A 107797-nucleotide genomic window follows, 5' to 3' on the forward strand; every position below is an offset into this window, starting at 1 on the left:
CGCCCCATTGTTCGCCGCGAAGTAGAGTTGCGCCTAACGTGAATAGTACGTCATCCTGAGCCGAAGCAATAGGCTTCGTGTCGAAGGATCCCCTAAGTAGAGGTACAAAAACTTCTTCGCGGCTTCACCTTTTGGTCGGGCAGTCCTCTCCGTGTCACGTCTCGCTACGCTGTACGCGCCACGGGTTTGGCTTGCGCCAAATGGTATTATTTTCGCTCGTGCTTGCACGCTTGCTTCTATTATACAACCATACGAACGCCCATTCTTACGAATGGTATCTATACTGCGTATAGATTGGTCGCTACGCTCCCCGCGTTCGATTGCAAGACGTCGCAAGCGTTATGCAAATACTTCGCTTCGCTCGTGCTTGCACGCTTGCTTCTATTATAAAATACATATTAAAATCACTACGGTCAAGTGTTTTTATGTATTCTTAGAAAAGCATAAAGCAACAAAAAAACACCAAACAATCAAAAACCCTCGATTTTTCCAATCGAGGGTTTCTTTTATTAATCCACAATCCGACGAACGTCGGATTTCTCCCGCTCGCGTTTCGAGCGGATTTCACCCGCACGAACGTGCGGATTTCTCCCGTGCGGTAGCACGGATTTCACCGTGCGCTCCGCGCACCTCGCGCACCATTTCCTTCCCGCTCGGCAAGAAAAACCCTCGACTTTTCCGTCGAGGGTTTCTTTTAATTATTCCATTCGGCAAGAAAAACCCTCGACTTTTCCGTCGAGGGTTTCTTTTAATTATTCCATAACTCGCCGTAGGCGAACTTCACTCGAGGCTGTGCCTCGAACTTCACTGCGAAGCTACTTCACTTCGCCATAGGCGAAACTTCACCGTGCGCTCCGTGCGCTACTCCACGTCGCCGTCTCCTTCGATGGGCTTTTCGGCTTGCGCGTCTTCGAATACGGGCTCGTCGATGGCGGGGATTTCTTCCGCGGTTTCTTCGGCTTGCGCTTCCTCTTGGGGAGCGGCGGCCTCTTCGACGACGGTCTCTTCGGCGGCGGTCTCTTCGGCGGCGGTCTCTTCGGCGGCGGTCTCTTCGGCGGCGTTACCGCCTTCTTGTTGGGCTTTCAGGTTCTCGTAGAAAGCGGTTCTGGTGGCTCTGTGGTAGGGCACCACGTAGAACGCCAAGATGCCGAAGGTCAAGCCGACCAAGAGGTACCAACCGATGAAGGACAGGTCGAGGCAGAACAGGTCTGCCTTGTGCCCTTTCATCATATTGCGCGACGCGGTGATGGCGTCGGTCTCGTTCATTTCGGGGTGGTCGTGTTGGATGTAGAAGGTCATCGCGTACGCATAACTCTTCACGATGCCGGGGATGACGAACAGCAAGCTCCACAGGAAGATGAACAGTTGCACCAACAAGCCCGTGATGAAGTTGTTGGCAAAGTTCTTGAATCCCACGAACAAGTCTTCCAAGTCGGTTTTACCCTTGCGGAAGAGGTTGAGAAACACCGCCGCCAAGCCGACTGCCATCGGGCCGGCGATGATCAGCTGGATGATGCCGAGCAGGGAAGAAGCCGCGCCGGTTATCAAGCCGAATAGCAACAACGCGATGATGACGTTCCCCCAATTTCCGCGCAATTTTTCTTTTGCGAGTTGTTTCATTTCAGGTCTGGTCATAATATATTCTCCTTTTGTTTTGATACTATTTAGTATATCAATAAGTTATGCGCTTGTAAATCTTATTTGCGCAAATAATCCCCGTATTATCTTTCGTTTATTGCATTTTTTCGGTGATATAGGCGAGGATTTCCTTATACGCACGCTTGCTTTCGGGGAACATTTTGTAGTAGAGCGGATAGATATGGAACATTTTTTCGTCGCAAATCACCCGTGCTTCGATGCCGTGTCCTTTCATGTTTTCGGCTATCGTCATCGTATCGTCCTTCAATATCTCGTCCCCGCCCACGGTGAACAAGGTGGCGGGAAAACCCGCGTAATCGCCGAACACGGGCGACACCAACGGATCCTTCCTATCCGCGTCCCCGCACCAGCCGTACATTGCGCTCTTCAGCAGGCGCGCGCGTTTTTCCTCGTCCAGCACGACCTTTTTCTCGCCGAACATGGGGTCTTGGTTGTAGTTGTCTTCGTAACTCTTGCCCGAGGCCAGCATATCCGCCCAGGGGGACAGCAGATACAAGGCGCGGGGCAGGGCCTTCCCTTCGTCGCGGAGCCTCAAACACAGCGAGAGCGCCAGGTTGCCGCCCGCCGAATCGCCGCCCAAAATGATATTTTCGGGCTTAAATCCCTGCCGTTCGACCACGTCCGTCCACAAGGCGTAGGCCTGGTTGTGTTGGGTGGGGTAGGTGAACGCGGGGGCCAAATCGTAGTCGATGAGGATACATTGCACGCCATCGCCCGCGGCCTTGGCCATATCCGAAGCGTGGTAGTAGTAGTCCTGCGACAAGCCCACGGTGTAGCCGCCGCCGTGGAAGTAGAGCACCAATTTTTCGCTCTCTTTGCCGATGGGTTTCACCCGTGCGAATTTCACGCCCTCGGGGGTAGCCTCTTCGACCAGCGCGTAGCCTTCCTTGACTTCCTTGCCGTCGTCCGAAATCATTTTCGCCACTTCTTCAAACGATTTGCCGCTGTCGGGGTTCATATTGAAGAACTTTCTGATGAACACACGTCCCATTTTTGTGCGAATAGACGCCATAGTATTCTCCTCCGATACTTGGTTTTTAATCATTATACCAAATATCCCCCCGTTTAGCAATACTCCTTTCGCATTTTGTCCTCAAAAAGTGCGTACGTACCCCGCCGAATACGGCCAAACCGTCGATAATAAAAAATGAAGACGGCACCAAATCTCTGGTCTTCGCGTCACGGTTCCGATTACTCGGCAGAGCCTCCGTCTTCACTTTCGATATAGCGCGGATTTTCCGTGTCGTCCACGGTTTCGGCCCGAATTCGCTCCGAAAAAATATTTTTTTAGTTTCATTTAAGATTTATCCGCTAAAATAAGGTATAATGAAAAGTAGGACGGGGATTCCCCGACCGAAGGAGGCACCCATGCGCATTTTATTGGCCGAGGACGAACGCGAACTCAATCGCGCGCTCGTCGCGCTGTTCACCCGCAACAACTATTCGGTGGATTCCGTCTTCAACGGCGCGGACGCGCTCACCTATCTCACCGAAGGGGACTACGATTGTGCCGTTTTGGACGTTATGATGCCCAAGATGGACGGCATCACCGTCCTGCAGACCATACGCAAGGCGGGCAAGACTCTTCCCGTCCTCATTCTCACGGCCAAAGGGGAGATAGACGACCGCATCTTAGGGCTGGACAGCGGCGCGGACGACTACCTCACCAAGCCATTTTCGGTCAAGGAACTCTTGGCGCGCGTACGCGCCATCACCCGCCGTCTCACGGTCGCCGCGGATTCCGAATTGACCTACGGCAACTGCACGTTGTCCCGCTCGTCCTATATACTTCGCACGCCCACGGGGGAGACGCGCCTTTCCAACAAGGAGTTTCAAATGATGGAAGCGCTATTGAGCCGCCCGGGGCAGGTGATATCCGTCGAACAGTTTATGGAGAAGATATGGGGCTACGATTCGGACAGCGACATCAGCGTGGTATGGGTGTACGTCTCCAATTTGCGCAAGAAACTCGCCGCCATTCAGGCCAACGTGCAGATAAAGTCCCTGCGCAACGCGGGCTACACGGTGGAATTGCTATGATCAAAAAATTACGCCAACGGTTTATCATTCTTTCGCTCGCGGTGGTTGCCGCGGTCATCTTGGTCATCGTCGTGGGCATAGACGTCGCCAACTACCTCAATATGCAGTCCAAAGCGGACGCCGAGATCGCTTTCATCGAGCAGGGCGGCGCCATAGCCGCGCTTCCCTCGGGCGACTCCGACGAGCCGCAAGAGGACAAATTCGGTCGCGCGCCCAAGGGCATTCCCGGCGAAACGGCGTTTGCCGCGCGCTATTTCATCGTCGAGACGGACGCCGAGGGCAACGTGTGGTTTTTCAATCTCCAACGCATCGCCCGCGTAGACGAGGACGACCTCGCCTACTACGTTTCCCGCGCCAAATTTTCGCGTGGGTTCGTGGGCAACTATCGCTATCGGGCGGTGCACACGGCCACGGGCTCGCGCTACGTCTTCCTCGATTGTGAGAAGGAGATCGCCGCTACAACGACCTTCATCGTGTCGAGCGCCATCATCACGGTGGTCGGTCTTTCGGTCATCGCCTTGCTCATCATTCTCTTGTCGCGCAAGGTGCTCGCCCCCGTCGAGGAGAGCTACCGCAAGCAAAAGCGCTTCATCACGGACGCGGGACACGAGCTCAAAACCCCCATCACCGTTATAGGCGCCAACGCCGAACTACTTGAGATGGAGATAGGCGAGGACAACGAATGGCTCGAGTCCATCAAGCACCAAACGCAGAAGTTGAGCAGTCTTACCCAAGAGCTCGTCTACTTGTCCCGCATGGACGAATCGGATGCCGAAGTCGCGCGTGCTGCGTTCGATCTTGCGCAAACCGTGCAGTCGTGCGTAGAGGAGTTCCGCGACGCGGCCCTGGTCGCCGAGAAGGACTTCGTCCTCGACCTCACCCCCCTTTCGGTCAACGCCAACGAGGAGATGGTGCGCCGCGCGGTCAATCTCATGTTGGACAACGCGCTCAAATACGCCGAGAGCGAGTCCATACGCGTCTCCCTTCGCCGCGAGGGCAAATTCGCCGTGTTAGAGGAGTCCAACGCCTCGTCCCTTCCCCACGGCAAGCACCCCGAACTCTTCGAGCGCTTCTACCGTGCGGACGCCTCGCGCGGCGGTAGCGAAGGCTACGGCATCGGCCTTTCGGTCGTTCGCTCCATCGCGGAGCACAACGGCGGGGCGGTGTCCTGCGAGTCGGACGGCGCCACGGTGGTCTTCCGCTTCACCCTTCCCCTCGCGTAAGCGCCTACCTACCATATAATAGAAAAGACGGGACTGTTTTGAAGTGCACCCCAAAAGTTGGGCAGTAATGAAAAACTTTTGGAGGTGCATTTTTTATGGTCTCGATATTCACGCGGGCGAAGTCGCAATTCTCTTTTTTTGTGCGTCAAACTTTTGTTCAAAAATCTTTCGTATTTTAGTTTTGTTTTAGTTTCGTCAGGCATAATGAAGGTACCAAAAGCAAGGAGGTAATCCCGATGAAAAAGAATGAGAATAAAGATAAGCAAACGAACAAAAGGAAAAACAAAGGAGGAAAATGGTTGCCTTGGACGATAGCCGTATTGACCGCCGTCACCATTGCCGTTTCGGCTTGCACCACCACGGGTGTAGACAACGCCGCCACGGGTACGGACAACGCTACCGTCACCCGGCAACAAAACGCGGCGAATAGCACCGTCACCGAAAGTGAGGTTGCCTCTGCCGCCGCCGAAGTGTCCGAAACCTTGTCCGCCGTCTCCGCCGAGGACTATCTCCTCACCGAGGTCATTGCGGTCAGCGAGGTCCAAGCCGAGGACGAAATACCCGAGGACGCCACTTGTATCGACCTCTCGGCGCTTACCGCCGACAACGCCCCCGCGGGCACTTCGTTCAAGGATAGCGTGCTCACCGTCGAAGCGGCGGGCGTCTACGTCCTCACGGGCGAGTTGGACGGCGCCGTCGAAGTGGCCAAGAACGTAGAAGGGGTGGTACGTATCGTATTAAACGGCGCCACCATCAAGACGACGGCCACCCAGACCGTTGCCGCCATCACCTTCAAACAAGCGGACGATTTGCGCATTCTCACCGTTGCCGCCGGCACCACCAACGAGGTCTCGGATAGCGCGGGCGACACCGCCGCCGAGGGCGAGGGCGCGGCCATTCAGGCCAAGAAGTGCTCGCTTACCATCAACGGCACGGGCACCCTCAACGTCACCGCCATCGGAGACGAAGCCTGCGGTATCAAGGTCAAGAAGTCCCTCACCGTGCTCGATACGACCATTTCGGTCTTCGCGGTCAAGAACGGCGTCAAAGCGGACGATTCCATCGTGATGAAGAACGCCTCCGTCACGGTCACCGCGGGCGGCGACGCCATCAAGACGGACGTCGAACCCGAGACGGACGAGGAAGCCACCGCTTACGCGGCGGATAGAACGGCGGGATATATCTATATCGAGCATACCTCGCTCACCTTGTCCGCGGCGGATGACGGCCTCGTAGCCAACGGTTGCCTGTATATCGCCAACGACGACGCGGACGTCATCACCATCACCACCAACGGCGGCGCGCCCGACCAAATTACCGAGCGCAGTTCGGACGCGGCGGACGGCAAAGCCATCAAGGTAGCGGGCGTCACGCTTACCGACGAAGAGGACAACGAGACCGATTACCCCGCCGCCTATACCGAGAATTACGCCCTCGTCGTCACGGGCGGCACCTTCCGCGTCGACTCCAACGACGACGCGCTGCACAGCAAAGGCAATCTCCTCATCACGGGCGGCACCTTCACCATTGCCTCGGGTGACGACGGCGTCCACGCCGAGTATCTCACCAAGATCACCGGGGGCACCATAGATATCACGCGCTGTTACGAGGGTGTGGAAGGCGCGGCGGTGGAGATTACGGGCGGCACCGTGCGCATTACCGCCAAGGACGACGGCGTCAACGCGGCCAACGCGGACTTGACGGGTTACGCCTGCTATATCCTCGTCACGGGCGGCGACGTCACCGTGGACTGTTCGGGCGACGGATTGGACAGCAACGGCAAATTGCTCTTAGCGGGCGGCAAACTCACCGTATTCGGGCCGACCACGGGCGGCAATTCGGCCGTGGACAGCGTGACGGGCACCACCATTTCGGGCGGCACGGTCATCTCCACCTGTTTCGAGTCGATGGATCCCGTAGGCTCCACGCAGTATAGGGTAGAGGCCAACGTCAACGTGTCGGCGGGCACCAAGGTCACCTTGCGCGATGCGGATGGCGTCGAGGTCGTCGGTTTCGTCGCCACCAAGACCTGCCGCAACGTTCTCATCAGCACGTCCACGATGACGGCGGGCACCTACACCTTGACCTACGGTACCCAGAGCGTCACCTTGACGGCCACCGCGGGCACCGCCAACGGACGCGGGGGCTTCGGCGGCATGGGCGGCAACTTCGACGGCATGGGCGGCAACTTCGACGGTCGCGGCGGTCAACCCCCCATGGACGGGCAGGGCGGTCAACGCGGACAGGGCGGCCAACGCGGGCAGGGCGGTCAACCTCCGCAGAACGGGCAGGACGGCTCTACGCCTCCCGAGTTGCCCGATGGGCAATCGTTTGACGGTACCACGCCTCCCAACGGGCAGACCCCTCCCAACGCCGCAGATGGCAACCAAAACGCGACTTCGCCCGCTCAAATGGGTTAATGCGGACGGGCCATAAACCGTCATTTCACGCACCATGGGTGCAATTCACATTCATAATCTCTTCGCAAAGCGTCGCTTTTGCGAAGGGGATGCAAAATATCTCCATAAAAAATCCGCTTGCGCGTTTGTCGCAAGCGGATTTTTTTACTTCGTTTTTCTATGTCGATTATCCTATATTGACGTCGATTTGTTTCGCGTTCGGGTCCCGGGATACGCCGTATGTTTTCCCGTTTACTTCCCACGTTACGTCCAAGTACCCCTTGTTTTCATCGCGATTATCAGGCTCGCCGCACTTTCCCCACGGTACGATTCACGCTCGCACGGCGTGCAATTTACTTTTTTCGTGACTTCCGAAAAACTTTTTTCAAAATAGGTATTGACAAAGCGCCAATCATTCGATATACTGTTGATAGTTGGACTATCATTTTGAAAGTACGTCTATCAAATCTACCCAAAGGAGAGGGAAGCCGTGAGCATTCGCACCGCCAAAATCGACTATATCGTCCATGCCGCCGCCGACCTCTTTTTGTCCAAAGGCATTGCCGCCGTCACCATCAAGGACGTCACGCAGGTTGCGGGGGTAGGCGAGGCCACGATGTACCGCTATTTTTCCACCAAGCAAAACCTCGTGTTGCGTGCGGCGGGGCTTATGGCGGACGAGATACGCGCCTCCTACTTCGATTTGACGGCCGCCGCCACGGGGCTTGCCAAGTTGGAGGCCTTCTACGGCAATTTCCTGCGCATCTATCTGGAGCGTCCCGCCTACTATCGCTTCATCTTCGAGTTCGACGCCACAGTCGAGTTGCAGGGCGGCGCGGCCGAGTACGAGCAGACCTTGCTCCCCTATATGCAGGACTATCTAGACGCCTATCGGGCAGGGAGAGCGGACGGCACGGTGCGGGAGATCGAGGACGTCAAGTTATTCTACCTCACCACCACGCACGCCATCATGGGGCTTTGCAAGAAGATGACGATGGACCGCGTTTTGTTGGAACAAGACAAAGAGGGCGAGCGCGAGATCCGTATGCTCATCGACCTCATCGTATACAGACTTAAAAACTTGTGCGTCTAACACAAAAAATATTATAAGGAGTCGGATGGTATTTAGACGGTATCGTTCGAGCACAGCGTATGGAAAACACTATCGAAAAGTCCATCGGCAAACGCCTTTCCAAAAAGCAAATTTGGATATTCGCGTTAGGTCAACTCGGCTGGTCCATCTTGGGCGGCATCATCAACACGTGGTTGGTCACTTTCTACCTGCCCACCTCTGAGGACCTCACCAAGAACGGCGCCATTTCCTACATCACGCCGGGCCTCATCATCGGCGGCTTCCTCACCATTCTGGGCCTCATCACCGCCATCAGCCGTCTCTTCGACGCCGTCACCGACCCCCTTATCGCGTCCCTCTCCGACCGCAGCAAGAACAAACGCGGTCGCCGTATTCCCTTTATGCAACTTGCGGCGGTGCCGTTCGCGGTCATCACCGTGCTGCTGTTCTGCGCGCCGGTCAACAGCGTCAGCCCCGTCAACGTGGCTTGGATCTCCGTCTTCGTCATTCTGTTCTACCTGTTTATGACGATGTACTGCACCCCCTACAACGCCCTCATTTCCGAGTTCGGCAAGACGCAAGAGGATCGCATGGCCATTTCCACCGCCATCTCCCTCACCTTCTTTGCGGGCACCTTGTTGGCCTACACCCCCTTCCTGTTCTCGGGTTTCCTGCGCGGCGCGGTCGGTTTCGCTTGGAGCTATCGCATCGTGTTCATCGTGTTGGCGGTCATCGCCTTGGTGATGATGCTTCTCCCCACCTTCCTTCTCAAGGAGCGGGACTTCGTCAACGCCGAGCCGTCCAAGTCCAATATGTTCAAGTCCTTGGCTTCCACCTTCAAAAACAAGGATTTCCGCGTATTCGTGGGTTCGGACATTATGTATTGGATCGGTCTCACCCTGTTCCAGACGGGTTTGCCTTTCTTCGTCAAAGTCAGTATGCACCTGCCCGAGTTGTACGTTATGGTGCTCATGGGTGCCATGACCGTCTTGTCGGCCGCATTCTATCCCTTCGTCACCAAGTTGGTGCGTAAGTTCGGCAAGAAGAAATTGGTCATCGCGGGCTTCCTCGGTTTGGCCGTCGCCTACGTCATCGCCGCACTCACCAACCTTCCCATCATCGACCGCACCGTCGAGGGTGGCACGCCCGTCGCCTTCGTGCTGGGCTTCGCCATCTGCATCGTCGCCGCCTTCCCGATGGCGCTTCTGGGCATCATTCCCCAGTCCATCGTGGCCGACGTGGCCGAGGCCGAGGGCGTTGTCACGGGTGAAAACCGCGAGGGTATGTTCTTCGCCGCCCGTACCTTCTCGATGAAACTCGGTCAATCCATCGCCATGTTGGCCTTCACGTCGTTGGCCATCATCGGCACCACCCAAAACAAGGCGAGCAACGACATCGCGCCTTCCACCAAGGGCCTTCTCATCGTAGCCCTCGTGGCCATCGGCTTCTGCCTTGCCGGCGCCGCCATCCTTCTTATGTATCGAGAGAAGCACGTCATGAAACTCATCGCCAAGGAAGAGGACGCCGCCTTTATGGCCGCCATCGCGAACGAAAAGGACGATGACGACGAAGCGCCCGCCCAAGAGGCCGAGAGCGCCGAGGACTCCGCCGCCGAGGAAACCGCGCCCCAAACGGAAGACGACAATCCCGACCAATCCGCCCCCGAAACGGAAGAAAACGACTAACGGACCCCGCGCACCCCGCGCCACCCAACCAAAAAATCGTAAGGAGAATAAGAATATGGACAAAACGAGCGTAATTTTCGGCAATCCCCAATCCGCCAAGACCGTCAAAGCCGCGGAGAAATCCAAGGCCAAATACGTCAAGAAGTACGGTGACGATTCCACCGCCGACTACAAGATCGGCTTCAAGCCCATCGACACCTTGGACTTTATCGGTGCCAACAACATCGTCTTCGACGACAATAACCACGCCTTCGCGGGCAAACCCCTCATCGTCGGCAACATTCGCATGGGTTTCGGCCACTATCGCATCTCCATTGCCATGGCCTCTTGCGCCAAGGCGTTGGGCTTCGATCCCTACTGGCTGGACTTGGCCTCGTTCGACGCCACGGGTTCCAAGATGATTCGCGAGCAGAACGATATGTATTCGTTGGCCTCGCGCATCAGCCAAAAGTCCAAATTGTTCAACAAATTGGTGTGGGAGCCCCTCAACTGCGAGGGTTTCAAGAAGATCAGCTACAACGCCAAGGACCAAAAGAACAGCGAACTCTTGGTGCCCATCTTCCGCAACATTCCCAAGGATATTCCCTACATAGCCACCCACGTATGGCCCGCGCAGGGCGCCATTCACGCGGGCATGACCAACGTGGTCAACGCCATTCCCGACAACTGGCCGATGGGCTTGCACCTCTCGGAGGGCGCCATTCACACGGTGCAGACTCCCTTCGCCTATCTTGGCTACAAGATGCTCAACGGCTTTGACAAGAAGCCCCTCAAAGGCATTCCCGAGGAGTCCCTCAAAATGGTGGGTTGCTTCGTAGACCACGAGTTGTTGGTCAATTTGGAAGAGGACAACCGCTTGCGTCGCGAGCGTTTCGCCACGGGCAAACCCGTCCGCATCCTCATGACCGTTGGCGGTGCGGGCGCGGGCTTCGATATGTACGTCGCCATGATCAAGCACCTCTTGCCCTACGTCAAAGAGGGCAAAGTGGCGTTGTTCATCAACTTCGGCGATCACGAGGGCATCTATCACAAGTTGAACGACGCGTTGGGCGGCATCGAGACCACCAACTTCTTCAACGAGTACGACAAGCTCAAAGCCTTCGCCGCGGACATTCGCGAGAAGGACGTCAAGGGCGTCTACGCCTTCTGCAACAAGGACATTTTCCAAGCCGTCTATTCCACCAACCTCTTCATGCCCGTCACCGACCTTTTGGTCACCAAACCCAGCGAATTGGCCTACTATCCCATTCCCAAGGTGTTCATGAAGCACATCGGCGGCCACGAGGTCTACGGTGCCATCAACGGCCGCGAGAAAGGCGACAGCACCTTCGAGTGCCCCACCGCCGAGTCCATCAACGAGATGTTCGACCGACTTCTTTCGGACAAGGACATTCTCACCCATATGTGCGACCGCATCGACGAGCTCAAACGCACGGGTTACTACGACGGCGCCTACGAGTGCGTCCGCTTAGCCGCCGGCCTCAAGCGGTAGTCCCATCCCTTTCCCTCGCCGCCTTTGGGCAACGCCCCGTTATCGTTCGGGGGTAGGGCAAAACGATTATATAATCTTCATTCCATAAATAAATCCGAAGCCGTCCCACTTGCGTAGTGGGACGGTTTCCATTCGTTTCGTTTGCCATTTTGCGATACAATGCGGTTTCCCATTGTTTCGTTTGCCATTTGGCGGTCAATATGATATACTATGCCTATGAAAGAACGTAAACCTTGGACAAAAAAGAAAAAAGTCGTCACCTGGTCGCTCGTGGCGTTGGCCGCGGTGATGGCCGCGGTGCTCGTTGTCGGCAACGTGGTCTACTACTGGTGGCTGTACGTCTACATCGACTACAAGCGCGTCTATTTCTTTACCGAAAACCGCAAAGTAGAGGCCGGCCACGTGCTATTCGTGGGCGACAGCATCACGGACGGTTGCGATTTAGACCGCTACTATCCCGACCTCGCCGCCTACAATCGCGGCATCGCGGGGCAGACCGCGGACGATCTCTCGCACGATATGTCGGGTTGCGTCTACGACCTCAATCCCTCTCTCATCGTCCTCTTGGTTGGCACCAACGACTACCAGCGTTGCCCCGCTCATTCCAACGAGCACATTCTCTCCGTGTACCGCAAGATATTGGACGGCATTCACGCGCACCTACCCGACGTTCCCGTCTTGGTGCAGTCGGTCTATCCCATTTCGGACGTGTCCTTCCACAAGCACTACCGCTACGGCCACGGGCATATCGAGGCGCTCAACGCGGCGTTGTCCGCTATGGCGGCCGAGTACGGCTACCGCTACGCCGACGTCTATTCCTTGCTCACGGTGGGCGACGAGGAGATGAATCCCGCCTATTCGGACGACGGTCTCCACCCCAACGACGAGGGGTACCGAGTCATTTCCGCCTATCTCACCCCCATCATCGAAGAGATGCTCGCCGCGCTTTCCTGACCGCGTGCCTCATACCCTCTTGTTTGCCCCCAAAAAAACTATCCTTACCATAACTTGCGCTCTGCGAAAACTTCACTCGCGCCATTGCGTGAGGCTTAATGGCACGAAAAAAACGAGGCGCCTATCGGGCGCCTCGTTTTATTCTTCTTTCCCCAACAGCTTATAAAGCAGTCGATACAAGATTTGTCCTTCCTCGGGCGTAAGACGCACGCACGTCGCCATTTGGTGGGGTACGTCTATGGCTTTTTCGCGCAAAGCCACACCTTTTTCGGTGATTTTGCACAGCAGCACGCGCTCGTCCTCGGCGCTTCGCCTACGCTCCACCAGCCCTTTGGTTTCCAGGCATTTGAGGACGGGCGTCAAGGTGCCCGAGTCGAGGTACAAGCAGTCTCCCAAAGCCTTCGCGCTCACCTCTCCCTTTTCCCACAGCACCATCATGGCGATATATTGCGTGTAGGTCAGATCCAGCGCGGACAAAAGGGGCGTGTAACGCTTGACTACCTCTTTGCTTGCGGCATAGAGGGGAAAGCACAGTTGATTGCTCAGCCGTAGCGCTTCGTATTTTTCTTCCATGGTCACGCCTTGTGTTCCTCGTCGTAGGCTTTTACGACGGCTTTCACCAGTTGGTCGGCGCACGAAGTGGGGCGTCTGCCGCAGGTATTCCCCTCCAACTTCGCGCGTATTTCTTCCACGGTCCACCCGTCCAGCACCTTGGACAGGGCTTTGAGGTTTCCGTTGCACCCGCCCACGAAGCGGATGTTTTTGACGACGTCGCCGTCGAGGTCAAAGTATATTTCGGTCGAGCAAGTCATTTGTGTTTTGTAAACGTGTTCCATATTACAGCAACTCCTTTATTTTTTCATCTATATCGGCGGGCGTCACGTTGGGCGCGAATCTCGCCACCACGTTGCCCTCTCTATCCACCAAAAACTTGGTGAAGTTCCACTTGATCCGCTCGCCCAACACGCCGTGTTGTTGCGCCTTGAGGTATTCGTACAAGGGTTCCGTATTCTTGCCGTTCACGCATATCTTGGCGAATTGGCGGAAAGTGATGCCGAATCGCCCCGTGCAGAAAGACTCTATTTCCTCTGCCGAGCCGGGCGCCTGTCCCGCGAACTGATTGCAGGGGAAGTCGAGTATTTCCAAGCCTTGCGCCTGGTATTTTTCATACAAATCTTGCAATCCGTCGTATTGCGGCGTAAATCCGCACCCGGTCGCGGTATTGACTATCAAGAGCACTTTGCCCTTATACTCGGCCATACTGACGTCCGCACCCTTGTTATCTTTTACAACGTATTGATAAATATTCGCTTTCATTTTTCCAGTCTCCTTTTTGTTTTATTGTCAACCGACTTGATATATTATATAACCGAGGTGCATTTAATTGCGTACAATTCGATTGAGCACAATCAAATAATACCAAATAAAAACCGCCTTGTCAAGCGGTTTTCAAAAAAATTTTTTTCGGTTACGGATGCGCCTCGAACCATTGCGTCAGTAGCGACAGCACGCCCTGCGTCAGCACGTCCCCGTTTTGCGTGTCGAAGCCGTGATTGAGGTATGGTAGCGCCACCAACCTATTCTCGATACCCGCGGCTTCGAGCGCCTTCGCCAGGTCGTAGGACTGCTCGGGTTGCACCATGGTATCGCATTTCCCCACTATGATCATCGTGGGCGGCGTAAACGCGTCTATATAATTCGCGGGCGTTATGTCGTCGTACACGGCCTCGTCTTGTTCGGGGGTCGTCCCCGTATAACTCTCGCACATTTCCTTGGACGGCTTGCCCAGTATCATATCGTCGTTGTGCCAAAACACGGCGGGGTAGGCCACGGGATAGGTCACGGCCACGGCCTTCACTTTGGGCAGGGCCACGCCCTCCCATTCGCTATACACGCCGTCGTTGATTTTGTAGGCGAGTTCGAGCGCCAGATTGCCCCCCGCCGAATCTCCCGTGAGGTACAGCCTGTCGCAAGAGGCGCCGTATTCCGCGGCGTGCGTGTTCAAGTAGGCAAAGGCCGCGGTCAACTGCTTCTCGCAGGTATTTACGCGGTGGTGTTCCTTGTCCGACAGGTCGTAGCCAATGCTCACCGCGACGTATCCCGCTTCCGCAGCCTTGCGCCAATAATAGGCGTGGTCGCTCTTATCGCCGCTCGTCCAGCCGCCCCCGTGGATATACGCCACGATGGGTTTTCCCGTTTTTCCGTCCTCTCGGTAGTAGACGTCCAAGGCCGCTTCGCCCGTGTCGGACGTAGCGTATGGCACGGTTTTCACCTGTACGTCCCCGTCTATTTTGGCCGAATAGGTCTTCGCCACGTCCACCATAGCCCCCGCCTCGCGGAAGGTCATGATGACGCCCGACAGGCACACGCAGCATATCACGATGGTCGCCGCCAGGAAAGCCGCCGACAACAGGTTCAGCCATTTGCGCTTGATGAGGAAGAAGATTATCACCGCCAAAAACAGCGCCGCCGTCGCGGGGATAAACACGCGGTACCACCCCATGGTGATATAGGCGGCTATCGAGCCGAAGAAGGGCGTCTTAGGCACCAGCGTGCCGATAGAGAGCGCCAATAGCCCCACGGCAACGATAAGGAAGAATATACGGATTATCGCACGAAACACTTTCATTTTTCCACCACCGTTACCGACCTTATGACGATCGCCGTAGCGGGATAGGTCGTGCCCGATATCGTTTCGTATCGGCTCAACCGCACGATAGCCGCCAGGCTTTCCTCGTCCACTACGTGGCCGAACGCCGCGTAATTGCCGTCCCACCCCGTATAATCGGCGGGGCAGAAGAAGAATTGCGACGTAGCGCTGTCCGCTACGTATGTTCTCGCCATCGAGATAGCACCCGCCGTATGCGACACATGGTTCTCCACGCCGTTTGCGGCGAACTCACCCTTGATGGGCGGGTGCGTCGCGTCTTTCGCCGTATAGGCGTTATTCTTGATGACGTAGCCGCCGCCTTGCACCACCAGCCCCTTCTCTACGCGATGGATCACCGTGCCCTTGTAAAAGCCCTCCCGCACGTACGTCAGAAAGTTTTCCACGGTGATGGGCGCCTCGTCGGGGTACAACTCCACGGTCACGACGTCGCCCGTCGAAAACTCAAATCGCACCACGGGGTTACCCGTTTGCGCCGTATCGCCCGCGTTCGTTTGCGTCGTGCCGCCGTTCGTTTGCTCGCTAGTCGTTTGCGTCTCGTGTTCGCCGCAGGCCGCGAAGGCACTTGCCATCGCCAGCGCCAGCACGATCACGACCGAAACCAATCCAATCTTTCTCATACGGTTCTCCTAATTGCAATCTATCAAGCCGTCCATATCGCCCGCCTCGTGCAGGGTGAAGTAGATACCTTTCTTCTCCATCAATTCCCCGTGCGTACCCGTTTCCCGCACCACGCCCTTGTCTATCACGACGATGCAGTCGGCGTTTTGCACGGTGGACAGCCTATGCGCCACCACGATGGCGGTGCGCCCTTTGGTCAATTCGTCCAGCGAGGCCTGTATCAACTTCTCGGTGGCGTTATCGAGGGCGGACGTCGCTTCGTCCAGCACGAGGATCGCGGGGTTTTTGAGGAACGCCCGCGCGATGGCGACGCGCTGTTTTTGCCCGCCCGACAGTTTGATACCGCGCTCGCCCACTTGGGTATCGTACCCGTCGGGCATACTCATTATAAAGTCGTGTATATGCGCTTTCTTGGCGGCTTCCACCAGGTCTTCCTCGGTGCAATCCGTCTTGCCGTACGCGATATTTTGTCGAAAACTCCCCGCGAAGAGAAACACGTCCTGTTGCACGATACCGATGCCCTCGCGCAAGGATTTGTTGGTGATATCGTTGATGCTCACGCCGTCTATTTTGATATCCCCCTCCGTCACCTCGTAGAACTTGGGCAAGAGGTGGCACAAGGTGGTTTTACCCCCGCCCGACGCGCCCACCAAGGCGTAGGTCTTGCCCTTGGGTATATGCAGATTGACGTCATTCAACACGTAATTATCCGTGCCTTCGTAGGCAAAACTCAGGTGTTCTATGGCGATATCGCCCTCGATATTCCTATCCGCGGCGCCCTCCGCGTCTTCTTCCGCAGGCACTCGCATCAATTCGTCGAATCGGCGGAAGCCCGTCGCGCCGTCCTCCAACTGTTCCACGAAGGCCACCAGCGTATTGATGGGCGCCACGAAGAGGTTGATAGACAGCATAAAGGCCACGAGGTCGGCGTACGCGAAGTGATCGCTGTCGTACACCAAAAACATAGTCCCCGCGATGAGAATGACCACGTTATAAAACCCCGTCATAAACCCCATCGAGGTATGGAAAGCCGCCATCGCGCGGTAGGCGGTTGTCCGCGCCGCGACGAATTCGCGGTTGCTCACCTCGAAGCGTTCTTCCTCGTAGGCGGCGTTATCGTAGGCCTTGGTCGTGCGTATGCCCGACAGGCTGCTCTCTATTTTCGCGTTGATATCCCCCACTTTTTGCTTGCTCAACGCAAAGGCGTCCCGTTGTTTCTTCCGCGTGTACACGGTCAGCACGATCATCACGGGCAGGGACGCTATCACGATGAGGGCCAACTTCCAGTTGATGGTCACGAGGTACACAAAGGAACTCACGGTCATAAAGGTCGTGATGAAGAGATTTTCGGGCCCGTGGTGCGCCAACTCGCTCACGTTGAAGAGGTCGTTGGTCATTCTCGACATCAACTGTCCCGTCTCGGCGTTGTCGAAGTAGGCGTAGGGCAGGGCTTCGAGGTGGCGGAAGAGGTCGCGGCGCATATCCGCCTGCATTTTCACGCCCATACGGTGTCCGCAATAACTCACGTAGTAGTCCATCGCCGCCCGCACCAAATATATCCCGAATAATATCGCGCACGCGACGATAATGCTCACGGTAGCCTCTTTCCCTTGCGGAATGTAGGTATTTAGAATGCGGCGGGTGAGGATGGGGTAGGCCAGCCCGCACACCGAAAAGATAAAAGCCGCCAACATATCGCATACAAAGGTACCCTTGTACGGCTTGTAGTAGGCGACGAATCGCTTCAGTATGGACGTGTCGGCTTTCTTTTTCATAGGAATATTGTACACCATATCCCTCTCTTTTGCAACCGAATTAGCCGCCTCGCGCGCCTTTCCTTTTTTGCCGAAACTGTGTATTCGGTTGACACCGCATTTTTCCTTTGGTACAATACGGATATGAGCATCTTCAAAAGTATCTGTCTGTTGTTATGCGGCGTAGGCGTTTTCCTCGCCGGTATGAAGTTGATGGGCGATGGTTTGGGCAAGGGCAGCAACCGCGGTTTACGCGCGCTCTTCGACCGCATTTCCGACAACCCCTTCGCTTCCTACGGCTTGGGCGCGGGTGCCACGGCCATCGTGCAGTCCTCGGCGGCCACCACCGTCATGAGCATGGGTTTGGTCAACGCGGGCATCATGACCTTGGCGCAGGCGGGCGCGTTCGTGTTGGGTGCGAGGTTGGGCACCACCATCACGGGTATTTTGGTATCTCTGTCTTCCATCAGCATCATTCCCGTCTTTATGGCGTTGGCGTTCGTGGGTATGTGTTTGATGCTTTTCGTCAAGAACGACCGCGCGGCGGCCATCGGCTACATTCTCACGGGCTTGGGCGTGCTCTTCGCGGGTATGGAGATCATGAAGGGCGCCATCTCCGACCAAGAGGACATTTCGGGCTTCTTCGTGCGGTTATTCAACGCCATCGACTTCCCCTTGCTTCTCGTCTTGGTGGGCGCGGCGTTCACGGCGTTGTTGCAGTCTTCTTCGGCCACCTCCGGTATCCTCATCACCCTCATTTCCTCGGGAACGTTGCAGGTTTCTCAGGCTCTGTTCATTCTCATCGGCGCCACGGTCGGCACGTGCGTCACCGCCCTCATAGCGGGCGTGGGCGCGGGCGTCAACGCCAAGCGCGTGGCCGTGTTTAATCTCGTCACCGCCGTCTTCGGCGCCATCGTCGTAGGCGGTTTGGTCTGGATTTTCCGTTCCCCCGTCGTGGACGGGTTGTCCCGTCTCATTAGCTCGCCCGAGTGGCAGCTTTCGGTGTTCGGCGTGCTCTACAGCCTCGTCAGTTCGGCACTTATGCTCCCCCTCATCAAGCCCATCGGCAAGTTGGTCACCCTCGTGGTCCGCGAGCGCAAGCCGCAGGAGACGGATATCCGTTGCTACTTCATCGACGACCGCTTGCTCACCACCCCTGCCGTGGCCGTTTTGCAGGCGCAGAAAGAGGTCGCCAAGTTGGCCGAGCTCGCGCGCGACAATTTGCGGCGCGGCGTAGATTGCGTATTACAGCGCAGTTGCAAAGAGGAGAAGACCATCAACCACGAGGAGACCAGGGTGGACTATATCACCAAGCGTATCAGCGAGTATCTGGTCGCCTTGGCGGCGGGGCGCTTGTCCTACGAGGACGAACTCTTGGTCGGTAGTATGCACCACGTCATCGACGACTTGGAGCGCATCGGCGACCACGCCGTGGACTTCATGAAGATGGAGCGCAAGATGCAGAGCCTCAATATCAACTTTTCCGAGTCCGCCATCGTGGAACTCAACGGCATGGTCGAGCACTTGTTCGAGATGTACGAGGTGGCTCTGCAGGCCTTTGTCACCCGCGACGACAGCCTTCTGCCGCAGGTCACCCGCTACGAGGGCATTTTGGATTTCGAGAAGAAGAATCTCGCGTCCAATCACCTCGACCGTTTGGTCAACGGCCAATGCAACATCGAGACGGGCACCTTCTTCTACACCGCCATTTCTTCCATCGAGCGCGTAGGCGACCACCTCGAAAACCTCGCCTATTCCATTCGCTCCATCACCGGCTCCACCAAAGACTGATTTTACGTTTGCGGCGGTCAAGTCGGTGAGTTTTGCCTTTGTGCTTTGCGCAATTCACGCACGCACAGCGTGCAATTCACTCCTATCTATCTTTCCGCAACTCGTGCATAGCACGAACTTCACTCAAGGCTATGCCTTGAACTTCACTGCGGATGCAACTTCACTTTCGCGCAAGCGAAAACTTCACCGCTATGCGCCGTAGGCTCCCCTAAGCAGAGCCACTTCTCTCATTTCTTCCGTCGACACCCATCTATCTCTACCACAACGCAACGAAGTTGCAATTCACGATACCCGAATGGGTATCAATTCACGCGCTTTGCGCAATTCACGCACGCACAGCGTGCAATTCACTCCTATCTATCTTTCCACAACTCGTGCATAGCACGAACTTCACTCAAGGCTATGCCTTGAACTTCACTGCGGATGCAACTTCACTTTCGCGTAAGCGAAAACTTCACCATTCCGCGCCGTCGGGCGCATAGCGTCCCCTTTTCTCTCCATACTATCCGTATGACTACGGAAGAGGTCAAAACCCAACTCAAATACGATTTCGGCGACAGCCTGGATCTCGTTCTTTTAGAGGACGTAGTCTTGGGGCACCCCGCCGTCTACGCCTATTTGGCGGGACTCACCGACCGCAACCTTTTGGAGCAGGGCTTATTGAAGCCTCTCGCCAAAGCCCCGACGGCCGAAATATCTCTCTCCGCCATAGGCGGTGCCGCCCATTCTTCGGCTTCGCCCACTTCGTTGGACGATATCACGTCCGCCGAACAGCGCATCGCCGAGGGCGAGGTGGTCTTATGGACGGGGGACGCCTTCTTTTCCTTCCTCTTGCCCCTTTTCGACAAGCGGTCGCCCGCCGAGCCGCCCACTTCGGCGGTCATCAAAGGCCCCCGCGAGGGCTTCGGCGAGGATATCGGGCAGAATATTTCCCTTCTTCGCCGCCGCGTCAAGGATAAGTCCTTGGTGGTGCGCAAGTTGACGGTGGGGCGGCTTACCCACACGGCGGTCGCCGTGTGTTTTCTTTCCACGGTGGCGGTTCCCGCGTTGGTGGACGAGGTGGTGCGCCGCATAGAGGCCATCGACATCGACGGCGTGGTGGATTCCGCTTACGTCGCCGAACTCATTTCCGACCACCACCACAGCATTTTCACACAGTATTCCTCGGCCGAGAAGCCCGACATCGTCACGGCCAAAATGTTAGAGGGCAGGGTGGCCGTCGTGGTGGACGGCTCGCCCATGGTCGTCACCTTGCCGTCCTTGCTCATCGAGGGGTTTCAGGACAGCGAGGACTACTATCGCGGCAACAAACGCACCTCGTTTCTGCGCGTCGTGCGCCTATTGGGCGTTATGCTCGCCGTGCTCTTGCCCGCCTTGTACGTCGCCGTTTTGGAGTATCACTATCAGGTGTTGCCCCTCAAATTTTTGGGGACGGTGCTCAACGCGGTCAGCGGCGTGCCCTTCCCTCCCACCATCGAGATGTTCGTGGTGCTTCTTTTGTTCGAGATACTCAACGAGGCCAGCGTGCGTATGCCCAAGTACGTGGGTATGGCGTTGTCCATCGTGGGTGCCATCGTCTTGGGCGAAACGGCGGTCAACGCGGGGCTTCTTTCCTCGCCCGCCGTATTGGTCATGGCGCTGTCCGCCATCGGCTTGTACACCACGCCCGAGCATATCGGCTCGCTGTCCCTTCTGCGCTTCGTCTATTTGGTCACGGCGGGTTTGTTCGGTTTTATCGGACTTATGGTGTCTACCTTGGTTACGGTTTGCTATCTCGTATCCCTTCGGGGCTTCGGCGCGGACTTTGTTTCGCCCATCGCGCCTTTCCGTCGTCGGGACGTCAAGGACAGCCTTTTCAAAGCGCCTTTGGACCGTATGACCACCCGTCCCGACAGCATTCCCACCATCAATCGCCGCCGTATGCGCAAGGGAGAATAATATGATGCTGGATAGACAATACAATCGTTTGGGTGGAGTAGAGGTCGGCGTTTTACTCATCATACTCTTGGCGGCCTTCCGCGTGTGTATGATGCCCGCCATGCTCGCCGACGTTTCGGGGGAGAGCGGCTTCTACGTTCTTCTTGCGGGGCTTTCGGTCGATCTCGTCGTCACGGGTGCGTCTTTGGCCGTCGCGGCACACGGGGGCGTTCGCCGTCTTTCCGTTCCTTCCGTCGTGCGGCGCGTGCTGTGCGCTTTGCTGTTCGCCTTTTTCCTCTTCAAAATCGCCTTGCGCACCTACGAGGTAGTGGATTATTGCACGGGCGAACTCTTCGACCATGCCACCCCCTTGTTGCTCACGGTGGTCTTGGTGCTCACCGCGGCCATTCTCGCCGCCAAGGGTTTTCGCGGGCTTGCCCGCACGTCTTTGACCTATCTCTTGTTGGTGGGGCTGTTGGCGCTATTGTCCGTGTTTTTCGTGTCCTTCAACGGCTACGGCTACAATTTGTGGCCCTTGCTTCGGCCCCGCAAGGTGGGCGAGGGCATTCTTCGATCTATGCTGTGGCTGGGCGACGGCGCCGTCTTTCTCTTCGCCGACGTTCGGCACGACGGCGTCAAAAAGGGGTATACGTGGGGGGCTATTGCTTTCCTTTTCGTGTTGGTGACGGCCGTTTTGTTCTACCTCGGGTTCATCTCCACCTACGGCTCGGCGGGGCGCTACGTGCGCTACGCCTTCGTGCGGTTGCTCACGGGCGGCGATCCCGAGCAGTTGGGCGCGGTGGATTGGCCCGTCGTGCTTATTTGGCTCACCGCCGTCCCCGTGCATCTCGGCGCTCTGTTCTATGCGCTCGTCTTTGCTCTTCGCGAGGCCGTCACCCCCGCCAAAGAGGGAGTTTCCTTCGTCTACTACGCGCTGGGCGCGGTGCTTTCCGTCCTTGCCTATCTCCTTCTCTTCCGCGACAAGGACGTTTTCCCCGCGCTTGCCGAGGCGCGCTGGCTTTCCTTCGTTTTAGTGGGCGTATTGTCCATCGTGGTCGGCGCGGCCCTTTTTGCCGTCGTTCTCGGGCGCCGCGTTCCCCCCGACGAGGGCGAGGGGGACTCGTCTTCGCGGCGTAGCGACCGCGCCCCCGCCGTTTCCCCGTCGGCGCAGGCGACCGTTCCCCCCGAGGAGTGTTAAACTATGAAAAAAACTACTTCGGACGTTCGCAATCGTCGTCTTACGATACTTCGTTGGGGCACCGTGCTATTGTGCCTCGTCGTGGTGGCGGTGTGCGGCTTCACCACCGAGAGCCTTTCCCTTTCACAGCGCGGCGTAGTCATCGGGTTGGGCATCGATTTGGCCGAAGAGGGCTACACGGTATCCGCCCAAATGTTGCAGGCGGGCGCGGGCAATTCTCCCGATTCCCCCGCCATGTACGAGGTGGTCGTGGGGCGGGGGGCCACCTTGCGCGAGGCCATGGCCGCCATCACCAAGAAGTCCAGCCTCTATCCGTCCTACGCCCATTGCAAGGTGCTGTTCGTGGGCGAAGGGCTTTTGAACGCCGCCCTCGATCCCATCATGAAGGAGTTTATGCAGAGCAACGACCTCGGCAACGTGCAGGTGGTGGCGGTCAAGGGTACGGCTTACTCGGCGGTCACGGCAGAGGTGGCCATTTTGCCCACCACTTCCGCCTATATGGAGCGCGACAATTTGCTCATCACCAAGTTCGGCGGCAGGCGTTTGGTCAGCCTCAAGGACTATTGTCAGCGGATGGACGGCGTCAGCGGCAACAAGTTTTTGCCCTACGCCGTTCCCGTCGCGGGGGAGAAGCCCACGGGCGGCGACGAGGCCTCCACCGACAAGCAATCGCCCGTACTCTACGATGTGCTCAACACGGCGGCATTCGACGCGGACGGCAAGGTGCATATCTACGGCAACGAGGTCACCGCCGCCGTGGGTTTGGTGGAGACCAAGGGCGGCCAATTCACCGCCCGCACCGAGGACGGCCGCTTCGTCACCGTGCAGATAGTCGGTGCCAAAAGGCGCAGGACGTACACCCCCGATACGGTACACGGCCGCTATTCCTACGAGGTCAAAGTGCTGGAGCAAAATCTTTCCGCGGACGAGCCTTCCGCTTCCGAGGTCGAGGCGTTGGTCGCCCGCCGTATGGACGAGGCGATGGGGGCGGCCTTTGCCGAATGCGCGGCGGACGGCGTGGATATTTTCAGCGTGTCCGGCCATCTCTACAAACGCTACGGCGTCGTCCTTCCCCTCTCCCGTTGCCATTGGCGGCGCAAAGTCTCGGTCAAATGCAAATAACCCGCCCGAGCCTTTAATTCGTGCGGGCGTAGCCTCGATTTACGCCCGCGCCGCGTACAATGCACGAAAAAACCAAATATTGCTTGATAAATCGTTCAAGTCACGATTTACGCCCGCGCCGCGTACAATGCACTCGTCTATTCCTGTCACGACTTGCGCTATGTGTAAGTTTCATTCACGCCTTTTGCGTGCCCGATTCCCGACGAACGTCGGATTTCTCCCGCTCGCGGTTCGCGCGGATTTCTCCCGTGCGACCGCACGGATTTATCCTTGCCGCAGGCAAGATTTTTCTTTCTCTTTATAGGCACGGCACGTTCCGCCCGCGCCTACAAAGGCAAAAAAGTTGACAATCCTCTTTCCGTGTGGTATCATATTGATACTACACTTATAGAGGTTATTATGGACGACAATTCCAACAAACCGCGTTACAACAATCGCAATCGCAGACGGCATGGCCCGCGCCCCAATGCGGCCGACGCCTATACGCCCCCCTACGATGCGGAGATATTGGCCAAACCCATCGACCAAATCGGGCTTTCCGACCAAACGCTCGCCGTTCTCACGGCGGGCAAGATCGCCACGGTAGGCGACGTCGTTCGCCGTCGCAGGGGCGATATGTTCCGCGTGCAGAGTTTCGGCAAGCGCCAGCTTGCGGACCTTTCGCGCTGCTTGTCCGCGTTGGGCGTGGACTTCCGCCCCGACGACAAGCCCGCGCAGAGCGACGAGTCTTCTGCCAAACCCCAACCGAACGACGGTCGTCGGCAGGACGCCGAGCGCAAGTCTTCCCGTCAGGGCGAGCGCAGTCAAGGACGCGACGAAAGGCGTGACGAGCGCTCCGACCGCAAGGGCAACGACCGTACGGGCGACCGCAATCGCCCCCAAGGTCAAAACGCCGAGGGCAATCGCAATCGCTCTCAAAACCAAAACGCCGAGGGCAATCGCAATCGTCCCCAAAACCAAAACGCCGAGGGCGACCGCAACGGCCGCAAGGACAAAAATAAGAACAAACGTCCCGACCAAAGACGGGATTATGACGACAATCTCACGTTGGACAAGGTGTTCCCCAAGCCCAAGATGGTGCGCCTTCCCCGCATCGAGCAGGAAACGGACGTGTACGTCAAGTTTCAGCGCGGCGGCAAGTGGGGCTTCAAAACCAAGGACGGCATCGAGGTCATTCCCCCCATCTACGACGAAGTGTTCAATTTCAAAGAGGACTTCGCCTGCGTAGAACGCAAGCAACTGTTCGGCTATATCAATCGGCAGAACGAGTTGGTCATTCCCTATCGCTACGTCTGTGCTTCCAGTTTTTCCGAGGGGTACGCGTGCGTTTCGGATGAGGAGAAGTGCGGCTACATCAACAAAGCGGGCGAGGTGGTCATTCCCTTCCGCTACGAGGCGGGCACCGCCGTCACCAACGGCTTGGCGCACGTCAAGTTGGACGGCAAGTGGGGCACCCTCAACGTCGCCACCGACACCATCAGTTGGGCCTGATTCCCCCCATACGTCATACGAAAAACGCGGCCATCTCTTTTGGATTGCCGCGTTTTTTATCGGATAGTTTGATACTTTTCGTTTCCCTCCCGCCGATAGGCTGACGTTGCGCCTAAAGGGCAATAGACCGAGGAATTCCCTAAGCAGAACCACCCCAACGTCATTCCGAGTTTATCGAGGAATCCCCTAAGTAGAGCCTCGTCCCCTTTTTCCTCGCCATCTTATCTACCACAATGCAACGAGGTCGCAATTTACGCCGCTACAAGGCGGCAATTCACGCGGGCGTAACTTCAATTCACGCACGCCCGGCGTGCAATTCACTTCGTAATCTGTGATTACAATTCTATCTTCACTTCGTTTCCTTCTCTCCGTAGTCTCGCGTTGAACACCGCCTTCACGGCTTTTTCCATTGTGTCCACGTCTTTTTCGCACGCAGTCTCCACGGCCGAGTGCATCGCCAGTTGTGCGATTCCCACGTCCACCGTATCCATCAGCAGGTTTCGCGCCGATATGTTCCCCAACGTGGAGCCGCAAGGTATATCCGAGCGGTTATAGTAGTCTTGGTAGGGAATGCCGCTCATGTCCATTATGCGCTTGAACATACCCGCCGACAGCCCTTCCGTCGCGTAATTGACGTGATGCTTCACCACCACGCCGCCGCCCAGCACCGGCCCGTCTACCACGTCGCTTTTCTCGGGATGCGCGGGGTGCACGGCGTGCCCGTTGTCGATAGACAAGGCCAATCCGTCCGTCATCGCCTTTTGCGCGTTTTTGTGTCCCGCCGCTTCGACGATTTTCTCTACGAACGCCTTTAGGTACGCGGATGCTGCGCCCCGTTTGGTGCCCGAGCCTATCTCTTCGTTGTCGAAGGCCGCCGCCACGGAGATTCCCTTCGGTTCCGCCTCTATCAAGGCCCGCACGCTCGCGTACACCGAGGTCAGGTTATCCAGCCGCGGCGAGGACAGATATTCCCCTTTCGCGCCCGACGCAAAGGGTTCCACGTCCGCCACCACGTAGAGGTCCGCGTCCAATACTTTCTCGCCCTCGGCCACCCAATCGTACACGTTTTCGACGTCGCCTACGAGGGGCAGCATATCCGTCTGCACGTTGAGGCTCAAATCGTTGTGGTCGGGGTTGTGATGGATGCACAAGGACGGTATCACCACCGTTTGCTTACTCACCACCAACTTCGCTTCCACGCCCGTCGCGGTCTCCACGACCACGCGCCCCGCCACTCGTAGGGGCACGTCCAGCATACTGTACAGCAAGCCGCCGCCGTACTTTTCCACGTTGATGCGGTAGCCTTCCTTCGAGGGCACGGTCGCCGCGGTTTTGACTTTCAGCGCGGGGGAGTCGGTATGGCTTTCCGCCAGCGTCACTTGCGCGTCCTCGCCCACTTTGAAGGCGACGAGGGTAGTCCCGCCCCAGACGGCGTAGCCCTTATCTCCCGCATGGAGCGCGGGCAATTCTTCCGCCGTCACTTTGCGGAATCCCGCTTCTTCGAGCATTTTCCCCGCGTTTTCCACGGCGTGATAGGCGGTGTACGATCGTTGCAAAAATTGTTTCAAAGTCATCTCATCCTCTCTTTTCGTCGCGTTTGCGGGCAATATCGAGCCCGACATCGACGATTTTCGTCCGACAATCTTTCTTGATTATACCATACTTCGCCCAAAAAGCAAGCCGCGGCTTGCAAAAATACGCGTTTTCCTCGCGTTCGTCCGCCGCCCGTCGTTCCGTTCGCCGTTCGCGTCCATTTGTCCCTATTGAATTCTTTGCCGCAAATGAAGTTTCAAAAAATTTTAAGTATTGACACGCGACTCATACTATGGTATAATTAATCAACAAAACCAAACGGATGGTATCACAATGGAAATAACCGATGTACGTATTCGACTGGCAAAACCAGACGGTGGCAAGTTGAAAGCAGTGGCTTCCATTACGATCGACGGCAGTTTCGCAATTCATGACATCAAGATAATCGAGGGTAATGCAGGTCCGTTTATAGCTATGCCCAGTAGGAAAACCCCTGACGGTGAGTTCAAAGATATTGCTCACCCCATCAACGCCGACGTGCGCTCTCTCGTGTCCGAGCGCATTTTGGCCGAGTATCAAAAGGCGTTAGACTCTATCCGATAACTTTTACGCATTACTTTTGTTCTGACGCGACCAATTCTTTCGCGAACGCATCCACGTTTCCGGCCCCCACGAAGAGGATAGCGCCGTAGTATTTTTGCGGCAATCGCGCGAGTAATTTCCGCGTTTCTCCCCAATCGGCATAGATTTTATTTGGTGTTTTCAGCGCGTCGAAGAGGTTTTTGTCCACCTCTTCGTTTTTCGTTTCCCGCGCACCGAAGGTAGGCAGCAAATACACTTGATCCGCGTCGAAGCAGGTCGCGAATTCGTCCATGAGCGCCCGCGTCCTACTGTACGTATGCGGCTCGAACACCACGGCCACCGTGCCGAAGTGCGCCCGCGCTTCCTTGGTCAACGCGGATATTTCGGTCGGGTGGTGGGCATAATCACTCACGACGGGCATTCCCTTCCATTCGCCCACCGTCTGCTGTCGCCGTTCCGCCCCGCGGAATGCGGACAGCCCTCGTCCTATCGCGTCGGGCGCTATCCCCAGTTCGAGCGCCGCCGCCACCGCGTAGGCGGCGTTTTTCAGGTTGAACCCGCCCCACACGCCCAAGGATAGCGGTATCTGCAGATTTCCGCACGTGCACAGATATTCGTTGGGCTTTTTCCCCGACGGTCGTATGTCGATATGCGCATACGCCGATATGTTCGTATGTGCATTCGTGCGTGCGCTCGCCTCGTTTACCTCTTTGCGCAGTTCTTCGTCCTCGGTTATCAATTTGCCGCATTGCGTCCCGAACGTCGCAAATGCACGGTACACGTCCCCCGGGTTTTCGTAACAATCGGGGTGATCGTACTCCACGTTCGTCACCACGCCCACCGTGGGGCGCAAGGTCAGGAAATGGCGTTTATATTCGCACGCCTCGGTCAAAAACACGTCGTTCCCCTCAATGATGGCGCCGCTTCTTTCGCCCGCGAGTTTTCCTCCGATATGCGCCGTAAAGGGCACGCCCGCCGAGCGCAGTATGCACGCCAGCATTCCCGTCACCGTGGTCTTTCCGTGCGTTCCCGCCACGGCTATGACGGTGGGGTATAGGGCGGCTATCTCGCCCAGCAGTTCGCTTCTTTCTATCTGTCGCTTGGCGACCGCCCTTTCGGGGTCGTCCTCTTTCACCGCCGAGGTATATACCAACGTGTCCGCGCGTGCAGCAACGTCTTCGCGGTGTCCCACCGCTACGTCGAATCCCTCTTCCCGTAGCGCCCGCAAGGTAGGCCCGTCCGTTCTATCGGAGCCGCTCACTATTGCGCCCCGACTTCGGCATATCCGCATCAATGCGCTCATGCTCACGCCGCCCGCGCCCACGAAATGCAGTCGCTTATTCTCGTATGCAAATCCCATATCTACGGTATATGCTACGGGACGGCAAGGTGTTATTCGTTTTTATCCGTCGCGTACAAATAGCGTATCGCCCTATCTTTCGCGCCTTGCGGCAACACCTTGCACAAAGCGTACGTCGCACCGTTTTCCCACCCCACGGGGTAGTACAATCCCGTACCGCCGTCGATATGTTTCTTCATCAATTCGGCGCATTTTTCGGGCGTCATGCCCGTTTGTTCCATCTTTCCCAGGGTATAGGCGGCCTTTTTCGCTTCGGCGTAGTATTTGCCGCAGTCTTCCTCCCCGTAGGCTTTCCGCTTGAAACTGAATCCCGTTGCCGTGCCCCCGGGCAGAACCACCGTTACCCACACGCCGTAGGGTTTGGCTTCTTCGGCCAGCACGGCCGCAAACGCGTTCAGGGCGGCTTTCGTCGCCGAGTAATGCGCGTCGAAGGGTATGGGCGCCACCGCCGCCATACTGCCCACCGCGACGATTTTGCCCTTCACTTGTTCGAGATGGGGCAGCAACGCCTGCGCCATTCGCACGAACCCGAAGTAGTTGACTTCCCACAGATAGCGCATATCCTCGTCTTTCGTATATTCGGCGGGCGCGCATATACTCGTTCCCGCCGAGTAGACGAATGTATGCGGCAGTTTGTCGCGTTCGGTCAGGTAGCGTAGAGCCGCTTGTCGTTGCGCTTCGTCCGCCACGTCCGCGCGATAGGACGTCACGCCCGCCACGGGACAATCCCGCCTTGCTATGCAGCACACTTCGTTCCCCTCTTCGAGGTAGGCCTTGGCGAGTTCCAAACCTATGCCGTCGGACGCGCCCACGATCAAAATTCTGCTCATTTATCTCCTCCTTGTTTCGCAAATACGCGCATAATAGCCGCCGCCACCGCTTCCACCGCTTCGGCGTTTTTTTTGACTATATCCTCTCTCGTCACGCACAACGCGCTTTCCCACGGGTTGACGAAACTCAACGTAGGCACGCCGAGGTACCACGTAGGCACGCCCATCGACTCTTTGTCGATTCCCTTTTTCGGTCTACCCACGCCGCCCCCGGGGGTCAGCCCAGCGTCGGACAGTTCTACGGTGTCCATCAGGTATTTGGGATTTTTGCACACCAACGCGTCCACCGCCAGCACGAGGTCGGGTTTCCACAGGTCGGCTATCGCCCGCAGGGTATCCGCCGACTCCAGCCCCGTCTGTTCTTTCACCATGGGGCAAAAGGTCGCCAAACGCTCGCTTGGTATCGTTTTGTCCGCCACGTCCCACCCGAATCTGTCACACAAAAGGTTTCGGTTGCCCAAGCCCGCCACCAGGACGCGCCCCTTTTTCAGGCGGTTTTCGCGGCGCAGTAGGTCGAGCGCGTGTTCGATGCCCCGCACCGCGTCCTCGCCCCATTTCGCTCCGTTCATTGTCAAGGTCAGGTATCGTCCTTTGGGGCGCAGGCCCCCGTCTTCCACGTCGTGCCTCGTCATTTCCACCGCGCCCGACAGGCGCACCCGTTCCCCTTTTACCCCCGCCGTTTCGAGGGCTTCCAACGCCAATTCTCTTCGTTCGTTCATAAGGGTAGTATGTTCCCGCCGCCCGCTTTTATGTCCCGCCGAGGCGACTATGGCCTTTTCGGGCGGCGCCGTCCCCGTTCCGCCGAGGATTTTAAGGGACTTTCCCCAAATTAATTTCAAATAATGGGTACAAAATGTTTGCATAACCGCCCGACTTATGGTAGAATACACATTGAAATAACACACAAAGAGGTAATTATCGTGGCAAATATCAAATCGCAAAAGAAGCGTATCGAAGTTTCTCGCAAAGAGAATGAGAAGAACACCGCTATCCGTTCCCGCGTCAAGAACGCCGTCAAGAAGTTCAACGCCGCCGTCGAAGCGGGCGACCTCGCTTTGGCCGAGAAGTTGTTCCCCGAGACCGTGTCCATCATCGACGAAGCGCAAGCCGAGGGCGTTTTGCACGCCAACACCGCGGCCCGCAAGGTAGCGACCATCTCCCGCACGCTCGATCGTCTCAAAGCGTCCAAGTAATTTTCAATCGGCATGTTTCAAAGTTTGAGAATGTTTCCCAACGCTCTCAAACTTTTTTTGCACTCATTTTCGCGCCTTTCCGCGTTGCGCAATACCGAGCGGCCCCCGTTTATTCTTTCGCTACGCGCGTATGCGCGCGCAACCTAATGATTTGCTCGGCCCATACCGCTTGCATTTACGCGCGCGTTATGATATGATGAATGCGTGAAACGGCTCTTCCCCTACCTACGTCCCTATCGCGCGCAAGCGATTTTGGCACCTTTGTTCAAATTGGCAGAGGCGATTTTTGAGTTGCTCGTGCCCCTTCTCGTGGCCGACGTCATCGACAAAGGCATTCCGTCGGGTGACGCGCGCTATATTTTGGGCAGGGTAGGGCTCATGGTGGCGCTTGCCGCCGCAGGGCTCGCCTTTTCTCTCTCCGCGCAGTATTTCGCGGCCAAGACGGCCGTCGGCGTGGCCAAATCCCTTCGTCAAAACCTTTTCCGTCACGTCCAAAGCCTTTCCTTCGCCGAGTTGGACGAGTTGGGCGCGGCCAACGTGGTCAACCGCTTCAATTCGGATTGCCAAGAGGTGCAGAACGGCGTCAACATGACCTTGCGCCTTTTGCTCCGTTCTCCCTTCATCGTGTTCGGCGCGATGATCGCCGCTTTCACGGTGGATTCGTCGGCGTGGCTTTTCGCCGTGCTCATTCCCGTTCTCACGGTCGTGGTGGTCGCGGTCACTTTGTCCACGGTGCCCCTATACAAGTTGTCGCGGCAGCGGTTGGACGCCGTTACCGAGGCCGTTCGGGAGAATTTGACGGGGCGGCGCGTGGTGCGCGCGTTCGCGGCCGAGCATAGCGAAGTGGCGCGGTTCGAGGTCTTGCACCGCAATCTCACCTATGTCGAACGCCGCGCGGGCAGGGTGGCGGCTTTGCTCAACCCCCTCACCTACGTCGTCGTCAACGGCGCGGTCATCGCGCTCGTCTACGTGGGCGCTTTGCGCATTCATCGCGGTGCGCTTTCCACGGGACAACTGGTCGCCATGTACAACTATATGACGCAGATATTGGTGGAACTTCTCAAACTCACGGACTTGGTCGTTCTGCTCACCCGCGCCATTGCTTCGGGGCGTCGCTTGGCCGAGACCTTCGACGTCACTTCGTCGCAGACCTTCCCCGACGTCATGCCCGAGGCGGTCTCCACGCCCTACGCCGTCCGCTTCGAGGACGTGCGTATGCGCTACGCCGAGGGCAGTATGCCCGCCGTGGACGGCGTCAGTCTGGATCTGCCCTATGGGCAAACCTTGGGAATCATCGGCGCCACGGGCTCGGGCAAGAGCAGTTTGGTCGGGCTTATTCCCCGCTTCTACGACTTCCAAGAGGGGCGCGTATTGCTTGCGGGCGTAGACGTTCGCGCCTATCCCAAAGAGGCCTTGCGCCGCGCCGTTGCGGTGGTCATGCAACACTCCGTTATGTTTACGGGCACCCTTCGTGACAATCTCACGTTGGGCAATCCCGCCGCCACCGACGAGGAGATCATGCACGCGGTCGAGTTGGCGCAGGCTGCGGACGTCGTCGCCGCCAAGGGCGGATTGGACGCCGAGGTGGCCGAGGGCGGGCGCAATCTTTCGGGCGGGCAACGCCAGCGCATTGCCATCGCCCGCGCTTTGCTCACGCACCCCACCGTGCTGGTTTTGGACGATAGCAGTTCGGCTCTGGACAATTTGACGGACGCCAAGTTGCGCGCGGCGCTCAAAAAAGAGGGCATGACTGTCATCACGGTTTCCCAGCGCGTCAGCGCGGTTTCGCACGCCGACGCCATCGCCGTTATGGACGAGGGCAAGATCATCGCCACGGGTACGCACGACGAGTTGATGGCTTCGTGCGCGGTCTATCGGGAGATTGACGAACTCCAAAAGGGGGGTACGCTATGAGGTTTTTGCGTCATTACCTACGTGCCCAATGGGGTTTGCTCGCTTTGGGGCTCGCGCTCACCGCGCTCAACGTCGCGGCCACTTTGGGCGTGCCCATTCTCATCGGTCGCGCCATAGACGGCATGGTCGTGGGCGCGGTCGATTTCCCGCGGCTCTATCGGCACCTTTCTATGATGGCGGTGCTCGTCGCGGTCGCCGCCTCCGCCCAATGGGGCGCCAAGGTCCTCTACAACCGCGCCACCTATCTCATCGCCTATCGTATGCGCGTGGATCTTTTGACGAACTTGCAGCGTTTGCCCTTGTCCTACTTGGACGGTCAGCCCACCGGGCGCACGTTGGGCAAAGTGATCGCGGACGTCGAGACCGTTACGGACGGCTTGTTGCTCGGTTTTTCCCAACTCTTTTCGGGGCTTGCCACCATCTTGGGCACGTTGGTCATTCTCTTCGTCATCAATTGGGTGGTCGCCTTGGTCGTGCTGTTCGTCACGCCCTTGTCCTTGTTCGTCTCCCGCGCCATTTCCCGTCACACGCACGCTCGTTTCGCCCGTGCCGCCGCCATTCGCGCGGACGAGATGGCCGTGGTAGAGGAGTCGGTCTCGTGTCAAAAGACGGTGCAGGCCTATTCGGCGGAGAGGGGCAGACAGGCCGCGTTCGACGCGGTCAACGAGCGCTACGCCGCCGAGAGCGAAAAGGCGGTTTTCTATTCTTCCCTCACCAATCCCATGACGCGTTTCGTCAACGCGGTGGTCTACGCCGCGGTTGCCGCGGTCGGTGCGCTTTCGGCTGCGGGCGTTTTGGGCGTGGGCGAAGCGTTGACGGTAGGCTCGCTCACCGTGCTTCTTTCCTACGCCAATCAATACACCAAGCCGTTCAACGAGATTTCGGGCGTCATCACCGAGTTGCAGAACGCCTTGGTCTGTCTCAAACGCGTGGCCGAGCTTGCGGCCTTGCCGCCCGAAGAGGACGAGGGGACTATGTCCCTTCCCGCCGAGGTCAGTCGCGTGCGCCTTTCGCACGTGGCGTTCAGCTACGACAAAGCCAAGCCCCTCTTGCGTGATATCGACGTGGCGGTGTACAAAGGTATGCGCGTGGCCATCGTGGGCACGACGGGTTGCGGCAAGACCACCCTCATCAACCTCATCATGCGGTTCTACGAGGTGGACGCGGGCGTCGTCGCGGTAGAGGATATCCCCGTAGGGGATTTGCCCCGTCGGCACCTTCGCCGCAATATCGGCATGGTGTTGCAGGACGTTTGGGTACGGCACGCCTCGGTGTTGGACAACCTGCGCATAGGCGCGCCCGAGGCCACGCTCTCCGAGGTGGAAGCGGCCGCCCGTCAAACGCACGCGCACTCCTTCATTTCGCGCTTGCCCCGGGGCTACGACACCGTCATTTCGGACGACGGCAGTTTGTCGGTAGGGCAGTTACAACTCCTTTGCGTCACCCGCGTACTGCTCACCAATCCTTCTTTGCTCATTCTGGACGAAGCCACGTCCAATATCGACGTGCGCACCGAGCAGGCGGTCAATCACGCCTTCGACGTGCTCATGCGGGGCAAGACCAGTTTCGTGGTCGCGCACCGCTTGTCCACCATCAAGAGCGCCGACCTCATTTTGGTCATGAACGCGGGGCGGATAGAGGAGCGCGGCACGCACGACGAACTCATGGCATTGGGCGGGCTGTACTATCGGCTCTACCGAGGCGTAGAGGCGTAGCCGCACGATGAACGCTCCCGACTCCGTGCTCGTCCAAGAATATCGCCGTCGCGGCTTGGTGTACTACACCCCCGCCGAGGAGACCTTGCACGTCGCCACGCATTTGGCGGGCGTCGTCGCGGCTTTGGTGCTGTTTGCTTTGATGGTCGTTCGCGCCCGCACGACGGCTTCGCTGTTAACGGCCTCGCTGTCTCCTTTTTTGTTGGGCGTGCAGTACGCCGTTTCGGTGGCCTATCACGCCGCCGAGGACCTCGAGCGCAAGCGCGTTTGGCGCACGCTGGACTATCCAGCCGTCAGCCTCAACGTCTTGGCGTGCGGCTCGGCGTTCAGCCTTCTATACCATAGGGCGTACGGCTATGCGGCGTTCGCCGTTTGCTTCGTGTTGGTCGCAGTTACCCTCGTTTTGTGCTTGCGGCGTTTCGACCGTTTCAAACGGTTTGCCGTCGTCACGGCCTTCGTCGTGGGCGCGTTGATGTTCGGCTCCTTCCTCTCCGCCTACTTCTCTCCCACGGGCGTCGTGCGCCGATATCCCGTCGTGTGGTTGCACCTTGCGGGGCTTTCGTCCTCGTTGGCGGGGGCGGCGCTCTTTGGGGTCAAACGCCGCTTCGCGCATGCGGTGTTTCACGTTTTCGTCTTGGTCGGGCCCGTGCTGTGTATGGTCGGCAACTTGTTGCAGTTGACCTGAATGCACACCCCACGTATATAGGATATTCGAGCCATTCAGGCTCATGGCGGCATTCGCCGATAGGAGAAACTTATGCAGACTACTTTTATTTCCACTTCCCCCACGGGCATATCCCTCTACGAACTGTCCAACGCGCGCGGTATGCGCGTTCGCGTCGTCAACTACGGTGCGCGCCTTTTCTCTATGCACGTGCCCACCCGTTCGGGCGACTTCGTGGACGTCTTGGCGGGCTTCGATACGCCCGACGAGTTCAGGGGGGACAATCCCTATTTCAACGCGCTCGTAGGCCGCGTGGCCAACCGCATCGCCCGCGGGCGTTTCACCTTGGACGGACGGACTTATTGTCTTGCCCACAACGACGGGCCGAACCACCTTCACGGCGGATTGGAGGGCTTCGATCGCAAGCTTTGGACGGTCGTGGAGGCCGAGGGCGGCCATATTACCATGCGTTACGTGTCCCCCGATGGCGAAGAGGGCTATCCCGGCACGCTCGCCGTCACCGTCACCTACACGCTTGACGAGTCCAACGCCCTATCGTTGGACTACGAGGCCACGGCGGATAGGGCCACTCCCGTCAATCTCACCAATCACGCCTACTTCAATCTGGACGGCGATTTTCGTTCGGTTCTTTCCCACGAGGTTTCCATTGCGGCCGACCGCGTCATCGCAGCGGACGACCTGCTCATTCCCACGGGCGAACTCACGCCCGTAGCGGGCACTTTGTACGACTTCCGCACCCCGCACGCCGTGGGCGCGTATCTCACGCCTGCCCATCCCCCCGTCATAGGCAAAGGCGGGTATGATATCGGGTACGTCTTGCTGCCGCACGCCGTTTCCACCCCCGTCGCCACGGCCTATTCCGCCCGCACGGGCATTCGCATGACCGTCTACACCGACCGCCCCGTCTTGCAGTTTTATACGGGCAACTTCTTGGACGGCACCGTCGTAGGCAAGCATTCTTATCCCTATCAATCGGCATTTTGCATGGAAACGCAGGGCTATTCGGACGCGCCCAATCAGCCCCATTTCCCCTCGGTTACGCTCCCTGCGGGCGAGACCTACCGCGCTCATACTTCGTACGTATTTTCGGTGGACTGAACCGCCAAACCGAGCGCCCCGTGCGCGAGTTATCGTTCGACCGAACGGAATCGTATTTGAGCGAAGCGAATTATCATTCGCGCGTAGCGCGTCATTTTCTCCCGCCAAACGTTTGAAAAACGGTCGGCCTATGTAGTATAATGGATATATCAAGTACCCGCCGAGGCGGGTAAGAGGTGGATTATGACCCTTATTCCCAAAGATTATCAATCCGTTCTAAGCGTTTATCGCACCCAAATGGCCATCGGTACGCTCAAGAAGTTGGTCGAGACAATGCTCGGTGACAAACTCAACCTCAAGCGCGTGTCCGCCCCCTTGTTCGTGGATGCGGGCAGCGGTCTCAACGACGACCTCAACGGCGTGGAGCGCCCCGTCTCTTTCGACACCCTGCACCAAGGCGGCAGTCTTCAAATCGTGCACAGCCTCGCCAAGTGGAAGCGTTTGGCGTTGTATCGCTACAATTTCAGCGTAGGGGAGGGGCTATATACGGACATGAACGCCATTCGCCGCGACGAGGAATGCGACAATCTCCATTCCATCTACGTGGACCAATGGGATTGGGAGAAGGTCATATCCGCCCACGACCGCACCGAGGCGTTCCTTCGTCAGACCGTGCAGTCCATCGTGGACGCCATCGCCGAGGCCGACCACATTCTCTTGTCCCTCTTCCCCGAGTTGACCTATCGTTTCCCGCGCGAGATCACCTTTGTCACCGCCGAGGAGTTGGAGGTGACCTATCCCGACCTTACGCCCAAGGAGCGCGAGAACGCGTTTTGCCGTTTGCATCCCTTGGTTTTCCTTATGCACATCGGCGGCAAATTGCCTTCGGGCGCCCGCCACGACGGCCGCGCGCCCGACTATGACGATTGGACGCTCAACGGGGACATCTTGGTCTACAATCCCCTCTTGGATATGGCGTTCGAGATCTCCTCTATGGGCATTCGCGTAGACAAAGCCGCTTTGCTTCGTCAGCTTGCCGAGGCAGGCTGTGAGGAGCGCGCCGAGTTGTATTTCCACCGCCTTTTGTTGGACGGCACCTTGCCTTTGACGGTAGGCGGCGGCATCGGTCAATCCCGTTTGTGTATGTTGTTGCTCGAGAAGGCGCACATCGGCGAGGTACAGGTCTCCTATTGGGACGAAGCCACGCGCGAGGAGTGCCGTCGGGGCAATATTTTCCTGCTTTGATGCAGTCCATCGTCACCCCACTTCTCCAATGGTACGCCGCCGCCAAGCGCGATTTGCCTTGGCGCGGTTCTCCCACGCCCTACGGCGTATGGATCAGCGAGATCATGCTCCAACAGACGCGCGTCTCTGCGGTCAAGGACTACTACGTCCGTTGGATGGCGGCTTTGCCCACCGTGGCAGACCTCGCGGCGGCGCCGTCCGACCTTTTGCACAAGTTGTGGGAGGGGTTGGGCTACTATAACCGCGTCGCCAATCTCCAACGCGCCGCGCGCCAAATTATGAACGATTTTGGGGGCGAATTGCCCCATACGGTCGAGGGTTTACGCTCCCTTGCGGGCATAGGCGACTACACGGCGGGAGCCATCGCTTCCATCGCCTACGGCTTGCCCGTTCCCGCCGTGGACGGCAACGTGTTGCGCGTGTTGGCGCGCCTGACCGACGACCGCACCGACGTTCTTTCGCCCGAGGCGAAGCGTAGGGCGACCGCGTTGCTCGCGCCCCTCATTCCGCGCGACCGTGCTTCGGATTTCACGCAGGCCATGTTCGAGTTGGGGGCGTTGGTGTGTCTTCCCCGCCGCCCCGATTGTATCGCCTGCCCCCTTCGGGCGCAATGCGCGGCCTACGCCGCGGGCACCCAAGATGAGTTGCCTGTCCGCGTGGTCAAGACGCGCCGCCGCACGGTGGACGTCACCGTCCTCGTGTTGTCCACCCCTTCTGGCTACGTCGTCACCCGTCCCCGCGACAAGGGCTTGCTGTCGGGGCTGTATGGTCTTCCGTTCGTCGAGGCGCGGCTTTCCCCCGAGGACGTTCCCGCCGCCGCCACCGAATGGGGCGTATTTGCCACCCACGTCACCCCTCTTCCCGATGCCACGCACGTCTTCACTCACGTCACTTGGCGTTTGTCGGGCTACCTCGTCGGGTGCACCGTGGACGCGCTTCCCGAGGGCTGTATGCTCGCCACCGCCGAGGACGTCCGCGACCGCTTGGCCCTTCCCACGGCCTTCGCCGCCTACCGTCCACTGACCTAACCCCCTTCCCTCGGCCTCGCCACCGTCGAGGATGTCCGCGACCGACAGGCTCTTTCCACGGCCTCGTCGCCCGTCACCCGTGCTTGACCTAACCCCCTTCCCTCGGCCTCGTCACCGTCGAGGATGCCCGCGACCGACAGGCTCTTTCCACGGCCTCGTCGCCCGTCACCCGTACTTGACCTAACCCCCTTCTCTCGACCTCGCCACCGTCGAGGATGTCCGCGACCGACAGGCTCTTTCCACGGCCTCGTCGCCCGTCACCCGTACTTGACCGAAGTCGTTTCTTTCCGACATCACCCAATGCGGCTCGCCCTTCGTTTTGCCGCGCCCAACCGCCCGTACCCCACGGGTTTCCCCTCTATCTAACTATGAAGCATTCCGATTCTATGAAAATCATCGCCCACATCCGCACCGATTTTCCCGACAAATTCGGCGTCCCCCGCCAAAGCGGTCTCGTTCCGCTTCGGGGTCGCGTCGTGTTTCTGCCCCCGTACGATACGCCCGACGCCTTCCGCGGGTTGGAGGGCTATTCGCATATATGGGTGCTGTGGCGCTTCGACGGCTTCGACGCCGACGCGTTTTCTCCCACCGTTCGTCCCCCTCGTTTGGGCGGCAATCGCCGCATGGGTGTATTCGCCACACGCAGTCCCCATCGTCCCAATCCCATAGGGTTGAGCGTATTGCGTTTGGTGGACGTTTTGCGCACTGACCACGGCGTCGAACTTTTGGTCGAGGGCGTGGATATGGTGGACGGCACCGCCGTCTACGACGTCAAGCCCTACCTGCCGCAGGTGGACAGGGTAGAGGATGCCGCGGGCGGTTTCTCCGCCGACTGTTTGGCCGATCCGCTTTCCGTGCGTTTCGCCGACGGCCTCGCCGTCCCGCCCGACCTTGCCGCCGCCCTCGTTCCCTTGCTTGCCGCCGATCCCCGTCCCCACTACCACGAGGATGGCCGCGTCTACGGTATGCGCTACGCTTCCTACGAGATCAAATTCACCGTCGCCGACCACCTTGCCACCGTCCTCTCCGTCGAGCCGGCAGAATGACCTCGTCATTAGCGACCTGAAGCGCGAAAAAGCAAGAATATAAATCAAGAATAAACAGGAAGAATAAACAGGAAGAATAAAAGGGAAGAATAAAAGGGAAGAATAAAAGGGAAGAATAAAAGGGAAGAATAAACAAGAATAATAATAGGAAGAGTAAAAAGGAAAAATAAAAAATGGGTTGCCATCGACAACCCATTTTTTTGTAATTATAATTGATTTCACCCTCGGCATCGTGCGATAGGGAGAGCGAAACGGGATGAAGGAGTGAGTGTTCAAGGGTGCGAGTGGAGTACCCAATGGTCTCCGCGTACATGGTATGACCGAGAGCCCGAGCAGCTTGCTCAGTCGCCCGTTTTGCCTCCCTATCACACGATTCCCTGCGCCATCATCGCGTCGGCCACCTTCAAGAAGCCCGCGATATTCGCGCCCGCCACGAGGTTGTATCCGAAGCCGTACTCTTCGCTCGCCTTTTGGCACGCGGTATGGATATTGACCATGATACCTTGCAGTTTATCCAGCACTTCTTCCTTGCTCCAGCTGTAGCGCATACTGTTTTGGCTCATCTCCAACGCGCTGGTAGCCACGCCGCCCGCATTCGCGGCCTTTGCCGGCGCGAACAGCACGCCCGCTTTGAGGAACGCGTCGATAGCCTCGAGGGTAGAGGGCATATTGGCGCCTTCGCCCACGGCCTTCACGCCGTTCGCGATCAAAGCCTTCGCGCTGTCGAGGTCGATCTCGTTTTGGGTAGCGCAGGGCAGGGCGACGTCGCACTTCGTCTTCCACACGTTCTTGCAGCCCTCGGTATAGGTTGCGCCCGCCACCTGGTCGGCGTACTCCTTGATACGGCCGCGGCGACCCAACTTGATTTCCTTCACGACGTTCAACTTGATGCCGTCGGGGTCGTACACGAATCCGTTGCTATCCGACATAGTCACGACCTTCGCGCCCAACTGTTGCGCCTTCTCGCATGCGAAGATAGCCACGTTGCCCGAGCCGGAGATACACACGGTCTTGCCGTTGATGCTCTGTCCGTTCACGCGCAGCATCTCCTGCACGTAAAACAAGAGTCCGTACCCCGTCGCCTCGGTGCGCCCGAGGCTGCCGCCGTAGGACAAACCCTTGCCCGTCAGCACGCCGTTCTCGCTCTGCGCCTTGATGCGCTTATATTGTCCGAAGAGGTAGCCGATTTCTCTGCCGCCCACGCCGATATCGCCCGCGGGCACGTCCGCGTCGGGGCCGATATGCCGATACAACTCGGTCATAAAGCTTTGGCAGAAGCGCATCACTTCCGCGTCCGACTTGCCCTTGGGGTCGAAGTTACTGCCGCCCTTGCCGCCGCCGATAGGCAACGAAGTCAGGCTGTTTTTGAGAATTTGCTCGAGGCCCAAGAACTTGAGGATAGACAAGTTGACGCTGGGGTGGAACCTAAGTCCGCCCTTATAGGGGCCGATGGCCGAATTGAATTGCACGCGGTAGCCCTTATTGACCTGCACCTGGCCCTTATCGTCCACCCAGGGCACGCGGAACTCGACGATACGCTCGGGCTCCACGAAGCGCTCCAAAAGCCCCGCTTTTTCATATTCGGGGTGCGCGTCGAAGACGGGCGCCAAGGTAAACAGAATTTCCTGTGCCGCCTGCAAGAACTCGGGCTCGTTGGGGTTGTCTTTTTTGAGTTGTTCAAACACTTTTTCAACGTATTTCATAGTTGTACCTCACAACAAATAGGATATTTCAATTTTATCACTTTGTTTCCCCCCGACGCAACCATCTTTGCGGGTTCGCTCCAAACTTCTCAAAAAAATTGCGAAACGCGCCTATAATCAACGGTTATATCCCTTTTGCTCTTTGCCTCGCCGTTTGGCGCGAATTATTATTCGCTTTTTGTCCACAACGCACGAGAGGTGCAATTCACGCCGTCCCGCACCGTCATGTTGAGCCACAATGGCGTTTGCCATTGTGTGTCGAAACATCCCATCGGCAGAGGCACTTCCCCCTCATATAAATATTGCGCGCGTAAATACACGCGCCCTCGCCCGCACGCACAGCGTGCAATTCACCCACGCCTTTGCGTGCCGTACAATAAATATACGCGCGCCCTCCCGCACGCGCCCACGCGCGATATCTCGCCTTTGCCTTTGGCAACTGTCTCGCACCGCGAAGCGGTATTTTCATTCGTCGCTTTGCGGCGCCCACATCCCGACGAATGTCGGATTTCACCCGCTCGCGGTCCGAGCGGATTTCACCCGTGCCTTGGCACGGATTTCTCCCGATGCTGTGCCTCGGCTTTCTCTTTCCCTCGCCTTAGCATTTGCTCCCTCCGCCATTAACAAACATAAACTCCGCCTCACCTTTATTAAGAAATCATTAAAAATCACTCTTCTTTTCAAAAAGGGTATTGACATTGTTTTGTGTATAAAATATACTGCTATTGTGAAAAGCAGGTGAAATACGCCGCAAGGTTTTGCGTCGCCGCCTGCCAATTACCGTGTCTACCCGCCGCAACGCAACGAACGTTGCAATTCACGGCGATAGCCGATTCACCGACGCGACGCGTCTCCTCGGATTAAACTACGCAAGGTGCGTGGTTGTCATACATCAAAAATAGCCCTATGGGGCAAAAATGGAGGATATATATATGAAGAAAACAATGTTTATCACGTCTGTGATTATGGTAGTCGTTATGGCGATTGCCCTGACCACGAGTTCGTTGGCATGGTTTACGGCGACCGGTAGTGCTACTGTCACCACCAGCACCTTGACGCTTACCGCGAAGGCAAATGCCAGCACCGGTATCCAAATCACCGACGATTTGTCAAACGACTGGGCCGGTTCCATTTCTTTGACCGACAAAGCCAACCTGATGCCCATCTTGCCTTATGTTTATACGACCGATAAGACGATGGAGGAAGCATTGGTTGCCGAGAAGTTCATCGCAAACGAGGTTGACTCCAACTTGCTATTTGTCAATACAGAGGGCACCGAAGCATCGTCTGGTGACTGGTTTGTCACGACCGACGTTTTGATTACCAACATGGCGCAAGGTGCTTCTGCCGTCGCCGTCGATATCACCCCCAGCATCGCGTTCAAGAAGAGTAGCGCTGCTTATGATCCCACTGCTACTGCTAACCTTCGCGACCCCAACTTGTGCGTGGCCGTTCTCTGCAACAACAAGAGTGTTAGAGCTGCCGACGGCACCACCCCCACCGGTGATGATGATTGGGAGTTGGTCAAACTCTTCAATAGCAAAGGTCAAAACACCGTCAAGTTCGGCAAAGCAGCTTCTGCTTTCGTTCAAGGCGCCGATGCGACTCAGTGCTATACCACCATCGACCTGACTACTGGTACCGCTCGTGGCACTCAAACCGCGACCAACTACATCGACCCCATCACCTTGGATGCTACTACCAATGAGTATCGTACCTATGGTGAAGTCGTGCGGTTCAAGATTGTTGCTTGGTATGACGGCGTTTCGTTGGTCAACTCCAACTCTGGCACCGCGTTGCAATTCGAATTGACTTTCTCTGCGACGGCGCATTCCTGATGATTTTCTGAATCATTCATAATCATCTGAAACAATTAGCAATTCGTTTCCTAAGCCCGCATTTAGCGGGCTTGGGAAACACATTTTATATCGCGTATGCGTATGTGCATACGCCCCACAAGAGGTAAAAATAGAATGAGTTCCGACAAAGAACGCAAAAAACTCCTTACGGACAAGCAGCAGGCCATCCTCGACATCGTGGTCACCACCATCGAGGCGTTGGTCGTGGTTGTTTGCATCGTGGTGTCCGTGTTGGTGTGGGTGGGCGCCAGCGATCCCGCTGATCGCTCCATCAACTGGTTCGCCATTCAGACCGACTCTATGATGGGCTCCAATCCCGACAGTCTCAATCCCGGGGATATGATGTTCACCAAGAAGGTCAAGTCCATTTCCGAATTGAAGGTCGGCGACGTCATTGCCTTCAAAGGCACCGTTATCGACTCCGCGGGCAATGCGATTGAGGACCAAATCATCACCCACAGGATTACTCAAATTGATGGTGCGCAGATTCACACGAGAGGTGATAATGCGGAACAAGAGGATTTCTTGCCCAAAACCATTGAGGATGTCATCGGCAAGTATACCGGCAAAGCCAAAGGACTTGGCAAGGTGACCTTATGGTTGGGCGGCTTCAAAAAGGTCGTCACCAACGAGGCCCGCTATAACGATCCCGATGCGTTGGGTGGCTATGGTTACGAGAAGAGCGGCTCCACCGCCAGCTTCCTCGTCATCATCATTCCCTTGGCGTTGCTGTTTATCTACAATGGGTACGTCGTGGTCAAGTGGTCGATGGACGAGCGCGCCAAGAAGATTCGCGCCGCTGCCATGGCTGAGGCCGAGGCCAAAGTCGAGGAAGACAAGCAGAGTCAAGAGGAGGTCAAGCGCGCCGCACTCACCGAGTATATGCGTGCCAACGGTATGTCCGATGAGCAGATCGCCGCTTACTTCGCCGAGCAAGCCGCCAAGTCCGAGACTGTTGTGCCCGAAGGGGAACGTCATCCCGAGTCCAACGTCACCTTGAGCAGGGACGAAGTCCCGTCGTCGAAAGGTCCCATTGATAGTGGCACCACCGAAGACACCCCCAACGAGGAGCAGTCCGACCCCGACGACGCCGATCCCAAGGATTAACGCTGCCACACCGTCATATTGAGCCGAGGCCATAGACCTCGTGTCGGTCTATTGCCCGGAGCGTAGCGATGGCGCATAATATCCCATCGGTAGTGGTACTCCGCAAGGATTAACGCTGCGTTACCACAAGACTAATATTCGACTAAGAAAATAGGCATTTTCGACTTATTCATACCCCCGTCGGGGAATGAGTAAGTCTTCTTGCGTGTTACGAAAAGATGCCCATCTTTTCGTCATCCCGAGCCAAACGGTCATCCCGAGCTTGTCGAGGGATCCCCTCGGTAGAGGTACAGTCGAAACATCCCCTAAGAAGAGGCACTGTCCTCCACCGTCATCCTGAGCCGAGGTCGTAGACCTCGTGTCGAAGGATCCCCTAAGAAGAGGCACTGTCCTCCACCGTCATCCTGAGCCGAGGTCGTAGACCTCGTGTCGAAGGATCCCCTAAGAAGAGGCACTTATATATGGAACAAGGTTACACCTACATTCTAACCAATGAGAATGATACCGTGTTCTATGTAGGTGTCACGTCAAATATACAGCGTAGACTGTATGAACATCGCAATCATCGATTTCGTGGGTTTACCGATCGGTACAATGTGACTAAGGTCGTGTACGTTGAGTTGACTGAGCGCATTGAGGATGCGATATTACGAGAAAAACAACTGAAAGGTTGGTCTCGTGCAAAGAAAAAGCGTTTAATTGAGTCAATCAATCCCGACTATCGGGATTTGTATAATGACTATATGAAATAGTCCGTCATGTTGAGCCGAAGCCATAGGCTTCGTGTTGCGCCTGAAGGGCAATAGACCGAAACATCCCATTAGTAGAGGTATACCCTCTAAAACTCCCCATCCAAGGAGAAATGAAACATGGCCAAAAAAGACTCCACCCCCAACGCCGCTACGACTGCCGATGCAGGCAAGTATCGTTACATATATGTCCGCAAGTCGGTCGAGCGCCGCGTGCATCGCCGCAAACTCGCCACCGTGTTTTTGGTGTTCGTACTCATCGCGTTGTTGCTGACGGGCACGGTGTATGCGGTTTTGGCCTTCGTAGACAACAACGACTTCCGCATTACGGTTGACCGTGGTCGTGGCGTACTTGCCCTTAGTGAAGAGTCTACTTTCGCAAGGACGACGACTCAGCTTACTACGCGTGGCCCTTCCGAAATGATGGATATGTCGTATAGTTTTTTGCCCTTTTATCAGTTCCGCACGCAGGACGGCAGTTATACCAACCTCGATAGTTTCTATGCCAGCAGTTTTTATCTCACCAATTTAGGTGATCAACCGTGTGAATATCGCGAATTGATAACCATCACCGATACCTACAACAAATTGGAGGATTGTGTGCGTGTCTTGGTCATTCGAGAGGTGTTGCAGGTGGATGAAGAGGGCAATTTCGTGCAGGCAAGTCTCAACGATGATTTCAGCCACATGGAGTGGGCGTGTTACGCCAAGGCCAAAGAGGATGGTTCTGCCGAACAAGTCGCCTATGAGAATGGCCGAGACGGCGGCACGTTGCGCACCATCACCGATCCCAACTACAATGCGGAGGACAAGACTTCTCCTTGGATGTGCACCAATTTCATAGAGTCCGGTACCGGCGTTGTTACGGATCCTGCGTATTGCATGTTGGACCCACACGGCCGCGTACGCTACACCTTGGCTGTATGGATAGAGGGCACCGATCCCGACACGGTCGATGCGCGTATCGGCGGCAAACTCACGATGCGCTTCGGCTTCAGCACCCTCAGCCAAGAGGAGCAGACCATCACCCAGTAGGGCACCGTCCCCTCGACGCGCACGTCATCCTGAGCCACAATGGCACCTGCCATTGTGTGTCGAAGGATCCCCTTGTGAGAGGCACCCAACCCTCGCTACGCAGCGAAGCGGTACGTCACTCGCGCTCTGCGCGCCCACATCCCACCGAAGGTGGATTTCACCCAAGGCGTAGCCTTGGATTTCACCCGACGGATGTCGGATTTCTCCCATTCCTCAGAATGGATTTATCCGCTCCATCGGAGCGAAACTTCGCGTACGCGCGAAATAATTTATAAACCCTATTGAAATAATACCAAAACTTTGGTACAATAGATAATAGATGATACGCAACGCCATGCGCGTTGCACAACAAACCAACTTATGCGGCTTCGGTCGCAAGGAGTGAACAATGGGCGAACTACTCAAAGCGTTATTAGAACAATTCTTCTCCAACGGCTTCTTGCAGATATTCATCGGCATCTTCGGTGGTATTGCCGGTATGTTCAACATACCCCAATATATCAGCATCATCAAGAACGCCGCCGGTGAGGAGGGCAACACGGGCATGTGGGTTGTCGGCATTCTGGTCGTGGTACTGGTGCTGGCCGTACTCATCGCCATCGTATTCCTCATTTGTTGGGGCGTCGCGCGTCTTATCAAGCGTTTGCGCGCCAAGGGCGGCGTCATCGACCAGGACTTGGTGGACGAGGTGGCCGAGCTCAAACGTCAACTTGTCAAGACCAACATGGAGAAGGACCGTATCCTCGGCATCAAGATAGGCAAGCAGGGCTACGACATCAGCGAGGGCTACGAGGGAGAGGAAACTTCCGACGACGAGCACAAAGAGGCCGAGAGCCGCTTCTTTAAACTCACCGAGGTGGACAAGAAGTGGGCCAACTGGAAGCCCGAGCGTCACTACGATGACGACATCACCTTGGAGGAGATTTGCGACCGTTTCCGCTGCTACGCCGCCAACAATGCCGAGCGTCCTTGGCGTAAGTTGTATTACGAAATCAAGATCATTCGCTTGTTTTTCGCCTCTATGGCCACCACGCGTTTGATGATTCTCCAAGGTATATCCGGTACCGGTAAAACCTCCCTTCCCGAGTGTTTGGGGCACTTCTTTGACAACCCCACCACCATCGCCTCCGTCCAACCGTCTTGGCGTGACCGTACCGAGATTTTCGGCTACTTCAACGAGTTCACCAAGCGTTTCAACGAGACCGAGGTCTTGCGTGCCATGTACGACGCCCGCTATTCGGACGACGTGTACCTCACCGTCTTGGACGAGATGAACATCGCCCGTGTCGAGTACTACTTCGCCGAGTTGCTGTCCATATTGGAAATGCCTTCGCGTGAGCAATGGATCGTCGACTTGGTGCCTTCCGGCTGGCCTTCCGACCCCAAGTTGCTCGAAAAAGGTCGTTTCCGTCTGCCCGAGAATATGTGGTATGTCGGCACCGCCAACAACGACGACTCTACCTTCGCCATTTCCGATAAGGTGTACGACCGTGGTATGCCCATCAACATCAACAGCAAGGCCAAACCCTTCGATTGCGAAGTCACGCCCCTCTTGCACCTCAACTATCACCATTTGGAAGATTTGTACGCCAAGGCGATGGTCGCCAACAAGGTCAGCGAGGAGAACGTGCAGAAGTTCGCCGATATGGACGACTATGTCATCGAGCACTTCCGCTTGGCGTTTGGTAATCGTATCGTCAAGCAGATGAACGAGTTCGTGCCCGTCTACGTCGGGTGCGGCGGCACCGAGATCGACGGCTTGGACTACGTCTTGTGCAACAAGATTTTGCGTAAGTTCGAGAGCTTGAACTTGGCCTACATCCGCGACGAGATCGACTCCTACATCGACTACCTCAGCATCCACTTCGGCGAAGAGAATATGATGGAGTGCAAAGAGTATTTGCAACGACTCAAGAAACTGTTCTGACGTTGTGTAGCGTGGGCGCGTTGCTGCGCCGCCTAAGAGAGAGGATTTTCCATGATTGACAAAAAGCGGCTGGACGATTATATCTACTATATCAACTCCTTGCTCAAGCAGGAGGACTTTTACGATACCTATATGGAGGGTATCAACAAAGGTCAAAACAAATATACCATCGACCAGCGTTTCCAAAAAAAGAAATTCGACCTTGATTGGGTGGAAGCCATCGAGGACTGCGTGGTCAGCCTCGATACCATCGTGCGTAACCCGCGTAAGTTCATCGTCATAGAGGAAGATATCGTGGACGTTTCCTTGGCGCGCTCCATCACCACCGAGTCCGTCAAGCACCTTGCCACCCACACCAACTATATCGCCGCCGTCAAAGAGGACGGCTCCGTTATCCCCAGCAAGATCCTCAACACGTCCAAAGAGGAGTCCTTCGAGGTGTATGAGAACCGTTTCATCTACACCCTTTTGCTCAAACTGTCGCAGTTCATCAACACGCGTTTCGAGGTAGTGCGCCGTTCGGCCGCTTCCTCCGATATGTTCACCGTCAACGTGCAGTCCGATTACGCCGTGGGCAAGGAGAAGGTCAAGTATTCCATGAAGACCATTCTCGAGATGCCCCTCGACGAGGTGCTCAAGGCCGATCCCACCCAACTCACCGACGTGGAGCGTATCGCCCGTTTGCAGAACGTCGTGTCCGGCTTTATGGGCAGCCCCTTTGCCAAGACGATGGTCAGCTGCGCCCTGGTACGTCCCCCCATCGTGCGTACCAACGTCATTCTCAAAAACCCCGACTTCAAAAAGGCGCTCGTCTTGTGGCAGTTTATAGACAGTTACCAGCAGACGGGTTACGAGATCAAGTCCATCAACGAGACCGCCGACTTGCCCGCCGGCAACCAGCAGAAGTTCGCCAACCTCATCTACCTCAACAACCTCCTCACCGAGAGCATCGTGCGTACCCGCACTTCGGACGAGGAGATCCACGGCGAGGATGAGGAGAAAAAGCAGGAGAAGGTGCAGGCCAACGAGTACGTCACCAAGAATATCGACGACTTCGTGCCCGACGACTTCCCCGAGCTCAAACTCAGTATGTTCGAGACCAAGCGTCTCTTCACCCACTTGCCCGAGGTCGGCGAGATCAGCAAGGCCGACGAGCGCAAGATCAATTCGGCCATTCAACGCTGTTTGTTGCAGTACAAGATCAACAAGGCCAAGTCCGATTCCGAGGAGCAGGCGCGCCTTATGCGCAAGTTGATGGAAGAGGAGACCAAGGCCAAAGTGGCGGCGCTCAAAGCCGCCAAAGAGGCGGAGAAAAAGGCCGCCAAAGAAAAGGTCGAGGCCGAAAAACGCGCCGCCCGAGAGGCCCGCGAAGCGGCCAAGTTGGCCAAGGAGAAAGCCAAACGCGAGGCCGAGGAATTGGCCGAGCGCGTTCGCGCCGAGGAAGAGGCGGCTATGCGCGCGCGTATTAAATATGAGCAAGAAGAGGCCGAGCGCCGCATCATCGAGGAGAATCGTCGGTTGACGGCCATCTACGAGGGTGTCAAAGCCCGCACCGAGGCCGAGCGCCGCAACCTCAAGGAGCAGTTGGAGCGCGAAAAGCAGTTGCAGTTCTTGGAGCCGGTCGAGGCCGACGCCATGCTCAAGTTGCGCAAAAAGGAGCAGCAGCGCATTCGTCAAATGCGCGCCACCCAAGAGGTCGCGTTGCGCGAGCTTATCACCGCGCACTACCAGGATATGGAGCGCCAGCAACAACAGGCCATCTTGGATATGGAGCAGATCGCCGATATGTGCGATTTCGATATCTTTGACGACACTCCCGTCGCCGACGTCGCCCCGGGTGCGAAGCAAAACGGTCATCCCGAGCTTGTCGAGGGATCCCCTGAGCCGAGCACTAACCCCGACGCCCCGAGCGTGTCGAAGGATACCCTTGATAGTGGCACCGACGCTCCCGCCAAACCCCGTTTGTCCACCGAGGTCGAGTTCGAGTCGGACGAGGATATCCCCGAGATGGACACCTCGCTCACCACGCGCAACGCCGAGGGCGAAAACGAGTATGCCCGTCGTCTTATCGACGAGGAGAATAAGCCCGATGAGGAAGAGTCCGATCCCACGGCCGCCCGTTCCGAGTTGTCTTCCTACAAGCCGCAGAGTTACGCCCCCGCTGATGCCGCCGCCGAAGAGGATGACGACGATGTGGATATCGCTTTCTCGGGCTTCGACGCGCCCATCGACGCCACGGCCAAGTACAGCGTCAACTACGGCGGTGCCGCGCAGTCGGCAGGGCAGGGGCACTTGGTGCGCCCCAGCGCCGTGATGGGTGTCAAACCGTCCGTGTCGCAGTTGGACGACGATTGGGACTTCGACGGTATGGAAGAGTTGGAGAAGAAAGAGGCCGCCCGTAAAGAGGCCGCCGAGGCCGCGCCCTTGTCCATCAAGGGCAAGACCGTCGAGCCTGCGCCCGCCAAGGGCAAAAAGGCCGCGCCCACCATGCCTGCGGGCTTCGCCGTATACAAACCGCGCAACACCGTGTCCGCCACCGAGTCCACCATCGACGACATTCTCAACAACACCAACTTGGTCGGCAATGTTGAGGAAGAGGCCGGCGGCCGCAAGAAGAAGAAAGACAAAAAGAGAAGATAGCCTTCTCTCTTGGGCACGTCAGTGCCCATTTTTCAATGAAGCAGCAATCCGATAGCACGTCAAAAGAGCCGACGAGGGCCAAAAAAATACTTCGCAAAGTTTCGACCGTATTCTTCATTTTGTTGTTTACGGCCATTCTCGCGTGCGTTGTTTCCATCATCACCACCAAGTATATCTATCACAAGCCCGCCGCTTTGTTCGGCTATCGCATCGTCAAGATACTCACCGATTCCATGACGCCCCAACTGCCGACCAACAGTTACATTTTGGTCAAGAATATAGACGGCGCGGACGTCAAAGAGGGTGATATCGTCGTGCATATCCCCGCCTACGGCACCTACGAGGGCTACACCATGACGCACTTGTGCGTCAAGGGACCCTATTTTGACGAAACCTATCAAAAGACCTGCATTCTCACCCAAGGCACCAAAGCGGGCGCGCCCGTCGATCCCCCCGTGCCTATTGCCAACGTGCAGTCCGTTTACGTTTCGTCCATCGCCCGCGCCGGCGGTTTCTTCGACTTCCTCACGAGTATATGGGGCATTATGGTCATGGTGGCCGTTCCCTCGTTGATCGTCATCGTGCTGCAAGTCATTCGCATGGTCAAAGCGGTTGTGGACAAGCCCGACGAAGAGACCGTGCACGCCGAGGCCGAGCGCATCGCCGAGGAGCGCCGCGCCGCCGATTCGTCCCAAGCGAATGCCGCCGATACCGATGTCGGCACCATGGGCGACGTGCTTGCCTTCATCGCCCGCGAGAAAGCCAAGTCCGCCAATTCCTCCCCCGACGCAAACGTCATCTCGAGGCAGGCGGTCTATTGCCCGGAGCGCAGCGATGGCGCAAGGGATCCCCTTGGTAGTGGCACCGACGCCGAAGCCGTTTCCCCCCAAGGGAGCGTTGCGCCCAAAGGGCACAGTTCCACCTCGCGTCCTCTCGACGAAATGGATTCCGTGCTTGCCTTCATCGCCCGCGAGAAAGCCAAGTCCGCGGGGACCTCTCCCGACGACCCGTCCGAGCCGCCCCCTTCCGACGACTGATTTTTCGGTGTACCGTTGCGCCATCGCTGCGCTCCGGGCAATAGACCATCCCGAGGCACTCGATGGATCCCCTCGGTAGAGGCACCGATAGCACCGTTGCACCATCGCTGCGCTCCGGGCAATAGACCATCCCGAGGCACTCGCCCCGCCATCGGCGGTACGTCACTCGCGCTCTGTGCGCCCGCATCCCACCGAAGGTGGATTTCACCCAAGGCTGTGCCTTGGATTTCTCCCGACGAACGTCGGATTTCTCCCGAGCGAATGCTCGGATTTCTCTCTCTTGCAGCTTTCTGTTGATTGCGAACAATCTCAAATAGAGTCCCTAAAAAACCGTTTAAAAACGCCCCAAAAATGCCCAAAAACGCTCAAAAATCGCAAAAAAATGCCCAAAAACGTGCAAAAAATGAGCGTTTTTTGCGCCATATTGTCCGCTTAATCGTACACCATCGCGGATTCTATCTCCCGCTGTCGGGGCGTTCCGTTTCTTATCCCGTTCGCTTTTTCTACGTCATATTCTTACGATAGTCAACCGTGCGATTTTCGAGCGATAATTTTACCTTTGTATACAGCCCTTTCCCATTGCCTTTTCCCCGTTTTTCGCCGTCGTTATTCCTCGTTGAATTATACGCGATCGTCTTTGTTCCTTTCCGCTTTCGACTCGTCGCATTTTTACGCTTGTTTTTCTTGCTTTTATACTTCGTATATGCTATAATGAATCATACCGTCGTGCACTATTCTATACCCCAAGGGGTATAAAAAGGAGATATATGGAAGACTACAATGCGCAACAAATAGAGCAAAAATGGCAAGAGATTTGGCAAAAATCGGGCGTTTTCAAGGCCGTCGATTTTTCGCCCAAACCCAAATATTACGCCCTCATCGAGTTCCCCTATCCCTCGGGCGTAGGGCTTCACGTTGGCCACGTCCGCGCCTACACCTCGCTGGAAGTCGTGTCCCGTATGCGTCGTATGCAGGGCTACAACGTGCTGTTTCCCATAGGCTGGGACGCCTTCGGTTTACCCACCGAAAACTATGCCATTCAGACGGGTCAGCACCCCCGCGTCGTCACCGACAAAAACATCAAAACCTTCCTTTCCCAACTCGCCAAAATGGGTTACAGTTTCGATTTGGACAGGCTTATCGACACCACCGATCCCGCCTACTACAAGTGGACGCAATGGATTTTCTTGCAACTCTACAAGCGCGGCTTGGCGTACCGCAGTCACACCTACGTCAACTTCTGTCCCAAGTGCAACGTCGTGCTTTCCAACGAGGAGAGTCAGGGGGGCGTGTGTGACCGTTGCAATTCGCAGGTAGAGCAGCGCGTCAAGGACGTTTGGTTCCTCAAAATACGCGAATACGCCGACAAATTGCTGGACGGCTTAGACGACCTCGATTTCCTTCCCCGCATCAAATTGGAGCAGCGTAATTGGATAGGCCGCTCCTATGGAGCGGAGATAGATTTCGGCCTCAACGTGGACGACGCGCTCAAGGTGTTCACCACGCGTTGCGACACCTTGTTCGGCGTCACCTTCATGGTCATTGCGCCCGAGCATCCCATTGTGGACAAATATGCCGATCGCATCGCCAATTTGGACGAAATTTTGGCCTACCGAGAGGCCGCCAAACTCAAAAACGAGTTCACCCGCGTGCAGCTTGCCAAGGACAAAACGGGCGTCAAAATCGACGGATTGTACGCCGTTCACCCCGTCACGGGCAAGCCCATTCCCATCTTCGTGGCCGACTACGTTATGATGGGTTACGGCACGGGCGCCATCATGGCCGTGCCCGCGCACGACACCCGCGATTGGGATTTCGCCAAGAAGTTCGGCCTTGACATTATCGAGGTCATCGCGGGCGGCAACGTGACCGAAGCCGCCTACACCGATATTCAAAACGGCGTGTTGGTCAACAGCGATTTTTTGAATGGTCTCACCGTGGCCCAAGCCAAAGAAAAAATGCTGGCCTACCTCGCCGAGAAGGGCATCGGCAACAAGAAAGTCAACTACAATATGAAGGATTGGGCGTTCAATCGTCAACGCTATTGGGGTGAACCTATCCCCATCGTCTATTGCGACGCGTGCGGTATGCTCCCCGTGCCCGAAGAGGAGTTGCCTCTCAAGTTGCCCGAACTCAAAGAATACAAGTACGGCAAGGGCGGCGAATCCCCTCTTACCGAGGTTCCCGAGTGGGTAAATTGCCGTTGTCCGAGGTGCGGCGGCCCCGCCAAACGCGAGACGGATACCATGCCCCAATGGGCGGGTAGCAGTTGGTATTTCCTGAGATATATTGACCCCCATAACGACCGTGTTTTGGCCGACCCCGACAAGCTGAAATATTGGGGGCAAGTCGACTGGTACAACGGCGGTATGGAGCACGTCACCCGTCACCTCATCTACAGCCGCTTCTGGAATCTTTTCCTTCACGACATCGGCGTGGTACCGAACGCCGAGCCGTACGCAAAGCGTACGGCTCAAGGTCTGCTTTTGGGCGAAGATCACGAGAAAATGAGCAAGTCCAGAGGCAACGTGATCAATCCGTTGGACTGTGTTGAGCGCTACGGCGCGGACGTTTTGCGTACCTTTATCCTGTTCATCGGCGACTACGAGCGCCCCGCGCCTTGGAGCGAAACGGGCATCGCCGGCTGCCGTCGCTTCGTGGAGCGCGTATGGCGTTTGCAGACCATCGTCACCGACGAAGAAAGGTATAGCGCCAAGCACACGTCCTCGGTGCATAAGATGATCAAAAAGGTCACCGACGACTTCGATTCGGCGGGCTTCAATACGGCCATCGCCGCGATGATGGGCTTCGTCAACGAGGTCTATCTAGACAAGTATATCACCAAGGGCGAGTTCGTCACCTTGCTCAAATTGTACAACCCCGTCGCCCCCCATTTGTGCGAAGAATTGTACCAGATTTTGGGCGGTGAAGGCTTGTTGGCCGAGGCCGAGTGGCCCCAATACGACCCGAATAAGCTCATCGACCAGACCGTCACCTTGCCCGTGCAGGTGTGCGGCAAGATGCGCGGCACGGTCGAGGTGGCGCGTGACGCTACGCTCGACGAAGTGCGTGCGGCCGTGATGGCGTCGCCCATCGCCGCGTATATCGAGGGCAAGACCGTCGTCAAAGAGATATACGTGCCCAACCGTATCTGCAACTTCATCGTCAAGTAATGGAAGACTTCACTTCGTTCGTCGACAAAAATTTCACGCCTATAGGCGTGGATAACGGCGTTATCAAGCGCATACGCGGGGTGGCCAACAATACCAAGCCCAACCCCGAGCGCCTTTTCGTGGCCGAGGGGATATGGATGAACACCCATATCATCAACGAGGGTACCGAGGTGGTGTACTTGGTGGTATGCCCCCAATACGTGTACACGCCCGAGGCCGAAATGGCGGTGCGCACCTTGGCCGAGCGGTGCAAAGACCGCTTCGTAGTGAGCGCCAAGACCTTCGACCGCATCGCGGAGAAGGATAAGCCCGACGGCGTGCTGACCTTGGCCAAGTTGCCCTCGTTCGACCTCGAGAACTTCCGCGTGGACGCCAAGGGCATCGTGTTGGTCATAGACGGGGTGGAGATCCCCGGCAATATCGGTACGATGCTTCGGGTGGCCGACGGCGCGGGGGTGGACGCCGTGTTCTTGTGCAACCGAAAGGCGCGCCTTACCCACCCCAAACTCATCCACAGCAGTATGCTGGCCGTCCTCACCGTGCCCGTCTTCGAATTCGATTCGGTGGACAGTTGCGCGGCGTGGCTACACGAGCGCGGTTTCACCATCTATTTGGCCGACAGCCGCGCCGAAAAAATGTACTACGAATTGTCCTACGGCACCCGCACGGCCTTCGTGCTGGGTAGCGAGCGCTACGGCATCGCCCGCGAGTGGTACGCCAAGACGCCCTCGCTGGTGGCCATCCCCATGTTGGGCAAGTGCGACAGCCTCAACGTAGGCGTGGCGGCCACCGTCCTCTTGTACGAGGCGAGTATCAAAAACAAGTTGGGTTTCAAACGCTGAAGCCCGAAAAACGGGGCTACGGATGGGCTGCAGCGTGCGACAAGCGGAAGGAATCGGGTATTGGGTACTTACGGTTTTGGCCATCGTCGTGCGTATGGGGCGCGCCCGAAACCCCGATGACAAAAGGAATAGGCCTTGGGCGCGAAACGGTATGCGTAAGCGAGGCCGTAAACGATTGGGTTACGACCGCGAACCTACGATAGAATGAAAGATTTTCGTCGGATGGTAATGCGCTATGCGCAAAGGACATAGAAATATGCAAGAAAAAGACAAGATAACGCAAGAAAGCGAGGCGCAGAGCACGCAACCCACGGGCGAAAACCCGAAAACGGAACGAGAGCAACCCACGGAGAACGCGGCGGCAGAAGACGTCGCGGTCGACGCCGTAGCGACCGAAAACGGCGCGGACGGCGAAAGTGCGGTCGAAAGCGCGGCGGACGGCGAAAGTGCGGTCGAAAGCGCGGCGGAGAAGAACGCGGCTACGGAAAGCGGCGCGGAGAGTGAAAAGCCGACCGAAAAAGGCGAGACCGAGAAAAACGCGGCGGCACCTGCCGCTACGCCCAAGAAAACGCCCAAACAAGTGGTCAAATACCTCTTCAAACGGTGGTTTATCGACGCCTTTACGGGTATGGCGCAGGGCCTGTTCGTCACCCTCATCGCGGGCACCATTATATGCCAGATCGGCGACTGGTGCGGCGCGGGGCGGAACAGTTTCGGCGACTTCTTGAAAACGCTGGGCAACCTGGCCAAAATGTTGATGGGCGCGGGTATCGGCGTGGGTATGGCGCACAAGTTGGGCTGTAAACCCCTCTTGATATTCGCTTCGGCGGTCTCGGGCCTGATCGGCGCATGGAGTATGCAACTCGTCAACCTGTGGACGACGGGCGCGACCTTCTCTATCGCCATGGGTATGTGCGGCAACCCCATCGGCGCCTATATCGTGGCGCTATTCGGTATAGAAGTGGTCGGGTTGTATGCGGGCAAGACCAAAGTGGACATCGTTTTGGTGCCGTTGGGCGTCATACTGCTGTCCTTGGCGTCCGTATGGGCGGCGTGGCCCTTTATCAAATTGGTGGAATTGCTGGGTACGGGCATCGCCCTGGCCATTCAGGCGGGCACGGCCGTCAAGATAATCGTGGGCATTTTCGTGGCCGTAGTGCTCGGCCTGTTGCTCACCTTGCCCACCTCGTCGGCGGCTATATGGATAGCCATCGCCGCTACGGCCATCGGCGCGGCGGAAGACTACCAAATCGCGATGAGTATAGCGGGCGGCGCCGCCGTAGCCGGGTGCGCCGCGCATATGGTCGGCTTTGCCGTGGCGAGCTTCCGCGAAAACAAGTGGGGCGGCCTCGTGAGCCAAGGTATCGGCACCAGCATGCTGCAAATACCCAACCTCATGCGCAATCCGCGCATTCTCATACCCGAAATAGCCGCTTCGGCCGTGGCGGGCTTGGTGGCGGTATTGCTGGATATGCGCTGTAACGCGGCGGGCGGCGGTATGGGTACGAGCGGCCTCGTGGGCGTGTTCGGCGTGATCGCCGAGAGTCAAAAGTGGGGCGTGCCCACTTGGCGTTACGTCCTAGGCATCGTGCTGTGTATGTTCGTCATACCCGCCGTCGTGGCCTTCGTAGTGAGCGAATTGCTACGCAAAGTCGGCTGGATAAAAGAAGGCGATCAAAAAATTTGAAATTAACCCCTAAGGAGGTCGTATGAAATACACGGATAGAAAAGACATTCCCCTCAAGTATACTTGGGACCTGACGCCCATCTTTGCGGACGTGGCCGCGTGGGAAGCGCAATTCGCGCGGCTCAAATCGCTATTGCCCAAGGCCGCGGCGTATCGCGGCAAACTGGGCGACAAAGCGCAACTCGCCGCCTTGTACGCCTTGTCCGACGAGGCTTCGCTGGCGTTTGAACAGTTGTACGTCTACGCTTTCCTCAAATACTACGAGGACACCCGCGTGGGCGAAAGTCAGCAACTCGTCGCGCGTATCGGTATGTGCCAGGCCGAGGTGGCCGGCGCGTTTGCGTGGGTAACGCCCGAGATAATCGCGTCCTACGACCACGACAAACTCGTCGCCTTGTCCGAGGACCCGACCTTCCGCGCCCATCGCCACGAACTCGTGGAGTTGGCCCGTCAAAAGGACAGAGTGCTGTCGGACAAAGAAGAGAAGATATTGGCCGAGGTCAGCCCCGTGTTGGGTATGTTCCACGAGACGTTCGGCAAGTACGACAACGCCGACGTAAGATGGAAACCCGTCACGGTGGACGGCAAAGAAGTGGAGATGAGCCACGGCGTGTACGGCGAATTGATGCTGTCGAAAGACCGCAACGTGCGCGAGGCCGCCCACAACAGTATGATGGACGGCTACAAGCAGATGATCAATACCTTGGCCTCCAACTACGCGGGCAACGTGTTGGGCGACGTGTTTTTGGCCAAAACCCGCGGCTACAAGAGCGTGCTGGAGCGGGCGTTGGACGACGACAACATTCCCCAAGAGGTCTACTTCAAATTGATTGACAAGGTGCACGGCGCCATCCCCGCTTTGCGCGCTTATATGGCCTACCGCAAACGCGTGTTGGGCTTGGACGAGCATAAGGCCTACGATATGTACGTGCCGCCCGTCGAAGAGGAGACCAAAAAGTACGAGTACGAAGAGAGTTTCGATATGGTCATCAAGGGCTTGGCACCCTTGGGCGAAGACTACGTCGCGCTGTTGAAACGCGCCCGCAACGAGCGTTGGATAGACGTGTACGAGGCTTCCGGCAAACGCTCGGGCGGCTTCAGCTGGGGCGTGTACGGCTCGCCGCCGTATATTTTGCTCAACTACAACGGCACCTTGTCCGAGACCTTCACCATCGCGCATGAGTTGGGGCATAGTATGCACACCTATCACAGCGACCACGCCCTGCCGTATGCTTCGGCGCAATACCGCATTTTCGTGGCCGAGATAGCGTCCACCGTCAACGAGATGATCCTCATTAAGAGTTTGCTCAAAGAGGCCGCGCCCCAAGAAAAGCGCTACCTGTTGAGCTATCTGTTGGATATGTTCAAGTCCACCGTGTTCCGTCAGACCTTGTTCGCCGAATTCGAGATGAAGGCGCACAACTTTGTGGAAGAGGGCGGCGGACTGTCGGCGGACCTGTTGTGCAAGACGTACAACGACCTCATCGTGGAGTACTACGGCGAAGAGTTCGTCACCCCGATGATCCAATACGAGTGGGCGCGTATCCCCCATTTCTATACCTCGTTCTACGTGTATCAATACGCCACCGGACTGATTTCGGCGTGCTCCATCGCCTCGGATATCATCGAGGGCAAAGAGGGCGCGGTGGAAAACTACAAGAAGTTCTTGTCGGCGGGCGGCAGTATGGACGCGTTGGATATCCTGCGCCTGGCGGGGGTAGACCTCACCCAAGACGAGCCGTTCGACAAGGCGATGCGCCTCTTCTCGGACACCCTCAAAGAATTGGAGTCGCTGGCGTAATATGAAGAAAACGGTCGGCATACTCGTCCTTTTGCTGTGCCTCGTGACGTGTTGGGCGCTGACGGCTTGCGCTACGGTCACTTACTCCGTGCAGATCGGCGTAAACGGCGCGCGCACCTTGACCTTGCGCGTGCAATACGGCGACGACACCACGGACGAGGACAAGGCGTATATCAAAACCTTTCTCGAAGAGGTGAGCGCTTCGTACCGCGCGGCGGGACGGGATTGCACGGTCAAAGAGGGCGAGGGGTATATAACCCTCAAAGAGGAGTTTGAGTCGGCAACCGACTATATGATAGCGATGGGCTACACGGGCGACGAGCCAAACGACGATCCCACGCCGTCGGTCAATCTGAACGCCTACTTCCTTGAATACGTCAGCGAAATGTCCCTCGCGTCAAAAGCCACCGTGCTGTCCTACGCCTTCCGCTACGCCATAGGCGACTATACGGCCAAAGGGAAGGGCAACTTGCTCGCCCGCTGGCGTGCCTACTGCTCGGGCTACGCGGGAATGGTGACGCATCCGTTGTGCGAGGTGTACGCCAAATTGGCGCGTACCGATATGGACGGGTTGTACCAAGCCACCGCGCAGGCGCTCGAGAGTGAAAAAGGCGAGGCCTTGGCCGACGACCTTGCGGTATGGCTGGCCGACAAAGGGTATAATCTGCGGGACGTGAACTTCCGCTATACCTACGAACATATCTACAAATCGGTGTACCCGAAGGAATGCACCAAGAGTTACAAAAACAGCGAAACGGGCGCTACCGTGTACGAATGGGATATGACGGTCGCGGATATTCCCGCCACCACCGTCGTCCTGTGCCAAAAAGCACCGCGTGCTTGGGCGTGGGAGTTGACCGCCATCGGCGCGGGGCTGGTCGCCCTCGTCGTAACGCTGACGATTATCTTCGTAAAAAGGAGAAAGATGAACGATGCCTCAAGAGAAACAGAACAATAAGGATATGCATTTCAATTTGCCTACCTATCCCAGCAACGCGGACGCCGAGCGCAGCGTGCTGTCTTCCGTCGTGCTGGATAAGTCGGTCGCGGTGGAGATATTGTCGCAACTTGACGACGCGGACTTCTTTACGCCCCGACACAAGGTCATATTGCAGGCTATGAAGGAGCTGGACGCGACGGGCGACGAGATCGACTTTGTCAATCTGACCGAACGGCTGACGCGCACCAAGAACCTGGAAGCGGCGGGCGGATTGGACTATATCGCGGATCTGTCCTCGTACGTCGCCACGGCGGCGGGCGTGCGGCAGCACCTCGAAATACTCAAGAAACTTACGCTGTTGAGAGGGTTGCTCAACGCCAGCAAGGCCATCGCCGAGGACGTCTATAATAACGACGACGCGGACAAGTGCTTGGAAAACGCGCAAAAGATGGTGTTGGATATATCGCGCACGCGCTCGGGCGACAGCCTGGTGCATTTGGGCGCGGTCGTCAACGACGTCGTGCACAATTACGAAGAGATATCCGCCTCGGAAACCCGCGTGACGGGGCTACTGACGGGGTACAGCAATCTGGACAACGCCATGAACGGCTTGCAAAAGAGCGACCTCGTCGTGTTGGCCGCCCGTCCCGGCGTGGGCAAGACCGCCTTTGCCTTGTCTATCGCCAACAATATCGCGCAACGCGAGCCGGACAAGAAGATACTCATCTTCTCCTTGGAAATGGGTAGCAATCAGTTGGCCGAGCGTATGCTGTGTAACGTGGGCAAGGTCAACTACTCCAAAGTGCGCCACGTGGAGTTGGACAACAAGGATTTCGTGCGCTTCCATCGCGCGATGAACGTGCTGGCGGGCAGTCAAATCTACCTCGACCAAACGGCCGAGACCAACCCCGAGCAAATATACAGCAAGTGCCGTCAATTCAGCCTGGAACACAACGGCGTGGACCTCATCATCGTGGACTATTTGCAGTTGATGGACGCGGGCGGCCGCTCGGAGAGCAGACAGGTCGAGGTGAGCAAGATCTCGCGCCGCATGAAACTGTTGGCCAAGCAGTTGGGCGTGCCCATCATACTGCTGTCGCAGTTGTCGCGTGCCGCCGAGATCCGCGGGGAGAAGCCCCAACTGTTCGACCTGCGTGACTCGGGCGCCATCGAGCAGGACGCGGATATCGTTATGTTTTTGCACAAGGAGAGAGGACAACCCGAAGAGGAGACCTATATCGAACTCATCGTCGCCAAATACAGAGCGGGCGAACTGCGGTCGCACGCCTTCCGCTGGGAGGGCAGCACCTTTACCTTCACGCCTGTGAATCCCGAAGTGCTGCACCACCTCAAGAAAGCGGACGACGAGGGCGCGGAGGAAATCAAGTCGGCGATGCCGAAAGCGGCCAAAGTCGACGCGGTGCCCATGCCCACCGACGCGGACGCACCTAAGGAAGAGAATAATCCGTTCGATCCGTCGTATCTCGACGATAATAAAAACGGGGGTAAAAAATCATGATAGCACCGGGAATCGGTATCGTATTGGGCTTGATAGTGCTGTTTTTGGGAATGGCGTTATTGACCGAAGAGAAAAAGCAAAAGAAGAAAAAAGCCGCCGAAAAAGAGACGAAGATAGGCGAGGCGGCCAACGAGACCGCGTTGGCCGAGGCCTTGGTGGACAACGAGGAAAAGGTGCTCTTCGCGGATATCCGTCGCGCCAAATTGGGCGCAACGATGGTGGCGCAGGGCGTGCTGGTGACCTTCGTGGGTATCGCTTTCATCATCCTGCACCGCTTCGTCGTGCCGATCGCTTGGTATATCTCGGTGCCCGCTATCGTGCTTCTGTTGGTCGCATCCTTCTTGGCGGACGCGTATTTGATGGGCGATAAAACCTTGATGGAAGTGAAGCGGGAAGAGACGGACGAGCCGAGTTTTGCGGCGTCCACCGAAGAAGAGGCGTGTGCGCCCGAAACGCAAGAAGTCGGGGAATGCACGGAAAAAACGGCTGACGACGCGGCCGATGACAGCGAGGAATAGAGTTGGAATTGCAGATCGTATTGGCCCGAGAGGGCGGGGCGGCGGACGCCGTTTCGCACGCTTTGGGGCGCAAGGTAAGAGTGGAAAAGCGCGCCTCGGGCGCACCGTATATCAAGGGTGACGAGCATTACCTATCCTTGTCGCACAAGGACGACAAGATGGTGGTGGCCTTGTCCGATAAACCCGTCGGCGTGGACATCGAGAAATTGGTGGACAAAGCGGCGTATTATCGCATCGCCGACAACTATTTCGCCGAAAAAATACGCGAGGGCGACTGCGAAGGTTTCTTCCGCGGGTGGACCAGACGCGAGGCGTTCGGCAAGATGTTGGGCAAGGGGCTCGACGGGGACGTGATGCGTATGGATATGAGCGCGGACAAATTGGAATACCAAGGGAGCACCGTCTATTTCGCCGAAAAGCGGGTGGGCGACTATATGATTACCGTCGCGGGGTATTATCCCGACGGCGAGTTGAAGATTTTGGGAGAAGAGCAAGATGAAGAATAGACAGGAAATAGCCGAAAAAGTGATAGCCATCGTCAAAGAGACCTTGCGTTGCAAGGTGGAAGTGACCGAAGCCACCTCGTTCGTCAAAGACCTCGACGTGGACAGTTTGGACTTGGTGGAACTCATTATGGAAGTGGAGCAGGCGTTCGGCGTGGAAGTGGAGGACGATATGCTCAAGAGCATCCACACGGTCGGGGACGTGGTGGACTATTTGGCCAAATAACCGTTGTGCAGAAAAGCGTCTTCGCCGCTTGCGGCGATGGGTTTCGCTCGGTAGAGGGCGAATTCTTTTGCCGTTCGTAAGCGCCGCCTTGGAGCGGCGTTTTTTTCGTTCGGGCGCGGCAGCCGCCGCAGAGGCGAGGAATTAGGCGTGAAAAAAGCATATTAAATTTTGTTAATGCAAAATAACACGCGCGTAAAAAACGCGGGCGCATATTGACAAAATAAGAGCCTTATTATAAAATAAAACCGTGTATTATGCGCGAATATACCCGCGCGTATATACGCGAAACATAGGAGGCTCAACTATGAGAAGACATCTACGAGTTATGATTTATTGTTTAGTCGTGGTACTGCTTGTCGCCACCGCGGCCGTGGCCGTGGCGTGCAAGAAGACGGTTACGCCCACCCTGAACGCTACCGACGTCGTCGAAACGTACGATGGACAACCGCATACGGTGCATTGTTCCACGTCGGAGGGCGACTTGGGTTGGACGGGCGTCAGCAATGCCAACTGGACAGTCGATTACTACGACGAGAAGGGTGACCTGATCGCCGAGGAAGCGCCCATCTATGCGGGCACGTACACCGCGAGTATCACCTTGCGTGCCTCGGGGTACGGTATGACCTCGACCGAGGCTACCGTCAAAATAGAGAAGGCCGAGCCCAACGTCAAGTCCTGGCCCTCTTTGGTGGTCAACCCGTACGAAATCAACTACGGCGAGCAGTTGGATTCTTCGTCCAAGACCTTGAGTATCGTGCGCGTCAACGATTCCGCCGTGGTGGCGGACGGCAACGGTTCGCCCGTCGCCGGTAACTTCGGCTGGGCGTCCGTGACCCCCACCGTCAACGTGAGCGCGTACGACGTGATATTCACCCCCTCGGGAGACGTGGCGGATAAGACGAGCCCCGCGCACAACTTCCGTACAGTGAGTATGAACGCCAAGGTGAGCCGCCGTTTGCCCGTGACCGTTTTGCCCGTCACGCCCACTATGGTGACCGAGCCGACCCTGCCCACCGGCGTGCAACGCGGCGTCAAGTTGTCTTCCATCTCCATGTCGGGGTATAAATTCGCCATGGTCGCCGCCGACGGCACCGAGACGGCCGTCGCCGGTACGCTGTTCTGGGGCTACCTCAATACGGACGAGACCATCAATCGCAAGTATATCGCGATGGATGAGAACAACAGCCCCTTGGTCGAGGTGGACAACCGCTACACCGACCAAAACGGGGATATTCACGTGGGTTATCCCGCGGTCTTCGTGCCCAAGGATAGCGTCAACTACAATTTGCAACAACTCTATATCAAAATCATCGTCAATCCCTTGGTCGCCACCTTCGACGACGCAAGTTTGTTCCAAGGCGTCACCGCCGCGCCCATCCGCTTCGGACAACCGTTGAGAGCAGCCGTGTTGTCCAATAACGGCAGGGGCCGCTGTGACCAAGAGAACGGCGAAGGAACCTTTATGTGGGACGACAGTATGTACGTGGTAGGTACCAATACCCCCGTGCCCGATTATGTGCCCGATACCACTACGACCGAGGATAATCCTCTCTACTTCGACGTGCGTTTCGTGCCCGACCATCCCGAGTACGTGACGTCTGCCGTCTACCGCGTGGCCGTCACCGTGCTGCCCGCCGAGGCCTCGGTGGACGTGCTCCCCGCGGTGTCCAACCAAGTGGACTACAACGCCACTTTGGAAGCGTGCACCCTTTCGGGCGGCAAGATGGTGTACGACCGCTTCGTCGAATACGCCTACGACCAAGCCACCGACACTTGGTACAATCGCTACGAAAAAGAAGAAATCTACGGCGTCTTCCGCTGGGCCGACCCCAATAGAAGACCCGATTCGTATCCCGCCGACGTCAATAACGTGGATACCTATTTCTGCGAGGTGGTCTTTGCGCTCAACGTGCCCGCCGACGCGGAATACTACGTCATTCCCGAGAATATCACGGTGCCCGTGCAGGTGAAGAAAACGCAACTCAACGCGTTGACCAACCTACCCACTTTGTCCGCTACCTTCGGCACGCCTTTGGCCGAGGTGACCTTCCCCGTCTATACGGCTACCGCCGACCGAGTGGACGAGCACGGTGAAAGAGTGTACGATCCCATCTCGGGCGAGCCGTATACCATCAACGTCTACGGCGAGTTGGTGTGGAAAGACCCCGCCCTCTATCACGTGGGCGACAGAGATACGTTCTGGGCGATATTCCGTCCGTCGACCGAATACGGTATGTACGCCGAGCGCGAGGTGGAAATTCGCGTGCGCTCTACGCCGGCGGATATCGACCTCGGCCTGAGCGTGCTGCCCAAGATGGCCACGAGGCTCGAAGTGGGCACGACGCTCTCCGACGCCTGGTTTACGGGCGAAGAACCCGGCTACGTGGATATGACCGGCGTTCGCCTGTACGTGCGCGGCTATACGCAGGGCGCGTCTACGACGCTCATCCCCATCACGGGCTATTTCTATTGGGAGTACACGCGTGAGGTGACGCCCGCCGTCACTTCCTACGAGGCGTATTTCCAACCTGCCGACGAGTATCGCGGCAAGGTGAATCCCTTTACGTTCTCCATCTCTATCGACTTGGTGACCGATAGCAGTTGCTTCGTCATCGAGACCTCGACCGACGGCACCGCCGTCATCAAGGGCTTGGTGGCGCATACTTGCGCGGGCGGCCACGCCGACCTCGTCATCGCCTCTACCGTCAAGTCGGAGGGGCAGACCTATACCGTGACGGGTATCGCGGCGGGTGCGTTCGCCGGTCAGACCGGACTGCGCTCCATCGAATTGCCCGAAACCCTGACCGCTATCGGCGAGGGCGCGTTCCGCGGCTGTACGTCGTTGACCGCCGTGGTCATTCCGTCCCAAGTGGAGCGTATCGAGGCTTCGGCGTTCCGCGGCTGTACGTCGCTCGCATCGGTGGAAAACGGCAGCGTGAAATTGAATAAAATCGGTGAATTTGCCTTCGCAGAGTGCAACGCTTTGACCGCGTTCGCCATTTCGTCGGGCGTGACCGACGTGGGCGCGGGCGCTTTCATGGGCTGTGGCAACCTGCGCACGCTCACCGTGGATATCTCCAACGGCGGCTACTTCGTCCAGGACGGCGCTTTGTATAAGCGCATCGAGGGCGGCTTGATGCTGCATACCTACCTTTCGGGCAACGCGCGCTTTACCTTTAAGCTGCCCGCCGAGGAAGGTCGCTCGGTCGTGTCGATCGGCAGTTACGCCTTTGCATCTTCGGACAACGTGTTGCAAGAGGTCGTGGGTACCAAAGTGCGTACCGTCGGCTCGCACGCGTTCGACGGCTGCAATTCGCTCAGGCACCTCTATTTGATGGACGAGAGCCTCTTGTCCGCCGCGGGCGCCGTCAGTTGGGCGGACGTCTTCGCGGGCGTGGGCAACCTGACCGTGTACGGCTCCTTGGAAGCGGGCGAGATCGCCACGGGGCTTGCCGCGCAGACCAACGTCACCTATAAACGCTGGACGCTGGACGCCGTTCTTAACTATGTTAAGAATGACGACGGCTGTACGGTGGACGGCTTCGCGGAGGACGCCACCGAAGCGGATATCGCCTTGGTGGAAGATTTGATCGTTCCCGCCGTGGGCGTCATCGTCGAAACGGACGGCGAGGGGCAACCCGTCGAGAAACGGTATCCCGTCACCGAAGTGCGCGGATTCGGCTATAATAACGTCATCCGCCGCGTCGTACTGCCCGAAAGCGTCGTGAAAGTCGTGTCCAACGCCTTCTACGAGTGCCGCAGCATCGCCGAAGTGGTCTTCTTCGAGGGCTTGACTTCCATAGGCGACGAGGCGTTCTTCAATAATATTTCGCTGACCGAACTGTATATCCCCGCTTCCGTCCAAGACCTCGGCAAGCGTGCGTTCGGTAACTGCCGCAACCTGGCGGGCATCACCTTCGCCGCCGATTGCGATTCGTTCGGCGACAACGCGTTCGTCGACTGCAACGCGGGCTTGCTCATCTACGGCCCCGCCAAGAAAGCGGACGGCAGCGAGTCCAATCTCGCCGAATACTGCGCCAAATACGAATTGGCGTTCAACCTCTACACGCCCACCAGCTGCTTCGTCTATTCCAAGACGGCGGCGGGTGACGCCATCGTCATCGAGGGCCTGCGCAACCACGTTTGCAACGGCCACGAAGAGGTGCGTATCCCCGTGTCTATCGGCGGTCTGCCCGTGACGCGCATTGCGGCGGGCGCATTCCAAGGCGCAACGGACGTGGAAGTGATTTACGTGCCCGCGGGCGTCAACTATATCGGTATCGACGCATTTGCCGGCTGCGTGTCGTTGCGGAATATCGTCATCGACGAGGGCAACACGTTCTACGCCTACGTGGCGACCTACAACGATGACGGTAGCATCCAGACCGCCGCTTTGATGAACGCCATGCGCAACCGTCTTATCGCGTATCTGCCCATCTCGTCGGCGACGGCGTACACCGTGCCCGACGCGGTGAAGATCATCGACGACAGCGCCTTTGCCAACGCGACCAACTTGCGTTCGGTCAATATCGGCGTGGGCGTCAATACCATCGGCAACAACGTCTTCGCAGGCTCTGCCGTGACCGAGATCGTGGTGGGCGGCAACGCCAACTTCGCCTTTGAAAACGGCATCCTCTACAACGCAGACAAGACCCAACTCGTGGTGTATTTGCCCGCGTGTATGACGGCTTACGTCACCGTGCCCGCCGGCGTGCGCTCGATCGGCCGCTACGCCTTTGCGGGCAACAACGTGCTGCAATCGGTCGTGTTCGAGGGTAGGGTGAACGAAATCGGCGAGTACGCCTTTGCCAACTGCTATCAACTGTTCAGCGTGTCCGCGCACGACAGCATTGCGGCCATTCGTTCCTCGGCCTTTGCGGGGTGCGCCAATCTAGTGTGCCTGTATATCGAGGGGGATTGCTCCGAGATCGCGAAAGGCGCCTTTGACAACGCCGAGAATCTCGTCATCTACAGTCCCAACGGCTCGACGTTGGAAGTGCTGTGTGAGGACCAATACAACTACGTCGCTTGCGATAGCGTGCGGTTGTTCTACTACGAGCAAAGCTACGGCAATAACGTCGTTTTGACGGGTATCAACCGCGTGGATTATCCCGAAATGGATATGCGCGTGGTGTTGCCCTCGTATATTGACGGCAAAGCCGTCACCACTATCGGCGACGAAGCCTTCATCGAAGCTTACCTCGGTACGGGCAGCAGCGTCAAACGCTTGCGCGAGATCTTTATTCCGTCCACGGTGACCGCCATCGGCGCACGCGCGTTCTACGGCGCGAGTATGCTCGACTCCATCTACTTCGACGGCGATATCGACAAAGTGGGCGACAAGATCCGCGTGGGTACGGACGCGTTCAGCCGTCTAAGTGGCAACGTGTCGGTGACCGTTCCCAACGATACCACCAATATCTACGCCTACTTTGAGGATCTGTTTGCTTCGCCCGTCGCCAACGGCGTCATTTCCTTCCACGGCGAGGGTATTTGCTACAATATCAAGGTCAATCGCGAAGACGGCGTGGCCGTGTCCGCCACCGTGCTGGGACTGTTGAACCATATCTGTAAATACTCGCATACGCGTATCACCGTGCCCGCTACCTTCACCGTCTACGAGAACGTGGGCGGCGAGCAGGTGGCTATTGAAGTGCCCGTGACCGAGATCGCGGAGAACGCATTTAAGGGTAGCCGCGTGATAAACGTCACCTTGCCGCAGACCATTACCAAGATCAGTCAATACGCGTTTGCCGATTGTCAGCGGCTGCAATTTATCTATATGCCGGGCGTGACCGAAATCGGCGCGTACGCTTTCCGCAACTGCGAGCGTTTGTCCACCGTGACGTTGAACGACGGCACCAAGACCATCGGCAAGCGCGCCTTTGCGGGCTGTACCAATTTGCAACAAGTCTTTGTGAAAGGCGACTTCTTGAGCTCGGGCGCGGCGGATACCGACGGCGGCCCCATCAAGTACAGCGCCTTTATCAACGAGGACAATTCGCCTTTGCGCTTCGTGATGTTCGTGCCCGAAGCCTACTACAACAAGTACGGCAACGAGTACCTTTTGGACTCGGACGACGTGAAGGTGAAACTGTACGTCGAAACCATCAACAACCTCACCAATACCCAAGGTATCGTGCTGAAACCCTGGAAGGGCTACGAGGGCACGGATAATCTGGTGACCATCGACGGCTTCGTGCTGCAACTCGACGATGAAACCCTCACGGCTACCGTGGTGGGCTATCGTGGCGACGCCACCACCGCCGTGGTGCCCGCGCGCTTCTATTACGTCAAGGACGAAGGTGGCGTGAAGACCTATGTGCAATACGTGGTGAACGCCATCGGTGACGCCGCCTTTACCGACAAAGAGGGCAATACCGTCGGCAGATTGGAAGAGGTCGTCCTGCACGAGAACATTACGTCCATCGGTGCGCGCGCGTTCTTCAATAACACCGCGTTGTGCACCATCACCATCCCCGCATCGGTGAATTACATAGGCGAGCGCGCTTTCTACGGGTGCGTGAAGCTGACCGAAATGTATTTCGCGGCGGACGTGGCCGTCATCGGGCAAAGCGTGGTGTACCAAAACGTGGAATTGAAGGTCTACGGTCCCAACGCGGGCAACGTGTACGACACCTTTGCACGGTACGAATTCGTCAAATATAACAACGTGACCGACCCCGAGTGCTTCGCTATGCGACTGGACGAGGACAGCAATACCTACGCCATCGTGGGCGTGAAAAATCATTATTGCCAACTCGGGCACGTCAACGTGGTCATTCCGTCCTACTATCGCGGCAAAGCCGTGACCGTATTGGACGCCACGGCGTTCAACGGTCAATCCGAGATGTACAGCCTGGTGATCGGCGCGGGTATCAAGACCATCGCGTCGGGCGCCTTTGCGGGTTGCACGTCCCTGACCGAGATTTCCGTCGACCGCAATAACACCAACTTCGCGGTGATCGATCAAGCCTTGACCGATACGCAGGGCAAAGTGATGTATATCTGCATGACCTCTTCGGCCGCGTACACCATTCCTTCGTCCGTCACCACCATCAAGGCGGGCGCGTTCCGCGGCAGCGGCGTGGTCGAGTTGGCCTTGACCTCTACCGTGTCCACCATCGAGACGGGCGCCTTTACGGGCGCGACCAAGTTGACCACCATCATGGGCTTGGGTATGAACGCCAACTTCGCCTTTGCGGACGGCGCATTGTACGCCAAATCGGGCGACGCCGTAGTGGGCCTGTTGATGTATCTCTCCACCGCCAAGGCCGAGAGTTTCGACGTGCCCAAGACGGTCGCTTACGTGTCCGACTACGCCTTCCAAGGCGCGACGGCGCTGCGCCAAGTGACCTTCTACGCCAACGCGCGTATGGGTGTGGACGTCTTTGACGGCACCGATCTCATCGTGTACGGCGTGGGCGATTGCTACGACGTGCAATACGCCTGTATGACCGAGGACGTGGCTTTCCGCCGCACCATCGACCCCGCCTACTACGTCTTGTCCGACGTGCAGGGCGAGGGCGTGAGCCTGGACGGTATCAACGTGCCTCGTGATGAATCTATAGAAGAATCCGTCGTGTACGTGCCCGCCTATATCGGCGGTGCAAAAGTCGTGCGCGTGGGTTACGCCGCCTTTGACGGTATGGGTTACGACTACGTGGACGGCATCGTACTGCCCGACACCGTGAAGACCATCGGCGAGAACGCCTTCCGCGACAGCCGCTTCAAGGGCATCGTGTTGGGCGCGGGCGTGACCGCCATCGGCGCGGGCGCATTGGAAAGCGGCTATCTGCGCGACGTCTATATCTTGGGCGACGCCCGCTTGTACGACGGCGCGTTCTTGTCCTACGATCAGGACGAGACGCTTTGCGTCTACTACTATGGCGACAAGGCCGCCGCCGCCGAATACTTCGCGGGAGAAGACTACTTGTCCGTGGCGAAGATCAAGAACGTGTGCGCATTCGACTTGTCGGCGATGAACGACGAGCAAATCAACGCGCTGGCCTACGAATTCGAGGTGAACGAGCGCGGTAACGGCACCGAGGTAGCCGAAGTCATCGGCTTGCACCAAGGCGTGAGCGTGGTGGATCCCGCCATCCTCACCGTGCCCTCGGTCTACTACCGCTATGAAAAACGATTGGTTTACGCCGTAGAGGGCGACGAAACGTCCGACGTGATCGGCGTCGTGGCGGACGCCACGCCTTATCCCGTCGTGGCCATCGGCGAAATGGCGTTCGCCTACCTCGACCGTATCATCAAGGTGAAACTGCCCGACAGCGTGACCACCATCGGCACGGGCGCCTTTACGGGGTGCGGTTCGTTGTCCGATATAGAGGTGCCCGCGGGCAGCGACTACCGCTTCGACAAACTGTACGGCGTGGTGAGCCTCGGCTTGCCCGACGAGGCCGCGGTGCAAGGCGTGTATTACAAAGCGGATATCAACTTCGGCAAAGAAGAGAAGATCGCTACGGTAGACGGGCGCGACGTGCGTACCACCGTGTTGCTGTTGGACGAAGACTGGGTGCGCTCGCTGGCCACCTCGGATCGCCTGAACGACGTCAACGTGCTGTATCTCACGATGGCGGACGGCTCGACGGCCGAATTGCACCTCTTCACGCGTACCGGCTCGGCCGTATATAACAACGACGAAGTGCTGTACACCTTCTCGGACGGGTACGCCGTCATTCGTCACGGCGTGCTGGATATGACGAGAGTGGTGAACGTGTACGCGTGCGTTTCGATCGATTACGAGCAAGACGTGACGAGCCTACGCGTGCGCAAAGCGGCGCTCGACGCGGCCGTAGACAACGCGAACGATCCCGCCAAGCACAGCCTGACCGTGACCTATCTCGCGGACGACCGCTTGACGAGCCTCGACTATGCTTGGAATAAGGACGGGGACGATATGACCTGGACCAACGCAAACGGCGTGGTGACCGTGGCCTATCGCGAAGGTATCCTGTTCGGTACCAAAGAGCGCGAGGGCGTCTATCGCACCGAAGTCGTGCGTGACTCGCTCGTGGTCTATCTGTCCGTCAACACCGCCACCGAATACACGGTGCCCGACACCGTGCGCACCATCGAGGCGGGCGCGTTCTACAATATCGACAACCTGAAACGGTTGACCTTGGGCGCACACGTGGAGGCGGTCGGCGAAAACGCCTTTGTGGGCATGACCTCTTTGCAAGCCTTCCGCGTGGACGCCGCGAACACCCACTTCCGTACGGATAGTTCGGGCGTTCTGCACCAAATCAAAGACAACGGCAAACAGGCTCTCGTGTCCTATCCCGCCGCCATCGTGTCGCAACTGTACCTGATCGGTTCGGACGCGGACGTGGACGAGATCAAGTCGGGCGCCTTTGCCTACGCCAACAACCTGTACGACCTGTACGTGGAGAGTTTCGTCACCACCGTGGGTACCGAAAGCGACCTCTTCTTCGGCGTGACGCTGTTGCCCGACTCCAAGCGTTTGTCGGTGCAAATGCCCAAGCGCGTGCGTTTCAACGGCGAAGAATGGGTGTTGGATACCGCAGGCTACGACCTCTACAATTACTTCCGCGAGTTGGAAGAACTCGGCGCGGTCGTACTCGACCTGCATACGCATAAAGACTGCTTCACCTACGACGAAGCCGGCAACGTGACGGGATTGACCGAGCACGAGTGCGTGAGCGATCACTTCGACGTGGTGGTGCCTTCGTACAGCAACGGCAAGCCCATCCAAGGTATCGGCGAATACGCCTTTAAGGGCGAGTTTATCCGTAGTTTCACCGTGCTGAGCAAGTCGCGCTACTTCACCATCGGCGCGGGCGCTTTCTCGGATTGCGACGCCCTGCGCGAGATCGTCGTGCCCGAAACCACGGGGTACGTGTTCGACCGCGGCGTGCTGTACTTCGAGCACACCTTGCACACCGTCCTCGCCTCGCAGGATTACTACGAGATCCGCCTGGCCTTGAACGAAGTGGACGCCGCGGATATGGCGGTGACCATCAGCGAGGAGAGCAGCGAATTGGCGGGTACGGATACCGTGCTGCACATACTGACCGTGACGGGTATAGATATGGTCTATCCCGCCGCCTTTGCGGGTAACGACTACGTGCACGTCATCTTCTTGAGCGACGCCGTGAAGCAAGTGGGCGAGGGTGCGTTCAGTTACTGCACCTCGCTGGAGCGTATCGACATTCCGCGTACGTCCACCTACTACACCTTCTCCAACGGCGTGCTGTTCGACTACTCCAAGCAGATCCTGCACACCGTGCTGTATCGCCGTACGATGGATCTGTACGACAGCCTGTTCGTCGTGACCAACGACGCTTCGGACAGCGCCAACAACGTGCAGAAGATAGGCGCGCGTGCCTTCGAGGGTACCAACGTGGCGCGTATCAGCCTGCCCGCGACCCTGAAAGATATCGGCGACCACGCGTTCGCGGATATGTACTACCTGACCTATATCTATTTCGAGTCCTCGGTGGACAACATCAACTTCGAAACGGGCGTGGATATCTTCGGCTACTACGACAAGGGCGAATTGCATAACCAAATCGTGGCCTACGGCCCCGCCGGTACCAACCCCGAGTCCACCTCGTCCTACGTGGAGAAGTACAGCAATATCTGCCGCTACTTCTTCGAGGCGTACTTCGGCGATATGACGGACGTGGACGTGCTGAAAGATATGCAATGGTATACCTCGGCCGCCTCTTCCTTGCCCGCCGTATATAAACCTTGGACCGACTTCACCAAGTTCGATTATGAGTACGACGAGGAGAACAAGACGGCGCACGTGGTACGCTTGAACACCACGCCGCATCCCGATTATGTGGAGGGCACCGAAGAGATCGTCGTGCCTATGTTCACCTATCTCAACGATACGGAAGGTGCGCGTGCGGGTTACCGCATCACGTCCATCGGCTCCACCGCTTTCGTCGGTCACGGCGAAATCAAATCCCTTACCTTGCTCTACAACGTCAAGTCGGTAGAGGAGGGCTTCATGAAGGGCGCGGTCAACGTGACCGAGTTGATTATCCAAGACAACGATAATTACTTCGTGGAGATAGAGGGCGACGAGCGCAACGCCAAGGTGACCATGTTCAGCTCGGGCTATCACACCTTGATGGCGTTCTTGCCCTTCGGGACGGGCAACTACACCGTGCGTAACGGCGTGGAGCGTATCGCGGCGGCGGCATTTGCCTACAGCCACCTCAACAACGTGTTCGTGTACGGCTCGGTGACCGAGATCGGCGCGGGTGCGTTCGCGTGCTGTAATAGTATGAATACCATCACCATTCAGGACGCCAACAGCCGCTACACCTTTGCGGATTATACCTTGTACTACACTTTGGACGACAGCGGCAACACCATGCTGCACACCTATCTCGCCCGTGGTAACGGCATCAACCGCACGTACACCGTGCCTCAACGCGTGACGCAGATCAACGACTACGCGTTCGAGGGCAACTTCAACCTGAACACCATCCGCCTGCCCGAGTATCCGGTGGGCGACGAAGTGCGTTCGGTGCGCTACGTGGGCGAGCATGCCTTTGCGGGTATGACCGCCGTCAATCAAATCATCTTCGAGGGCTACACGGTGGTTTCGCAAGCGGTCGACGAGGACGCGGACGGCGCCATCGAATTGGCCGCCGAAGATTCGGACATCCGCTTCGTGCTGGTGGGCGCGCGCCGCAGTTTCGCCTTTAACGAGGACTTCGCCCAAGCCTGGAAAGACTTGGATACGCTGTATCTGCGGGTGCTCTTGCCCTCGGGTGAGGAATATACCCTCTACTACGACGGCTCCGAAACGCCCGACGGCGACTACTTCACCTATTCCTTGACGGGCGAACGCCTCGAGATGGTGGACGAGAACGGCGTGGTGACGCAAAAGACGGTGAAACACGTCTACAATAAGTACGCGCCCGGCACGCAATACGTCTTCTTGACCATCCACTACGACGACAAGGACTACGCCTTCGACTACACCGTGGAAGTGGAGCCTTTCGTCGACACGTTCGGCGGACTGAATAAACCCGTGACCGTGTATGCGCCCGTGGATAGCGACCTGTGGCACCAAGCCACTATGAACGCCAACGTGAATTACGTTGGCTTCACGCCCAAGACCGCCCTCAACTGGACGGTGGTGAAACGCGATAACCGCGACGCGGTGGTGGTGGAAGGCTACGGCGAGAACGTGGTGGCCGTCTACGCCAAAGAAGACTACCGCGAGGGCGCGTATACCGTGCGCGGCGATTTGTCTACCTTGATCGTACCTATGTACATCAACAATATGCCCGTGTACGCGGTGGCGGACGAAGCGTTCCACTCCACCGACGAGGCCTACAAAGCGGCGGCGGCCTACGACGTGGCCGAATTGCCCTTCGACTACGACAACAGAGAGGCCTTCGTGGACTTCGTGGCCAACAACGATTACGGCGAGGCGGTGCGCAAGGCTATGCTGCACGCCAGACTGGAAAAGGTGATCACCTTGTCCAACCTGCAATCGGTGGGCGCGGGCGCATTCGAGAACCTGTCCAACCTGACGTCCGTCACCATCTGCAATACGCTGGTGGATATGGGCGCGGGCGCTTTTGCTTACGACGACAAGGTGCAAGAGGTCAACGTCGTGAATAACGGCTACTTCTTTATGGAAGGCCCAGCGCTCTTCGCGGACGGCGGCCGTACCTTGCACACCCTCTTCGACGGGTTGATCACCGAATACTACTACGAGACCACGCGCGAGGCGACCAAGGTGGGCGCTCGTGCCTTCGACGGCATAGAGAAGCTCGAATACGTCACCTTGCCCGTGTACACGCAATCGGTGGGTGAGTTGGCCTTTGCCAATATGCCCAACCTCGAAGAGATCTACTTCATCAACAATATCACCTTGCCCGCCAACGCCTTCCAAGGCACGATGGTCGGCTTTACGGTGTACGCGCCCAAGGGCGACGCGTTGGCCATCTACTGTAATACCTACGGCTACAACTACGTGGCCTGGACCTCGGAGGCCAACTTCTCCTACACCGTCCGCAACAACGCCGTGACCATCACCAAACTGAAGGGTACGGCCGAGGGCGGCAGTTCGCTGACCGATATCGTGATACCTATGTATATAGGCGGCGTAAAGGTGACGACCATCGCGGCGGAGGCCTTCGTCATGACCTCCAGCCAGGCCATCAAATCCATCATCATCCCGACCTCGGTGACCACCATCGGCCGCGCGGCTTTCTCGGGCTGCACGTCCCTCGCTTCCATCATCATTCCGTATAGCGTGACCTCTATCGGCGACAGCGCCTTTGCGGGCTGCTCCAACCTCTTGGAAGTGGTGTTCGTCAACGACGTGGAATCGGTGGGCTCCAACGTGTTCGCCTCGGTGAGCGCCAATCTCATCGTGTATTATTCGTCCGTGCATACTACGGGTACCGCGCGTACGAGTAATATTGTCGCGTACGCTACGCGCGAGGGCTTGACCGTCAACAAGGGCACGCCCAGCACCTGCTTCAACTACACCACCTATACGACGGCGGGCGGGGAGAGCGTCGTGCGTATCGACAGCATCAAGAAACACGTGTGCGGCTACAACCACGCCGCTATCGTCATACCCGACTATGTGGGCGGCAAGCGCGTGACGCGCCTGTCGGACGGCGCTTTGAGCAGTAACCCCGATATGCGTTCGGTCACCCTCGGCGCGTTCATCCAAGACGTGGGCGTGACCACCTTCTCGGGTTGCAAGCAGTTGGAGACCTTGAAGATCAGCGAGAAGAACGAGTATCTGTCCTATGCGGCGGGCGGTATCTACACCGCCGACGGGACCAAACTGCTCCTCGTGGTGTCGGCCTTGGTGGGCGACGGCGCCTTTACGACGACGGACGTCACCACCACCATTTCGGCGGGCGCCTTTAAGGATACCGACGTGAAATCGGTGACCTTGGGCGCGGCGGTAGAGAATATTCAAAGCGGCGCCTTCGCTTCGTGCGCCAAATTGACGTCTATCGCGGTGGCGGAAGGTAACCGCTATTACGCCTCGCAGGACGGCGTGCTGTACAACAATATCTTCAGTATATTGGTGGCCTATCCGTCCGGCAGAGAAGAGGAAAGCTTCACCGTGCCCAATAGCGTCATTTCCATCTCGGCGGGCGCCTTTACCGGCTCGACCAAACTGCGCTCGGTGACCATCGGCACGGGTATCCGCGTCATCGGCAACGAGGCCTTCGTGGATTGCTCGTCCCTCTACGACGTGCAAGTATTGGGCGACTTGACCAGCATGGGCGCGGACGTCTTCGACGGCTGCAACGAGCAGTTGGTCGTGAGTTCGGTCTACAGCGGCTCGACCTTGGCGCTCTACTGCGTCAACCATATCATCGAATTCCGCGTGGCTACGCCGCTCAACTACTTCGTGACCTCGACGACCAATATGGCCGAGGGCACCATCGCCATCGTGGGTTGGAACGACGTCGCAAGTTTGGAGAACGTGCACGACTTGCTGATACCTATGTATATCAACAACAAGCGCGTGACGGTCATCGGCGACCGCGCCTTCCAGAACAACCAGAACGTCAAGAGCGTCATCTTCCCCAACACCGTGCAGTCGGTGGGCGTGGCGGCCTTTGCGGGTTGTTCCAACCTGTCCAGCATGGTGGTAGGTAAGGGCTTGCGTTCGGTGCTCAACAACGCGTTCTACAACTGCGCCGACCTCGATACCGTGTACTTCATGGGTGAGGACGTCAACTTCTACGTGGACGTGTTCGAGGGCGTCAATCTGGCCGAATGCGAGGCCTACGTGGACGCCTTGTCGCGCGGTACGGCCATCGCCGACCTGCCCATGACCGCCAAGTTGACGGCGCTCGGCTTCAACGTGAGCGACCTCGAATACAGCAGTTGCTTCCGTACCTCGGCCAAGAACGGTCACGAACTCATCATCAACGGCTTGAAAGATCACGTGTGTCCCGTGAGCCACAGCCTCATCGTCATTCCGTCCGTCATCATGGTGAACGGCGAGGCCAATACCGTGACCGAAATAGCGCCCGGCGCCTTTGCGGACGAGCGCAGCGCCGACCTCGTGAAGATCTCTATCCCGTCTACGGTCACCTTCATCGGCGAGGGTGCCTTCGCGGGTTGCTCCAACTTGTTGGAAATCGACCTCACGGGCAACCGCAATTACGTCTTTGAATCGGGCGCTTTGTATTACAACAACAAGTCCGAATTGCACACCTATCTGCCTTCGTCGAGCGCGTTGACCTTTACGGTGCCCAGCCAGGTGTCCACCATCTACGACTACGCCTTCGCCAACGCCGTCAACCTGACGGCCATCACGTTCGTCAAGGACGTCAACGTGGGCAAGGGCGTCTTCGACGGCTTGTCCAACAACGTGCGTATCTTCGGACCCATGTGGTACGACAAGGATAACAAGAAGTACAGCCATCTGTACGCCTCGTTCGCCATCGAGTATCTGTGTATGCGCAATTCGACGCCCGACGACGACGGCTACTATAAGCAGGCCAATATGGGCTTCTATGCGGACGGCGCCAATTATCTGGACGCCCCGCTGCCGGGCGGCAACGTCATCGTGCCCGTGTTTACGGCGGATAACTTCGACGACTTCACGCTCATTGCGGATAACTTCAAATACGAATACCTCGAGGACGATACCGTGCGTATCACCGAGTACACGGAGAACGACGAGAGCATTATCGTGCCTCAATACATCAACGAGCGCTTGGTGACCGTCATCGGCGCGGACGTCTTCCGCGGCAAAGCGGCCGCAACCGTCATATTGCCCGACGGTCTGACCACCATCGAGGCGTACGCCTTTGCGGATTGCGCCAACCTCGAGCGTATCGTCTTCCCCGCGTCTATGCGCGTCATAGGCGACTTCGCCTTCCTCAACTGTACCTCTCTCTACGAGGCCTACTTCGTGGGCGAGGTCGGTCAGCTGGGCGAGAACGTCTTTGCCAACACCTACGCGATGTCTTATACCACGAGCCTGGGCACCGAAAGCTACAAGATAGCCATCTTCGGCCCCGCGGGCGGGTATTTGTCGAGCTACTTCGACTCCACCAACTCCTTCAACGAAGGCACCAACTTCAACTGCTTCGAGTGGGAGCTTTCGGCGGGCGGCAACGAGGTCGTCATCACGGGTATCAAGGCGCATAACTGCTACGGCTCGCACGACGTCATCCTCATCCCCGACACCATCAACGGCAAGCCCGTGACGGCGTTGGCGGACGATTTGTTCCGCGGCAACAGCTCTGTGAGCCGCGTCAAGTTGCCCAAGAACCTGAAGGTCATCAACGACAACCTGTTCGGCGATTGCAGCAACCTGACCATGGTCAATATTCCCAACGGCGTGACCGAGATCGGCGCAAAGGCGTTCTACAACTGCGTGAGTCTGCGTACCTTCGTGTTGCCCGACAGCCTGACCGCCATCGGCGCGTACGCCTTCGCCAACTGCCACGCCTTGGGCGCGGATATCACCACGGTCGAGGGCGAAGAAGTGGGCGGCGTGGTGCTGCCCGAGAGCATAACGCGCCTGAGCGAGGGTATGTTCGAGAACTGCTACAACCTCGTGATGCTGCGTATGAGCAACAAGATACGCGTCTTCCCCGCGCGCTTCCTCAAGAATACGCGTGCGCTCAAGACCATCCGCGTGTTCGATCTGCTCACCGAGAACACCTTGCCCAAGGATATCTACGAATTGGGCGCCGAGGCCTTCCGCGGCTCCTTGTATCCCTCCGTCGCCGTAGCCATTCACGCATACGGCTGGCAGACCTTGGGCGACAAGGCCTTTGCGGATACGGCTATCTCCGACTTCGTCTTCGGCTCCATCTCCAAGTTGGGCGTGGGCGTGTTCTCCAACTGTCCCAAACTGCAACTGTCGCAAAATACCACCGACGTATCGCCCAACTACTGGGTGGAGAACGGTATTTTGTACGAGTCGTTCACGATGCCCAACGTGGCGTCGACCGACGCCGTGTCCGCCAATGCGTCCGAAGCCAATCTGACCGTCAACGAGAACGGCACGGGCGACGCGACGCCCGGGCTACTTGCCGCTTCGGACAACGTGGGTAACTTCACCTTCGACGCGCATCCGAAACCCGCCAACGTCAACGACGGCGCGGACGTGACCGGACTCTCCGCCGAGGAGATCGCCCGCGACTTCGACAAGAGCCATATCGACAATACCACCGAGCGCTACTACTACAAAGAGGCCAACCGTGAGATTGTCGAGAGTTCTATCGAAGTATACTTCGAGGGCGATTCCAAGTCGGTGAAACCCTCGCACGTGGATATTAACCCCATCTACGACGCGAATAGCCGCATCACCCAATACAACGTGATCGTCTATGTGGACGCCGATACCTTGTCCGCTAAGTTGGCGGGCGGCTCCTTCTCGGCCACCGTCACCTTCGACTACACCTATCTCGCACACGTCACTTACACGCGCAAAGAGTACGGCTTCTGGGGCAACGAGTTGTCTATGCATAACGGCTGGGCCTCCGAGTCCGAGCGCAAGACCGGTAGCGCGGAAGCCGGCCTCGGCTCCAACGTCGAGGTGGGTACCTTGGTGGGCGCCGCCTATACGCAGGAATTCGACGTGAGCGGCGTGCCCGTCGCCGACAGCTTCCAAGAGTTGGAAATGGGCGCGAGCGAGACCAGCTTCGACAACTGCTTCGAGTACGTCAACGCTTCGGGTAGAGTGAGATTGAAGGCGGAAGGTTTCTCCAAGTTGGATACGACCGAGAGCGACCTCTCCTTGCGTCTGCAATTCCGTAACGCGGCGGGCGATTTGCAATTCTATTACGCCAAATTCAACTGCGCCGTCCGTTTGACCAGCGTCAAAGTGCTGAGCGCGCTGCACACCGTGCCCGCATCCACCACGCTGGAGGATACCATCGACAAGAAAGAGTTTGACGACGGTTTCAACTTCTATTACGACGAGACGAGCGGTAAGTATTATTACAACGGCGCACAGGCTACCTTCAGCAACGGTATCTTGGTGAACAGCGAATTGTACGGCGATATTTCCGTGCGTAAAGCCCTCGGCAAGGATAAAGTGCGCTCGGTGCATACCATCCGCGCCTTTGCGTTCGAGGGGTGCTTCAATATCCGCCGCCTGCTCATCCCGGCGACCGTGCAGGATATCGAGGAGGGCGCGTTCATCAACGTGACCAACCTCATCGAAATGGGCACCGAAAACGAGAAGTTCAAAGTGCTCAAGATAGACATGAACCACAACCAATACGCCTACGTGGGCGGCGCTTTGCTGCAGACCAATTACGACGACGCGGGCAACGTGATCTACGACGCGGAGGGCAATACCACCTATACGCTCATCAGTTTCCTGTCTACGTCTGCGGTGGAGACCTACGCCATTCCCACCTTTGCGCGCGACGGTTACGCGGTGACCGCCGTGGGCGCGTATGCGTTCGCTTACAACAAGCGCCTGACGTCCATCGACTTGGGCAACGTGACCTACGTGGGCGAATACGCCTTTGCGGATTGCGCCCTGACCACGGTGACGATGCCCGCCTCTATCGAGTACGTGGGTGCGCACGCCTTCGACGGCTGTCCCTTGGTGAGCGTGTACTTCCCCGAGGGTGTGGTGAATAACACGGGCGTGGAAGTCACCGAGGATACCATGGCCGAGCGTATGCACGAGTTTATGGGCGACGCCATCTTCGGCGACAACGTCAACGTGTATCTCTACAGCCCGTTGGCGGTTTCGCCGACCAATATCCTGTCGTCTTACGCGGCTATGTACAAGCCTTTGGACGAGGTGAAGGCGTTGACCTACAAGCGCATCTCCGCCATCGCCGACTTCACCTACGAGGTGGTGGACGATACCATCCGTATCAACCGCTACGTGGGTACGGGCGTGAAGGATATCGAAGTGCCCGATATGATCGACGGATTGCCCGTAACGGCCATCTTGGCCGAGGCCTTTATCAACAAGACCGATTTGGAGCGCGTGTACGTGCCCGTATCGGTGATGGCCATCGGCAACCGTGCGTTCTACGGCTGTAAGAATTTGACCGCCGTGTACGTGGAGGGCGTCGTGACCGACCTCGGCAGCGATATCTTCGCACAATGCGACTTCGACGACCCGGAGGACGTCAACAAAGTCAACGTGTTCGGCGTGGTGGCTACCGAGTTGGAGGATTACTGCAACAATAACGAAATCAGTTATAACGTGGGCAGCTACGTGGGCTGCTTCCATATCATCGCCAAGGACGTGGCCGGCAACGTGACCTATTGGATCGACGGATTGAACAACCACAACTGCAATACGTCGCACAAGTATATTACCATTCCCACCGCCTTCAACGGCAAAGCCGTCGCGGGTATCGAGGAGAACGCGTTCCGCGGTAAGGATATCGTGACGGTGACCGTCAACGCGGGCCAAAAGGACTTCACCATCAAGGAGGGCGCGTTCCAAGGCTGCGCCAACCTGACTTCGGTGTTCCTCTTGGGTGAACACGGCTACGAGACCATCGTGGAGGAGTGCGCGTTCGACGACTACGCGTCGGGCGTGACCGTCTACGTCAACCACGGCGGCGCGTTCTTCTACGACGATACGAGCGATTGCCTGCGCCGTGCGCATATCGAAGCCGTCAACGTGAAAGACGACTTCGTCATCGAGCCCGTGACGGGCGGCGTGTCTATCGTGCGCGTGGGCTCTAACGTCATCACCGCCGATAACAATCGCATCCGCATTCCCAACCAAATCGACGGCAAGAACGTCGTGGCCATCGGCGACCAAGCCTTCGTCGGACAGACCGAATTGAAGACGGTCGTGTTGGGCGCCTACGTAACGAGCATCGGCTGGCACGCCTTCGAGGATTGCACCAAGTTGTCCTACGTGTACCTGCCCGACAGCTTGCGCACCATCGGTCGCAACGCGTTCTCGGGTTGTACGTCCCTGACGAGCCTTATCGTGCCCGCCAAGGTCACCGACATCGGCGACGAGGCGTTCTCGGGCTGCACCGCTTTGAAACAACTGCGTATCTGCGGCTATCCCGAGGTGGGCGGCGGTCTGTTGGACGGCATAAGACAGCGCGGCTTCGTGCAGATCCACAAGGATAACGCCTATCTTACGCGCTACTTCCGCAACAATTACAGCATCAAGGCCACCTATATCGAGGACTTGTCCAACGCCGAGAAGTGCGTGGAGTGCCTGACCTACGAGGTGGTGCTGGACGACGAGGAATTGGACGACTGCGTGATCATCACGGGCGTGAAGTCGCATACGGGCTGCGCTATGGGCAACCACAAGAATCTCGTCATACCCGCCGCTATCGGCGGTCTGCCCGTGCTGAAGATCCAAGAAAGAGCCTTCTCGGGCAACGAGATATTGGAGAGCATCACCATCGACAACACCACCGTCAACAACGGCCGTAACACCACGGGTATCGTCATCGGCGAAGGTGCGTTCGAGGGCTGCGTCAATCTGGGTCGCGCGGTACTCGGCAAGGTGGAAGAAATCGCCACCGCCGCCTTCCGCAACTGTACGGTGCTGTCGAGCATTACGATGAGCGCCGCGCGCAATACCGTCATCGGTACGCGCACCGAGGGCGTGGGTATCACCTACGAGGTGGCCTCCGTCTTCGAGGGCTGCACCAACCTGTCGCAGATCGAGATCGACAACAAGACGTACCTGACGCAGAACAAGGACGTCCGCTACTATTCGGCCAACGGCGCGTTGTACAGCAACGACAATATCCTCTTGTACGTCTACCGTATCAGCGAGGGTACCTACGCGCCCGACAGCGCAAGGAAGATCGCGGACGGCGCCTTCTCGGCGGGCGGCAACGTGAAGAACCTCGTGTTGCCCAAGACCATAGAGGAATTCGACTGCAACGTGCTATTGAACGCCGAGAGCGGGCAACTGTACGTCCATTTGACCGATATCTACGTCACCGTGGACGTCACCGCAGCGGTGCCCGCGCATATCCGCCTCGTCAACGCCAAAGTGTTGAAGGATAACGGCGTGACCGTGCACTATCCCATCGACCCCGCCGACCCGACGCACGAGACCGTCGAAGCGGACGACGCCGACATCAAGAAGGTGTCCTACGTGCCGCAGGAAATGTTCGACTTCAGCGTGCGCGTGGAGGATATGGAAGAGGGCGAGATCTACCGCAACAAAGACCTCTACTACAACTACCGCAAGGATTCGACGGCCTGGGCGGCCACCGTGGGTAATTTCTCCCTGGCCTCCGACAGCGTGTACGCCATCCGTTCGTACCAAGTCTTCCGCAAGGTGGGCGGCAACGAGTGGTATCGGTACGCCGACGACCAAATGACGGACGTGACCGCGTCGATATTGGACGATATGATCGTCCGCGACGACCGCTTGTACACCTTTAACCGTTCGCTGGATCTCACGAAACCCGTCGTGGTGGAAGAGGGCGACGTGAAGAAGTACTTCGGCGAGTTGTATTCGCGCTACTTCGCCTTGATTAAATCGGGCAACGTATATAGCGCCGCCTACGTCTATACGCGTATGGAAGGCGACCAAGAGAAAGTCTACACCTTTGCAAACGGCGCCTTCAAAGAAGAGAACGGCGACGCGGTCTACTTGATGCATACCGCCAAACTGGTGACCACCGTGGACGTCATCACGGGTGAAACCTATCTGTATTACCTGCGTGCGTCGGACGGCGCGATGGTCAAGGCCGCGTTCGCCATCGATTACGACGAGGCGGCGGACGAAGAATGGTATATGCGTACCGTGAGCGCCACCGGTAACGCCACCTTGACCGAGGTGAACGTGGTGGGCGGCTACGTCTTCGCGGGCGTAGAGAAGCAAAAGACGGACGTGGTGGGCTCGGACGCCTATATGACCACCGCCGAACTGTACCGCAAAGTGCTGGTGCACGTGTTGGAAGGCACGGTGTCGGTGGGCTACGGCTATATGGACGCGGACGGCAACGTGTATCGCCTGAAGTCGGGCGTGCTGACCCTCGTTAACGAGGCCAACACCGTGTACGAGATAGACCAAGCCGTCGTGGGTAAGACCACGGGCTCGGTGATAAGCATTAAGAATCTCGAGGATCCGAATTGGGAGAATAACGAGCGTTGCTACAACGACGTCAACCTGCCCGAGTACGCCTATATCAACGGCGTAAGCTACAAAGTAGTGGAGATAGGCGAATACGGATTCCAAGGCTCCAAGGTGAAGAGCATAACCGTGTCCGGCAACGTCACCACCGTGGCCAAGGGCGCATTCAAGGGTTCGGAACATCTCAGCGAGGTCTACTTCGAGGACAGCGTCGTGCGCTTGGGCGCCGACATCTTCGCCGAGTGCGATAGCCTGACCACCGTCAGCATCGGTCAAAACGTCTCCACCATCGACGGCAACCTCTTCAGCGATCGCAAGTACACTTTGACGAAGAGCGGCTCGGACTACTATATTTACACCTACAAGAAAGTGGGCGGCGTCTACGAGCGCGTGGACCTAAGCGTGTCCATCTCGGAGAACAACCAGCACTTCGTCGCCAAGAATCAAATGATTCTGTCCAAGGACGGCAGCGTGTTGTACGCGCTGTACGGCATCGGCGGAGATATCGTCAAGGACGAACTCAATCCCACCGACTTGTCCAAGTATCGTCGTGAGGTGTTGGGCAAGGTCGTCGCGGATAGCAAGATCAAGTCCATCAGTTTCGAGTTGGACGAGAGTCTGGGCATAAGCGTCATCAAAGAGGGCGCGTTCCGCTCGGCCAAGTACGCCGTGGGTACGTCGACCGCGTATATCGGCATTACCGACGTCGTGTTGCCCTCCACCGTGCGTGCGTTGGAGGCGGGCGCTTTCGACTATATGCCCGACCTTGCGTCCGTTACCATCGGCGGCGAGCCTACCGATATGGGCTACGACGAGGATACTCGCTTGACGGTGTTCGGCGTGGAGAACGAGGAGAATACCAAAGCGCACTCCAAAGTGTTCACAGTGTTGGGTATCGAGGGCAGTATGGTCGAGACCTACTGCGCCGCGCACGGCTTCGCCTATCGCGCGGTCGTCGCCGTGGATAACTTCTATGTGAGCGAGTACAAAGTCAACAACGTGACGACCGGTATCATCATCACGGGCGTGGCGGATAAGAGCAAGGTCAAGAGCAATATGATCATACCCGCCTATCTCACCTACAACGATACGGAATATCCGGTCAAAGCCATCGGGCGCGCGGCGTTCTATGGTATAAGCGCCATCAAGACCTTGGTCTTGCCCGACACCATCACGGAGGTGGGCAATAGCGCCTTTGCCGAGTTGCGCAACTTGCAAACCGCTATCTTCCTCGGTTCGGGTGGCACCATCGCCAACCTGGCGTTTGCCTACGACACCGCCCTCAAAGAGGTGCACTTCTGCGACGATCCCGACGAGCCCGACGCCAATGTGACCAATATCTTCAAGGGCTGCAACCGCAACCTTGTCATCTACACGACCTATCCCGATTTCTTCGCGGGTCAACAACTGGACGGCACGCACAAGGTGGCCGGTAAACTCATCGAGAAGACTACCGCCGACACGTCTACCACCGTGGTGGCGTCCGACCTCAACAAGAACGAGACGGTCGTGACCGACATCAAGTCGGGTGCAACCGCCGCAGTGGGCGGCAAGTACAAGGGTGAGGTAGACTTGCCCAAGTACATCCGAGGCGCGAAGGTCGTGGGTATCGATATCGCAGCCTTCTCCTTGAAGACGGGCGGTTCGGCTATGACCAAACTCACCATTCCCGACAGCGTGCGCTATATTGCGGGCGGTTCCTTCGCGGACGCTACGGCGTTGTCCGAGGTCGTGTTGCCTTCCTCTGTCAAGTTGGTGGGCGCAAACGCATTCAAGATGGTGCGCGACGATTTCCGCGTCTACCTCAACGGCAACGTGGAATTGGACGGCGTGGCGTTCTCTGCCAACAAGACGGTGACCATCTATGCCAGCTCGAATATCCGCATCTTCGTGAAGACCGCGAGCGGCGCTTACTTCAGCGGCTTCGACCAGTTGGGGAACGAAATTACGGGTAAAGTGGACGCGGACGGCAATCCCGTCGGCGTGAGCGTCACCGACTACTGCCGTTGGATGAACCTGAAGGGCGGCAACTGCACCTATACCCCCGTGGTCTATAGCGATACCGCCTACTTCGAGACCGAGATCATCAACGGACTCGAAATAGAGATTACGGGTGTGACCGATCTCGGCAAAGCCGAGAAGTACCTCGTGGTGCCTCGTTATATCAACGGCTACAAGGTGACTACCTTGGGTGACGGCGCATTGGCGCATTGCGACAACTTGGTGAACGTCAGCCTGCCCGAAGACCTGACCGCCATCGGCGACTACGTCTTCGTCGGCACCTTCGAGAACGTCACGGCCGAAGAGAAGGCCGAATACGTCGCCAAGTACAACGCCACGAGCTACTACGAGGTGACCTTCCGTAATCCCAGCTGCGACTTCTTGCTGTTCATCTCGCCCATCGGCGACTACCGCATGATCACCAACAGCAAGAAGGGCGACAACCCCGTGGGCGATAAGCTCGAAAACGTGACGCATATCTACGCGGTACTGCCGACCACTACCGCCACCACGTACTCCTTGAAGACCGACGTGGTCTACATCGCCGAGGGCGCCTTCGCGGGAAGCGGCATCGAATCCTTCTCGGGTAGCAACTCGCACGGTTACTCGGTGTATAAGAGTACGGCCTTGGTGCGTGACAAAGTGACCCTTTTGGCCGTGTCGCCCATCGCGGCGGACGCCAACGTGCCCGCGGGCATTACGACCATCGGCGCGTACGCCTATTACAACTTCGCCAACGAGGCGGTGACCTCAATCAACCTGGGCAACCTGTTGTCCGAGGTGGGCGAGGGTGCCTTCGAGGGCGCTAAGTACGTGGCCAATTATCAAATCGGCTCGGATAGCCTCCTCGAAATCGCCGCGCGTACCTTCTATGGCAACAAGGCCCTGAAGAGTATGCCCTATATCGCCAGCCTGCGCGTCATAGGCGCGGGTGCATTCGCCGAGTCGGGATTGACCGACCTCAACAATATGCCCGACGATCTGTTCACCATTTCGGCAGGTGCGTTCTCCGGCTGTACCGCATTGAAGGAGATTGCTTTGCCCGCCAACGTCACGCATATCGGTGAGGGCGCGTTCCGCGGATGTATCAACCTGTCTTCCTTCACGATGTCGAATGAAGTGGAATACATCGGCGCGTATGCCTTTGCCGAGACGGGGCTCGAAACCATCAGCCTGCCCGAGGCCGTCACCGAGATAGCCGAGGGTCTGTTTGCCGACGCCACCGCGTTGACGTCCATAGAGGCGGAGGGACAAATCACGTCCATCGGCGAGGCTGCTTTCCGCGGCGCTACGTCCCTTACGGGCGTGCCCGCCGCCTTGATGGATACGGTGGCCTACCTCGGCGAGTACGCCTTTGCCGAGAGCGGCATCCGCAGCATTACTATCGGGCAACTGGTGACCGAAGTGCCCGCCTATGCGTTCTATAAGTGCAAGTACCTGACCGACGTCAGCCTGCCCGCCACCATCACGTCCATCGGCGACCACGCCTTTGACGGCTGCAACGGTAAGGCGGACGCTTCCATAGAGGGATTGACCGTCGTGTTCGACTACCGCTCGTCGGGTACGCCCGTCGTCAACGTGGTGGACGAGAACGAGGAAACGGTGAGAACGCACGTCATCCGCACCATCCGCAACAACAACGTCTACGTGGTGGTGGACGGCTATGAATTGCGCGTATTCGGCGGTCGTATGACCGTGGGCGGCAAGGTGACCAAGACCACCGAAGTGAAGTACGAGGACGGTACCAAAGCACTCGTCGCAGAAGTGGGCGATATGACCGTGCGCTACTATGAAGGAAAGCTGTACGTGACGGGCGGCTCCACCCTCAACGTGGGTTGGGGCGTGACCGACGTGCAATTCGGCATCAACGTGACCACCATCGGCGAATTCGCCTTTGCCGACTGCTCGCTGACCGGCCTATTGATTGCCGACGGCGTGGAGACCATCGGCAGATACGCCTTCCGCAACAACGTCAACCTGCAATCCGTCGAAATCGGCGGCAGTTTGGAGAAGATGGGCGACGGCGTGTTCTCGGGCGCGGTGAACCTGGCGGTCATCAACGTCAGTAGCCGCAACACCACCTTTACCAATATGGGCGACGGCGTGCTGTATAGCCGCGAGATCGACGAGTACACGGGGTTGTATACGGGCAACGTCATCCTGAATATCTATCCCGCGGGCCTCGTGCCCTCTACGGCGGACGGCGCGTACGTGCTGCCCGACAATACCGTGGCCATCATGGCGCGTGCCTTCGAGTACAGCAAGTTGGTGTCCGTCAACATCCCCGACAGCGTACGCGAGATAGGCGAGGGCGCCTTTGCGGGTGCTTCGCAACTCTCGTCCGTCTTCTTCGACGGTGACGTGGAGCGCTTGGGCAGCGATATCTTCGACGGCGTGTCCTTCCGCTACTATTGGGCCGCGGACGGTATCTACGTATGGGATGAGAACTTCGACTTCGTCAGCTTGTACGAGGCGGCCGCGGACGGCGCGTACGCCCTCGAAAACGGCAAGTTCAACTGCCTGTACAGTCCCGTGGCAAACGGTGCGTTCGTCTTTGTGGACGGCGAATACGTCGCCTACACCGCGACCAATCCTGTGCACCAAGGCCGTCAGCGCTACACGCGCCGCAGTCCTTTGGCGGGCGCCGCGCGCTACAATAAGCGTTACGACCTCGAATACGTCGAGTCCGACGTGGGCGATTATATCAAGGAAAACGGCGTCTATACGTCCGTGTACACGGAAGACGAGGAGGGCGGATACGTCCTCGGCGAGTACGGCTACGAGCGTTACGACGAGAGCAATCCCGCCCACGCCGACGTCACCCGCTACAGCATTCGTCCTGTGGCCGACAACGTGAAACGCTACGCCAAGGCCGAGCGCTTCAACCTCAATAACCTGGTGGTCGACGTGCCCGCCGACAGCAACTTGTACGACGCGTTCAAGGGCTTGGACGGCTACTACTGCCTGGATAAGGGCGTGGACGTCACCTCTTGCGACGCGTTGGGCATCGTGGTCACCGAGCACACGGCCAAGGCCGACTTCGTCTACGTGGAAGAGGACAAAGTGACCATCAAGGGGCTTGCCTCCACCTTCCGGTCGGACGTGCTGGTCGTACCTGCCTTCATCAACGGTAAGGTGGTCGCCAAGATAGGCGACTTTGCATTCCGCGACGCGGGCATCACCAACTTCGTGATGGGCCGCTACGTGGAGAGCATCGGTCAAGGTATCCTCTACGGCAACCGCTTGACCGACGTGTCCGTGGCGGCCATACCCAACGCGGATTATAACGGTTGGGACGACAGCGAGCCTTACTTCGTCAACGAGCACTTCCGCGTGGCGGAAGGGAACGCCGAGGACGGCGCCCCGTACAAGACGCTCGTGGGTACGGTGAGCGGCTTGAACACCCTCATCGTCTACTTGGTCAACAACACGGCCGAGCGCTTCGTGCTGCCCAAAGATATCGCCGCCATCGGCTACGGCGCGTTCGCCTATAACGGCAACCTCAAACACGTCGAATTGCACGACGACCTCGGCGATATCGCGCCCTATGCGTTCGCATACTGCGATAAGTTGGGCGCCAAGGACGATCCCACGGACGAAGAGGAAGTGGCGCAACCCGTCGTGATACCGCGTTCGGTGGGCTATCTGGCCGAGGGCGTCTTCGCAGGGGACGTCGCGTTGACCGCCGTGTACGCGTACACGGGTACCGCCATCGCCGCGCGCGCGTTCTCTGGCTGCTTGTCCTTGCAGGATATCGGTTGGTACACGTCGTCGGGCGAGGGAGTGCTGTACGTGGACGGCAACTATCTGTTCGACGGCGACAACGGCCTGTTGTACGCCTACGAGGATAGCCGCTGGACCTTGCACACCTTCCTCTCGACCTCGCGCCTACTGAAGAACGGCACCGTCATTCTGCCCGAGCAGTTCGCGGTGGCGGGCACTACGCAAGACGCGATCTACGACATTACGGCCATCGGCGCGTACGCGTTCGAGGGCGCGATCGACGACCTCGAAAAATTGGTCGTCACCTACAACCCCAAGGATCGCAACGTCTTGGTGGGCGAGGGTGCGTTCGTGGGTTCGGCCATCACCGAGTTCCACTTCGAAGGCATCGTCAACGCCTACTATTCGAACGTGTTCGACGCGGGCGTCAAGAAGGTGTATCTGCCCTTCAATTCGCCCATCGGAACTACGCTGTCGGAGGGCGTGCGTACCTACGTCAGCAATCGCTACGACTTGTCCTACGAGGCGTCCGCGGACGCCGTGACCGTGGTCGGCTTGTCCACCGCGGTGACGTCCAAAGACGTGGTGATCCCCTACTATGTAGAGGGCAAAGAGGTCGTGGCCTTGGCCGATTACACGGCGACGGGCGACGCGGAGAAGGACGGCAAAGTCGTGGCCTTTGCGGGTAGCGACATCCGTTCGTTGACGCTCCTCGATAACATCGCCGCCATCCCCGAAAGCTACTTCGCGGGCTGCGCCTACTTGCATACCGTGGATCTGTCTAAGTCCGAGATAGAAGTCATCAGCGCGGAGGCCTTCCTCGGCTGTACCTCGCTGGCGTCCGTCTCGCTGCCGACCGGCATCACCGCCATCGGCGACAGAGCCTTTGCGGGCGACGCGGCCTTGACTACGCTGCCCGAACATAAGTACCGCAACCTGCAATCGGTGGGCGACTACGCCTTCGCCAATACGGGCCTCGTGCGCATCGACCTGTGGGCGGGCGTGAAGAATATCGGCGCGTATGCCTTCGCCAATACCGAGGGCAAGGGCAAAGTGAAGACCTTGGACGTTATCTATTCGGTCGAAAGTATCGGCGAGGGTGCCTTCCAAGGCCATCCCGACCTGAAGTACGTGCACTTCCAAGGCCATAACGACGAGAGTCTGGTGGCCACCAAGCCCGCGATGCCCGAGGGCAAGCACGTCTTTGACAAGGTGGACGGCATACAGGTCAAGATACCCGCCAACGCCACCGCTTTGTACGATTACTTCGTCGGCTTGGGCTACGTGGACAGCGGCGACAATCAGAACCTCTTCCTGTATACGCCCGCGTCTTACTTCGTCAAGACGAAGGTGTACGACGAATGGGGCAATGAGGGCTACGTCCTCGACGGTATCAAGGCCGCCTATAAGAACGAGGTCACGCGGGTGTACTTCCCCGACCAGATCGAGGGCTTGCCCGTCGTGGGCGTGTCTTCGGGCTTCGGCGCTACCTTGGGCGCGGTGACCTTGGTCGAATTCAATACCGACCTTGCCACCATCGGCGAGGGCGCCTTCAAGGGCGTGGCTACCTTGGCGACCGTGGTCTTCGGCACCAAGAACGCGTCCAAGTTGGTGAGCGTCGGCGACTACGCTTTCTTCGGTACGGCGGTAGCGAAATTGACGCTACGTTCTGAGGTACTCGATACCATCGGCGCGTACGCCTTCGCCAATACGGCCCTGACGTCCGTCGAGATCGAGCGCGTGGTGAATATCGGCGACTTCGCCTTTGCCAAGGTGGATACCGTCGAGAGCGAGGGCAAACTCGTAGCCACCAAGGTCAACGAAGACGCCGCCCTCAAGACCGTGGACGTCAACGTGGACGGCGGCTCCGTCGGTCGCTACGCCTTTGCGTATAAGACCGCATTCGAAGACGTCAACCTGGACGGCTCCATCGACACCATCGGCGAGGGCGCGTTCGCTTGGTCCAACCTAACCGCAGACACTATGCCCACCGATAAGTTGGTGGATTACGTGCGTCATATCGGCGCGTTCGCCTTTGCCAATACCAACGTGGTGAAGGTGCCCGCCAACGTCGAGACCATCGGCCGCTTCGCCTTTGCGAGAGGTCTGTTGGTGAACGGCGCGACGGGTACGATGCCTTACGCCGCGGACGGCGTGTACGGCGTGACGGCGGTCAACAAGGATACCTTGGCGACCACCTTGGACAAAGTGACGATCAACTCGGCGGTGCGCGTGGAGGAGGGCGCCTTCTCGGGCACGTCCATCACGTCGCTGTCGATGGGCGCGGGCCTCGCGTACTTCGCCGCAAGCCGCTACGAAACGGACGACCTCGACGCCGCGCTTATCTACGGCGCTCTCGAAGAGACGGTGAAACTGCAAAAGATAACCGTCGTCGAGGGCGATTGCTACGTCGTGAAGAAGGGCGCCTTGTATCGCTACGACGATCTGGACGCCGCTACCCTCATCAAGTATCCCGCCGCCGGCGACGAGGTGAACATGGTCACCAAAGACGCGTTGAGCGTCAGCCTGCTCAAGGTGGGTACGCGTGCCTTCGTGGGCGCCAACGTGAAGACGGTGAAACTGCACGCGGATCGCTTCGCCGCCATCGAGCGCGAGGCCTTTATGGGTACCGGTATCACCTTGCTGCAAGCCAACGGCGTTACTTCGGTGGGTACCAAGGCCTTCTACGGCTGTACCGCGCTCGTCGATTTGACGATGAAAGCGGGCAAAGTCAACGAAGGCAGCACGGATTTGACCGAGGACGCGCTCCACGTGGGCGTGAAGGCCTTTGAGGGTTGTACCTCTCTCGTCTCGGTCAGCGGCCTCACGGGTGCGGGCTGGTACGACGTGGATTCCTTCAAGAATACGGGCGTAACGGTGCTGGTGCTCTCCAATATGGTCGTGAGAATAGACGAGGGCGCCTTCAACAAGGTGACCGCCTTGGTCATTCCCGATATGCTGTATGCCGCCGCCGTGTCGGCGAACGCCTTTGCCGCCAACGTGAAGGTCTACTACATGGCCGACGAGTACGTCACCGTGAGCGCGTACGGCGAGAGCATCTCGAACGGTATCGCTACCACGGGCGCAAAGGTGTCCTACAATAGCGACGACCACTTCAACTTCAAGGTGGTGGACGGCAAGTACCATATAGAGAGTTTCAGGTCGGGTTGCGCCGGTCACGACGATTACCACAACGGCAAAGAATTGTTCTTCGCGCCGTACTGGAACTACAACGGCGTGCTGTACGCGGTGACTACGGACGGCAGTTATACGACGGTGACGCCGGACGGCACCTATACCGAAACGGTGACTCTGCGTCCTTAAACGAAAAAACGGGCAAGTCGGGCGCACCCAACGCCCGATTTGCCCCGAATCAATCGAAGGGCTTGCGTATTGACAAGCAAGCCCGTTGGGTATATAATTAAAGATGATACTTTGTATCATTGGGGAGTTTCGGCTCCCGAGGAGTAGGTATGCAAAAATACTCGTATGTAGCGCTCACGCCCGAGGGTAAGACCGTACGCGGTACGATGATTGCCCAGAGCGATGAGGAAATCAAGCAGTTGGTTACCAAAAACGGTAACTACTGTTTGTCGTTCACACGCTTGAAGGACGAGTCCAAGGGGCAAAAGGCGCTTCCCATCAAGGACGTCATCAACTTTTGCTCGCAACTTGGCTCTATCCTCAAAGCGGGTGTGCCTTTGGCTACGGGACTCGATATGTTGTATTCCAAGACGGAGAAGAAAAACGTCCAGAAGATTATCGGCAACATATACGAACTCGTGCAGAAAGGTAACTCGCTGTCCGACGCGTTGACGCGGCAGGGCAAGAGTTTCCCGCCCATGATGATCAATATGGTCAAAGCAGGCGAAATGAGCGGCGATTTGGACGCCAGCCTCAACAAGCTGGCCGAGCACTTCGACAAGGACGTCAAGCTGCGCAACCAAATCAAATCGGCCACGCGGTACCCCAAGATGCTGGGTATCATCACCTTGGCCGTCGTCATTTTGCTGTCCACGTTGGTCTTGCCCAACATGGTGCAGGGCTTGGATAACATACCGCCTACCACGCAGTTCTTGCTGGGGTTCGCCAATTTCATCATCAAGGATTGGCCCTATATCCTCATCGCGGTGGTGGTGCTGTATCTCGTCCTACCTATGATTAAGGAAATCCCCAAGATTCGATTTGCGTTGGACAAAGTCAAGTTGAAGATACCCAAAGTGGGCAAGTTGGTGCGTATGATCTATACTTCGCGCTTCTCCCGCAACCTCGCCACCTTGTACGAGGGCGGTATCCAACTCATCGACGCGATACAGATGTCCACCCAAATCGTCGGTAATAAATACGTCGAACAATGTATGCAAGAGGCCATCGTCCGCGTGAAAAAGGGCGAGCCTATGAGCAAGGCCATCGCCGCGGCGGGCGTTTTCGACCCCTTGCTGACCTCTATGTTGTTCGTTGGCGAGGAGTCGGGCGTGCTGTCCGACGTACTCACCCGTACCGCCGACTACTTCGACGAAGAGGCGGGCGCGGCGACCAAGGGCTTGACGGATATGTTGCAACCCGTCATGCTTATCGTGATGGCAGGCGTGATCGGCTTCGTGCTGCTTGCCGTCTTGCAACCTATGCTCAGCAGTTACGACCAAGTATAAGGAGGCGCTATGATTTGTATTTATATCAGCGATGACAAGATTAAATTGCTGGAGGGCGGTATGAGCGGCAGCCGTATCGCCGTCAGCAGTTTCTACGATATCAGCACCCGAGCGGGCTGCATCGAAGGGGACGCCATCAAGGATATGGTCGTCTTTACGCAGTCGCTGCAGGATTGCTTGCAGACCACCAACATCAAGCCCGGCAAGGTGACCTACGTCCTGGATTCTTCGCGCGTGGTGTTCCGCGAGATGATCGTGCCCGACGTGCCCGACAACAAACTCAAGAAGGTGATCATCTCCGAGTTGTTCTCGGACGCCAAAGCCTCCACCAATACGGTCGATTACGTGGTGTTGGAGCGCTTCAAAGGCGAGAATAAGGCCTTCAAGTTGCGCATTATGGTGACCTATGTGTCCAACGAGGTCATCGACAACCTGCATACGTCCGCGATGGAATTGGGATTGCAACCCATCGTGTTGGACATCGCACCCAACGCCATCGCCAAACTCATCTCGCAGTACGAGAAGTCCTCGGCCGACCGCAAACTCTTGACCGATACCTTCGTACTGTTGGACTACAAGGACACCTTCATCACCATCACGGTGTTCGATAAGTTCAAGAGTATGTTCAGCAAGAGTTCGGTGCTGTACGTGGCCGACCCCTCGCAACCCGATATGGCCTATCTCGCCACAGAGTTGAGTTCGCAACTCAACAGCACCATTCGTTATTTCCAGACTCGCTATCCCGATTCGGAAGTGGAGGCCGTGTACGTCACGGGCAACGCGGGCGTGCTGGAGCCCATCATGCAGGACATCGCGGACAGCGTGCGCCTGATGATCGGACCTTTGCCCCTGCCGTCGTTCATCAAGGGTATGGAATTACTCGATTACAACGCGTTCAGCGACGCGTTGGGCTCGTTCATCAGGAGGTAGACTATGGCTGCATACAAAAAAGATATAAACCTGTTTAAGGCAGCCGGCGGAGAGCGTGCCAAGTCCAAGAAGATGGCGGCTACCAAGAAATTGGTGTTGGTCGCCGTGTTGGTCATCATTTTGGTGGCGGGCGGCATCGGCGTGTTGCTCTATTTCAACAACGTGTATACCAAAAAGTTGGACGCCCTCAAAAAGACCAAAGAGAATTACGAGCATACGCAATCCGCTACGACCACTTCGGTCGAAGAGTATAAGAGCGTGCAGACGCAAATCAATACCGCCGTGCTGATCGAGTATCAATCTATGCTCAACGCGGGCTTCTCGAGCGATTTGTCGGCGGAAGAGTTGAAGGCCGTGAGGGCGTTCCTTGCGTTAGAGACCACGCCTTTCACCATCGACAACCACTTCGAAGACGTGGTGGACGAGGTGTTGCGCCAACTCAACCTCAAGCAGTACGCCGACGCAGGCGAGACCTTCGCGGACGACGTGTACAGCGCCAAGTTCCTGTATGGCGCGTTGTCGTATATGAAGACGATGCAACCCGTCTTCGCCGAGTTGCCCTTGCAGTACGTCGAGGACGGCGACGAGGATGAATACTACTGGTATTGCTACTATCGCGGCAAGTTCGTGATGATGCTGCGGAATACGGGCGGTGACGCCGCGGCGTTGGCGCAGCAGTTGCAGTCGCCCGCCGATTTGGGGTGCGATCCGTTCTGCTCGCTGGCCGCAGGCGCGGGTTCGTCGCTATCGTCCGATTTCTCCCTCTATTCGACCGTGACGGTGGGCGAGGGCGCGGAGTCCTATACGGTGATCGCCGTTACCTGCAAGACCATCGCCGAGCGTTTCGTGGATTCGGTCGAGAATATCTACGCGCAACAAGACCTTACCGATGGGTACAAAATGAACAATTACAAGTTTGCCGACGGCATCTTCTCGGTGGATTTCACGATGATGAACCAATCGGCCGACTTCCGCCTCAAAAACGTGTGCGACGCAGTGGCGTCGAGTCCGTTCTTCGTGAGCAAGAACGACTTTGCGTACGAGATTACCGATAGTTTCGGCAGTATCGAGCGCAACCTGAAATTTATGGTCACCAACGAGGCGGTCAACGCTACCAAAGAAGCGGCGATATCCTTCTTTGCGGTGGATGAGGAGGAGGAATAAGTATGGAAACGAAGATGACGTCGAGAGATAAAGTGCTACTCATCGTGTTGGCCATCGTGTTGGTCGTGTTCGGCGCCGTGATGATCCCCACCTACGGCATTAAAGACCTCATCGTGTCCATCAAGGATACCCGCACGGCCATTACCCAACAGACTTCCGAAAACAACGAATTGTTGGAAGACCTGACCAAGGCGGGCGTGTCCGCCGCCTATGCGGAATCGTCCGCGCAGGCCAAACAACGCCTGAAAAAAGATATTTTGCAGAGCAAGTACAACGCTGTCAAGTTCGAGCAGACGAGTTTGTCCGCGCAAGCGTACGCCGTGGCCGACCAATGGCTGACGCCCGTCAAGTATCTGCATTTCGACGCGGGCAATACCGTGCTGTATACCAATATATCCGTCTCGAATAACGACGGCGGCTTTACCGAGGCGGAGCTCCCCGTGGAGGATTCGTCCTACTCGGTGGAGCGGTACTCCTGCCTGTTCTCGTGCGTGACTTCCGCCGAGGAGAAATACGTGTACGAGTTGGATTACCTCGCCGAGGACGCCAACGTCAATAGCCTGGCGTTGCTCATCGCCGCCTACGACATTTTGCAAGAGCGCGGTTCGGTGGTCATCGAGGACTGGACGGTGGACGAGACGAGCGCGACGATGAATTTGTCGCTGGTGATCCCCGCAGGCAGCCATATCGACGAGTACGCCGCCGAAATCGGTGAGTGCGAACATTGCGGCACGCCCTATTACGTGCGCGATTACTACAACGACTTGGCCGATCTGGAGGAGGGCGAGACCGAGGTGAAGTGCGCGGATTGCGAGCAGCCGCTCACGGGAAAGGCGCTCAACTAAAAGATTAACGCCGTAGGCGTTAGCATACGGCAAACAATGGTGGGCAATGCCCCGAGGAAAGGAAACATGGAAGTTGTCACTAAAAAATTGCGTAATAACGTGGGCGCGGTGATGCTCTACGTGGTGATGGCTTTGACGGTCGTGGCCGCCATCGCCATATCTATCACGTTGGTGTCGACTAATCTCTACGTGCGCACGGCTTCGAGCGCCTCGGATAAGCAGGCGTATCTCTTGGCCAAGTCGATAGGGCAGAACTTCGCCGCGGAAAATCAGTATATCCGCAATATCGTCAGTTATTTGACCAAGCACCCTACCGAAAAAGTGACAGCCAAAGCCAACGTCTACTTCGATCCCGAGACGATGGCCACCTCGTCTAACGTCAACAAAGGGTATTTGACGGGACTGTCGGTGACCGACGCGTACATATCTTTCCACCTATCCGATACGAAGGATTATCTGTACGGCGACGTTACCGTCACCTACAACGGCGCTTCGGCGACCGCGACTTTGGTGATGAGTTGCGTCAACCCCTCGGGCTTCGAGCAGAACATGAAGGGCCTGTTCGACGGGTACGACATTTACGCTACCCAGCCCTCGGGTATGAGTTTCTCTATGACGCCGGGCGCGGGTTCGGTAGACCCGAGCGTGGCACTCTACAACGACAGCAGTACGGTGGCTTTGTATAAGTTGGCCGCCGACATCAACGCCGACCTGACTATGACCGGCTCCTTCAAATTGCAGAGCAGTACGGGCGACGACCGCAAGATCACGGGCAACGTGGCCTCGTACGGCGACCTGCAACTATTCAGCAATATCGTATTGCCCGCCACCGCCGGCAAATACCTCACGGTCAACGGCGCGTTGGTATTGGGGCGCAGTACGTCCGTCAACAGTTCGGTCGTGGTCAACCGCAACGTCTACGCCAAAAACGACGTGACGGTGATGACCAAGGCCGGCGATACGCGTACCTTGGTGTCGGGCGATATCTATAGCGAGGGTAACGTCACCATCACGAACGCCTACGTGGAGAATATCTATTGCGTGTCGGGCACGGTGACCGTGTCGGGCGGCAGGGTAGGCAAGATCAGCACCAAAGGCTCGGTCATCCTCAACAACTGCACGGTGGACGGCGACGTCTACGCCGGCTCGCTGAAAGTGACGGACAGCACCATATCGGGCAACGTCAACGTGCAGGGCACGAATATCGGCGGCAGTTCCCTCTTGCCGCAGGGCAATATGGAAGTGCGTCTCTCCGATACCGCCTCGGAGAATAGGTCCATCGCCACCGGCGCCGCGGGCAAAATCTACGTGAGCGGTAATCTCACCGTCGCCAACTTCAGCGCGACGCAATCGCTCACCCTCAACGGTACGGTCGAGGTGGGCGGCGGCTTGCAAAACCCCGTCACGTCGGCTGGATATCCCTACCATACGACTATCAACGGCAACCTCATCGTGCACAAGGGTATCAAATACCCCGTGAACGTGTTGGGGGAGACCGAATATTACAATTTCAGTTTCCTTATCGGCCTCGACGTGAAGGGCAACGGCGTCGCCACGGGCAACGTGGTGCTGGATTGGTCCGTGCCCGTGTTCAGCGCGGTGAACAGCAGCACCGATCCCGTCAAAACGTCCATCGCCCAATTCGTGACGTTGACGGGCGCGCATTATCCCGCGAGCGAGGCGCCCGAAGGTCTGGCTTCGACGAAGGCGACCAATATCGCGGGCACGCTATTCGTGTGTACGAACGGCAAAGGCTCGGACGACCTTGCGGGCGATTTCGCCTTGTATAAGCACAACAACGGCACCAAAAACTATTGCGAATGGCTGACGGGCACGGCGCCCGCAGGTAGCGCCGTACTCGGCGGTATCTGGCTGAATAACGCAACCTTGAATAATATCGCCGTCGGCTCTACGTCCGCCAATATGGGCGTGGCTACGTTCGGCGACGTGTGCGTATGGGGCGGCACGGTAAGCGGCTCGGTGTACGCGCACGATATATGCTTCAACGACGTGGCGATGGGCAATTCCGCCGCCCAACGCGTGTATGCGCGTACCGCCAACGGCAAAGCGGGCAATATCCGTATAGGCGCGACCGACGACTCGGGCGTAACGTCTTCGACGTATACCAATTACGAGAACGGCTCCGCGTATGCGTTCGCCGCACCCGCCGTGACCGTCAAAGGTATATTGGACGCCACGGGTGACGTCACCGTCGGCGCGGGCGTCTACGTGACCGCCTCGGCGCAACTGAATTGCCGCGGCGACCTGCGCGTGGGCGGCGCGGTCGACTGCCGCGTGGTCGTGGGCAACAGCGTGTCCAACAATTCCACCGCGTATATCCATACGGGGGCCACGTTGGGCTCGAGCGATACCGACCACGCTTTCCACGTCAACGGCACGCTGCGTTGCTATCTGAACGCGGTGCCTTACGTCGGGGCTACGGCCTTGGCGTACGTCAGCCGCTACGCCGACTTCTCGACTTTGTACGGTAGCGTGGGCTGTCCCTTCGCGCATATTTACGAATATACCGCCGCCCCCGCCGGACGAAGCGTGCCCGCAGGCGCCTCCGTCACGTATATGGGCGTGGACGCGGAAGAGGGCGCGGTGCGAACGCTGGCTAACGCGTATACGGTGGTATACGATCAAACGGGCTTTGTCCAAAATCCCGCCTACGACTACGTCGCCGCATCTACGGGCGGCAATAATATTATCGGCTCTTCGTTGGTCGGTACAGCGGGCGACGCGCAAGTGCTGTACTTCTCTTGTTCGGCGACCGTCAGCGGCGATTTGATCTTCCCCGGCTACGTCTTGGTGCGCGAGGGCGCGTTTTTGTCGGTAACGGGCAATATGCGCTGCCGTAGCGTGCAAACGGTGGCGGATCCTTCCCTGGCGGGGCTTACTTCGGCTACGGCCGTCACATATCTAAGCGACGTGTCGGGCGCCAATCATACGATAGCCAATCTCAAGGTGAGCGGCAAGTTCCAGTCTACGGCGGAAAAAGCGGATATTACCTTGGCCGAGGGCGTTCAAGTCGGCTCGGACGCGTTGTTTGCCACGATGGGCACGGTCACCCTGTCCGATTGCAACCTGGGCGGCGCGAATTACGTCGCCGCGCCCAACGCCGCCACGTTAAAAACGCAGAATAATACCGTCGTCGGATATCTCGAGTGCAAGCGGTTGTCCGCTACGGATACGCGCCTGAGAGGCGCGTACGTGTCGGGTAACGCCGCCACGTTCAATGCTTGCGAAATCGTGGCGGGCTACGGCGGTTGCGGTATATACGCGCCCCAAGCGCGTGTCGACCTGCGCGCTACGACCTGGCAATACGACATCGGTAAGAACGAGGAGTATCAAGTGGTGGCCGCGCAGTTGGTGGGCGACGGCGATACTTACCTTAAAAACGTCAGCCTGTATCTCTTGGGCGACAACGAATCATCGTGTACCTATTATCATGCTTCATCCGCCTATCGTAACCTCTACGTAAAGAGGGGGGCGCTCGCGCTTTCTTCGGATAGCGTATATTCCAATCGTACCAACGTGACGTTCAGTGACGGCGGCACGGTGACCAAGGGCGGCGCGCCTTTGGCGACCATGACCGAATTGACGGAGGGGACGGATGAATACGACGACTTGATGGCCGCAATAGACGCTATGTGCGCTGTGCCCGCCGTGGAGGAAGTGGCCACTACGGTGGCGATAGTCGAATACGAGGATATCCTTTCGTACGACAAATTGAGCGTGCCTTTGTTGAGTTACAGCAGGCCCGCCAATATCGTGGACGCTGCCAAGGTGCAGTACGTCGAGATCGCGTCCAAGGCCGAGTTGGACCTCTCCAATAAGACGGTGTGGAACGAGCAGGCTTTGCCCTTGGAGTGGGTGTTCCCCAGCGGTACCAAATACGTGGCCAAAACAGTGGACGGCGAGATCGTCGATCTGCAGGCCAATAACGACGCGGCGGACAAGATGAACGTGGCCTATTCGTCCCTGAGCGTGTGGGATACGGCCGCCGCCTACGCCACGGCTATGTGGAATCGCATTAAAGACGCGTTCAGCAGCGTGGAGGCCTCTTGGAACTTGATCAAGATGTTCGACAGCGTCAAGAACGCTTTCTTGGCGGCGTGCAGGGGCGTGGCCGAAGAGGCCGTTTCGCGCAGCGTGGTGAGCGACTTCGCGGGTATCGGCAATCCCGACGAATATCTGCGCTACACCGCGAGCAAATACGGCAGCAATATCGCCGGGGCCAGAGGTTCCGCCGATTTGCTGGTGACGTCGGTCTGCTATCTGGCGGGCGACTCCACCTTGTTCAGCAAGATTCGAGAGTTCGAGATATTCGGTATCGGCATTGGTAAGAAGGTGACCGACTGGCTGGACAGCGACCATCCCCTCATCGCCAAAGTGCTGAAAAACATTCCTTGGAGCAATCCGCGGTATGAATACCGCCCGTGCGGCGTGTTCTTCTTCAACAGCGGCTACGTGCCCGAGGAAGTGTTCTGCTCGTACACGGACAAGAATCACAGCTCGTACAGCAGTCCTTCCAGCAACAAATACCGCACGTCCTACAACGGCAAGAGCGACGCCAACTTGAGCGACGCCCGCGACAGTCAATCCCGCTGGCGTTGGGGCGGCGACGGCACTACGGCTTCGGGCAGCGCGGCCGACTGCACCTGGACCTTCTTCACCTGTACAGATCCCGCCAATCCCTACGGCTCCGCCGCCAAAGACCTGCATATCGTCCTGCCCAAGCACACCTATTTGACTTGGGTGGCCGACTCGCAGAACTGCGTGCGCATCATCGGCAACGGGCGCGTATTCCTGTACTTGCAGGACGATACCAATATCGAGATCGTGGGCAACCATTGGACCGAATCGAGCGACAACTCCAAACAGGTGTTCGGCGGCTTGCGCTACGTGGGCGTCGTGAACGGCGATACCTACTACACCACCTCGGCGGGACGTCCCATCGGCGTGGCCAAGATGGACCTCAAGTCCTCTACCACCGTCACCATCGACGGCAAGGCCACTACCGTGACGCCGCAACTGCAACCGCGTATGTTCCTCGTGGGCACGGGCCCCAATATTCACTTTACGGTGACCGACTTCCACTTGGCGGCCTACGTCTATATGCCCAACGGGCAGTTGTACAGTTCGACCGAGTTCTCGGGGACGGCCAAAAACAACGTCTTCACCATCAAGAACACCGCGGGCGCGGGATATACGGACGTGACGAGCGGCGTGTACGGTATCTACGTCGCCGACCAAATCGTCACCTCGGGCAACGCGGGGTATAAGGCCGTATTCTACCGAACGGCGGTCGACCTCAGCGATACCACTATCTACAAGAATAATACGCAGGTCACCAAAGCCCGCGACAAGAACGCCGGGTTGAAGTATTACCGCTTGGCCGAGTTCTGGAAATATCCCGACGGAATGCCCGTCGCCGATTTGCCCTGGTATTACAAGGGCATAGCCATAGGCTAAAGGAGGTGCGCTATGTTGGGTAAACTTTGGAAAAAACTAAGAGCCAACCGTAAGGGCTTTACCCTGGTCGAGTGCGTGCTCGCCTCCGCCATCATCGGCGCGGGCGCGACGTTGGTGATGTCTATGGTGTCCATGGGCTATTCGTACGTCACGCGGTCGCGGTCGCTGGACGAGATGTCCTCCGTGGCGCAGGAGCGTGCTTTCGTCACCGTGTATACGGACGGATTCGAGGCGCAAAACGGGTTGGTCGAATTGGACGAGGATTCGGGGATCAGCGTGGGCTACAGCGAAAACTTGCCCGTGCGTATGGCGTACGAAATCCACTACGGGGCGTCGAGCAAGACGGACGTCATCATGCCTACCGATTCCAACTACGTCGCGGTCATCGTCACCGATACGCGCGACAATAAGATCGTATACTATATGGTGTCCCCAAAGGACAGCAAAATACAAACCTTGTACACGGCGAAAGAGAATAAATGAGAAAACTGTTTTGGCGAAAAGCGTATACTTTGATCGAATTGGTGTTGGCGATAGCCCTCACCGCCGTCATTGCGTCTCTTTCGGCCACGCTCATCGACTACGCCGTGCGTATGCGCCGTATGTCCGATGCGCAGACTTCCATGTATATGACCAGCCTGCGTATCCATAAGGCCATCAACGCCGAATTGTCCGCGTCGTCCGCCGTGACGTTGTACACCAAAGCGCCCACTACGTACACCGCCGTGCCGAAAACCGAGCGCGTGCTGTACGTCAACGGGGGCAAGATATACTGCGGCAACAAGTCGTCCGCCAAGACTTCGCTGTTGCCCATCGCCAACGGCTTTGACAGTTACGGCGACGTGACGGTGAGTAGCGTCACCTACCGCGTGGTCAAGTCGATGGATCACCTCAACGCGGATACGCCCGAGGCCACCAACCTCTACCGCAGCATACAGATCACCACCACCGTGTCGAAGGGCTCGTGGTCGTACACGCATACTTCGACCGTGCACTTTGACGAGATGATATTGAGCAGTTCGCAAGTGGGCATCAGTACCACCGAGACCGCCTTCGACAGCACCAAAGTGCGTGCGCCCAAGTTGGACGACGAGGACGACGACTTCAAAGTGATACGCTACGCAATCGACTGATATGGCTATCTTCATCGGTGTACTCTACGGCATATACGGGCTTTTGGTCGGCAGTTTCCTCAACGTGTGCATTTACCGCATACCGCGGCGCATTTTCTGGAAGAGCAGTCGGTCCTTTTGCCCCAACTGTCACACCGAGTTGCATTGGTACGAGTTGGTGCCCCTGTTCAGTTATATCTTCTTGGGCGGGCGTTGCCGCACCTGTAAGGAGCGCATCAGCGTGCGCTATCCCTTGGTGGAAGGGGGCAATATGCTGTTGTGGATACTTGCCTACGTCGTGTTCGGTTTCGGCTGGTATTCCATCGCCTTGTGTCTCTTGTTCAGCGTGCTGTTGGTGGTGTCCTGTATCGACCTCGATATTATGGAGATACCCACCGGACTCGTCGTCGCTATCGCCGTCCTGGGAATAGCCCCCTTCGTGGCATCCTTTTGGGGGGAGAAGAGCGGTTTGCCGTCCGATTTGCCGTGGTGGGGCTACTTGGTGGGCGTGGTCGCCGCGTCCTTGCCTTTCTTCCTCATCGCCTTGGTCACCCGCGGCGGTATCGGCGGCGGGGATATCAAATTGATGGCGGCCGTGGGGTTGTTCTGCGGGTGGAAAATCGTGCTGTTGGGCGCGTTCTTCGGCGTGATATTGGGCGGCTTGATGGGCGTGATAATGCTCGCCGTCTTCGGGCGTAATCGCAAAGCGATGATGCCTTTGGCCCCCGCCTTAGCGTTGGGAACGGTGGTGGCCCTGTTGTGGGGAGAACCCATCCTATCCGCCTTGACGGCGACGCTATCGTAAATATGATAATCGTCAATGCTACGCATTGCACTATATAAGGAGACTAAATGAGCACACTCAAATTCGGACAAATTCTACTGCAAAAAGGCTACGTCACCCCCGATCAGTTGCGCAAAGCCCGCGATATCAACCGCGAAAATCCGCGTATGAGCATATCCGAGGTGTTGATTTCGATGAATATTACGCCCGAAATCAACATCCTTTCGGCCTTGGCCGAGCGCATGGGCTATCCGCTCATCGAGGGCAATATCTTCATCGAGGACGCCGATATCATCAAGTTGGTGCCCGAGAAAATCGCCCGCAAACACAATATCATTCCGCTCAAGATGGACAAAGGGCGGTTGCTGGTGGCAGTACGCGACCCGACCAATATGGAAGTGGAATTGGACGTCAAGGCCGCCAGCGGCAAGGACGTCGCCTACGCGTTGGCGACCGCCGACAGCATTAAGAACGCCATCGAAAAGTACTACGCCAATATCACGGCGCAAAAGATAGCCGAGGGCGTGGACAGCGAAGCCGAGGACTTGGAAAAACAGCAGCAACAGCAGGCCGCCGAGTTGGATAGCCGCGTGGACTCCGCGCCTATCGTCAAATTGCTCAATACCCTGGTGGAGCAGGCGTATCTGAGAAAAGCGTCGGATATTCACGTGGAGCCCTTTAAGGACGTGGTGATCATCCGTATGCGTATGGACGGCGATCTGGTGGAGTATATGCGCATTACGCCCAGCACGCACCGCAGCCTGATCACGCGTCTGAAAATACTGTCCAATATGAATATCGCCGAGAAGCGTATCCCGTTGGACGGCCGCTTCGACTACAACTTCGAGGGCACTACCATCGATATCCGTGTGTCTACCTTGCCGACCGCATACGGCGAAAAGGCCGTGCTTCGTCTGTTGGGTACCGCCTTGGGCAAGGAGATCGGCTTGCACGAGTTGGGTATGACCGAGGAGAACGTCAAGAAGTTCGAGCACGTCTGCAACGCACCAAACGGCGTCGTGCTGGTCACCGGTCCTACCGGTAGTGGTAAATCTACCACCTTGTACACGGTGCTGGGCAAGCTGAATAAGCCCACCGTCAACATCACCACCATCGAGGATCCTATCGAAAAACGCGTGATGGGTATCAACCAGGTGCAGGTCAACGAGAAGGCGGGACTTACCTTCGCCGCAGGCCTCCGTTCTATCCTGCGTCAGGACCCCGACATCGTGATGATCGGTGAAATCCGTGACTACGAGACCGCCGAAATCACCATGCGCGCGTCTATCACGGGCCACTTGGTTTTGTCTACGTTGCACACCAACGACTCGTGCGCCACGGTCGCCCGTCTTATCGATATGGGCGTCGCGCCCTACTTGGTGGCGGCCGCCGTCAACGGCATACTGGCCCAGCGCCTCGTCAAGCGCCTTTGCCCCAAGTGCAAGAAGCTCGAGGTGCTCACCGCCGAGCAGCGCAACATACTGGGCGATAAGTCTATCGAATCCGCCTACTTCCCCGTGGGCTGTTCGGCCTGTAACTTCACGGGGTACTCGGGTCGTTTCGCCGTGCACGAGGTGCTGGTATTTGACACCGAGATACGCGCCCTCATCACCAAAGGCGCATCTACCGAGCAACTGCGCGAACACGCCGTCAAGATGGGTATGGAGTTTATGGACCAGAACGTCCGCAAACGCATTGCCCTCGGCGAGACGTCGTTGGAGGAGTACGTGCGTATTATTTTCACCATGGCGTAATTGGGGTGACAATGGGCGATTGAGCGGGCATCCGCTCGTTCGCTCGCGTCACGTACGCATAGTACGTTAGGCGCTCGTCTCACTTCGTTGGTATACCCACTCACTCATCCCATTCTCGCCCCAATTACAGTGGAAGGGAGTGTAGGAAAGGGTAGTTAATGGGCGATTGAGCGGGCATCCGCTCGTTCGCTCGCGTCACGTACGCATAGTACGTTAGGCGCTCGTCTCACTTCGTTGGTATACCCACTCACTCATCCCATTCTCGCCCCAATTAGAGGGGGATAGTATGAAAAGAGCAGTCGTGCGACTGCTCTTTCTTATCTCTTTATGTTAGGGGTGCTTATTCGATGAGTTGTTCCCTGATATAGACCCATAACTTGTTCATTAATGCAATCAAGTTGGTGAAATCGGGAGAATCTGCTTGTTGAAGTATTGTGATTTCATCGCAAATCTTATTATAAAACGCTACTAACTCTAAATTTTGTCTTCCTTCATAGGTATTTGTAATTATGTCATAGAATAGGTAAATGAAATCTTGTAAATAATTGTCGGCACCTTCTCGTGCGATTTTGCCGAGCAATTCATTCAGCTGATGACATTTTTTGTAATAATTGCTACCCAATATATTTATTAAGGAATTACGGACGATTTGCTTTTGGTCTTCGACTTGGGAAAATTTGTCGAGTTCAAGCCAATGTTTGTTTTTCAAATAATAGTTGAATTGCCCACTGGGCGCGAAGCTGTCCAATTTGCACGGGATAACAATTTTGTTGTTCGAAACG

The 107797-nt window shown here is 57.4% G+C and carries 61 protein-coding genes; 47 read left to right on the forward strand and 14 right to left on the reverse strand.

Annotated elements, in window-relative coordinates; translation table 11 throughout:
* Positions 1 to 861 precede the first annotated feature (861 nt).
* Together II896_06540 and II896_06545 are read right to left on the reverse strand one after the other, a co-directional pair.
* On the reverse strand, positions 862 to 1635 hold the full coding sequence (locus II896_06540) for a DUF975 family protein (protein MBQ4444291.1): 774 nt from the start codon (positions 1633 to 1635) through the stop codon (positions 862 to 864).
* Between the two features lie 97 nt (positions 1636 to 1732).
* Positions 1733 to 2671, reverse strand: a complete 939-nt coding sequence (locus II896_06545; GenBank protein MBQ4444292.1) for an alpha/beta hydrolase — start codon at positions 2669 to 2671, stop codon at positions 1733 to 1735.
* A gap of 356 nt (positions 2672 to 3027) precedes the next feature.
* On the opposite strand from II896_06545, the gene II896_06550 reads away from it, so the two are divergent.
* The 7 genes from II896_06550 to II896_06580 all read left to right on the forward strand — a co-directional run bounded on the left by II896_06550 (position 3028) and on the right by II896_06580 (position 12524).
* Positions 3028 to 3699 carry a response regulator transcription factor gene (locus tag II896_06550; GenBank protein MBQ4444293.1) on the forward strand — a complete coding sequence of 224 codons (672 nt, stop codon included), beginning with the start codon at positions 3028 to 3030 and terminating at the stop codon, positions 3697 to 3699.
* Entirely contained in the window at positions 3696 to 4922 is a 1227-nt protein-coding gene (locus II896_06555) for a HAMP domain-containing histidine kinase (GenBank protein MBQ4444294.1), read from the forward strand. Before II896_06550 ends, II896_06555 begins: the two co-directional genes overlap by 4 nt.
* A gap of 236 nt (positions 4923 to 5158) precedes the next feature.
* On the forward strand, positions 5159 to 7342 hold the full coding sequence (locus tag II896_06560) for a carbohydrate-binding domain-containing protein (protein ID MBQ4444295.1): 2184 nt from the start codon (positions 5159 to 5161) through the stop codon (positions 7340 to 7342).
* Between the two features lie 469 nt (positions 7343 to 7811).
* Positions 7812 to 8414 (forward strand): helix-turn-helix transcriptional regulator, encoded by a 603-nt coding sequence (locus II896_06565; protein ID MBQ4444296.1) that lies wholly within the window; start codon positions 7812 to 7814, stop codon positions 8412 to 8414.
* A gap of 59 nt (positions 8415 to 8473) precedes the next feature.
* Positions 8474 to 10078, forward strand: coding sequence for an MFS transporter (locus II896_06570; GenBank protein MBQ4444297.1), 1605 nt, complete (start codon positions 8474 to 8476; stop codon positions 10076 to 10078).
* A gap of 55 nt (positions 10079 to 10133) precedes the next feature.
* Positions 10134 to 11570 carry a hypothetical protein gene (locus tag II896_06575; GenBank protein MBQ4444298.1) on the forward strand — a complete coding sequence of 479 codons (1437 nt, stop codon included), beginning with the start codon at positions 10134 to 10136 and terminating at the stop codon, positions 11568 to 11570.
* Positions 11571 to 11786: 216 nt separating this feature from the next.
* A complete protein-coding gene (locus II896_06580) occupies positions 11787 to 12524 on the forward strand; it encodes a hypothetical protein (GenBank protein ID MBQ4444299.1) in 738 nt (245 codons plus the stop codon).
* A gap of 138 nt (positions 12525 to 12662) precedes the next feature.
* On the opposite strand, the gene II896_06585 is transcribed toward II896_06580, so the two are convergent.
* From II896_06585 to II896_06610, 6 genes are all read right to left on the reverse strand, one after another.
* Positions 12663 to 13097: a MarR family transcriptional regulator gene (locus tag II896_06585; protein ID MBQ4444300.1), complete on the reverse strand. Its 435-nt coding sequence runs from the start codon at positions 13095 to 13097 to the stop codon at positions 12663 to 12665.
* Between the two features lie 2 nt (positions 13098 to 13099).
* Positions 13100 to 13360 (reverse strand): TIGR03905 family TSCPD domain-containing protein, encoded by a 261-nt coding sequence (locus II896_06590; GenBank protein ID MBQ4444301.1) that lies wholly within the window; start codon positions 13358 to 13360, stop codon positions 13100 to 13102.
* Position 13361: 1 nt separating this feature from the next.
* Positions 13362 to 13841, reverse strand: coding sequence for a glutathione peroxidase (locus II896_06595; GenBank protein MBQ4444302.1), 480 nt, complete (start codon positions 13839 to 13841; stop codon positions 13362 to 13364).
* A 151-nt stretch (positions 13842 to 13992) separates the two neighbouring features.
* Entirely contained in the window at positions 13993 to 15153 is a 1161-nt protein-coding gene (locus II896_06600; GenBank protein ID MBQ4444303.1) for an alpha/beta hydrolase fold domain-containing protein, read from the reverse strand.
* Positions 15150 to 15812, reverse strand: coding sequence for a peptidylprolyl isomerase (locus tag II896_06605; protein MBQ4444304.1), 663 nt, complete (start codon positions 15810 to 15812; stop codon positions 15150 to 15152). Before II896_06605 ends, II896_06600 begins: the two co-directional genes overlap by 4 nt.
* A 9-nt stretch (positions 15813 to 15821) precedes the next feature.
* On the reverse strand, positions 15822 to 17564 hold the full coding sequence (locus tag II896_06610) for an ABC transporter ATP-binding protein (GenBank protein MBQ4444305.1): 1743 nt from the start codon (positions 17562 to 17564) through the stop codon (positions 15822 to 15824).
* Between the two features lie 147 nt (positions 17565 to 17711).
* Here II896_06610 and II896_06615 point away from each other — a divergent pair, with 147 nt between their 5' ends.
* The 5 genes from II896_06615 to II896_06635 all read left to right on the forward strand — a co-directional run bounded on the left by II896_06615 (position 17712) and on the right by II896_06635 (position 25086).
* Positions 17712 to 19358, forward strand: coding sequence for a Na/Pi cotransporter family protein (locus II896_06615; GenBank protein ID MBQ4444306.1), 1647 nt, complete (start codon positions 17712 to 17714; stop codon positions 19356 to 19358).
* A gap of 510 nt (positions 19359 to 19868) precedes the next feature.
* Positions 19869 to 21296: a spore germination protein gene (locus II896_06620; protein MBQ4444307.1), complete on the forward strand. Its 1428-nt coding sequence runs from the start codon at positions 19869 to 19871 to the stop codon at positions 21294 to 21296.
* A gap of 1 nt (position 21297) precedes the next feature.
* Positions 21298 to 22473: a hypothetical protein gene (locus tag II896_06625; GenBank protein MBQ4444308.1), complete on the forward strand. Its 1176-nt coding sequence runs from the start codon at positions 21298 to 21300 to the stop codon at positions 22471 to 22473.
* Positions 22474 to 22476: 3 nt separating this feature from the next.
* Positions 22477 to 23595, forward strand: a complete 1119-nt coding sequence (locus II896_06630; protein MBQ4444309.1) for a hypothetical protein — start codon at positions 22477 to 22479, stop codon at positions 23593 to 23595.
* A gap of 399 nt (positions 23596 to 23994) precedes the next feature.
* Positions 23995 to 25086 (forward strand): WG repeat-containing protein, encoded by a 1092-nt coding sequence (locus II896_06635; GenBank protein ID MBQ4444310.1) that lies wholly within the window; start codon positions 23995 to 23997, stop codon positions 25084 to 25086.
* Positions 25087 to 25421: 335 nt separating this feature from the next.
* Here II896_06635 and II896_06640 read toward each other — a convergent pair whose 3' ends face one another.
* Positions 25422 to 26654, reverse strand: coding sequence for a M18 family aminopeptidase (locus II896_06640; GenBank protein MBQ4444311.1), 1233 nt, complete (start codon positions 26652 to 26654; stop codon positions 25422 to 25424).
* Positions 26655 to 26952: 298 nt separating this feature from the next.
* On the opposite strand from II896_06640, the gene spoVG reads away from it, so the two are divergent.
* Positions 26953 to 27222 (forward strand): septation regulator SpoVG, encoded by a 270-nt coding sequence (gene spoVG, locus II896_06645; GenBank protein ID MBQ4444312.1) that lies wholly within the window; start codon positions 26953 to 26955, stop codon positions 27220 to 27222.
* 10 nt (positions 27223 to 27232) lie between these two features.
* Here spoVG and II896_06650 read toward each other — a convergent pair whose 3' ends face one another.
* The 3 genes from II896_06650 to II896_06660 are packed head-to-tail and all read right to left on the reverse strand — an operon-like array spanning position 27233 to position 30110.
* On the reverse strand, positions 27233 to 28561 hold the full coding sequence (locus tag II896_06650; GenBank protein MBQ4444313.1) for a hypothetical protein: 1329 nt from the start codon (positions 28559 to 28561) through the stop codon (positions 27233 to 27235).
* 32 nt (positions 28562 to 28593) lie between these two features.
* Positions 28594 to 29391: an SDR family NAD(P)-dependent oxidoreductase gene (locus tag II896_06655; GenBank protein MBQ4444314.1), complete on the reverse strand. Its 798-nt coding sequence runs from the start codon at positions 29389 to 29391 to the stop codon at positions 28594 to 28596.
* Complete coding sequence (locus tag II896_06660; GenBank protein MBQ4444315.1) at positions 29388 to 30110, reverse strand: GPR endopeptidase; 723 nt, start codon at positions 30108 to 30110, stop codon at positions 29388 to 29390. Before II896_06660 ends, II896_06655 begins: the two co-directional genes overlap by 4 nt.
* Before the next feature lie 201 nt (positions 30111 to 30311).
* On the opposite strand from II896_06660, the gene rpsT reads away from it, so the two are divergent.
* The 8 genes from rpsT to tsaA all read left to right on the forward strand — a co-directional run bounded on the left by rpsT (position 30312) and on the right by tsaA (position 39255).
* Positions 30312 to 30584, forward strand: coding sequence for a 30S ribosomal protein S20 (rpsT, locus tag II896_06665; protein MBQ4444316.1), 273 nt, complete (start codon positions 30312 to 30314; stop codon positions 30582 to 30584).
* 204 nt (positions 30585 to 30788) lie between these two features.
* Entirely contained in the window at positions 30789 to 32498 is a 1710-nt protein-coding gene (locus tag II896_06670) for an ABC transporter ATP-binding protein (protein MBQ4444317.1), read from the forward strand.
* Complete coding sequence (locus II896_06675; GenBank protein MBQ4444318.1) at positions 32495 to 34213, forward strand: ABC transporter ATP-binding protein; 1719 nt, start codon at positions 32495 to 32497, stop codon at positions 34211 to 34213. Before II896_06670 ends, II896_06675 begins: the two co-directional genes overlap by 4 nt.
* 7 nt (positions 34214 to 34220) lie before the next feature.
* Positions 34221 to 34898, forward strand: coding sequence for a hemolysin III family protein (locus II896_06680; GenBank protein ID MBQ4444319.1), 678 nt, complete (start codon positions 34221 to 34223; stop codon positions 34896 to 34898).
* A gap of 72 nt (positions 34899 to 34970) precedes the next feature.
* On the forward strand, positions 34971 to 35996 hold the full coding sequence (locus II896_06685) for a galactose mutarotase (GenBank protein ID MBQ4444320.1): 1026 nt from the start codon (positions 34971 to 34973) through the stop codon (positions 35994 to 35996).
* 183 nt (positions 35997 to 36179) lie between these two features.
* Positions 36180 to 37181: an aspartate--ammonia ligase gene (locus II896_06690; protein MBQ4444321.1), complete on the forward strand. Its 1002-nt coding sequence runs from the start codon at positions 36180 to 36182 to the stop codon at positions 37179 to 37181.
* Positions 37181 to 38209 (forward strand): A/G-specific adenine glycosylase, encoded by a 1029-nt coding sequence (gene mutY, locus II896_06695; GenBank protein ID MBQ4444322.1) that lies wholly within the window; start codon positions 37181 to 37183, stop codon positions 38207 to 38209. Before II896_06690 ends, mutY begins: the two co-directional genes overlap by 1 nt.
* A gap of 386 nt (positions 38210 to 38595) precedes the next feature.
* Positions 38596 to 39255 carry a tRNA (N6-threonylcarbamoyladenosine(37)-N6)-methyltransferase TrmO gene (tsaA, locus tag II896_06700; GenBank protein ID MBQ4444323.1) on the forward strand — a complete coding sequence of 220 codons (660 nt, stop codon included), beginning with the start codon at positions 38596 to 38598 and terminating at the stop codon, positions 39253 to 39255.
* A gap of 365 nt (positions 39256 to 39620) precedes the next feature.
* Here tsaA and gdhA read toward each other — a convergent pair whose 3' ends face one another.
* The gene (gene gdhA / locus II896_06705) at positions 39621 to 40958 is read right to left on the reverse strand and encodes an NADP-specific glutamate dehydrogenase (protein ID MBQ4444324.1); all 1338 of its coding nucleotides are present in this window, start codon (positions 40956 to 40958) and stop codon (positions 39621 to 39623) included.
* Positions 40959 to 41890: 932 nt separating this feature from the next.
* On the opposite strand from gdhA, the gene II896_06710 reads away from it, so the two are divergent.
* The 26 genes from II896_06710 (at position 41891) to tadA (ending at position 107015) form a co-directional block, all read left to right on the forward strand.
* Positions 41891 to 42796, forward strand: a complete 906-nt coding sequence (locus II896_06710; GenBank protein MBQ4444325.1) for a hypothetical protein — start codon at positions 41891 to 41893, stop codon at positions 42794 to 42796.
* A 135-nt stretch (positions 42797 to 42931) separates the two neighbouring features.
* Positions 42932 to 43924 carry a S26 family signal peptidase gene (locus tag II896_06715; GenBank protein ID MBQ4444326.1) on the forward strand — a complete coding sequence of 331 codons (993 nt, stop codon included), beginning with the start codon at positions 42932 to 42934 and terminating at the stop codon, positions 43922 to 43924.
* A 461-nt stretch (positions 43925 to 44385) separates the two neighbouring features.
* Complete coding sequence (locus tag II896_06720; GenBank protein ID MBQ4444327.1) at positions 44386 to 44676, forward strand: GIY-YIG nuclease family protein; 291 nt, start codon at positions 44386 to 44388, stop codon at positions 44674 to 44676.
* 117 nt (positions 44677 to 44793) lie between these two features.
* On the forward strand, positions 44794 to 45708 hold the full coding sequence (locus II896_06725) for a hypothetical protein (protein MBQ4444328.1): 915 nt from the start codon (positions 44794 to 44796) through the stop codon (positions 45706 to 45708).
* 388 nt (positions 45709 to 46096) lie between these two features.
* On the forward strand, positions 46097 to 47635 hold the full coding sequence (locus tag II896_06730) for a hypothetical protein (GenBank protein MBQ4444329.1): 1539 nt from the start codon (positions 46097 to 46099) through the stop codon (positions 47633 to 47635).
* A 51-nt stretch (positions 47636 to 47686) separates the two neighbouring features.
* The gene (locus tag II896_06735) at positions 47687 to 50275 is read left to right on the forward strand and encodes a hypothetical protein (protein ID MBQ4444330.1); all 2589 of its coding nucleotides are present in this window, start codon (positions 47687 to 47689) and stop codon (positions 50273 to 50275) included.
* Between the two features lie 35 nt (positions 50276 to 50310).
* A complete protein-coding gene (locus II896_06740; protein ID MBQ4444331.1) occupies positions 50311 to 51312 on the forward strand; it encodes a hypothetical protein in 1002 nt (333 codons plus the stop codon).
* A gap of 767 nt (positions 51313 to 52079) precedes the next feature.
* Positions 52080 to 54485, forward strand: a complete 2406-nt coding sequence (locus II896_06745; protein MBQ4444332.1) for a leucine--tRNA ligase — start codon at positions 52080 to 52082, stop codon at positions 54483 to 54485.
* Positions 54485 to 55327, forward strand: coding sequence for a hypothetical protein (locus tag II896_06750; protein ID MBQ4444333.1), 843 nt, complete (start codon positions 54485 to 54487; stop codon positions 55325 to 55327). Before II896_06745 ends, II896_06750 begins: the two co-directional genes overlap by 1 nt.
* Before the next feature lie 256 nt (positions 55328 to 55583).
* Positions 55584 to 57014, forward strand: coding sequence for a PTS sugar transporter subunit IIC (locus II896_06755; GenBank protein ID MBQ4444334.1), 1431 nt, complete (start codon positions 55584 to 55586; stop codon positions 57012 to 57014).
* 22 nt (positions 57015 to 57036) lie between these two features.
* On the forward strand, positions 57037 to 58815 hold the full coding sequence (gene pepF / locus II896_06760; GenBank protein MBQ4444335.1) for an oligoendopeptidase F: 1779 nt from the start codon (positions 57037 to 57039) through the stop codon (positions 58813 to 58815).
* Between the two features lies 1 nt (position 58816).
* A complete protein-coding gene (locus II896_06765; GenBank protein MBQ4444336.1) occupies positions 58817 to 59773 on the forward strand; it encodes a hypothetical protein in 957 nt (318 codons plus the stop codon).
* The gene (gene dnaB, locus II896_06770; protein ID MBQ4444337.1) at positions 59748 to 61274 is read left to right on the forward strand and encodes a replicative DNA helicase; all 1527 of its coding nucleotides are present in this window, start codon (positions 59748 to 59750) and stop codon (positions 61272 to 61274) included. The genes II896_06765 and dnaB overlap by 26 nt, the downstream gene beginning before the upstream one ends.
* Complete coding sequence (locus II896_06775) at positions 61271 to 61792, forward strand: hypothetical protein (protein ID MBQ4444338.1); 522 nt, start codon at positions 61271 to 61273, stop codon at positions 61790 to 61792. Before dnaB ends, II896_06775 begins: the two co-directional genes overlap by 4 nt.
* Positions 61793 to 61794: 2 nt before the next feature.
* A complete protein-coding gene (locus II896_06780; GenBank protein MBQ4444339.1) occupies positions 61795 to 62298 on the forward strand; it encodes a 4'-phosphopantetheinyl transferase superfamily protein in 504 nt (167 codons plus the stop codon).
* Entirely contained in the window at positions 62288 to 62521 is a 234-nt protein-coding gene (gene acpP, locus II896_06785) for an acyl carrier protein (GenBank protein MBQ4444340.1), read from the forward strand. The genes II896_06780 and acpP overlap by 11 nt, the downstream gene beginning before the upstream one ends.
* Before the next feature lie 325 nt (positions 62522 to 62846).
* Positions 62847 to 93620: a leucine-rich repeat protein gene (locus tag II896_06790; GenBank protein ID MBQ4444341.1), complete on the forward strand. Its 30774-nt coding sequence runs from the start codon at positions 62847 to 62849 to the stop codon at positions 93618 to 93620.
* 149 nt (positions 93621 to 93769) lie between these two features.
* Entirely contained in the window at positions 93770 to 94948 is a 1179-nt protein-coding gene (locus II896_06795) for a type II secretion system F family protein (protein MBQ4444342.1), read from the forward strand.
* Positions 94949 to 94957: 9 nt separating this feature from the next.
* Positions 94958 to 95878 carry a pilus assembly protein PilM gene (gene pilM / locus II896_06800; protein ID MBQ4444343.1) on the forward strand — a complete coding sequence of 307 codons (921 nt, stop codon included), beginning with the start codon at positions 94958 to 94960 and terminating at the stop codon, positions 95876 to 95878.
* A 3-nt stretch (positions 95879 to 95881) separates the two neighbouring features.
* Complete coding sequence (locus II896_06805) at positions 95882 to 97042, forward strand: hypothetical protein (GenBank protein ID MBQ4444344.1); 1161 nt, start codon at positions 95882 to 95884, stop codon at positions 97040 to 97042.
* 2 nt (positions 97043 to 97044) lie between these two features.
* Positions 97045 to 97887 carry a twin-arginine translocase TatA/TatE family subunit gene (locus II896_06810; protein MBQ4444345.1) on the forward strand — a complete coding sequence of 281 codons (843 nt, stop codon included), beginning with the start codon at positions 97045 to 97047 and terminating at the stop codon, positions 97885 to 97887.
* A 66-nt stretch (positions 97888 to 97953) separates the two neighbouring features.
* Positions 97954 to 103365, forward strand: coding sequence for a polymer-forming cytoskeletal protein (locus II896_06815; GenBank protein ID MBQ4444346.1), 5412 nt, complete (start codon positions 97954 to 97956; stop codon positions 103363 to 103365).
* Positions 103366 to 103377: 12 nt separating this feature from the next.
* Positions 103378 to 103848 (forward strand): prepilin-type N-terminal cleavage/methylation domain-containing protein, encoded by a 471-nt coding sequence (locus II896_06820; protein ID MBQ4444347.1) that lies wholly within the window; start codon positions 103378 to 103380, stop codon positions 103846 to 103848.
* A complete protein-coding gene (locus II896_06825; GenBank protein ID MBQ4444348.1) occupies positions 103845 to 104498 on the forward strand; it encodes a prepilin-type N-terminal cleavage/methylation domain-containing protein in 654 nt (217 codons plus the stop codon). Before II896_06820 ends, II896_06825 begins: the two co-directional genes overlap by 4 nt.
* Position 104499: 1 nt before the next feature.
* The gene (locus II896_06830; protein ID MBQ4444349.1) at positions 104500 to 105282 is read left to right on the forward strand and encodes a prepilin peptidase; all 783 of its coding nucleotides are present in this window, start codon (positions 104500 to 104502) and stop codon (positions 105280 to 105282) included.
* 47 nt (positions 105283 to 105329) lie between these two features.
* Positions 105330 to 107015 carry a Flp pilus assembly complex ATPase component TadA gene (gene tadA, locus II896_06835; protein ID MBQ4444350.1) on the forward strand — a complete coding sequence of 562 codons (1686 nt, stop codon included), beginning with the start codon at positions 105330 to 105332 and terminating at the stop codon, positions 107013 to 107015.
* Positions 107016 to 107355: 340 nt separating this feature from the next.
* Here tadA and II896_06840 read toward each other — a convergent pair.
* On the reverse strand, positions 107356 to 107797 hold a 442-nt coding region (locus tag II896_06840), incomplete at its 5' end, for a hypothetical protein (protein MBQ4444351.1).

The organism is Clostridia bacterium (genome assembly GCA_017394805.1).
GTDB lineage: Bacteria > Bacillota > Clostridia > Christensenellales > CAG-1252 > RUG14300.

Bases quoted from the DNA above. Each gene is read 5' to 3' on its own strand.
- II896_06555 (MBQ4444294.1), top strand. From the start codon at position 3,696: ATGATCAAAAAATTACGCCAACGGTTTATCATTCTTTCGCTCGCGGTG.
- acpP (MBQ4444340.1), top strand. From the start codon at position 62,288: ATGAAGAATAGACAGGAAATAGCCGAAAAAGTGATAGCCATCGTCAAA.
- II896_06735 (MBQ4444330.1), top strand. From the start codon at position 47,687: ATGATTGACAAAAAGCGGCTGGACGATTATATCTACTATATCAACTCC.
- II896_06580 (MBQ4444299.1), top strand. From the start codon at position 11,787: ATGAAAGAACGTAAACCTTGGACAAAAAAGAAAAAAGTCGTCACCTGG.
- II896_06605 (MBQ4444304.1), bottom strand. From the start codon at position 15,812: ATGAGAAAGATTGGATTGGTTTCGGTCGTGATCGTGCTGGCGCTGGCG.
- tadA (MBQ4444350.1), top strand. From the start codon at position 105,330: ATGAGCACACTCAAATTCGGACAAATTCTACTGCAAAAAGGCTACGTC.
- II896_06710 (MBQ4444325.1), top strand. From the start codon at position 41,891: ATGAAGAAAACAATGTTTATCACGTCTGTGATTATGGTAGTCGTTATG.
- tsaA (MBQ4444323.1), top strand. From the start codon at position 38,596: ATGAAAATCATCGCCCACATCCGCACCGATTTTCCCGACAAATTCGGC.
- II896_06550 (MBQ4444293.1), top strand. From the start codon at position 3,028: ATGCGCATTTTATTGGCCGAGGACGAACGCGAACTCAATCGCGCGCTC.
- II896_06625 (MBQ4444308.1), top strand. From the start codon at position 21,298: ATGATGCTGGATAGACAATACAATCGTTTGGGTGGAGTAGAGGTCGGC.
- II896_06680 (MBQ4444319.1), top strand. From the start codon at position 34,221: ATGAACGCTCCCGACTCCGTGCTCGTCCAAGAATATCGCCGTCGCGGC.
- II896_06750 (MBQ4444333.1), top strand. From the start codon at position 54,485: ATGGAAGACTTCACTTCGTTCGTCGACAAAAATTTCACGCCTATAGGC.
- II896_06740 (MBQ4444331.1), top strand. From the start codon at position 50,311: ATGAAGCAGCAATCCGATAGCACGTCAAAAGAGCCGACGAGGGCCAAA.
- II896_06650 (MBQ4444313.1), bottom strand. From the start codon at position 28,561: ATGGGATTTGCATACGAGAATAAGCGACTGCATTTCGTGGGCGCGGGC.
- pepF (MBQ4444335.1), top strand. From the start codon at position 57,037: ATGAAATACACGGATAGAAAAGACATTCCCCTCAAGTATACTTGGGAC.
- II896_06825 (MBQ4444348.1), top strand. From the start codon at position 103,845: ATGAGAAAACTGTTTTGGCGAAAAGCGTATACTTTGATCGAATTGGTG.
- II896_06595 (MBQ4444302.1), bottom strand. From the start codon at position 13,841: ATGAAAGCGAATATTTATCAATACGTTGTAAAAGATAACAAGGGTGCG.
- II896_06675 (MBQ4444318.1), top strand. From the start codon at position 32,495: ATGAGGTTTTTGCGTCATTACCTACGTGCCCAATGGGGTTTGCTCGCT.
- II896_06715 (MBQ4444326.1), top strand. From the start codon at position 42,932: ATGAGTTCCGACAAAGAACGCAAAAAACTCCTTACGGACAAGCAGCAG.
- pilM (MBQ4444343.1), top strand. From the start codon at position 94,958: ATGATTTGTATTTATATCAGCGATGACAAGATTAAATTGCTGGAGGGC.
- II896_06765 (MBQ4444336.1), top strand. From the start codon at position 58,817: ATGAAGAAAACGGTCGGCATACTCGTCCTTTTGCTGTGCCTCGTGACG.
- II896_06560 (MBQ4444295.1), top strand. From the start codon at position 5,159: ATGAAAAAGAATGAGAATAAAGATAAGCAAACGAACAAAAGGAAAAAC.
- II896_06725 (MBQ4444328.1), top strand. From the start codon at position 44,794: ATGGCCAAAAAAGACTCCACCCCCAACGCCGCTACGACTGCCGATGCA.
- II896_06655 (MBQ4444314.1), bottom strand. From the start codon at position 29,391: ATGAGCAGAATTTTGATCGTGGGCGCGTCCGACGGCATAGGTTTGGAA.
- mutY (MBQ4444322.1), top strand. From the start codon at position 37,181: ATGCAGTCCATCGTCACCCCACTTCTCCAATGGTACGCCGCCGCCAAG.
- gdhA (MBQ4444324.1), bottom strand. From the start codon at position 40,958: ATGAAATACGTTGAAAAAGTGTTTGAACAACTCAAAAAAGACAACCCC.
- II896_06745 (MBQ4444332.1), top strand. From the start codon at position 52,080: ATGGAAGACTACAATGCGCAACAAATAGAGCAAAAATGGCAAGAGATT.
- II896_06575 (MBQ4444298.1), top strand. From the start codon at position 10,134: ATGGACAAAACGAGCGTAATTTTCGGCAATCCCCAATCCGCCAAGACC.
- II896_06815 (MBQ4444346.1), top strand. From the start codon at position 97,954: ATGGAAGTTGTCACTAAAAAATTGCGTAATAACGTGGGCGCGGTGATG.
- II896_06820 (MBQ4444347.1), top strand. From the start codon at position 103,378: ATGTTGGGTAAACTTTGGAAAAAACTAAGAGCCAACCGTAAGGGCTTT.
- II896_06600 (MBQ4444303.1), bottom strand. From the start codon at position 15,153: ATGAAAGTGTTTCGTGCGATAATCCGTATATTCTTCCTTATCGTTGCC.
- II896_06805 (MBQ4444344.1), top strand. From the start codon at position 95,882: ATGGCTGCATACAAAAAAGATATAAACCTGTTTAAGGCAGCCGGCGGA.
- II896_06630 (MBQ4444309.1), top strand. From the start codon at position 22,477: ATGAAAAAAACTACTTCGGACGTTCGCAATCGTCGTCTTACGATACTT.
- II896_06635 (MBQ4444310.1), top strand. From the start codon at position 23,995: ATGGACGACAATTCCAACAAACCGCGTTACAACAATCGCAATCGCAGA.
- spoVG (MBQ4444312.1), top strand. From the start codon at position 26,953: ATGGAAATAACCGATGTACGTATTCGACTGGCAAAACCAGACGGTGGC.
- II896_06790 (MBQ4444341.1), top strand. From the start codon at position 62,847: ATGATTTATTGTTTAGTCGTGGTACTGCTTGTCGCCACCGCGGCCGTG.
- II896_06730 (MBQ4444329.1), top strand. From the start codon at position 46,097: ATGGGCGAACTACTCAAAGCGTTATTAGAACAATTCTTCTCCAACGGC.
- II896_06685 (MBQ4444320.1), top strand. From the start codon at position 34,971: ATGCAGACTACTTTTATTTCCACTTCCCCCACGGGCATATCCCTCTAC.
- II896_06615 (MBQ4444306.1), top strand. From the start codon at position 17,712: ATGAGCATCTTCAAAAGTATCTGTCTGTTGTTATGCGGCGTAGGCGTT.
- II896_06795 (MBQ4444342.1), top strand. From the start codon at position 93,770: ATGCAAAAATACTCGTATGTAGCGCTCACGCCCGAGGGTAAGACCGTA.
- II896_06545 (MBQ4444292.1), bottom strand. From the start codon at position 2,671: ATGGCGTCTATTCGCACAAAAATGGGACGTGTGTTCATCAGAAAGTTC.
- II896_06830 (MBQ4444349.1), top strand. From the start codon at position 104,500: ATGGCTATCTTCATCGGTGTACTCTACGGCATATACGGGCTTTTGGTC.
- II896_06585 (MBQ4444300.1), bottom strand. From the start codon at position 13,097: ATGGAAGAAAAATACGAAGCGCTACGGCTGAGCAATCAACTGTGCTTT.
- II896_06720 (MBQ4444327.1), top strand. From the start codon at position 44,386: ATGGAACAAGGTTACACCTACATTCTAACCAATGAGAATGATACCGTG.
- II896_06775 (MBQ4444338.1), top strand. From the start codon at position 61,271: ATGATAGCACCGGGAATCGGTATCGTATTGGGCTTGATAGTGCTGTTT.
- II896_06810 (MBQ4444345.1), top strand. From the start codon at position 97,045: ATGGAAACGAAGATGACGTCGAGAGATAAAGTGCTACTCATCGTGTTG.
- II896_06660 (MBQ4444315.1), bottom strand. From the start codon at position 30,110: ATGAACGAACGAAGAGAATTGGCGTTGGAAGCCCTCGAAACGGCGGGG.
- II896_06690 (MBQ4444321.1), top strand. From the start codon at position 36,180: ATGACCCTTATTCCCAAAGATTATCAATCCGTTCTAAGCGTTTATCGC.
- II896_06590 (MBQ4444301.1), bottom strand. From the start codon at position 13,360: ATGGAACACGTTTACAAAACACAAATGACTTGCTCGACCGAAATATAC.
- II896_06620 (MBQ4444307.1), top strand. From the start codon at position 19,869: ATGACTACGGAAGAGGTCAAAACCCAACTCAAATACGATTTCGGCGAC.
- II896_06755 (MBQ4444334.1), top strand. From the start codon at position 55,584: ATGCAAGAAAAAGACAAGATAACGCAAGAAAGCGAGGCGCAGAGCACG.
- II896_06540 (MBQ4444291.1), bottom strand. From the start codon at position 1,635: ATGACCAGACCTGAAATGAAACAACTCGCAAAAGAAAAATTGCGCGGA.
- dnaB (MBQ4444337.1), top strand. From the start codon at position 59,748: ATGCCTCAAGAGAAACAGAACAATAAGGATATGCATTTCAATTTGCCT.
- II896_06570 (MBQ4444297.1), top strand. From the start codon at position 8,474: ATGGAAAACACTATCGAAAAGTCCATCGGCAAACGCCTTTCCAAAAAG.